Source organism: Glutamicibacter sp. NPDC055354, from assembly GCF_053644955.1.
Map to the genome: position 1 here is coordinate 1 of NZ_JBSHMB010000002.1, position 115343 is coordinate 115343.

Here is a 115343-nt window from a genome sequence, read left to right on the forward strand (position 1 = left end):
TGAGGGTGTGGGAGAGTAGGTCACCGCCGGACTTAACTTGAGTAGATGGTTTGAGGCCCTGGTACCGTTTGGTGCCGGGGCCTCACCTGTTTAACGAGAAGGGGAGGGGGAATTGGGCAGCTGGTGCTGCTTGGTTCCTCCTCCCCTCCTGCTTTAACCTCGATAGCTGCTAAGCGACTAAGGCAACCATAAACACTTGACTTAGGCATCATTGTTCAAGGGGTCACTCGAAATGGGCATAGTGTGGGATATGAGCGAGGCTGCGACTGACTCATCGACGGTGACTCGACTCGTCTTCCAATTGCGAAAGAGGGAAACCGAACGTGAGAACTTATGTCGTTACTGGCGCTGCTTCCGGTATTGGCGCGGCCACTGGAGAATTGATTCGAGAACGTGGGCACAAGGTCATTGGAGTTGATCTACGCGATGCTGAGGTAACTGCTGACCTATCGACGCAGGCGGGCCGGCTAAGCGCCATCAGCCAGACCATAGAGCATTCCGAAGGCAAGATTGACGCGGTCATCGCGGCCGCAGGCATCTCGGCTCCTAAGGCGATTACCGTCTCGGTAAACTACTTCGGCGTAACCAGGTATCTGGAAGGCCTGCTGCCTGCATTGGGACTCTCGCAGTCACCACGCGTGGCCGTGGTTTCCTCGATGGCCTCGATCCAGCAGAATTCCGCTGAACTCGTTGATGCGTTGCTTGCAGGCGACGAGGAAGCAGCCCTGGCCATTGGTGCAGCCTTGGAAGCCGCTGGCCCGCGATCCGGTTACCTGAATTACCCGTCCTCCAAGCGTGCGCTGAGCCGCTGGGTTCGCCGCGAGTGCATCTCGGAGAAGTGGGCCGGCGCAGGGATCCCATTGAACGCTGTGGCTCCTGGCACCGTGATCACCAACATGACTCGGGACCTATTGGCGACAGAAGAAGGCAAAACGATGGTTGACCAGAATGTGCCGATGCCATTGAACTACCACTCTGAAGCCGTGGTAATTGCCAAGCTACTGCTGTGGCTAACGAGTGCAGAAAATACTCACGTCACCGGGCAAACGATTTACTGCGATGGCGGTGCCGAGGCTACGCTCCGCGGGGATGATATCTGGAGCTAGCCCAGTTAGCTGGGTATGGCGAAGGACACTATTGGTAACGCGTTCTGAAGTGGCGCATCCACTGCGTGCTTGATATAGTTATGGAGTTGTCGCAATCGCGAATGACACCGTAGTTTTCCCATGGCTAGCCATGAGGTATAGAGTTACGGCGATCATAGCGTGGGGGAAACGCCCAGATCCATACCGAACCTGGAAGCTAAGACCCACAGCGCCGATGGTACTGCACTCGGGAGGGTGTGGGAGAGTAGGTCATCGCCGGGCATAATTTGCCGAAGGCCCCGAACTTTTGTTCGGGGCCTTCGATGTTTAACCGGACTCTCGCGCAGCGGACTTAAAGCCAATGGCGGCTTGGAGTTCAATTTCCAAGCCGCCATTGGCGCTAGCCAGTATTAGGCGTTGTCCAAGCGCAGACCGCTTTCCGTATCAAACAGGTGCGCGTGCTGCAGATTTGGCGCAATATTGATGCGCTGTCCACGTGCGGGCGGCGTACGGCCGTCAACACGAACCACGACTATCTGAGTTTCGCCGCCTAGCTCTGCCGAACCGTAGATGTAGGCATCTGCGCCGAGCTCTTCAACAACGTCGACAACAATCTCCACGCCTTCGCCGGCACCGACAATCTCGATGTCCTCTGGACGGAAGCCCAAGGTGACTCCACCCTGTGCTCCCGGCGCATCGATAACAGCTGAACCGAAAGCAACCTGTCCATTGGCAGACTGTAACTGCACCAGGTTCATGGCAGGGGACCCAATGAAGCCTGCGACGAAGACATTGCGTGGGCGATCGTAGAGCTCACGAGGAGTGCCTACCTGCTGCAATTCGCCGTCCTTGAGTACGGCAACGCGGTCACCCATAGTCAAGGCTTCCACCTGGTCGTGGGTCACGTACACGGTCGTGACACCGAGTCGGCGGGTCAGCGACGCAATCTGGGTACGGGTCTGCACGCGCAGCTTTGCATCGAGGTTGGACAGCGGTTCGTCCATCAAGAACACCTGGGGCGAACGAACGATGGCGCGACCCATGGCCACACGCTGACGCTGGCCGCCAGACAAGGCCTTGGGCTTGCGGTCCAAGTACTTCTCCAGATCGAGAAGCTTGGCTGCTTCCAGCACGCGCTTCTTGCGTTCCTCCTTGTCGACGCCGGCGATCTTCAAGGCAAAGCCCATATTCTCGGCAACGGTCATGTGGGGGTACAGCGCGTAGTTCTGGAAGACCATGGCGATGTCGCGGTCCTTAGGCGGAACGTTGGTCACATCCTTATCGCCAATGAGAATACGACCGGAGTTTACTTCTTCCAAACCCGCGAGCATGCGCAGGGTGGTGGACTTGCCGCAACCCGAGGGGCCGACCAGGACAAGGAATTCTCCATCTTGGATTTCCAAGTCGATAGCGTCGACGGAAGGCACAAGTGCGCCCGGGTAAATACGGGTGGCCTTTTCAAAGGTCACAGTTGCCATGATGACAATCCTTTCACGGGCAGGTACGTGCCCGACGATCCGTAGTGAAAGTGAGTTGGGACACTTCAGTGTCGCATGGAAATCAGACTTTTCAAAAGGTGTGGTAATTCACTTGGCGAAAGGATATTATGCGCGGCCGCAGTTGGTCCAGGTCCCACCTTGATGCCCAGATCCGCTGCGCCAAGAACCTTGAATCCGTTCTCGTCGGTCACGTCATCACCGACAAAAAGGACCGCTTGGACGTCGAGTACTTCACGCAACCACTGCAGGCTCTGGCCCTTATCACCGTGATGCACGGTGGCCTCTAGCACCGCTTTGCCTTCAAGCAGTTTGATGCCATCCAAATCACCTAGCGCCTGCCGCGCCTGTGCCAGGGCCGTGGCAGCAACATCAGGTGTTGCCTGGCGGACGTGCAGGACCGTGGCCGACGGTTTGTACTCCACGCTGGCGTTCGCGTGCATCGCAGCAACTCGTTCCAGGCGCTGGGTAATTTGTCCGAGCAGCTCGGACTGCCTAACGGTCAGCGGCTCATCGTGCCAGATCGCGCCCAGCTGTGGCGGAACCATGCGCTCGGCGCCGTGCGAACCAATGCGAATCTCTGGACGAGGCTCAGGATAGACCTCGCTCAAGGACTGCAGGTTACGCCCCGACACCACCGCGGTGTATACCCCGGGACTGGAAGCCAGCTGCTCGAAGGCAGCAGCAGACTCTTCCAGCGGCCGGGCCTCTTGCGGCCGGTCAACCAGCGGGGACATCGTTCCATCAAAGTCCAAAGCAACTAGTACCCGCTGATGGGCAGCAAATTCAGCCAGCGCGGCCTGCAGGGCAGGGTCAAGGTCAGGCAATGGTATTCCTCATCGGAGATCAGGATTCCTGTCGGAATCTTCTAGCGAACGATTTCGTGCACGGAGGTGGCCGCGTTGATCTCGGCCAGCTCGGCCAGGAAGTCCTCGGACCACTTCGAGACGTCGTTGAGCGCCAAGTGGCGGTTCATGCGTTTCATCCGGCGTTCCTGCTCTGCCTCATTCATCTGAACCGCTTCAACGATCCTGGCCTTCATCCCGTCGATATCGTGCGGGTTGACCAGGACAGCCTGGGTCAGCTGATCTGCAGCTCCGGTGTACTCCGAGAGCACCAGTACGCCGCGACCATCCTGGTGCGCAGCGACGAACTCCTTGGCCACCAGATTCATCCCATCGCGCAGGGCCGTGACCAGCAGGACATCGGCTGCCAGATACATGGCGATCATTTCGCGCAGCGGATAGGACTGGTGCAGGTAGCGCAGGGTGGTGTGGCTCAGGGTGTCATGCTGGCCGGTGATCTGCCCGACCATGAGCTCCACCTGATCACGCAGCTCGATGTAGCTGTCCACGTTTTCCCGGCTGGGGCTGGCTACCTGGATCAGGCAGACATCACCGGCGCGCAGAGTCTGGTCGGAGAGCAGCTCGCCATAGGCCTTCAGGCGGTGGCGAATGCCCTTGGTGTAGTCCAAGCGGTCCACGCCCAGCATGATGGTTTTCGGATTGCCCAGCTCATGGCGGATCTGGGCGGCACGGGCAATGATTTGCGGATCGCGTGCGAGCTTGGCGATTTGCTCGGTATCGATGGAAATCGGATGCGCATTGGCACGGCAGAGATTCTGCATGTCGTTACCGGCTGGGGGCGAAGCCACATCGCCCTTGGTGGAGTAGTCGGTGAACCGGCGCAAGCAGCGCAGGAAATTGCTCGCATCGGTTTCGCGCTGGAACCCGACCAAGTCCGCGCCGACCAGTCCCTGCAAGATCTGGGTGCGCCAGGGCAGCTGCGAAAACAGGCTGGCCGCCGGGAACGGTATGTGCAGGAAGAAGCCGATTTTCAGATCGGGTCGCGCCAGCCGCAGCATCTGCGGAACCAGCTGCAGCTGGTAGTCGTGGACCCACACGGTAGCGTTCGGAGCAGCGATTTCCAGTACGGCATCGGCGAATCGCTGGTTGATCCTCTTGTAGCGGTCCCACCAGGTGCGGTGGTACTCCGGTGGCACGATGACGTCGTGGTAGAGCGGCCAAAGCGTCGAGTTGGAGAAGCCCTCGTAGTAGAGGGTCAGGTCATCCTCATCCAGGGGGACCGGAACCAGATGGATGTCATCCTTGTCGAAGCTCTCCAGCTTCTCGCCGATACCGCCATGCCAACCCACCCAGGCACCTTCGGACGCAGCCATGACCGGTTCCAAGGCGGTAACCAAACCACCGGGCGAACGCTGGAATCCTTGCGATCCGTCAGGGTTGGTGATGCGGTCCACCGGAAGGCGGTTGGCTACAACCACAAAATCGTAGGAATATTCGGTCTTTGTACTCGGCGCTGGGGTACCCACTGCAAACCTCCTGGTTTGTTCAATCTGGTTCACCGGCGTGGTGCAGATTCGTCGGTTCTGAGTGAATGACTTCTCGTCAAATTTCCTCGCTCTTGCTATTTAGCCTAGTGAAAACTGACTGCTAAGGGAACGAAGAGACGGATTTCTCCGTCATATGGGCTACTTCTGCGCATGTGCCGCGTGGTCAGCAAAGGACGGGCAGCAAAGAAACGATATCCGCCGATGGCTTGGTTTAACGCTCAACTTAAGGTTTCCGAAGCACTTTGGGTGCTGTATGCGAAAGATATGTGAGTCCTGTGAAGGTGGGGGAATCTTGAGTTTTCAAGGATATTGGCGCTCGGAGTTGGCTAAGCTTGACTCCAGATGATAGTTGTCCGCTGACCAAGGAACCGCCAAATTTATGTCTACAAATAATCCGCGCCCATCGAAGGCAGAGCGAACCGCGAGTGCCCGAGAGAAGGCGGCGCAGATGCGTGCCGCTCAAGATGCCGCTCAGAAGCGCAAGTCGCTTTTCGTGAAGCTGGGCGTATTGGCCGCAGTCATTGTGGTCATCGCACTGGTAGTTACCTTGATCGTGCAGAACAACAACGCAAAGGTGGCAGACTCCGGCGCCGTGCCGCAGGGCGGTACCGCAGCCGGTGGCATCATGGTCACCTCGCCGGACACTGTCGCAGAGAAGTCCATCGAGAATGTGGATATCAAGACGCTCGAAGCGCCTGCCGAGGCGCCATCGCCTGCTACCCCACGCGACCTGACGGTGGCTGAAAAGGGCGAACCGATCAACATCGCCATGTACGTTGACGCCAACTGCGTTCACTGTGCAGACTTCGAGGCTACCTACGGGGACCAGATCGAGGAATGGCTGGCCAACGGCGACGTCACCGTTGAATACCGTAACGTCGGCTACCTTGACCGTGGTTCAGCAACCAACTTCTCCTCGCGCGGCGCCAACGCATTGGCTTGCGTCGCCGACGAAAGCCCAGAAGCCTACATGGGCTTCGTCAAGGCGCTGTGGGGCCACTACCCAGAGGGCGAGATGAAGAACGCCGAGCTGGCCGATCTGGCGATCCAGAATGGCGCTGCGCAGTCCGTTGAAAGCTGCATCGCAGATGACAAGTTCCGTCCATTCGTCCAGTACACCACTACTGCCGGCCAGTACGATGGCGTGGCTGGCACCCCATCGATCTTCGTCCAGGGCGAGGTAGTCGATCTGGCAAAGGAAGACTTCCCAACCGCAGTGAAGGAAGCAATCGCTGCCAACAAGTAAGTCGAACCGGTAGCCTCTGGACAATTGTTCGGGATCCGGTAGTATCCTTATTGATCTCGCACCCCGACCGATGGGAAGGAAGCCAATGCTGGCTTCCTTCCCATCGGCATTTAACTCGGAGCATCGCCAATTCGCAGTGCCGCAGGGTTTTCGGATATTCTTATTCGGTACGCCCCCTTAGCTCAGCTGGCCAGAGCGTCTGTCTTGTAAACTGAAGGTCACCGGTTCGAATCCGGTAGGGGGCTCTGACCTGGTCCTGACCAGCAACGGGAACCGTGTCCATGAATCTTCATGGCGCGGTTTCTTTTTTTAGCCCCAGATCATGCCCGAGCCAGCGTCGCGCCTATGGCAGGCTCAAAGATCCCGCCGGTAGAATTCTTCGCAGAACCTATATTTGAAGGAGCCGACCATGGCCGGAGGCCTTGCAGCACTATTGGACGACGTGGCGGCGCTGGTGAAAGTCACCGCGGCATCGCTTGATGACATCGCGCTGGGCGCTGGCAAGGCCAGCACCAAATCGCTAGGCGTCGTCATCGATGATGCGGCAGTCACCCCGCAGTACGTGGCCGGGCTCTCGCCCAAGCGCGAGCTTCCAATCATCTGGAAGATCGCCGTTGGGTCTATCCGGAACAAGATGCTGTTCATCCTTCCGGTGGCGCTGGTCCTATCGCAGTTCGCTCCATGGGCGCTGACCCCGATCCTGATGATCGGTGGCGCCTATCTGGTTTTCGAAGGCGCCGAGAAGCTGCTTGAGGCGATGGGCGCGATCAAGCACCACACTCCGGGCGGCAAGGAGGGAGTGCGCGACGAGAAAGCGATCATCGGATCGGCAGTGCGCACAGACCTCGTGCTTTCCGCGGAGATCATGGTCATCTCGCTGAACGAGGTGTCCCACGAGCCGTTCTTGAATCGCGCGCTGATCCTGATTGTGATCGCCATCCTGATGACCGTCGTGGTCTATGGCGCCGTGGGCTTGATCGTCAAAATGGACGACATCGGCCTGCACATGGCCGCCAAGCCGCGCCAGCTCACGCAGAAGATCGGGCGCGGCCTGGTCAAGGCGATGCCCATCGTGATGTCCATCCTGAGCAAGGTCGGCGTGATCGCGATGCTCTGGGTCGGCGGGCACCTGCTGCTGGTCGGCATGGACGAACTGGGCTGGCACGCACCGTACGGCTTCGTGCACCACGTGGAACTGCTGGTCCACGACGCGACCGGCCAGGCCGGCGCCGTGCTGGGCTGGCTGGTGAACACCGCCTTCTCCTGCCTTGCCGGTTTCATCATGGGTACCGTGATTACCGTCATCATCCTGGGCATCCAGAAGCTGCGCCACAAGGGCAAAGCCGAAGCAGACCACTAGGAACAGGAATCAGCCAGATGCCCGCGCACGTAGAATAGAGAAGTTGCCGCCCGGACTCGGTCTACCGGTCCAGCCCAACTGTCTGGCCTACGTGGAAAGATCGATGCGTGTTGAGTAGAGAATTGACAGATCAGGCCACCGCCCGCCATGCGCGCGGAGCCTACTTCACCCCGGAACCCGTTGCCAGCTTCATGGCGCAGTGGGCGCTGGGGGAGCAAGGATCCAGGGTCCTGGAACCCTCCTGCGGTGAAGCGCAATTCCTTGCCGCTGCCCATCCGGTGCTCGCAGATGGCCGAGACCGGGTCGAGCTGGTGGGCCTGGAACTGCACGAACCATCGGTGCAGGCCGCCCGTGAACGGATGAGCGCCGCCGGGATCGACGCGCGCATCGAGCACGCCAACTTCTTCGAGGTCACCGGCAACGCCGAGTTCGACGCTGTCATCGGCAACCCTCCCTACGTGCGCTACCAGCTGCACCGCGGGGCCGACCGGCGGCTCTCGCGCGCCGCGGCCAAAGCCTCGGGCGTGGAACTGAATGAACTTGCCAGCATCTGGGCCGCTTTCGTCGTGCATGCCACCAGCTTCCTTGCCGTCGGCGGGCGCCTGGCCCTGGTGCTTCCGGCAGAGCTGATGTTCGTGAACTATGCCGGGCCTGTCCGCCAGATGCTGCTTGAACGCTTCGCCAGCGTGCACCTGGCCGTCTTCGAAGAGCGCTTGTTCGCCGACGCGCAGGAAGAAGTGGTGCTGCTGCTGGCCGAGGGCTTCCGCGAAGGGGCTAGCGGTTCCTTCAACCTGCACCAATTCCGCAATGCGCTGGATCTGCAAGCCCTGGGCGAAGGCACCCGCCACACCCCGGTGCGCATGAACGAGCGCTGGACCGGTTCCCTGGTCGGCCTCGAAGCCCAGGGGATCTTGTCGGCGGCACTGGCCGCCGGCCGGATGGCGCCGCTGCAGTCCTGGGGCGAAACCTCGCTGGGCGCGGTCACCGGCAATAATAAGTGGTTCACCCTCTCGGCCCAGCAGATCCAGGACCTGGGGCTGGCCCGCGAGGACCTGATCCGGATCTCGCCTCCGGGCTCGCGCCACCTGCGCGGGCTGGAATTGAGCGAGGACGGCTGGGAAAAGCTCGCCGAGCACGGGGCAGCTGCCTACATGTTCCGCCCCGGCGCGGAACCCAGCGGCGCCGGTGCGCGCTTCGTGGCCAGCGGTGAACTGCAGAACGTCGACCAGGCCTACAAGTGCAAGGTGCGCTCGCCGTGGTGGCGGGTGCCGGTGCTCTCGGTGCCGGACCTGTTCATGACCTACATGAACGCCGACACCCCGCGGTTGACCGCCAACGAGGCCGCGGTGCACCACATCAACTCGATCCATGGGGTGTACCTCGGCGCCGATGCGCGCGAGCTGGGCCGCGAGCTGCTCCCGGTGGCATCGCTCAATACCCTGACCATGCTCGGAGCCGAAATGGTGGGCCGCTCCTACGGCGGCGGCATCCTGAAGCTGGAACCGCGTGAAGCCGACCAGCTGCCGGTCCCGGCGATCGGCATGGTGCAGCGCTATGCCCGGCAATTGCGTGCCATCAAGCCGGCGGTGCGTGAACTGCTGGTGCAGGGGCGCAAGCAAGAGGCCACCGACCTGGTGGACGGCGTGGTGCTCGAGCAGCTGCTCGGCTTGGAGCCGGATGCGCTGGAGGCGGTCCGCACTGCGCGAATGAATATGCTCGAACGCCGCAAGGCCAGAAGCAAAGCCGTGAGGGGATGAACGTGGCCAATCCTGCGATCGAAAAGACCTTGGCCTTTGCCGAATTCGATACCACGTTGATGTCAGCGGCGAAGGATTCGCCCTGGCTGGGCAATGGCGCGGTAACCGAGGAATTCAACCCGTCCTTCCCGGTGCTCGAACGCCTGCTGAGCATCCCGGTCCGCAACAAGGCGGTCACCCGATCGGGCCGCTTTGCCCAGGGCGTGGACGCATGGCTGGCCCATGAATTGCGCCGTGCCGGATTCGATGCGGATCTGGTGTGGCCGCGTCCCGAGGCGCCCCGGGTCTTGTCCAGCGACATCCTGGAACTGCTGCGCAAGCTGCCGGAGCGGCTGGCCGACGAGGTGCACGAGTCCATCATGGCGGGCAAGGCGGGCAGCATCGACGCGCGCATCCTGGGCCGCGCCTACATGAAGCAAACCGACGTGGTGATGACCCATTGGTCCACCGGTCCCGAGCTGCTGCTCAGCACCAAGGCGATGACCTCATCCTTCGGCAAGAACCTGGCCAACCGCTATGAAGAGGCCTATGGGGATGCGGCTAACCTGCGGGCCCGCTACCCGCTGGCAGCCGTCGGGTTCTTCTTCGTGCAGCGTGCCACGATCCTGGAATCCGAGCCGGCTGCCTTCCGCCGCACCGTGGACATGATCCGCAAGCTGCGCGACTTCGGCGACGGCTTCGGGTACACCGCCACCGGCCTGCTGCTGGTGGATTGGGATGAGAGCGCAGAGGATCCAGAAGTGAAATGCGTCCACGCTCCGGTGCCAGCGGATATTGCCGCGCCGCAGTTCCTCAACGCCATGGTCGATGCGGTCCTGAAGGTCACCCCGATTGACCTGCACGAGGCCGCTCGCGCTCGCCGGGCCGGAGAAGTTGCCCCGCTGCCGGGCCACGGCTCCGTGGACGAGCAGCAGGACGCCCTGTTCTAGGCGGTCACATCACCGGCACGGCGGAGGCCGAATCATCGGATCCGAACTGCGCGGCGAATCCCTGGACCGGGGCCGGGCCGGCCATGAGGCTCGGGGCTGGCATCGCACTTTCGGGAAGGTGGATGGCCACGTGGTCCTCGGAGGCCTGCGGCAATTGCGCGGCCCACTGCCATGCGGCCTCGGTGGCCCGGTAGATGAACTTCAGCTGCCCATCGTGCTCGAAGCTGCGCTCGCGCTGCCACAGCTCCGAGCGCTCGTAGAAGGCCCAGGATGCCGGGTTCTGCGAATCGATGACGCTGATCGGGGTTTTGCCCGAACGCAGCGCGTGGGCAAGGCGCAGCGACGTCGCATGCTGGCGGATGCCCAGGCGGCGGTAGTCCGGGCGCACGGCCATGCAACCGAGCTCCACGGCATTCATCGAAGAAGTCGGGGCAATGATGGAATCATGCACGAGGCCTGCGGCAACCAAGGTGCCCTGGTCGCGCACGGTCACAAGCAGCGAGAGCCGGTCGAACTTCTGGTTCCAGCGCTGGTCGACCAAGGGGTAGAGGGTCGCTAATTCGGCGCGCTGGGCCGGCTGAACGCATAGGGATGACAAGGAAAAGTTCAGGTTTTCAAACACTGGGGTACGGTCCTAAATTCTAAGAACGAACGAAAGATGAGGCTTTTGCGCGGTGGAAAAATCCACTGCGCGGTTTCGTTGGCCTTGAGGGGACCGATGCCGGCGGCTTCCGGCAACTTCCTTGTAGGGTCCAGTTTGAGCTCGATGAGCTAGAAAAATTATGGAGTCTAAAGTCCCTTTTTGACAAGTGGAAATGGGTACTTTTAGGTGAATCGCAAATAAACTATTCGGCGTTGTTTTTCTGCTCTACTCATTGCCTGAACCACGACTGTTCGAACCTGCGCTCGAAGCGGCATTTCGGCGTGTTCCGGGGGCGGAATCCGGGCGCTGGAACCGGTGGCCGATTTGGAGTGAGGTCCACGGCCCGGTAGGATTGCTTATGCGCTTGGCTTGCAAGTCAGGGCGCAGATGGATCTTTAGCTCAGTTGGTTAGAGCGTTCGCCTCACACGCGAAAGGTCGCTGGTTCGAGTCCAGTAAGATCCACCAAGAACGAAAGCCACCGCAATGCGGTGGCTTTCGCTGTTTCCGGGACAGCCAGGATCCTAGGCGCCAAGCAGCTGGTGCACCATGGGCTTGACCTCTTCTCCGAGCAACTTGATGCTGTTCATCATCGCCTCGTGCGGCAAGGAACCGGCAGAGTACTTGATGTCAACGCGCGACAAGCCCAGCTGCTGGGCCACCTTGGCCATCTTCCGTGCCACAGTTTCCGGGCTGCCGGCCATCATGGCTCCCTCGGGCCCCATGGAAGCCTGCAAGCGCATCTTGCTGGCCGGCGGCCAGCCTCGTTCGGCGCCCAGCCGATTCATGGTGCGCTGGTAATGCGGCCAGAGGGTTTCCAGGGCCTCCTGGTCGGTGGAAGCCACCAAGCCATGGAAGTGCGCCGAGACCGGCAATTCTCCATGGCCGAACTCCTTCAGCGCACGGCGGTAGAGAGTGGCCAAGCCTTCGAAGGCCGAGGGCTGGCCGCCGATAATGGCCAAGCACAACGGCAAGCCATGCCGGGCCGCGCGGGTTACCGACTGCGGGCTGCCACCCACACCCACCCAGGTGGTCAAGGGCTGGTCTTCCAGCAGCGGGTAGATCTGCTGGTTGCGCAAGGCGGCGCGGTGCTTGCCCTGCCAGGAAACCGGCGTGCCGTGGCGGAGCTTGGCCAGCAGATGCAGCTTCTCTTCGAACAGGTCCTCGTAGTCTTCAAGATCCAGGCCGAAGAGCGGGAAGGATTCAATGAAGGAGCCACGGCCTGCGATGATCTCCACTCGCCCGTTGGAGATCGCGTCCAAGGTGGCAAAGCGTTCGTAGACGCGCACCGGGTCGTCGCTGGAGAGCACGGTCACCGCGGTGCCGAGCTTGATGCGCTGGGTAGTGCTGGCCAGGGCGGCCAGAACCATTTCGGGGGAGGAGATGGCATAGTCATCGCGGTGGTGCTCGCCGACACCGAAGAAATCAAGGCCCGAGGCTTCGGCCTGCTGCCCCTCGGCGATGACATTGCGGATCACCTGGGCATGGCTCAGCGGGTTGCCCTGGGCATCCTCGGTGATGTCGCCGAAGGTCTCGGCTCCGATTTCTGGCAATGGGAACTGCGTATTCATTGGATCCTCCGGATTATATGCAAACACATCTAACTTCTGCATGGTGCAACCAACTGCCGAGCGCCGGTATTCCAGTGGCCGAAAATACCCTTAAATGTGTTCGGCGATACCTCCCGAATTCGCCACGTTCCCGACAACTTTTCATGCACGGGTTGTATGGTGAATCCCATGGGAAAAACTTTGGATGAGGGGGCATGATTCGTGGCGCATCGATCTAGCGAGGAACAGGCCGCCTCGTCGAATGCCGTAGGCGAGGATCCGGCTCCGCTAGCTGGCGTCTTGCCCCGCATTGCCACTAGTGAGATCAACATGGGCTTCCATCCGGCAGAGCCCGCCGAAGAGCCGGCAACGGCATCTGAATTGCCGCTCAATACGGCGGTCAGCGCCAACGTGGCGGCTGCCGATGTCTCGGATATCGAGTGGCGCACCGGCCAGGTCCACACCACCGATGAGGGCATTACCCTCATGCCTACCCGCGCCAACCCGGTGGCCCGTCGGCTGCTGGCGAAAATGTGGATCTCGGATACCCCTCCCACTGAGGCGCTGAACATCGTTGAGCGCCTGCAGGGCACCCCCTACGCCAACCCCAAGGTCAATGTGGACCAGGACGCGTCCAACCGGCGCACCATGGAGTTCGCGCTGGATTTGGGCGAGACCTTGATCCGCTACGGCGCAGGCGCCTTGGAAGTGGAAACCAGCGTGATCGCGGTGACCGCGGCACTGGGCTTGAGCCACTTGGATGTGGACATCACCAACCAGTCCCTGCATTTGAACTACAGCCCGCCGGACGCCGAAAGCTACTCGGTGCTGCGTGTGGTCCGCTCCTACACCTCGAACTACGCCGGCATGGTGCTGGTGCACGAACTCGTCTCGGATATCATTGCCGGCGGCGTATCGCGATCCGTTTCAGCGAAGCGGCTGAAGGACATCACGCGGCAGCCCAAGCCGTTCCCGCGCTGGATCGTCGCCTGCGGCCGGGCCGTGTTCGCGGCCGCGTTCGTGCTCTTCATTGGCGGCTCGTGGGCTGGTGCGCTGGTGGCGATGCTGTCCTCGAGCCTCGTGACGCAGATCGGCCGATACGGCTCGCGCTGGAGAGTGCCCGAGTTCTTCACTATCGCGGCCTCGACATTGGTGGTCACCGGCATTGCCTTGCTGGGGCATCAATTCCACGCTCCGCTGGATCCGGCGCTGGTGGTCTCTGGCGGCATCTTGCTGCTGCTTCCGTCGGGCAGATTCGTTTCGGCATTGCAGGATGCCATCAACGGCTTCCCGGTGACAGCGGTAGGCCGGTTGTTCTCGGCCAGCCTGATCTACGGGGCGATCCTCTGCGGAATTGCTACGGCCCTGGTGATCTCGGATCTGCTCGGGGGAGAGAAGGTCGACGTTCACCAGATCGTCCAAACCGACTATCCGGCCTGGCTGCTGGTGGTCTTGGTGGGCGTGGCCATTGTCGCCGGTGCGGTCACCGAGCAGAGCGCGCTGCGCCTGCTGCTGCCTACCGCCGGCATTGCGGTCGGCGGCTACCTGGTGCAGCTGCTGGCTGAAAGCATTGGACTCGGAGACCGGGCCACCCCGGCGCTGGTCGCCACGGTGATCGGTTTCGCCGCGCGGCTGGCAGCGGACAAACTCCGCTCCCCGCAGCTGGTGCTAGCGGCTCCTGCGGTCATGTTCCTGCTTCCGGGCCTGATGATCTTCCGCGCAATGTACGGCATCGTCATCAACGTCAATGACACCGCCACGGGACTGGTGGAGATGTTCAACGCCATGGCGATCATGCTCTCCATCGCTGGCGGCGTCGTCTTCGGCGATACGCTGTGCCGTCCATTGACCTCCAGCGCCCGGCGTGAGCGCCGGCGGATCCGCCGACGCTAGGCTTTCGGCAACGACCAGTCAATCGGCTTCTGTCCGCTGTCGGACAGGAGCCGATTGATGCTTGAGAAGGGCTTGGAGCCGAAGAACCCGCGCGAGGCTGAGAGCGGCGAGGGGTGGGCGCTTTGCAGCTGCACGGCGTTGGACAGGGACTCGGAGAGTTTCTGCGCATGCTTGCCCCAGAGCAAAGCCGCCGGAGGCCGCGGACGGTCATTGAGCGCGGTGAGGATGGCATGCAGAATTGGCGCCCAACCCAGCTTCTGATGCGAGCCGGCATTGCCAGCGGCTACGGAGAGCACCTGGTTCAACAGCAAGACGCCTTCTGAGAGCCATGGACTGAGATCCGGATGCGCAACCGGATCCAGCCCCAGATCGGACTGCAATTCCTTGTAGATATTGGCCAAGGAGCGCGGCAGCGGTCGCACCTGCTTGTTGGCCGCGAAGGCCAAACCATTTGCGTGGCCGGGTGTCGGATATGGGTCTTGGCCAACAATTAGGACCTTGACTTCGGACAATGGCAGGCTCAGTGCGCGGAACATCACCTCCGGTGCCGGCAGGATCTGTTCACCGGCCGCCGAACGGGCCGCCAAATCGGTGGCCAGGGAACGCAGCAACGAGTCCTGCTCGCAGAGTGCCGGTACCCAGTCTGCAGCGATAAACCCGTGGTCGGCCATGGATTGGGCACCATGGTAGAACGGGAAATCAGCCGCTTCGTACACTGGTGTCCGTGCTGGCTGGGGTGCATCGAAAAGTGCTGGCTGCAAATCGTCCATAGGGGTAATTGTGCCGTTTTTCTGGCGTGCCTGTGCTCGGCCACACGGTGTTAGGCAAGCAGATTGGTTAGAATATCGGTGGTATGTCTACCGATGGTGGATTACATGCATAACCGAAACCCGAGAAAACTGGTCCAATGACAGAGGTGAGAACGTATGGCTGAGAATGAATTGCTGGTGGATTTCGTCATGAGCCCGGATTCGGAATTGGATGAGCGTTCGCAACAGATCCTCAACCTGGAAAAGTTGTGGTGGAAGTATGCCGGGGCCAAGGAACAAGCCATTACCAAGCAGTTTTCGATGTCGCCGACGAATTATTACCAGCTGCTGAACCAGCTGATTGAAACCGACGCGGCACTGGCCTACGACCCGATGTTGGTCAAGCGCCTGCGCAGAGCACGTTCCACAAAACGTCGCGTGGGCGGTAAGGTCGGCACGGGACGATAACCCTGCCTGCCGTGACCAATCAGACCTCGAGCAAGGACAAGAATGACCAACTACCCGCGTGACGAATTTGATCGCGTTCCGGAGTTCAGCACCCGTGTGGGTTCGCACCACGCCCACGGATGGGCGCAGTCCGCCGCGTCGAAGTCAACCGGTGGGAAATTGCGCTGGGTAGTGCTGACCGCTGTACTCGTGCTGGTGATCGGTGCCTTGTCCTTCATCTTCGGCCCCCAGCTCAAGGAGACCCTCGCGACTTCCACGGGAAGCGACACCTCGCAAACCCAGGAAGTCACCGCTGAGCCCTCCGTGGAACCCACACCTAGTGAATCCGCATCGCCAACGAGCACCATCGATGACGAAGACGTGCTCTACGGCCAGCTGATTGGCGTGTACAACGCGGCAAGTGTTGCCGGTCTGGCTAATGAAGGCGAAGACGCCATGGCCGAAGCCGGGTTCACCAGCATTGTGGCCGACAACTGGACCAGGCCCGCAGAAGTCTCCACGGTTTATTACATGTCCGAGTCCTACCGGACTACCGCTGAAAAAGCTGCAGAAATCCTGAATATCGACGAAGTTCTGCAGACCAGCAACATTCCGAACCGGGTCACCGTGGTTCTGGGCTCCGATGACACCCTGGGGCTAAACGAATAATTCGTTCATAATTCCATTCGCTCAGAGCCGATCGGCTTGCACTCGCCATGCGAGAGTGCCAATATTTGTATTAGCACTCATGCGTTGCGACTGCTAACGCCGGTCGGCTTTTGCGTTCTCCAAGAACTCCATGAAGCACCGGACAGCGGATGCAGGGCGTGGGCGTGGAAAATACCTCAGATAGCGAGAGCTGAAACGGTTGCTGGCCCGATGCCGCACCGGTCCACTCGTCCGTCGCGGGCGCTGTCTGTCGGTTGCATTTTCGCAAAATCGTCCCGAAAGGACCGTACGCCACAATGGCTAAGATGATTGCATTTGACGAGGAAGCACGCCGCGGACTTGAGCGCGGCCTGAACACCCTTGCTGACGCGGTGAAGGTCACCCTGGGCCCACGCGGCCGCAACGTTGTTCTGGAAAAGAAGTGGGGGGCTCCTACTATCACCAACGACGGCGTGTCCATCGCTAAGGAAATCGACCTCGAAGAGCCTTACGAGAAGATCGGCGCAGAGCTGGTCAAGGAAGTTGCCAAGAAGACCGACGACGTCGCTGGCGACGGTACCACCACCGCAACCGTGCTGGCACAGGCACTGGTCAAGGAAGGCCTGCGCAACGTTGCCGCAGGTGCTGACCCAATCGCACTGCGCCGCGGTATCGACAAGGCCGTAGAAGCTGTTACCGCTGAACTGTTCGCCGCTGCGAAGAAGGTCGAATCCAAGGAGCAGATCGCTGCTACCGCTTCGATCTCTGCTGGCGATCCGGAAATCGGCGCACTGATCGCTGAAGCTCTCGACAAGGTCGGCGAGCAGGGCGTTATCACCGTTGAAGAATCCAACACCTTCGGCCTGGAGCTGGAGCTGGCAGAGGGCATGCGCTTCGATAAGGGCTACATCTCCGCTTACTTCGTCACCGACGCTGAGCGCCAGGAAACCGTTCTTGAGGACCCTTACGTCCTCATCGTGAACTCGAAGATCTCCTCGGTCAAGGACATGGTGACCTTGCTGGAGAAGGTCATGCAGTCGAACAAGTCGCTGCTGATCATCGCCGAAGATGTCGAGGGCGAAGCCCTGGCTACCCTGATCCTGAACAAGATCCGCGGCCTGTTCAAGTCCGTTGCTGTCAAGGCTCCGGGCTTCGGCGACCGTCGCAAGGCCATGCTGACCGACATCGCTATCCTCACCGGCGGCCAGGTTGTTTCCGAGGAAATCGGCCTGTCCCTGGACAACGTAGGCCTGGAAGTCCTCGGTACCGCCCGCAAGGTCGTTATCACCAAGGACGAGACCACCATCGTTGAAGGTGGCGGCGAAGCCGACGCCATCGAGGGACGCAAGGCCCAGATCGCAGCCGAGATCAAGAACACCGACTCGGACTACGACCGCGAGAAGCTGCAGGAGCGCCACGCAAAGCTCTCCGGCGGTGTCGCTGTGCTGAAGGCCGGCGCTGCTACCGAGGTCGAGCTCAAGGAGCGCAAGCACCGCATCGAAGATGCCGTGCGCAACGCCAAGGCAGCTGTTGAAGAAGGCATCGTCGCCGGTGGTGGCGTTGCACTGATCCAGGCTGGCGCTGCAGCATTCGAGAAGCTGGTTCTGGAAGGCGACGAAGCTACCGGTGCGAACATCGTCCGCGTTGGCATCGAAGCCCCGCTGAAGCAGATTGCCCTGAACGCTGGCATGGAGCCAGGCGTTGTCGCTGACAAGGTCAAGGGCCTGCCAGCAGGTCACGGCCTGAACGCTGCAACCGGCGAATACGTCAACCTGCTTGAAGCTGGTGTCAACGACCCAGTGAAGGTGACCCGTTCGGCACTGCAGAACGCGGCATCGATCGCTGGCCTGTTCCTGACCACCGAAGCTGTTGTCGCAGATAAGCCAGCTCCTGCTGGCGCTGCCCCAGCCGGTGGCGATGACATGGGTGGCATGGGCGGAATGGGCGGCTTCTAAGCTTCCCGCACGCACTAAGCACGCAGTAATCGCGCCGATGGCCCGGATCCTTTCGAGGAATCCGGGCCATCGGCCGTTTAACGTGGGACAAGCGTTGCACTACAGCCAGCTGTGCAACAGCTCCAGCTCGGTGCCCAAATTATTCCGCGCGCGCTGCTCCCAGCGCCGGGATCCGGCTTCGGTGCCGTAGATCAGTTCTTTCTCCAACAGGCCGCTGAGGATCTTGCTGCGCCCGGAAGCAAGCACATGGCGGGGAAGATGCCCGTACTCCTTGTAGATCGCCTCGGCGTAGCGCTGGTAGGCCGGAGCGGGGCGGGCCAGGACCTCCAGATCGGCATCGCAGAGGATATGGCCCAGGCGATCGGTTTCTGCCGGGGCATGCTTGGCGGTGAGCATGACCAGCCCGCTGACCTTCGAGACGGCACCAGGGGAGAGGACTCCCCACAGCCGTTCACGGGCCAAGGTGGCCGACTTGAACTCGTCCTCGCTGGTTCCAGCGTAGACGGCGTCGTGGAACCACGCAGCGAGTTGGAGCAGCATGAGCTCTTCGGGATCGGCCTGGCCTTCAGCCAGCCAGTCGATGGCTTCGAGCACGGAGAGCAGATGCACCCGGTCGTGGTAGTGGCGATGGCTCTCGGACCAATAGCCCAACAGCTCGGTTCCGAGCTGAGGCTCGGTGGGCAAGGTGCGGGACCACCGCCGGGTGAGGACGGTTCCCAGCTTCTCCGGACGGTATTTGGCTGGTATCCGAATCCCGGACTTGACCAGTGCGCGGACCAGCTCGGATCCGGAGACTTCAAGGGCGCCAGCAGCCACGAGCCGATCGTAGCGTTCGCGAGGCACATCGTAGTGATCCCGGTCGAAAGCTCGGCGGGAGATTTCTTGCTGCCCGGCGAACTCATGGAGTTCAGCCAATGAAGTATCCGACACCAAGTGGGCAAAGAGCGTGCCGTGGGCAGGCCAGCGCGGCGGGTCGATCAGAATGCTCATAAGGCTAAGCCTACTGATCAACCGGCCGTCGCGCCTGCGCTTTTCAGTAACGGAACAGCGAGGTGTTGACCTGCTCGACCTCTTCGTACTGCATGGAGGCATGGTTCAGGGCCGTGGCAATGCTGCTCAGCGCCTCTTCGATCTGCACATGGGTTGAGCGCCATTCGGCCACGATCGACTGGAAGGAGGCCGCGGCGGAACCCTGCCAGGTGCTTTGCAACTGGTCCAGGTTCATTTGCATGGTCGAGACCTCATTGCGTAGCCGGTCAATGGTGTTCATGACGGCCTGGGATTTAACCTGCATCTCGCCGGTGTTGGTGGAGAACGTACTCACTGGAATCGTCCTTTCTGGAATGAGCGGTTTGATCACTGATGCACTCACCTTAGAAGCACCACACCCCGTGCTGGTCAAAACCGGCACGGGGTGTGGAGAAAGCCAATGGCGCTAGTCTTCCGTATCGTCGACTTCCGGTGCTTTCGGTTCGCGCAGCGGCACGTAGGGCATGGAGATGGACATCGTGGCGCCGCCGCCGGGGGTATCTGCCAACGCCACCGAACCTCCGTGCTGCTGGACGATGGCCGCAACAATGGCCAAGCCCAGGCCGGAACCGCCGGTCTCGCGTTGGCGCGAGCTATCGGAGCGGTAGAAGCGTTCAAAAATGCGCTTGGAATCCTCGGCCGGGATGCCCGGGCCGTGGTCGCGGATTTCAACGACCGCGTCCAGCGTTCCAGCCACCAATGAGCGCACGCCGACGGCAATTTCCAAGGGGGAACCTTCCGGGGTGTAGCGCAGCGCGTTGGTGAGCAGGTTGGCGATGATCTGCCGGATGCGGGCATCATCACCGACAGTGCTCGCTGGGCTGGGGCGTTCGGACACGAGCCCCACAAGTTTGACGGTACGGTCCGGTGCACGGACCTTGGTGTCTTCCACCGCGTCCTGGCCCAGGACCAGCAAATCCACTGGCTGCTTTTCCATGGGGCGCTGCTCGTCCAGGCGGGCGAGCATCAAGAGGTCCTCAACCAGGCGGGCCATGCGCTTGGATTCGCTTTCGATGCGGCCCATCGCCGAGTCCATGGCCTCCGGATCCGCCAGCCCGCCGTAGCGGTAGAACTCCGAATAGCCCTGGATGGTGACCAACGGGGTACGCAGCTCATGCGAGGCGTCCTGGATAAAGCGGCGCATCTTCTGCTCGGAAGCCTCGCGGTCGTTGAACGCCTTTTCAATTTGGGCCAGCATGGCGTTGAGCGAGCGCGAGAGCCTGCCCACTTCGGTCTCTGCGGGATAGTCCTTCACGCGCTGGGACAGATCGCCATCGGCGATCATCGACGCAGTGCGCTCCACATTGATCAGCGGCTTGAGCGAACGCCCGGTGAGCCCGTAGGCGATCATCGACATCAGCAGGGCCGCAAGCGTGCCGGTGGAGAGCACCAGCACCGCAGTTTGGTTAACGGTACGGTTCACATTATCCAGCGGCATGGACAAGAACAGGTTCAGCTCGCTGCTCTTCAACGGGATCATCACCGTACGCCAACCAGCGGAGGTGGGGAAGGCGCCGGGGACCGTGGCAGGGGAGTTCGGGTGGGCTGCCAGCTGCTGGATCTGTTCCATATTAAGCAGCGGCAGGTCCGTGCCGTTGGAAGGACCGACCCGCGAACGCGGCATCACGTAGACGATCTCGCCGTCCTGGTCGCGAATGTCAGCGTAGGCGCTGCTGAGCCCGAGCAGCGTGGCATCGACATCCAAGGCGTCATGGCTGCCGTTGTCCTCGTTCAAGGAGTAGAGGTAGGCCTTGTTCAGCCCGTAGGCCATCGTCGACTTGGACACGTTCAGCTGCTTGTCGATCTGGCTGGTCATCGCGATCCTCAGCGTATGCGCCGAACCGATAGCTGTAGCGAAGATCGCGACGATCATCAGTCCAAACATGACCGCGACCAGTTTGGTCCGCAACGAGGTGCGACGCCACTGGGCTCGAAATGACTTCATATGCTGACTTTACAAGGCCTTCAATTATTGGCGCGGACCGTTACGTGTGCCGTTAGCGGCGGTCTGGGGTGCGCATCAGGTAGCCCACGCCGCGCTTGGTCTGGATCAGTGCAGGCCACTCCGGGCGGTCCACCTTGCGACGCAGGTAGGAAATGTAGGATTCCACGATCGAGGCATCGCCGTTGAAGTCGTATTCCCAGACATGGTCCAAGATCTGCGACTTGGACAGTACGCGGTTCGGGTTCATCATCAGGTAGCGCAGCAGCTTGAACTCGGTGGGGGACAGGTCAATGATCTCCCCGGCACGGCGCACCTCGTGGGCGTCGTCATCCAGCTCAAGGTCGGCCACGATGATGGTCGCGTTCTCGTCCTCGCCATTGGCGGTACGACGCAGGACGGCACGGATGCGGGCTACGACTTCATCCAGGCTGAATGGCTTGGTGACATAGTCGTCGCCGCCGACGGTCAAGCCAGTGACCTTGTCGCTGGTGTCGTCGCGCGCGGTCAGGAACAGCACCGGGAAGTGTCGGCCAGCGGCGCGCAATTTCCGGGTAATGGTGAAACCGTCCATGTCAGGAAGCATGACGTCCAGGACGGCCAGGTCCGGCTCCTCGGCTTCAACGGCGGCGAGGGCTTCGCGTCCGTTGGCAGCAGCGACAACTTCGAAGCCTGCAAAGCGCAGGGAAGTGGAGAGCAGTTCGCGGATATTCGGCTCGTCATCGACAACGAGAAGTTTTGCCTCAGCAGTTTTTGGACTCATGGATTACAGTGTGCCGAAGAAGTCTGGGAGTCAGCTGAGTGAATGCTGAAGCGAGTGGCTAGCTTTTTCGGCGCCTGGCGACGTTTCCGAAGACCACGATGGCGGCCAGGATGAATGCCGTTGGCAAGCCCAAGCGCGCAAAGAGCATCAGCAGCGGCGGGATGGCTATCTCCTGGAAGTAGAAGACGAGGGTTCCGACCAGCGCCAAGGCGGAAAGGATGGCGATGATGATCGCCAATCGGGAAAGTGCAGTCATGGTTTTGGATGAATCGCTCACGCTACCAAGTTTAGCCCCGGAGCCATGGGCGACAGGCGGAATGCGAAGATTGCCGGGCAAAGATGAATTCACCGCACGAGAGATGACATAATCTTAGATAAAGGACTTGAAGCGATCCAGCAGATTGAGCACCCGGCAAGACGCAGAGAAGAATTCCGGCAGTGGCTCCGCCGGATCGCACATATGAATATGCATGGCGCTGAGCAGGCCTCGGCCATGCAGCTTAGCTACAAGAACGAACGAGGTAAATGATCATGCCTAGCGGCAAGGTTAAGTGGTACGAAAAGGCCAAGGGCTTCGGCTTCATCACCGCCGAAGATGGCAAAGAGATCTACGTCAATGCCGCGGCATTGCCCGAAGGCGTGCATGACCTGCGCCCCGGAACCCGCCTGGAATTCGGCGTTGCCGAAGGCCGCCGCGGTCCACAGGCACTGAGCCTGCGCTTGCTCGAAGCCGCTCCATCGGTCGCACGTGCCAAGCGCAAGAAGCCCGAAGACGAGGCAGTGCTGATCGAAGATCTTATTAAGCTGCTCGACAACGTTTCCAATAGCTTGCGCAATGGGCGTTATCCTGAACAGGCATATGGCAAGAAGGTTGCTACCGTACTTCGTGCGGTAGCCGACGATCTGGACGCATAAATAATGGCCCGTAAACCCAAGTTGGACACCATCCTCGCCGAGGCAGTGGATACTGCTCGCGGCGCGCTCGCAGAAATTGCCGGTGCGTCAGAAATCGGCGAACACCTAGGCGTCACGGCGGAAGGTGAGCGACTTGTCACCCATCGTTTTGTCTCCCATAAGTCGGGATATCAAGGATGGACCTGGTTCGCCACGCTTGCGCGGGTCTCACGGGCAAAATCCAAGGACCTGACGGTTTGCGAAGTAGGCATTATTGCAGGGGAGCAGTCATTGCTCGCTCCGGCATGGGTGCCATGGGCCGACCGCCTGGCAAAGGAAGAGATTGAAGCGGCCAAGGCCGCCGAAGCCGCAGAGGACTTGGCCGGGACCGGCGGGGAAGCCGACGGTCCTGAAGCTTCGGAGCCAGCGAAGGAGCCGGATCCATCGGATCCAGGCGCCGAGGCTCAGGATCCGCAGACCGAAGCCGAAGCGGACGGCGCCGAAAATGACGATGACGCTGTGCAGCAGCATAAGTCGCCGGCACGTCGCCAGGTACGCCGCCGTCGCACGGCGCAGCGCACCGCAGCCCGTCGCCGGGCAGCGCAGCGTAATCGCACGCGCAAGGAAAACTAGGCAATAGCGGCAAAGACCTTCGCACAACGATGATGAACCGTTGTGCGAAGGTCTTTGGCTTTAATCGAGGGTTCTTAGAGCTGCTCGATCACGTAGTCGATGCACTTGAGCAGTGCTTCGACGTCGCTTGGCTCGATCGCAACGAAGGTGGCGATCCGCAGCTGGTTGCGGCCCAGCTTGCGGTATGGTTCCACGTCGACAACGCCGTTAGCGCGCAGTGCCTTGGCAATTGCCGAGGCATCGACCGAGTCATCGAAGTCAATGGTGGAGATGACGTTCGAGCGGTGCGCTGGGTCGGCCACATAAGGGGAAGCGATTTCGGAAGCCTCGGCCCAAGCCCGGATCATCCCTGCGGACTGTGCCGTGCGCGCTGCCGCCCACTTCAGGCCGCCGTTGGCATTGATCCACTTGATCTGCGCATCCAGGCCCACAAGAGTGGTCAGCGATGGCGTGTTGTAGGTCTGGTTCTTCAAGGAGTTATCCAGCGCGGTCGCCAGGTTCAAGAAGTCGGGGATCCAGCGGTCGGTTGCTGCAATTTCCTCGATGCGGGCAATCGCGGCGGGAGAAACGAAGGCCAGCCACAGGCCGCCGTCGGAAGCGAAGTTCTTCTGCGGAGCGAAGTAGTACACGTCGGTCTCGGACAGATCCACGTCCAGGCCTCCGGCGGCGCTGGTGGCGTCAATGACTACCAGTGCATCGTCGTTGGCGCCAGCAACGCGCTTGATCGGCGCCGCGGCACCGGTTGAGGTCTCATTGTGCGGCCACGCGTAGAGGTCTACGCCGGCTTCGGCTACGGGTTCAGGTACGGTGCCCGGCTCGCCGACAATGATGGAGGAAGGTTCCAGGAATGGAGCCTTGTCGGTGGCTTTGGCGAACTTCGAGCCGAATTCGCCGAAGGACAGGTGCTGCGCCTTGGAACGGACCAGGCTGAATGCAGCGGCATCCCAGAACGCGGTGGATCCACCCACGCCGAGAAGAACTTCGTAACCCTCTGGTGCGCTGAACATTTCCTTCAGGCCGTCCTGAACCGAAGCTACGAGGTTCTTGACCGGAGCCTGGCGGTGGGAGGTGCCCAGCAGTTCGGCGCCGGCATCGACGATGGCCTGGATCTGTTCTGCGCGAACCTTGGAAGGTCCTGCACCGAATCGACCATCGGCGGGCAGAAGGTTTTCTGGAATGTTGATATCCGTGCTCATCGCGCTCCTCTTGTAGCGATAGATTGAAGTGCCATAACGGCCACCATTACCCATGGTTTGGAATATTGACAGATAGCCTTGGCGTTTCAATAGATATCTTCGCAAATAGCGGGGTGTCGTGAGAAAAGCGCGTCGGTCGGTTACGCCGAGGGCTTGGCGGGTTACAGGGCTTTCTGCAGCTCCGACCAAGTAGAGTGGGATATCGACGCCACGTAAATTTCGAGCGAACTTAATTGTTGTGACTTCCAGGAGCGACTGCCGTGTCTGATCTTATCGATACAACTGAGATGTATCTGCGTACCATTCTTGAGCTTCAAGAAGAGGAAATCGTGGCATTGCGCGCCCGAATTGCAGAGCGTCTTGGCCACTCGGGCCCAACCGTGTCGCAGACGGTTGCTCGCATGGAACGAGACGGCCTGGTTATCGTATCGACCGATCGCCACCTTGCTTTGACCGAAAAAGGTCACGAGCTGGCTACGGGCGTGATGCGCAAGCACCGCTTGGCGGAGCGCCTGTTGTCGGACATCATCGGGTTGGACTGGGAGTACGTGCACGATGAAGCGTGCCGCTGGGAACACGTGATGAGCGAACGCGTCGAGCGTCGGCTCTTTGATCTTCTGGGCAAGCCAACAGTGTCGCCCTACGGCAACCCAATTCCGGGCCTGGAAGTCCTCGGTGGCCCCAATGTGGGCGAAATCTCACATGAAGTAGAGAACTTGGATGATGCCCTGCTGTCCGGAAACATCGGCCCGGTGGCAATTGAGCGCCTGGCCGAACCTATCCAAACGGACCCAATCCTGCTCGGACAACTGAACGAAGGTGGAATCCGCCCAGGTGCGATTGTCACCTTGGAGCGCGCCGACGACTACGTTGTAGTGCGCGTGGACGGCATCGAAGGCGCTCTGGAGCTGCCGGTCGAGGTCAGCGCACACGTATTTGTAAAGTCTCAGAAAAGATAACGAAATTGTAACTTTCGGCGTTGACAGGTAGCGTTAAGCCTTGGAGCTAGCGATCTAGTTAGCTCTATCCATTTTTGGTGCGACCGCCTAGTGTTGCCCTGCGCCAGAAACGGTCACCAAATCTTGAGGGCAATAACGGGGGACCCACTTTCCGGCGTGCAAACGCCTTGGGGTGAAGTTCTGCGACAAGCAGGCCGGCTGATTCTCAATAGCCGAACCCGACAGCTAACTTCGTAGGCGCAACAGTGAGAGGAATGTTTTGGTAGAAACCAAGACTGCGGGACGTCGCCGCGCTGCCGGCGTCGAAGTAGATGTGATTGCAGAAGTCACCGCTTCGACTGCTGAGCGTAACGGCGGGCGCCGAGCAGCACGTGCCGCTGCCACCGTCCCGATGATTGCACCGGTCAAGCCGGTACATGAAGATTTCGTTGGTCGACGATTCGACTCCATGCAGCGCTACGGTGTTGCTCCTAACCAGACCCTGCTGGCCGGCAAGGATACCGCGAGCAACGTCGTTGCATTGCCAGGAGCTGTTCAAGCCCCTGCCAGCAAGCCTGCCCCGATCGAAGCAGCAGGCAATGTCGAGTTCATTTCTAGCCTCAAGTCCAAGGTTCAGAAATCCACCCACCGTGGATTCGCCCACAAGGTGGCAGCCGTAGCCGCCGTTTCGGGTTTGGCGCTTGCCGCCGTAACTCCACAGCTCTCCGGCAGCGCGGAGGAGAACAAGGCCGTTGAGGTCGCAGCTCAGCGCACCGCCACTTCCGCAGTTGTAGATGTAACTGCACCTACCGGCAATGCGGAACTGTCCGTGGAGCGTGCAGCTTTGACCTCCGAGCTGAACACCGAAGTTGCCAAGGAAGAGAAGTTCGCCGAGATCATGACCGCTTCGGGCGGTAGCGTCACGGCCATCAAGGACACCTCGGGATTGCTCGGCGCACCGGTCACCACGAAGCGCATCACCTCCACGTTCGGGCACCGCAAGAATCCAACCGGTCCAGGTTTCATGATTCACAGCGGCACCGACTACGGTGTGCCAAGCGGTACCAAGGTCTACGCGGCAGCTGACGGTGTTGTGACTGTCTCGGGTTGGGCTGGGCACTCCGGTAACCGCATCACCCTTGACCACGGCAACGGCCTGGAGACCGGTTACAGCCACAACAGCCAGCTGGTTGTGAAGGTTGGCCAGAAAGTTAAGCGCGGTGACGTTGTTGCGTTGGCCGGCAGCACTGGCAACTCAACCGGTCCTCACGTGCACTTCGAAGTGATCGTTGACGGTCAGTTCAAAGACCCAGCAGGTTGGTTATAACGACGTTCGTCACCATTCCGTGATCAAAACGTGACATTTCAAAAAACTTCCTATAGTCTTGTATGCGTGCCATGGGGATCCCTGGGCATCATTGCGTGAGAACCGAGCACTGCCAACACGCAATGAGTAGTTATACACAACTCGTACGGCAGTGGCGGGGGAACCAATATCGGGTCGTTAGTTTTGGCTAACAACCCTAGGGGTGAAGTGGATAGAGAAGGCAACTTCGAATCCACCGAGGTAACTCCACTTCGAACCCGACAGCTTACCTCGTAGGTATCAAGGAGAGGCAATATTTTGACCAAGAGTCATGCACGCGGACGTCGCCGCGCCGACGTTCCACGCACCAACTCGCTACAGGCGATTTCGCAGGCCGTAGCATCCAACGCTGGCTCGGTAGGCCGCCAGGCCGCCGTTGTAGCTGCAGCATCCGGCTTGATCGTCACTCTGGGCGTGCCTGGCCAGGCAACTGCACCACGTGACGTTTCTGCATCGCCTGTTGACACCATCAATCCAGAGCGTGTTGCAGTCAAGGCAGTAAAGGTAGCTGCTGACAAGAAGGCTGATGTCGCAATCGAGCGCGCCAGCTTCACCGCTGAAGAGAAGCCAGAGCCTGTTGTCATTGCAGTTTCGAATGACATCACCCCAACTACCCGCAGCAGCAACTCGGGTAACTCTGATTCGATGGCCCCGATGACTCGTCAGAGCCGTTCGGGTGGACAGGAATCGGCTCCGCAGCAGAAGGCTCAGCCAAAGGCTGAAACTCCTGTTCAGACCTCCAACCTTTCCGGCATCGCAGGCACCGCTGCCAAGTACGTGGGCGTTCCATACGTATGGGGTGGCAACGGTCCAAGCGGCTGGGATTGCTCCGGCTTCGTCAAGTACGTCTACGCGCAGCACGGCATCAACATTGCTCGCGGCACCTCGGCCATCCTCGGATCCGGCCAGTTCGTCCGCACCAGCAACCCTAAGCCAGGCGACTTGGTATTCCAGAACGGTGGCGGCCACGTCGGCATCTACCTGGGCGGCGGCCAGATGATCGGCGCGCAGAACCCAACCGTGGACACCATGATCCACTCGGTTTCGCGCAACCCGCTGTACGGCTACTACACCCTAGCTGGCTAAGCTTCAAAGCTTTTCATAGGCCATCGGATGAGAAAGACATCCGATGGCCTATGTTCGTTTAACCAGTTGAACTCCGGGCATCAGAACGATGAAAAGAAGACAATTTCTTGGTTAGGTACCCACCAATAATCCGAAGCATCGCATAGGCTAGCGCTTAGAGACACTCCGAGCAGAACGCGAGCTCCATCAATGCCAGATGGTGGCCATCGGTTCATGAAGGTAGTACGAGCAATGCGAACTTTGGTATTAAACGCAGGATACGAACCACTAGCAGTTGTGACGTTCCGTCGAGCACTAGTGCTAGTCATGACCGAAAAAGCGAGCATCGTTCTCCAAGATGATCTCGCCCCCATCCGCAGTTCTCATGGAGATCTACCTCGGCCAACTGTCATCGTTCTGAAACGCTATGTACGACGCCCCTACAGGGACATGCAACATGTCACCCGTAGGGGCGTTCTGCGTAGAGACGCTTTTACCTGCGCGTATTGCGGCAAAGCTGCCAATACGATTGACCACGTGATTCCCCGCAGCAGGGGAGGCCAGAACACCTGGGAGAACCTCGTGGCCGCTTGCCTGCTATGCAATAGCCGCAAAGCGGACAAGATGCTCTCGCAACTGGGCTGGCAACTGCGTATTACACCTCATCGTCCACGCGTTGCTGGCCATCTGGTTTCGGGACTGCAGCACGTTGATGCGGCATGGGACGAATACTTGCACGCAAGCTAGCCGCTGGCCTGATGCTGCTGGGAGGAACCCAGTGGCGCCTATTTCTTGCTGCGTTCAATGGCTAGCGGCAGGACGCGGTCGCGAAGCAACGGAGCTAGATCGTCGCGTTCCAGGGCCACCTGCGGGTCGATCCACAGCAGCTCCTCCAATTCCGCTAACGGGACGAGTTCGCCATCGAAGGCTGCGCTGTATAAAGAGGCGCGGATCATCGTCTCCGCCTCGTTGGCAGCCGGTCCGATCCATTCGCCGTCGTATTGCAGCTCGTCAGCGGTGAAGCTGAGGCCCAATTCTTCACGAATTTCTCGAATGATAGTTTGTAACGCTGTTTCCCCGGCTTCGGGTTTGCCGCCAGGTTGCATGAACTTCGTCGTTCCACGCTTGCGAACCAGGAGAATTTCTCCTTGGTTGTTGATTAAACACGCCGCTGAGATCGTCAAATTTTTCTTCACTAAAACACAATATCGCGTGTTTATAGGAGTTAGAGATGGTAACGTGCTTAATTGGATCTCCAACGGTTTTAGTTCTAGTTCACCATGGTTACTTTACTCGCAGTATCTAACCGAAGTATTGATGACTACCGAAAACGTTGGAATTGAAAGATCGATCCATCAACTTTACAGATCTATGGAGCAATAAATGCGACGGGGTACAAATCTAGGACGCTTGGGAGACTTCAACCAAGCCGTAATTCTTGAGTCAATTCGACGGGCACCAGAGGGAATTAGCCGCGTTGAACTGGCCGGTTCGACTGGTCTGTCGCCACAGACCATTTCCAACGTTGTCCGCCGTTTGCTGGATGACGGAATCGTCCGAGAAGACCGCACGATCGTCTCCGGACCAGGCAAGCCTCGCACCGTTCTGGAGCTCGAAGGCAACCGTCTTGTTTCCATTGGCATCCACCTAGACCCCAGCGTGCTGACCTTCGTCGCCATGAACCTGCGCGGCGAGGTCCTGCGCGAACGCCGCATCGAAGTTCCCAACCTCGAAGTAGCTACCGAAACTGTCCAGCTCATGGCAACTACCGTTAAGGAACTCATTGCCGAGATCCGCGTGCCGAAGAAGCACATCGTCGGTGTCGGCATTGCTGTTCCGGGTCCAGTAAACGTCGAAGAAGGAGTGGTGCTGAACCCGCCACTGCTCGATGGCTGGGCAGATGTTGAACTGGTGAACCCGCTGCGCAAGCTCTTGCGCCTGCAGGTCATTATCGAAAAGGACACCATCGCTTCAGCAGTTGGCGAACTGTGGCAGTCCAAGGAAGAGAAGAACAACGACTTCGTCTTCATTTACTGCGGTCACGGCTTCGGCGCTGGCCTGGTATTCAACGGCGATGTCCACCACGGTGCAAGCAACAACGCTGGCGAAATCGGCCACTACTCAACCGGTTACAAATCTGTGGCCTGCGAACAATGCGGTGCGGAGGATTGCCTCGCTTCCGGCACCTCCTACGAATTCATCGCCGCGCAGGCCAAGGAGCGCGGGCTGGAACTGCCAAGCTACGAAATCGTTGGCCCGGAACAGCGGGCTGCCGGAATGAACCGCCTCTACGAGCTGGCTCACGAAGGAAACAAGGTCGCCAAGGAACTGGTCACCGAAGCCATGATCAAGGTTGGCGAAGTTGCCGGCCAGCTTGCCAACTCGCTGGACGTTCGCGAAGTCGTCTTCGGCGGTCCACAGTGGGAAAAGGTATCCGAACTGGTCGACGATCAAGTCCGCGACGCCATTGGCCGCCGCTTCGCCCTGCGCGGAGTGCATGAAATCGAAACCCGCACCTCCGAGCTCGGCTCCAACGTCGGCGCCATCGGTGGCGCTTGCGTGGTCATGGACGCTTCGCTGTCGCCAAAGGCGACCGCATTGCTGCTGCGTTAAGCGAGACTCATACTAAGCACTGCGGGTACGTTCCAGATGGAACGTACCCGCAGTGCTTAACTCCGTAGTAACGACAAGAGCCTTGTTTCCCGTCCGAGGACTGGAAACAAGGCTCTAGTTGTGCCCCTGGCCGGAATCGAACCGACGGCCTACCCTTTAGGAGAGGGTCGCTCTATCCTACTGAGCTACAGGGGCATGGGCGTGAAAACACCAACAACACTATCTTACTAGGATGTCCCGGGTGTAATTCCCACGCACTGGCTTAGGCAGTACCCTCGCGAATTGCGAGCATCTTTGCCTTGAGCGCACGATTGGCACGGATAGCGCCAAGACCCACAACAAGACCCGCAGTGATGATCAGCAGTGCCCAGCGGATGGTCGTGAGGATCGATGCCAAAACGACAGCTCCTTCACTGAGGTCACCAGTTAACAGGGCATCAATTGCGAAGTTCTCCCAAATATCGATTGCTGCGAAGCCCAGAGGGGCGACCCAAGCCAGCCAACGCGTCTGGCGGTGAGGAATCCAGCGGATGAACAACAGCATGGAGAAGACCGCCGTAAACATCGGTAAGAGGAAACCAGCGGTCTTGTGCAAGTAGTTGAGCTGGCCAACAGCATCTTCATCCATGGCGCCACGCAATGCTTCTATGTCGCTTACGGTGTAGCCGAAAATACGCTGATCGGGCATCGCCAGGGAATCGCTGAGGTCCTGCATCTGCACCATCGTGAGCAGATGGTAGTACGCGAATAGCGCAGCGCATATGATCAAGCCCACCGAGATTAGCAGCATCGGGTTCGAACTGTTCTCGTGGGAGGTGCTTTGCACCTTGCCTGGCCCCATGTTCATGCCGCGCGGCGCGTTCGGCGCCTGGGCGAACTGCTGGGGCTTGCGGTATTCCTTGGTTTTCCTGACCTTCTTTGCCATATCTCCTATTATGCCCGGCCAATAGCGTGGGCTTTCCCGCTCACACTGAAAGTGTCCGGCGCTCCACGTAGACTGGCTACATCATGGATTTCCTTTTTGACGATTTCGCCCCGGATACCGCACAGCAGGTCATGCCCACTGCTGAGGAGCTTTTGGTCGGCATGAACCCGCAGCAGGAAGAAGCAGTTCGTTATGCTGGGGGCCCGTTGCTGATCGTGGCCGGCGCTGGTTCAGGAAAGACCCGTGTGCTTACGCACCGCATTGCCTACCTCCTGGCGACCGGCCGTGCTCGGCCGCACGAAATCCTGGCGATCACCTTCACCAACAAGGCCGCTGCCGAAATGCGCGAACGAGCCGCTGAGCTTATTGGCGACGAGCAAGCGAAGAAGATGTGGATCTCTACTTTCCACTCCTCATGCGTGCGTATTTTGCGTCGCGAGGCGGCCACCATTGGAATGAAATCCAACTTCTCAATCTACGACTCCACGGATTCCTTGCGCCTGATCACCTTAGTCGCCAAATCTTTGGAGATCGACCCGAAGCGTTTCACGCCCAAGGCGATTGCCCACAAGATCTCCTCGTTGAAAAATGAGCTGATAGATGATGAAGACTACGCGGCGACGATCAATACCAATGATCCGTTCTCGCGAGCCGTTTCCGAGGTCTACCGCGGTTACACACGCCGCCTGCGCGCTGCCAACGCCATGGACTTCGACGACCTGATTGGACAGGTCGTCTACATGTTCCGTGCGTTCCCGCGAGTGGCCGATAACTACCGCCGCCGGTTCCGCCATGTGCTCATTGACGAATACCAGGATACTAACCACGCCCAGTACTCGCTGGTGCGTGAACTCACCGGTGCCGAAGGTGATACCGTCCCAGGCGAACTGACCGTTGTCGGCGACTCCGACCAGTCGATTTACGCTTTCCGCGGTGCCGATATCCGCAACATCGTCGACTTCGAAAAGGACTATCCGAACGCGGCAACCATCAAGCTGGAACAGAACTATCGTTCCACCCAGACGATTCTGTCCGCGGCCAACGAGGTCATCAAGCGAAACCCCGACCGCAATGACAAGAAGCTGTGGACTGCCAGCGGCGACGGCGAGAAGATCACCGGTTATGTTGCGGAGTCAGAATCCGACGAAGCACGCTGGATTGCCGAAGAAATACTTCGCTTGAATGATGACGAGGATGTCCGCCCGGGCGACGTGGCGATCTTCTACCGCACTAACGCCCAATCGCGTGCACTGGAAGAACAGCTGATGCGCGTGGACCTGAAGTACCGCGTAGTCGGCGGCACCAGGTTCTACGACCGCAAGGAAATCAAGGACGCACTGGCCTACCTGCGCGCCTTGGTGAACCCGGATGATGACATCAACGTCCGCCGTATCCTCAACGAGCCCAAGCGCGGCATCGGCGACCGTGCCGAAGGCGCCGTGGCAGCGTTGGCTGAACGGGATCGCGTTTCCTTCATGGACGCATTGCGCCGTTCGGATGAAGCACCAGGCTTGGGAACCCGCGGAATCAAGATGACTGCTGCGTTCGTCTCCATGATGGATGACTTGAAGACCGTGGCGGAAGGCTCAGGGCCGGCAGAGGCCCTTGAAGCAGTGCTGGAGCAGACCGGATACCTGGAGACCCTTCGGCTCTCCTCGGATCCGCAGGATGAGTCGCGGGTGGAGAACCTCGCCGAATTGGTCGCCGTGGTCCGGGACTACGTGAACGAAGAACCGGAAGGCGGTCTCGAAGGGTTCCTGGAGCGCGTGGCGCTCGTAGCCGATGCCGACCAGATTCCAGAGGCTCCCAGCGATGATGAGGGAGCAGCAATGGCCGTGCAGGAAGGCGTGGTCACCCTGATGACCCTGCATACTGCCAAGGGATTGGAATTCCCGGTGGTCTTCCTGACGGGCATGGAGCACGGTGTCTTCCCGCACCAGCGTTCCATGACCGACGAAAAGGAACTGGCCGAGGAACGCCGCCTGGCCTATGTCGGACTGACCCGTGCCCGTGAACGCCTGTACCTGACCCGTGCCGAACAGCGCAGCCTCTGGGGGCAGGCCCAGTACAACCCTGCGAGCCAGTTCCTGGAAGAGGTTCCGGGCGAGCTGATCGACTGGAAGAGCGAGGGCTCTGGCGGTGGAATGGGCTTCGGTTTCGGTAACGCAGCGGTGAATTTCGCCACGAGCAGATATGAACGTGGCAGCCACTGGGGTGCAGGTTCGGCATCCGCGCAACCGGTGCGAGGGCACAACGCCGCCCCTATTTCCAAGACGCGAGTTGTGCAGAATAAGGACATTACCATCCCAGAAGTCGGGCAGAATGTTAAGCATTCCTCGTTTGGCTTGGGCACTGTTATTGCTTTAGAAGGCGCAGGCGACAAGACGGTGGCCAAGGTGCAGTTCCCGGACTCTGAGAAGAGGCTATTGCTGCGCTATGCACCGCTAGAAATCGTGGACTAACCAACCGGCCCTCCGTGTTTCCTGCGTCACATTCGGCTGCTTTGCTGCAGGACCCGCGAGTTTCTCTACGTGTTGTAAAAGTGGGAAGTTTGCGAAAGTCGGGATAGTCTGAGAGGTGCGCACGGGCTACGGCGCCTAACGACGTCCCGGTAGTTGCGGTGCGCTCTCTTTGGCATGGCATGGATTTCGGTCTGTGGCCGTGCCGCGAGTCAGCATGAACTTCGAACGAAGGACACAAACCCGTGGACCTGTATGAGTACCAGGCGCGCGATCTATTCGAGGCACACGGCGTTCCCGTGCTTGCCGGTATCGTCGCTTACACCCCCGAAGAAGCAAAAGCCGCAGCTGAGAAGATCGGCGGCGTTGTTGTAGTAAAGGCACAGGTCAAGGTTGGTGGCCGTGGCAAGGCTGGCGGCGTCAAGGTCGCTAAGACCGCCGACGAAGCTTTCGAGCACGCTTCCAACATCCTCGGTATGGACATCAAGGGCCACACCGTAAACAAGGTCATGATCGCTCAGGGCGCCGACATTGCTGAGGAATTCTACTTCTCCGTACTGCTGGACCGTGCAAACCGCAACTACCTGGCCATGTGCTCGGTAGAAGGTGGTATGGAGATCGAGGTGCTCGCAGTTGAGCGCCCGGATGCTCTGGCGAAGGTTGCCGTTGACCCAATCGTCGGCATTGATGCCGCGAAGGCCGCTGAAATCGTTGAGGCAGCTAACTTCCCTGAAGAGCTGCGCGCAAAGGTTGCAGACACCATCCAGAAGCTCTGGGTTGTATTCAAGGAAGAAGACGCCACCCTCGTAGAGGTAAACCCACTGGTGAAGACCGGTGCCGGTGACATCGTTGCACTGGATGGCAAGGTTTCCCTGGACGACAACGCATCTGAGGTTCGCCACCCGGCTCACGAAGAGCTCGAGGACAAGGGCGCAGCCGATCCGCTGGAAGCCAAGGCAAAGGCCGCTGGCCTGAACTACGTCAAGCTGGACGGCGAAGTAGGCATCATCGGCAACGGTGCTGGCCTGGTCATGTCGACCCTGGACGTTGTTGCCTACGCTGGCGAGAACCACGGTTCGGTCAAGCCTGCTAACTTCCTTGACATTGGCGGTGGCGCATCGGCTGAGGTCATGGCTAACGGCCTTGACGTCATCCTGAATGACCCACAGGTCAAGTCGGTCTTCGTCAACGTCTTCGGTGGCATCACCGCATGTGACGCTGTCGCAAACGGCATCGTTGGCGCGCTGAACACCCTGGGTGACGCAGCGAACAAGCCACTGGTTGTCCGCCTGGACGGCAACAACGTTGAAGAGGGTCGCGCCATCTTGGCCGAGGCCAACCACCCGTTGGTCACCCTGGCAGCAACCATGGATGAGGGCGCCGACAAGGCTGCCGAGCTCGCCAACGCAGCGAAGTAAGAGGGATAAGCGAACAATGAGCATTTACCTGAACAAGGACTCCAAGGTCATCGTCCAGGGCATCACCGGCGGCGAAGGCACCAAGCACACCGCCCTGATGCTCAAGGCTGGCACCAACATTGTTGGCGGCGTTAACGCCCGCAAGGCCGGCACCACCGTGACCCACGGTGACAAGGACATCAAGGTTTTCGGCACCGTGGCTGAGGCCAAGGCCGAGACCGGCGCAGACGTATCGATCGTCTTCGTCCCACCTAAGTTCACCAAGGACGCAGTCGTTGAGGCTATCGAGGCCGAAGTTGGCCTCGTTGTAGTCATCACCGAAGGTGTTCCAGTACAGGACTCCGCTGAGTTCTGGGCTCTGGCACAGTCGAAGGTTGACGCCGACGGCAACCAGATCACCCGCATCATCGGCCCTAACTGCCCAGGCATCATCACCCCAGGTGAAGCACTGGTTGGTATCACCCCGAACAACATCACCGGCAAGGGCCCAATCGGCTTGGTTTCCAAGTCAGGTACCCTGACCTACCAGATGATGTACGAACTGCGCGACTTGGGCTTCTCGACCGCAATCGGCATCGGCGGCGACCCAGTCATCGGCACCACCCACATCGATGCCCTGGCTGCTTTCGAAGCTGATCCAGAAACCAAGGCCATCGTCATGATCGGTGAAATCGGTGGCGACGCTGAAGAGCGCGCTGCTGATTACATCAAGGCCAACGTCACCAAGCCAGTTGTTGGCTACGTGGCTGGCTTCACCGCTCCTGAGGGCAAGACCATGGGCCACGCAGGCGCCATCGTTTCCGGTTCGGCTGGCACCGCCCAGGCGAAGAAGGAAGCACTGGAAGCTGCAGGCGTCAAGGTCGGCAAGACTCCTTCGGAGACTGCTGTGCTGCTGCGCGAAGTTTACGCAGCTCTCTAAGCTGACGCTGAACCAGGGCTGACGCCCTGGAGCATACGCCGGAAACGAACGGTCGCCGCTTCTCCTGAATCTTCAGGAGAAGCGGCGACCGTTTCGCATTTAATTGAAATCTTCTAGTCAAATCGCTGATGCACTCATAAGCTGATTAGAATATATGGTTCCAGGGTCTTAAAAAAGGATTGCCGATGATGCGGAGAAGCTACTGGGCAACACTAGCGTGCTTATCCCTGGCATTGGCATCATGCACGAGCCCGGAGGCCGGCGAAAGTACGGGGCCGTTGCCTTTGAGCCCCGAAAAGGCAAGTTCCTGCGATCGACCGTACATTGCCAGTGGCGGTCAGTTGCGTGGTGCACCGCAGCTGATCCGGGTCGACCGGTTCCATGATCAGCAGATGCGCCAAACTCTGATCGATGCACCCGTCGGCTCGACTATCAGCTTCAGCCCTCGTCCCAACTGGGACAACGTCAATGAAGTGATCATGGCAGCCAGCGCCGTCTCCGAAGCCACTGTCGCCGAAGAGCCCTACGATGCCAGTGACGGGCTGGAATCGTTGATCAGAAGCTCCGACCAGTCTGCGGGGCTTCTGGGCTACTGGGCAGCGCGTCCCGTGACCTACACATATAGCGTTCAATGCCTCAACGAGCAGCAGAGCCGCTACACGCTGGTCTTCGATACCTGGTCCGACTCCGAATTCGGAATCCTTGACTGCAAGCTGAGGCTGGATGCGATGGCTCAATGGGCTGCGCAAGCAGCCTATGAATCCTACTGCCAATTCTCCTAGCCGTTGAGCCGGATACAACAATGGCGGGCTGGTTCCGCTTGGAACCGGCTCCGCCATCGCTTAACCCTATTGCGAGGCTATCTAGCCTCGGACTGCTCCGCCTCGGCGTCTGCAATCTCCTGCTGGTAGTTCATTTCCAATTCAGGAACCTGCTCGAAGAGCGCTTCGACATCGAGGTCAGGGTTCTCGTCCTGGGTTTCAACTAGCTCAATGGCTTCCGCTTCCGACGCGACCGAAGGCAGCGAGCCGGGCAATGGCTTGCGAGCGGATTCGCGCAGGTAGCAGACCGCAATGAAACCCGCGACCGAGGTGCCCATAACCCAGAAGGCCGGAGCCAGGGAGGATTTGGTCAGGGTCACCAACGCCTGCATGATGAACGGCGCGAAGCCACCAAAGATGGCTACGGCGAAGTTGTACGAGATGCCCATGCCACCGTAACGCGAGGCGGTTGGGAACAGCGCTGGCAACGACGAAGCCAGATTGGCAACGTAGAAGACTACCGGGACAGCCAGCAGCGCAAGGCCAAGCAGGGTGGACCAGATCTGGCCATGCATCATGAACAGGAAGGCAGGGATAGCCAGGACGACGGCCGAAACCGAACCAATGAACAGGACCTTGCGGCGGCCCACGCTATCGGAAAGCTTGCCCGCCAACGGGATGCACAAGGACATGCCCACCAGGATCGGCAGGGTCAGCAGATTGCCGTGCACCGGATCGTATTCCAGCGTCTCGGTGAGGTACGTAGGCATGTAGCTGGTCAGTGCGTAACCGGCGGTGTTGGCCGCCGATACCAGTACGAAGCCGGTGAGCAATTCGCGCCAGTAGGCCTTCACCAGGTCGATGACGCCCTTCGGGGCATCGGCAGCGCTCCGTGCGTCCTCGCTCGCGCGGTTAGCGGCTTCCTGGGCTTCCTTGAAGGCTGGAGTGTCTTCGATCTTGGCGCGGAACCACAGTGCGATAACACCCAGTGGAAGGGCCACCAGGAATGGAATGCGCCATGCGAAGCCTTCCATGACATCGTCGCTCAGGGTCAGCTGGAGGATGGAGACGAAGGCGGCACCCAGGGCGAAGCCCATGTAGGAACCTAGATCCAGCAGCGAGGCGAAGAATCCACGACGCTTGTCCGGGGCATATTCGGTAATGAACGTAGTAGCACCGGCGTACTCGCCGCCAGTGGAGAAGCCCTGGGCAAGCTTCAACACGACCAGGAGAATTGGTGCTGCTACACCCCATACCGAGTAATCCGGGAGGATTCCGATGCCAAACGTGGCCGCTGCCATCATGAGCAGGGTGAAGACCAGAATCTTCTGGCGTCCTACTCGGTCACCCAGCTGGCCCAAAATCACGCCACCAAGCGGGCGCGCGACGAAGGTGACAGCGAATACGCCTAGGCTGAACAGGGTTTGGATTGCAGGCTCGACGGTGTCGGGCATGAAGAGCTTGCCGATAATTACTGCAAGATAGCCGTAGACACCTACGTCGTACCATTCCATCAAATTGCCAACGACGGTACCGCCGATGGCTTTCTTGAGCATCGAATTATCGACGACGTTGACGTCTTCTACCTTCAGGCGGCGTTTCCTCAGGAATCGCTGCTTCCGTGTGTTTTTTGCTTCCATAGTTTCACTCCTCATATCTTTCTTGATCTTGTCCCGGTGCCGGCGACCATATTCATCCACAAGAATGAGGAGCGAAATAGCTGCTCCTTGAGCTGGTTGCGGTCGCCGTGTGACTCGTCGAAATCGATAGATTTCTACTCAAAAATCCGGCGAAAAACCGGCATTGAGCGATGAAACGCTTAAGCGGACAATCATTAAGTTTACCAAAAATTGGATTAATTCCCTGATCGAGGGGCTCTCCAGGGGCGTATGCGTGCCCATGGGAGCAGTCGAATCCTGCGTGGACCTACCGCCGAATACCCACGGAAGCATGGGGCAAACGAGCCATTGGCCAAGTTGTGGATCGAGGTGCGCGAAAAGCCGAAATTGTGTCGAAGGACTCGGAGCGCCAGGGGTTGGAAATCAGCGAAACAACGCGAAAACGGTGCACTTGAAGGTCCTGAATCCGGTGGCGAATGGGGGCTTCCGACGGTAAAAAACGCACGCTGTTCAGCAGCGGTTGGCGCTCAGTCCACAGGGCACAAAAATGCCCCAAGATTGCTGGTGGGCAGCTTGGGGCATGTAGTCGAAGCAGGCTAGCCGCGGAGGCCGGCAGCAGCTTCAGTATCAACTCTCAGGAATGAAGAGCCGATGGCAGCGAACGCGCCCGGAATCAGGAGCATCCGGTGCTTCGGGTTATAGAAAATCTCTTCGAGCGGAGACGCCAGAACTCTGCGAATCTTTTCCAGAAGCCGGTCGTTTTCCAGGGACAGGCGTTCCTGTTCGGTTTCAATCACCACACGATCGTTGTTGATACTCACCGATGCACTCATCCAGTCATCATCGGGGGTACTGAGAGTCTCCGATTTAATCAGGGACACGGTTATTACCGCCTTTGTCGTTCGTATCGCCCGGACGAGGATCCGTCTGGGCGCTTGCCCGATGAACGCACTATGTGTGGCGTAGCGCACATCATCGGTCACTTCGAATATACAGGGTTTTACTGAGCGCCGCCTGCTAATACGGCGGATTTAATCAACCTGTTACTCAAGCAGTCCTCGGATATCTTGGGCGGTCAAGGCCTTGGAGAATCCATCGGCTTCATCCATCACTGTCGAGATCAGCTTGCGTTTGCTTTCCTGCAGCGCCACAACCTTCTCTTCGATGGTGCCCTGCGAAATCATTCGGTACACCATCACCTGTCGCGTCTGGCCGATGCGGTGCGTACGGTCGATAGCCTGGGCTTCCACGGCTGGGTTCCACCATGGATCCAGCAAGAAGCAGTAGTCCGCTTCGGTCAGGTTCAAGCCGAATCCGCCGGCCTTCAAGGAGATCAAGAACAGCGGAGCTTCGCCTTCCTTGAACTGCTCGATGACCTTGGCGCGGTTGCGGGTATTGCCGTCCAGGTAAACGAACTTCACGCCACGCTCGGTCAGCTTGTCGGCCAGCACCTTCAGATACGAGGTGAACTGGCTGAAGATCAGCGCACGGTGGCCTTCGCCCACCACATCATCGAGCTGGTCGAAGAGTGCTTCCAGCTTTGAACCGGGTACGTCCGACAGCGCTGGATCCACCAATGAAGGTTCCAGAGCCAGCATGCGCAGGTGGGTCAGCGACTGGAAAATGGTGAAGCGGTTGCGATCCAGATCTTCAACCAGGTGCAAGATTTTCTGGCGTTCGCGGTTCAGATGGGTGTCGTAGACATGCTGGTGTTCTTCGGAAAGGCGCACCAGAAGCTGTTGCTCCTGCTTGGCCGGAAGATCCAGCACCACGGATTCCTTGGTGCGGCGCAGCATGAATGGCTTGATGCGACGCTGCAGCAATGCAAGGGTGTCCTTGTCGCCCAGCACTTCGATAGGGCGGGCGAATTGGCGATTAAAGCGTGTTGTGTTCAGGAACAATGCCGGAGCAACCAGCGACAGCAAAGCACCGAGCTCGGAAAGGTTGTTTTCCATCGGGGTACCAGTGACGGCCAATTTGAAATTGGTCTGCAGGTTCACCGCGGTGCGATGGGCCTTGGTGGATTTGTTCTTCACGAACTGCGCCTCATCGAGGATCAAGCCGGCAAAGCGCTGCGCCTCGTAAATCTCGTCGTTCAGACGCAACAGGGTATAGGTCGTGAGAATGACATCGTAATTCTCGGCCAGTTCGCTCAGCTGCCGTGGCGAAGGCAAGGTGCCCTCGACGCTGACTACCCGCAGGGATGGGGCGAACTTGTTGATTTCCATTTCCCAGTTGGAAACCACCGAGCTCGGGGCGACGACCAAGAACGGCAGACGGGTGCGCTGGGTTGCGGGCAGCTGAGCACATGCCTGCGGATCGGCCCAGAGCTTGTGGGCATGGAGAATCAGGGCAATCGTTTGCAAGGTCTTGCCCAAGCCCATGTCATCGGCGAGGATTCCGCCGAATCCGCCTTCATACAGGCGAGAGAGCCAGTGGAACCCTTCAACCTGGTAAGGGCGCAATTGGGCGTTCAGCGTGTTCGGCACCTGCGCGTGGTGGGCTTCAGCGACCTTGAGCAGTGAACGCATGCGTGCGATAAACAAGTCCGCGCCGTCAATGCCTTCAGCCATCTCATCAAGTTCTTCGAACAATGAGATTTGGAAGACCGTAAGCTTCAGGTCTCCCTCCTTCGGCTTGTCATTCATTGCCTGCGCCTCGTCAACGAGCGCCTTGAGCTTGGCGAACATGGGGTGGTTCAACGAGAACCAAGTGTTATCCGGCAGGCGCAGCTTCATCTGGCCATTGCTCATGGCCTCGACGATCTGCGAGAAAGGAACCTCGTGGTTGCCCACGGTGATCAGCAAGCCAAGGTCCAGCCAGTCGGTCCGTTCATGATTCACGGCATTGATCTTCAGCTGAGGAAGTTCACGCAGCTGACGGAATTTCGGCCGGGTACCCTTCTCAACCAGCTTGACTTCAGGAATGCGTTCCAGCGCGGGGAGGAGCTCGGTGACGAAATCGATGGTGTCATCGCGGGCGTAGAACTTCGGCGACAAGTTGGGATTGCCGCTTTCTTCATGGACCAGGAAAACTTCATGCACTGCGGCCTGAAGCAGTTCCTCGGCCTCAAGGTCATACACTTCCTGGTCGCCAGGGATCCCCGGGTAGAGGATCTGGAAGTCCAGCGCGGCGGTGTCGTTCGGTTCGTTATTCTCGTTGAATTCGCGCTTGTAGACCACGGTCGCCTGCACATAGGGCGGTTTCAAAGCAGGCAATTCCAGCTCGTCGTTAACGCTACGCAGCTCGAAACGGCGGGCCAAACGCGGGTAGGAGGATTCAAAGAAATCGTTGATCTCCGGCCTAGGCACGGTGACCGGACGGCGGTCAACATACCAGCGGCGGTGCGCGTCAGGAATCGGCTCAACACTTGGCGCGAGCCAAATTTCATCAGGCTGAGCCAACTGGGCATAGAAACCATGCTCGGCGATGACACCGCTTGGTGCTTCCGGATCGAGAATGAGATCCTGGTTTGCAATGTGCAGGACACCGTCCAATTGCAGTCGTTGCTCATCCAGGGAGGCCTGCATGCTGAAGCTTGCTGGAGCAACGATGCGCACGCGCTGCTCGGATCGGGTCGTGATCAGCGGAATTCCCAGCTCATCAGCTTGGTCAAGCAGCGGCCAGAGCAGATCGGAAGCGTACTCGTCCAGGAACAGCCAGTCCTCATCCACCTTGAACTGCAGCTGGCTGTCGCTGCGCGCCATGGAGGCAAAGCGGGTAAACCAGTGGTGCTGCGCCCGCAGCAGGTTCCAGCCGTAGGTCTTGAAGCCCAGGGTGGTCCAGCGAAGCTGGCCACGAACCCAACGGCCTTCGGTGTTGCGTACCATTGGGCGCACTCCCAAGCGGAAGCGCTTATTGCGGGTCGGGTGCGGGATGGTTCCGGTCGGCATCCACTGTTGCTGCTGGGTGGCGTCCTTCGAATCGAAGAGCAGGAACTGAAGCGCCATCGGCACTACCGGATCGTGCTGCGAACCAAGCAGGCCATCGGCCGGGCCCGGCTCGGACTCTTCAAACCATGAATCGATTTGCTGCGACCAAACTGTGTTCGGCTTCTCTTCCCGGGCAGGCACGGCGCGTGGCTGGGAAGCGATCTTGTTGGAGACAATAGCCAGTGCCGCGATGTGCGAGCAGATTCCGGGTGCGTCGCAGGTGCACTCGCACGATTCGATCTTCCACTCTCCACCGTCCATGAGGACCTGGATCATCGGAGAATATTCTTCGCCAGAATCGGTGACGGTGCCTTCGATCTGGTGGGTGCTTTCGTCGAATTCCACGTCAACCACGGAATTTGCTTCTGCAGCCAGGTTCTTTCCATAGAAGAAAGGAACGTTGCCCAGAAAAGCCAATAAGTGGCGGGCATCAATGGTTGGTGGAACAGATTCAATCATCCTCTCATCGTTTCACGTTCCGGGCCTTCGCGAAAGTTGAAGGGCCTTTCTGTGAATAATCACTATCTATGACGTAGCGTTGACGCATGTCCCAAGTGTGGCCCTACCTTCCAGCACGCGCAGTGAACATAACGACGCTCGTTGAATTCGACCGTCTCGCAGCCGAAGCGCTGGCTTCCCACCGCGCACGCGGAAAAGGCTGGCGAGTGCACCGTGTTGATCTGCGCGAACGGGATACCGTGCTGGAATCCTTGGATCTTTCCGAAGCGCTATTCATCGATTGCCAGTATTCCGCGCAAGGAGCGCAGATCGTGCAAGCCACTGGCGGGCTGTGCATGAGCTCGGGGGAGGAGCTTCCCTTCGAGACGGTGGCTCGCGGCTTGTATTCGCCGCATGAGTTGTACTCGGGGATCCGGACGCAGACCTACGAGCATGTGCCTGATGCGAAGATCTACGCGTACTCCCAGCAGCATGCAGCGGTGAATTCCGATAGCGATAGCAATGCGCTGGCAAGAACCCTGCATGATCACCACATTGGCCAGGCGCTGGTCTCGGCAGTGTACGAGGGCACGTTCAAGGAAACCCCGATTATCGGGGTGATGGGCGGGCATGCGATGAGCCGGGGCACTGCGCAGTATGCGCAAGCTTTGGAGCTTGGGCGCATGATTACCCGGGCCGGCTACGCGGTCGCCACCGGTGGAGGCCCCGGCGCAATGGAAGCTGCCAATGCCGGTGCGTGGCTGGCCGATTACGGACCAGAAGATGTCGCTACGGCATTGCAGATGCTGGCCGAAGTGCCAGATGCGATCCATCAGCGCACCGGCTGGGCGAGAACTGCGTTGATGGTCAAGGAGCGTTTCCCGAGCCAGCGGCAGTCCCTGGGCGTGCCAACCTGGTTCTACGGCCATGAGCCGCCGAATCTGTTTGCCACCCAGATTGCCAAGTTCTTCGCCAATTCCATTCGTGAAGCGATTCTGCTGGAGCAGTCCAACGGCGGGCTGGTAGTTCTGCCCGGGGCCGCTGGCACGGTGCAGGAAATCTTCCAGGATGCCTGCGAAAACTACTACGCTACCGGTGCTCGCGTGGTGCCGATGGTGCTGATCGGCAAGGACTATTGGACGAGGGATCTGCCTGCTTGGCCGCTGCTTCAGGCCCTGGCCAAGGACCGTGTCATGGAACAGAAGATTGCTCTGGTGGAAACCGCCGAAGAAGCGATGGAGTTCATCCAGAGCATGCAAACCCTGCGCCGGCGTACCCGGCGGCCGGAGAACAGCTAGAGCACGGCATGGAAAATGCCGGTACAGACAGTGCCGTACCGGCAGTCGCAACGTAGCGGGCTACTAGCTGATGCTGACGTCGAAGATCAGGCCCAAGCAGTAGGTGATGGCCGCTGCGCCCCAGCCGATGGCTAGCTGGCGCAGGCCGCGCTTGAGTGGCGAGGCACCGGAGAGCAGGCCTACGATCCCGCCGGTGATCATCAGGGCCAATCCCACCAGGACTACCGAGACGATGATCGCGGTCATGCCGGACAGGCCAAGGATATACGGCAGGATCGGCACCACAGCACCGGAAGCAAAGAGGAAGAACGAGGTGGCCGCCGCACCGGTGGCCGAACCCAGCTCCTGGTGCTCCTTCTCGAGTTCTTCGCCGCGACCCTCTGGGTTCAGCGAGAAGTCGGGGTTGCAATCGCAGGTGAACAGGCCCATGCGTTCGGCGGCCCGGTGCTCGGCATCTTCATCGCTCATGCCGCGGGCCTTATAGATTAGCAGCAGCTCGTTGGCGTCCAGATCAAGGTTCGGGGCCGCTGTCAGCGTGACCTGGGTTGGGCGTGAAGCTGTCAGCAGCTCGCGCTGGGAACGCACCGAAACGTATTCGCCAGCTGCCATGGACAGTGCACCGGCCAGCAAGCCGGCAATGCCGGAGAACAGCACGAAGGTCGCTGAAACACCGGTCGCACCGATGCCCATGATCAACGCGAGATTGGAAACCAGCCCGTCGTTGGCGCCGAAGACCGCAGCACGGAAGTTGCCCGAAAGGCGCGCACGGCCTGCTGTAGCAAGCGCGCGAACGACTTCTTCGTGGACCTGTTCGTCGGCCGCCATCTGCGCGGTGGCGTCCTTGTCATCGCGGTAGGGCGAACTGCTCTCGGAGCGCTGGGCCATGGCCAGCACGAAGACCGAACCGAAATGCAATGCCAGGAAACGCAGCATGGTGCGGCGCAGCGACGGGCGGACTTCCTTGACATGTTCGCCGAGCAGGACGCGCCAGTGGGATTCGTGGCGTGCTTCCGCCTCTGCCAGGCCCAGCAGGATTTGCCGTTCCTGCCCGGTTTTCTTTTCCGCGAGGGCCCGGTAGATGGAGCCTTCTGCGACTTCATCAGCGAGATACTTGCGCCATCGCTGGATCTGCGCTTTGGTAGGTTCGGTTGCTGAGTGCTGTGACATCGCGAAGATGACTCTCCTGGAACATGGAGTTTCCCAATGAAACCCGTGGATCGGATCAACTACCCAGTTTAGTCAGGGCTCCTGCACTTGGGAATTTGGCAAGACTAAAAGCAAATCGCTTGCCCGCAGGATCTCCGGCGACTGGCACCACCAGCAGCAATTCAGATGTGGCCGGATCGAAGGTCGGCCGGCGGGCACAACGAGCAATGAGCTGTTCAAGCCTGAGCGGATCTGCAACGTAGCGGGTGCGCCAGCGGCCTTCGGCCTTGAACTGCACTTGGCCGGTCTGGCGGTCGATGACGGGCAGAATCGGATATGCCATGGGACGTCAACTCTCTTGCGAGCTCTTGCCCGTGCACCTGTTGATGCGCGGACCGCTTCCTCATCCGAACCACCCATGAACTTGGGGTTGGTGCGCGGCCAGTCGGAGCTTGGCGCCGCGTCTCGTGAAGCAACATTTCCGATGGTACCGCCGGTGGCAGGGCGCGGTGAAGTCCGAATGCGTAATATGACTGCGGCTCAGCTGCCCGGGGCAAAGGCATTGGCCAGTTGCTGCAGCTTCTCGCGTTGTTCGGCCCATTGCCCCGCGGTGTAGCCGGGCAGCAGATCCAGTTGCGCGGTCCAGCCAGCACGGCCATCGAGCTGCTCGCGGATAATATCCAGATGCCCTGCATGCCGGGAGGTCTCGGCGAGCGCATGGATGAGCAGGTGATCCAAGGTGGTTTTGCCAGCTGGCCCCCACCACGGTACCTCTACGGGACAGTCCAGGGGCAGGTCGCTGATGGCTTCATCGGCGAAGGCGATGGCTTTCCGATACAGGCCGATCAGCTGTTGCGCATCCATATCTGCTGGCGGGAGGAAATCCGCGTCGGGATCATGCGGCGCAATGAATTCGCGAACGTAGCGGTCATCGGCCCTGCGCTTGAGGCAGGTGCCGAAATATTCGTATTCATTGATCGCCAAATGGTGCAGTACTCCCAGGATATGGGTGCCTGTGGGGGTGAGCGGAGTGCGTGCCAGGTGTTCGGCGAGGCCTTCTGCCTTGTAGATCGCATTCTCGCGCGCGTCGTTCAGGTACCCGCAGAGCTTGTCCTTGGTGCTGTCCATGGACAGAGTCTAGTGAGCGCTGCAGCCTCGCGGTAGAGGGCGCGGTGTGTTTACCATTGGTAAACTTGCCCCGCAGGCCTTGAAGCCAAAGTGGTTGCGGTTGTTGCTGCAGAAAACGTCGAGGAGCCAAACGATGAAAACCTTGCCAGTTGAACCAACCGGTGCTGCGATCAATATCGGTGCGAGGCTGCGCGGGGTGCGCCAGACCCAGCGTATGACCATTGACCAGGTCGCCGAGCTATCCGGACTGACCAAGGGTTTCCTCTCGCGTGTGGAGCGCGACCTGACCAGCCCTTCGGTTTCCACTCTTTTGCGGTTGTGCGAAGTGCTGGGCATGGAGGTCGGTACCCTCTTCGAGGTTCCTGAAACGAAACTGGTCCGACTGGAGCAGGCGCCCCGTGTTTCCCTGGGCGGTGACGGCATCACGGAGCAGCTGGTCACGCCGCGCAGCGAGAAGCGGGTGCAGATGATTCGCGCCGAGATTGCGCCAAAGGGCACCGGTGAAGCGGAACTGTATTCGGTGGATTGCGAGCTGGAAGTGCTGCACGTGATCGCTGGAAAATTCATCCTGGTATTGCCTGATCAGCGCGTAGAACTCGAAGCAGGCGATACGATCACCTTCCCCGGGCGTGAACCGCATAGCTGGGAAAACGATTCTGATGAGGTCGCTGTGGTTACCTGGACGCTGATCCTCTCATGACGCCAAGCCACGGCACTTGCTGCCATGGCACGGCATGCGCAGTGCGGCTGCGCGTTCGTCTGCGGGGAGATGAACCGCGTATTCTAGGAACGATGCGTTGTTCCGGGCGCTCGGGACAATCAGTGATGGGAGAGGCGTGAGGACAGGCGAACCAACCGCTGCGCAAGATCAACTGCGCAGTATCAGCTGGTGGGCTTCGATACTTTTCGGCGTTCTTATTGGCACCACCTTGACCTGGATCCGCACCCAACGCAATTTCTTCTTCATTGGCGCCGCGATTCTGGCCGTCGTCATTGTCACCATTGGCGTGCGGACGATTCGCCGACGGGCACGCTTCCCGGTGATGGCGCAGGCACGCACCTCGTGGGCGTATGTGCTGTGGACCGGTGTCCTGCTGGTCCTGGCCGGACCGATCCAGCTGGTGTACGTAGCTGATGACCTTTCCGAACTGACGATCAAATCGCTGGTCATGTCCGCAGGCTTCTGCCTGGGCATTCACGAGGTCGACCGCGCGCTGGTGAAAGCCAGCAAGAAGCGCTCCGGCAAGGCCTAGCCTCCTGATTTGGGCAAAATAGCCTGAAATTTAGTCAAAACATCCAATACCCTTTGGCGCGATTTTGCATAGTGTGATCCTGATCAACTTTCCAGAAGGGGTTGCCATGTCAGGAAAAACCGCGAAGAACCACACCGCAGAACCAGGCCTCAAGAAGGTCCTCGGCCGCTGGGATGCCTTGGCCATAGGCGTTGGCGCGATGATCGGTTTTGGCTGGGTCGTGCTCACCGGCGACTGGATTACCACCGCCGGTCCGCTGGGAGCCACGCTGGCCATGCTGGTTGGCGGTGGCATCATGGCGGTAGTCGGCCTGACCTATGCCGAACTCGTTGCGGCCATGCCGAAAGCAGGCGGTGAGCACAACTACTTGCTGCGCGCCATGGGCGCCCGCTGGTCTTTTGCCGGTTCGTGGGCCATCGTCGGCGGCTACATTGCGATCGTGGCCTTTGAAGCAGTGGCACTGCCCAAATCCGTGCTCTATCTCTTCCCGGAGCTTTCGCAGATCAGATTATGGGAGATCGCTGGCTCAGAGGTCTACTTGACTTGGGCGCTGGTCGGTGTCGCCGGTGCGATAGCGATCACCTGGATTAACATCCGGGGCATCAAGACCGCCGGTGTAGTGCAGACCTTCGTGGTGCTCTTCCTCTTCGTCATCGGCGCAATGCTGCTTGCTGGCGCATTCACCGGAGGCGAGAGCAGGAATATGGAACCATTCTTCGAAAACGGGGTGGCCGGCTTCTTCGGCGTGATGATCGTGGTGCCGTTCATGTTCGTCGGCTTCGACGTGATCCCGCAGTCCGCCGAGGAATGCGACATCGCCCCGCGAAAAATTGGCAAGTACGTGGTGATTTCGGTGCTGATCGCCACCGCCTGGTATGTGGGGATCATCCTGGCCACCGCCTCGGGAATGGGCGCTTCGGCGCTCGCCGGATCCGAACTTGCCACTGCCGACGCGATGGGGGCACTGTTCAATTCCGAAATCATGTCAAAGGTGCTGATCGCCGGCGGCATTGCCGGTATCCTCACCTCGTGGAATTCGTTGCTGATGGGTGCTTCGCGGCTGATGTACGCGATGGCCAGTTCCGGGATGCTGCCACGCTGGTTTGCCTACCTGCATCCGAAGCACCGCACACCGAGCCATGCACTGCTGTTCATTGGCGGCCTCTCCATTCTGGCTCCATTCTTCGGCACCGCCATGCTCGGGTGGTTGGTGGATTCCGGTTCGCCGTCGATCGTGATCGCCTACCTGCTGGTGGGCGTGGCGTTCTTGATTCTGCGCCAGCGCGAACCGCAGATGCAACGCCCGCTGCGCGTGGGCGGTGCGGGAAACGGCGGCAAGGTCATCGGCGTACTGTCGGTGGTCTTCTGCGCCGGCCTGATTTCGCTGTATCTTCCGGGAATGCCGGCGGCCATCGGGTGGCAGCCGTGGCTGCTCTTCGCCGCTTGGTGGATCCTGGGCATGGCCTTCTTGCTGCGGGTGCCACGCGGGATTGCGCCGGGCGAATTCGCGGAAGAGGAATTGCTGCAGAAGCTGAGCATCCGCCAGCAAGCCAAGCTCGGTGCCACCGGCCCGGACGCCGCAGCAACGCGACGCGCCAGTGCGCCGCACGATAGCCGGACTCGGCTCAAGGGCTGACGGCTGTACCTAGGGCACGCCGCGGGATCTGGCTATTGCAGAGACTGCGGCGTGCCTATTTCTGTGCCCGGCGCAGGGCCAGCCAGAGCGAGGCGGCGGCATCCGGATCATCGAGATTGGCGCCAAGCAATTCCTGGGCCACGGTGATGCGGTGGCGCAAGGAATTTCGGTGGATGCCCAATTCGCGGGAGGCTTCTTCCCAATGGCCGCGATGGCGCAGGTAGGAGGTGACCGCGGAGAGCAGATCGGCGCGCGCGTACGCTGCGAGGGCCTTGACCCAGGTCTCTGCGCTGGCATCGAAGCCCGGGGCGCCGCAGGCCATGGTCCCGAACGGGACAGCGTCCAGCGTTTGGCGCAGGGCAGGCAAATTGGCAGGGATCTCGGCCAAGTTCAATGGTTGGGAGAGTACGGCGTGGACTTCGGGTGCGGGGGAATCAAATCGCCCGCACGCCATCGGGCCCGTTGCGGTTGCAGCCTGCGGTGCCACTACCTCGCCATTGCCGGAACTGTCTGCGGGTTCGGGAAGTATCAAATAATGTTCGGCGCCGTCCTCATAGTGAAGCTGGCACTTGCGTACCGCTGCGGCGACATCGGGCAAGGCGGCGGGGCGCGCCAGCGAGGGCAGCGCATGAAGTGCGGTTGCTGCATCGGTATCGGCACCTGCCCGGTACAGCAGGATTCGCACACGAACAGGTATTCTGCCCAATCCGGCTTCTTCCCCGACCAGGCCTGCCGCCTCGGGCTGGCCATGCAGCAACAATTTTGCGGTGGCCGAGCTGAGCGCGTTATTCGTGCTGGCAGCCAATTCCCGTTGCCTGGCGCGCAAGGAGAGCAACGTGCAGGCCGTCATGATGATCTGCCGGTCGGCCTTGGTCGGCCTGCGCCCGGCGGCAACTCCGAGATATCCGTGGATCGTGGTTCCGGACAGGATGGGATAGAGCGCTACTTCGTGGCCCTGGACCTCGAAGGTGGACGCCGAGGGCATGCCATTGCGCCGAAAGCGCATGGACTCGTGACGGAGTTCGCCCAGGAACGCTTCGGCGGATGCCGGGTAGCAGGCCGCCGGCCGGGAATCGACGGAAAGATAGGCGGCCCAGCCGTTCACTGCCTCAGCCAAGCCCCGCACGACTGCATTGATGGCATCCGGGCGTACGGCGGCACGCGCCAAGGCAGTCTGCGTGCCCAAGGAACCCATCAGGTTCGAAGCCTGATCACGTGAGGCCAGGCGCCAGTATGCCCGTGAAATGTTCTGGAAGGGCACTTGGTCCGGGACGATCCCCAGCTCTATGCCGGCAGCGTCGCAGGCGGCGATGACGTGCTCAGGCACCGTGCGAAGCCATGGACCCAGGCCCAGTCCCAGGGCGCAGACCTTTTTGTCCTGCAGCCGGCGCATGTATGCGCGGGAAGCTTCCTCGCTCGCGGCGAATGGCATGCCGGTGGTCAGCAGCAGCTCGCCGCCATCCAGATAGGTGGTGGGATCTTCCAGCTCAGAGACGTGCACCCCGCTGACCGGCTGGGCACGGAAGGTTCCGGTGCTGGCAGGGAAGAACTCGGTGCCCAACTCCGCGCCCAGCTGCAAAAGCGTAATCATTGGGTAAATTATCCAAGAAAGATGCTGGACTTGGATGCAATGACCAATGACGCGTGTCACGGGGATTTCTAGGCTTGAGCCATGACTGAAACCCTTGCTTCCACCGACGCCCCAACCTTGTCCCAGACCAGGCACCTTGCCACCAGCATCCCCGGCCCGCGCTCTGCGGCCCTCCATGAGCAGCGGGTGCAACAGGTCAGTAGCGGTTTTGGCGTCACCTTGCCGGTCTTCGTCAGCCGCGCCGATGGCGGGATTATCGAAGACGTCGACGGAAATCGCCTGATCGACTTCGCCTCGGGGATTGCCGTGACTTCACTGGGTGCCGCGAACCGCCGCGTGGCCGAACGCGTGGCCAAGCAGCTGGCGGACTTCACCCATACCTGCTTCATGGTCACCGAGTACGAATCCTTCACCCAGGTGTGCAGCTGGTTGAACCAGCACACCCCCGGCGAGTTCGAGAAGCGCACAGCGCTGTTCTCCACCGGGGCCGAGGCCGTGGAGAACGCGGTCAAGATCGCCCGTGCTGCCACCGGACGCGCTAACGTGCTGGTCTTCGACGAGGCCTACCACGGCCGTTCGCTGCTGACCATGGGCATGACTGCCAAGATCAATCCGTACAAGATGAATTTCGGCCCGATGCCCGAGCATATCGTGCGCGCCGCCTCGGCCAACCCGTTGCGGCCCTCTGGGGGAGCGGCCACCGTCGAAGCGGTCCTGGCGTCCGTCGAGCAGACCTTGATGGACTACGGCCCCCAGACTTTCGCCGCGATGGTGATCGAGCCGATTCAGGGCGAAGGAGGTTTCGTTGTCCCGATGGCCGGGTTCATCCCCGGACTGCGCAAGTTGGCCGACAAGCACGGGATTGTGCTGGTCATCGACGAGATCCAGGCCGGCATGGGGCGCACCGGGAAGCTATTCGCTTCGGAGCACGAGGGCGTGGCAGGTGACCTGATCCTCACGGCCAAGGCCCTGGCCAACGGAGTTCCGCTGTCCGCGGTGACTGGGCGCGCCGAGCTGATGAATGCTCCTCACACTGGCGGCCTGGGCGGCACCTACGCTGGCAACCCGCTGGCTTGCGAAGCGGCGCTGGCTGTATTCGAGCAGTTCGAGGATGGGACGCTTCTGGATAACGCCCAGCTCATCGAGCGGGTGTCCCGCGAGGTTCTTGAACCACTGATGCAGCAGAGCCCGGTGGTTGCCGAGGTCCGCGGCCGCGGAGCCATGCTGGCTATCGAGTTCGCCGACCGGGGCAGCTTGGCGCCGCGCGCCGATGCGGCCGCCGCGGTTTCCAAGGCCTGCCATCGAGCCGGGGTGCTGACCCTGACCTGCGGTACGCACGGCAATGTGCTGCGCCTGCTACCGCCGCTGGTGATCGGCGAAGCACTGCTGCGCGATGGATTAGAGGTGCTTGCCCAGCAGATTCGCAGCGTCGCCAGCTGATCGCCCTGCTGCAGTTTCGGCCCATGCCGCAGCCCGTTCGCGGGTTGTGGCATGGGCTATTTCTGCCTGGATTCCCGGGCTGTGCGATAACTGAATCTTGACGTGACCCAGCAGACAAAATAGCATAATGGAAAACTGAAGTTTCATATTAGACAACTTGGACTTTCGTTCTTGGATGTCTGGGGGAGGAAGTTGCGATGAAGGAAATCCGCATCGAGGAAAACGGGCATCTGGGACCCATTAATGCCGCGGTGATTCCACGCTATGCAGGCGGCGGCACCTATGCCCGGCTGCCGCGACTGGATCAGGTGGAGAAGGCCGACATCAAGATTGTTGGCGTGCCTTTCGACACCGGTGTCTCCTACCGGCCCGGCGCCCGCTTCGGCGCCAACCACGTGCGCGAATCCTCGCGCCTGATCCGCCCCTACAACCCCGCCACCGACACCTCGCCGTTTGCGCAGAGCCAGGTGGCCGACGCGGGGGACATGGCGGTCAACCCGTTCAACATCAACGAGGCTATCGAGACCATCGAGCACAACGCACTGGAACTGACCAGTGACGGCTCCACCCTGGTCACCGTGGGCGGAGACCATACCATCGCGCTGCCGTTGCTGCGTGCCGCCTCGCAACGAGCCGGTGCTCCGGTAGCGATGCTGCACTTCGACGCGCACCTGGACACCTGGGACACCTACTTCGGTGCCGAATACACCCACGGCACCCCGTTCCGCCGTGCGGTCGAGGAGGGAATCCTGGATACCGAGGCGATCTGCCACGTCGGCACCCGCGGTCCGCTCTATGGCAAGAAGGACCTGGAAGACGACCAGCGCTTCGGCTTCGGCATCGTCACCAGCTCGGATGTCTACTACCAGGGCGTCCGCGAAATCGTGCACAAGCTGCGCGACCGCATCGGCAACCGCCCGCTGTACATCTCGGTGGACATCGACGTGCTGGACCCAGCCCACGCCCCGGGTACCGGAACCCCGGAGGCCGGCGGCATCACCAGCCGTGAACTGCTTGAAATCCTGCGCGGTTTGCGCGGGTTGAACATCATCGGCGCGGATATTGTCGAAGTCGCCCCCGCCTACGACCATGCGGAGCTGACCGGCGTGGCCGCCTCGCATGTCACCTATGATTTGATCAGCCTGATCAGCGACTTCCGCGCCAGCAAGGGGATGAATAGCTAATGAACGAGCAACCGCAACGCAACGGCGGCGATCTGGTCATCGAGACCCTCACCGCGCTCGGTGCCAAGACCGTATTCGGGATCCCCGGGCAGCACGCCCTGGGACTCTTCGACGCCCTCTCGCGCTCAAGCTTGGAGTTCATCTCCTCACGCGTGGAGAACAACTCCGCCTTCGCCGCCGATGGCTACTCCCGCGCTACCGGGGAAGTGGGCGTGCTGTTCCTCTCCACCGGCCCGGGCGCGCTGACCTCGCTAGCAGGTCTGCAGGAGGCCTACGCCACCGGCGTGCCCATGGTCGTGGTGGCCAGCCAGATTCCGCTGGACGGCCTGGGAGCCCGCCGCAAGGGCATGCTGCATCAGCTCGATGACCAGAAGGCCTCGGCCGCCAACGTCACCAAGTTCCAGCAGACCGTGCATCATGCATCGGGCATCCCCTCGGCGATCCAGGACGCGTGGGCCCGGGCCATTACCGTGCCGATGGGGCCGGTGTGGGTTGAGGTGCCGCAGGATGTCCTGCTCGCCCCGGTGATGGTGCCACCGGTACAGGATGCCCTGGCCGAAGCCTACGAGCATCCCCCGCGCGAAGAGCTGATTCGCGAAGCCATGCGCTGGCTGGCCGACGCCAAGCGCCCGGCCATCATCGCCGGCGGCGGTGTGCGCCGGGCCGGGGCGCAGGCTGAATTGCTGGCCGTGGCCGAAAAACTGCAGGCCCCGGTGCTGTGCAGCCCCGGCGGCAACGGAGCCTTTGGCTGGAACCATGAGCTGTCCTTGCAGTCGTGGGCGGAAGACCGCTATGTCTCGGACGTCATGGAAGATGCCGACGTGCTGGTGGTGATCGGTTCGGCCCTGGGCGAGGTCACCAGCAACTACTTCACGCTCGAACCCCGCGGCAAGATGATCCAGATTGATGCCGAGCCGCGCGTGCTCGAGTCCAACACCCCGGCCCTGGGTATCCGCGCCGATGCTCGTGAAGCCTTGAAATTCCTGGACGAAGAAATGCGCGAGACAGGCTTCAAGGCCCAGGCATCATGGCACGGAAGCACCCCGCAACAGGTGGTGGCCCAGACCCTGGCAAAGGTGCAGGCGCGCCTGGATGCCCAGGACCTTGGCAAGGAACGGAAGTTCATGGCGGATATCCGCGCCGCAGTCCCGGCAGGCATGCAGACCTTCTGGGATATGACCATCGCTGCCTACTGGGGCTGGAGCTGCTGGGACGCCAAGGATGGCGAATTCCATTCCGCGCAGGGTGCAGGCGGCCTCGGCTTCGGCTTCCCCGCCGCGATCGGTGGCGCCATCGGCTCTAAGCAGCGCGTGCTGGCAGTCAGCGGCGACGGTTCATCGATGTACTCCATTGCCGAACTGGCCACCGCCAAGCAGCATCATGCACCGGTCACCTGGTTGATCGTCGACGACGGGGGATATGGCATCCTGCGCGAGTACATGGAGGGAGCCTTCGGAAAAGCCACCGCCACCGAACTGGCCCGGCCGGACTTCGTGGCCCTTGCGCATTCCTTTGGCATCCCCGCCCAAGCGGTCGATCCCGAGGGCATCGGTTCGGCGCTCGCCGACGCCTTGGAAGCAGATGGCCCCAATGTCATTGTGGTCCGCACCCTGCTGAAGATGTTTGCGCCTACCCACCTGTAAAGCACCCGAACCCACGGACGGCCTCGGACCTGTTGCGCCCACGAGCGATGGATCCGGGGCCGTTGCGATTAGTGGATGAGGAAAAGTGCGGGTCAGTGGGTGAAATGGAACACCACACCGAAAAGCACTGTCGAGATGCCCAAGCTAATGCCGATGAGCAGTGGCTCCCAATCCAGGGATTGAGCTGCCAACATCACTGCGAAGGAAGCGAAAAGCAGAATTGCTCCGATTCCTCCCAGGATCACACCTCCGCCTCCATGGTGCCGCGCGGCGGAGTGCGCGGTCCGTTGAAATCGTGGTTCCATGCCGCCATCGTACGTCCGAAAGCGACCAAAGCCGAGGGGCAGGGCCAACTACTTCGATATTGTCAGATTTGTTGGCTCAGCGGCCCGTGCGCAGCTGATGGATCCGCTCGGCAGCGGTTGCCAGGGAAGGATAATCGGCGCCGGGCCCTTGCGCGATGAAACCGGGGCAGTAGTGGTCGGCGAGTCCTGCCTGTCCGTAGGACAAGCCGCGGAACGTGCCCTGGGCCATGCGCACCAGATGCGCTCCGGCAGCCACATCCCACACCTTGGTATCGAACCCGATGGTGGCGTCGCACCAGCCTGCGGCAACATGGGCCAGGGCCAGCGCCGCGCAGACCTTGCGGCGTACCGTGGCGAAGTCCTGGATCCACTGGCCAAAGAGTTCCAAGGACAGATCCCCGTCCTTGAGCATGGATTCTGCTCCCGGGTAATCCGTCATCAGGTTGGCGCGGGACTGCTCGGGACGGGCACCGGGCTCAAGAACCTGCCCGTTGAGGAACGCGGCAGTCGAATTGGCGCTGAATTCGTCACCAGAAACCGGATCGAGGATTGCGGCGGCCACCAGTTCTCCATCGATGGCTGCGGCAATCGAGATGCAGAAGAATGCCACGCCGTGGACGAAGTTGCTGGTGCCGTCAATCGGATCGACAATCCACTGCACCTTCCCGGCGGCCTGCCGTCCTTGATCGCCAGAGACCTGCTCTTCGCCGAGAACCCAGGAATCCGGGTGGGCCGATAGCAGTGAGGCAGTGATGAGCCGCTGGCTCTGCCGGTCGATGTCGGTGACCAGGTCATGGGTGTTGGTTTTATGCTCGGCTACCACGTTGCCGCGGAAGGAAGCGCGCAGCAGCTCGGCGGACTGGCGAGCTGCCTTCAGCGCGGAAAGACGTAGTTCTTCGGCGTATTGCGTGCTGGCTTGGACTCGCTGATCATTCACAACACCAGCTTACCGCCGTGGCAACAGGCAAAAACGTTGACTGGAGCAACGATTCGAACTTACATTGGTGGAAACACAATAGATAGGCAGCCGATAGATCGTGGACAAGTCTCCAGATAGCCCTTCGGATTCTGAACTCAAAATCCTGCTCGACGAGTTGGCCCGCAGTTCCAGGATCCTTCGCGTGTTTTCGCATATGGATCAGACTGACCCCGAGGTATCAAACGCCTCCCATCACGTGCTCAAGACGTTGAAAACCCGTGAACCCACGCATGCTGCCGACCTTGCGCAGTCCTTGGGGATCGGCACCGCGGCGATGAGCCGGCATTTGGCGGAACTGGAGCAAATGGGCCTGGTAGCCAAGCAGCCCAGCAAGATCGACGCCCGTCGCCACGTGCTCTGGGTGACCGAGGCGGGTTGCGAGCGGCTTGAATTCCGCGACCGCTTGCGCCTGGAGCGAATGCGGGATGTCCTTCCGGACTGGGATGCCGAGCGCTTGGCCAGCGTCGCGCACGCGCTGAGCGAATTGAACGCGACGATGATCCGCGGCATCCAATCCCAACGGACCGAGCAGTTCGGCAACGTGGAGAATTCCGACCTTGGATAAGAGCATGCCGGAAAAGGAACGTCCCACTGACCTCACCGAGACAGCGGCAGACCAGCCGCAGATGAATCAACGCGAGGTGCTCAAATCCATCGCTGGCGTCCTGGCATCCTTCTTCGCTGCCATGCTGGCGGCGACCATTGTGTCTATTGCGCTGCCGACCATCATGGATGTCCTGGGCGGCTCGCAAACCGACTTCAACTGGGTTTTGAGCACCACGCTGCTGGCTAATGCCGCCACCACTCCCATCTGGGGGAAAATGGCGGATCTCTTCGACAAGAAGAAGCTGCTGCAAGCCGGAATTCTGGTGTTCGTGCTCGGCTCGTTGCTGGCCGGACTCGCCTGGTCCATACCCGTTCTGCTGTTCGCCCGGGTCATCCAGGGCATCGGCATGGGCGGGCTGACCGCCATGGGCATGGCAGTCATCGGCACGGTCATCCCGCCACGGGAACGTGGACGCTATTCGGGATATTTCGGTGCCGTCATGGCTGTATCTACCGCAGCAGGACCGCTGCTCGGCGGATTCATCGTGGACTCGCCCCTGGGCTGGCGCTGGTGCTTCTTCTTCGGCATCCCGATCAGCCTGCTCTCCATGCTCTTGATCCACCGGACCCTGCACCTGAAGCACCTCAAGCGTCCGGTGCATATCGATTGGGTCGGCGCGGTCCTGTTGACCACCGCCGTCTCGATCCTGCTGATCTGGGTCTCCTATGTAGGCAAAGCCGACTATTTCGGCTGGAATTCGTGGCAGACCTACACGATGGTCTCGATGTTCCTATTGCTGGTTGCCGCGTTGCTGCTTGTTGAATCACGGGTTCGTGAACCGATCATTCCGCTGAAGATCATTTGCACCCGAACAACCTCGCTGGCGATTCTCGCCTCGATCTCGATTGGCGTGGGGATGTTCGGCACCGGCGCATTCATCGGCCAGTACTTCCAGATCGCCCGCGAAGCGACACCGACCATGGCCGGCCTCATGACCTTGCCAATGATCGCGGGCAACTACTTCGGGTCCGTCTTCTCCGGGCAGATGATTACCCGCTTCGGCCGTTGGAAGATCTACCTGCTCATCGGTTCGGTCCTGAACATCGCCGGACTCGGCCTGCTCGGGCTGATGCGCCAGGATACCGAATACTGGCTCTTGGCCTGCGGCATGTTCCTCAACGGCGTGGGCATGGGATTCATGCTGCAGAACTTGGTGCTCTCGGTGCAGAACACGGTGAAAGTTACCGATATCGGGGCGGCAAGTTCTTCGGTGGCGTTTTTCCGTTCTGTAGGCGGCTCAGCAGGTGTGGCGGTGCTCGGCGCGCTGCTTTCGCGCAATGTGGCAGATCTTATTACCGAATCATTAGCGGCCAAGGGGCAGCTGTCCTCAGCCCCGGCCACCGGGGATTCCTTGAATCTTTCCGGGATGCCAGATGCGTTACGGCAGGTGGTGGAATCGGCGTATGGCGAGGCGACAGGGATCGTCTTCATCGTCTCGGCGGCCGTAGCCGTGGTTGCCTTCTTCTGCGTATTGCTCATCAAGGAAGTGCCATTGCGCAAGACGATCTAGTACCTGGCCTTGCCGCCGGGTCGAATCAGGATAAGCTTCAGACCATGAGTAGCATGCAACCGATTAAGCCGAAGGTATCTCTTACCGAGCAGGTGACCACGATGATCCGTGCCGCCATCGTTGCCGGTGAGATGGCTCCGGGGGAGCACTACTCGGCCATTGGCATCTCGGAAAAGCTCGGCGTCTCGCGAACTCCGGTGCGCGAGGCCTTGCAGCTGCTGGAAAAAGAGGGAATCGTTACCGTGGCGAAAAACCGCGGGGTGCGCGTCAACCAGATTTCATTGGAGGACATTGTCGAAGTCTTCCAGCTGCGTTTGGCTATCGAGCCTCCAGCTGCCGCACGTGGCGTGCGGAACGCGACCGAGGCTGATATCAACCAGCTGAAGTCGTTGCACCAGCGAATGCTCGCAATCGGCGAAACCGGTGATGGCCGGGCGACGCTGGAAGCGGACAAGGAGTTCCACCTGTGCCTTCTGGGGCTGGCCGGAAATGCGAAACTCGACAGCGTGGTGGGGGAGCTGCGCAACCTTGTCCTGGCCCACGGGCAGACCACCGTGCCCTTCGCCCGCTCCAGCCAGGACCTGGCCGGGGACCGCGAGGAGATCATGGAGGCGATTCTGGCTAAAGACCCCGACGCCGCCGCGCTGGCCGTTCGGGGCCACGTCATGCGCACCGCGCAGATGCTGATCCGCTCGGTGTGTTCGCGGACCCCGGGACTGGACGCAGAACCGTTCCTGGAGCGGCTGGACGCCTTGATTTCCTAGGGCATTCCGCGCCCCCTGCAGACCCAAGAAGCGAAACATCCTGAAAATCCTTGCCAAGGGTGATCCGGGCAACATAGAGTTGCATGCAACATGTAACTAAGCAAATCTGTGCGGATTGAAGGTGTGGAAGCAAATGAGCCAACCGCTTGAAGGGGTCAAGGTCATCGACCTCTCGCGCATCTTGGCCGGGCCGCTGTGCTCCATGACCCTGGCCGACTTCGGGGCCGAAGTTCTCAAGGTGGAGAACGCTGCTGGAGATGAGACCCGCAGCTGGAAGCCTCCGGTCAATGCCCAAGGCATCAGCACCTACTACTGGTCGGTGAACCGCAACAAGCAGGCAGTAGTCGCCGACTTCGCGGACGCAACCCAGTTGCAGGCCCTGCGCGGATTGATCCGCGACGCTGACGTGCTGGTGGAGAATTTCCGCCCCGGCGTCCTGGCCAAATTCGGGCTGGACTACGAGAGCCTGCGCGAGCTGAACCCGGCACTGGTCTATTGCTCCATCTCGGGCTTCGGCGAAAAGCAGGGGGCAACCTTGCCCGGCTTCGACCTGCTGGTGCAGGCAGTGGGCGGACTGATGAGCATCACTGGAGAACCAGACGGGCCTCCGAGCAAGGCCGGCGTTGCCCTGGTGGACGTATTGGCGGCGCAGAATGCGGTTGCCGGCATCCTGCTGGCCATGCGCGAACGCGATGCCAGCGGTATCGGCCAGCGGGTGACCGTCAACTTGCTCGGCTCGCTGCTGGCCGGACTGACCAACCAGTCCAGCAGCACGCTGGCTACCGGAAAATCCCCGGCACGCATGGGCAACGCGCACCCGAGCATTGCCCCCTATGAAACCTTCGCGGCCAACGACGGCGTGGTGGCCATCGCCGTGGGCAATGACCGCCAGTTCGCTGCCTTGGCCAAGCATCTTGGCCAGCCGGACCTAGCCCAGGATCCGCGCTTCAGCAGCAATAGCGCACGGGTGGCCCACCGCGAAGAACTCAAGGCAATCATCGAAGCGGCCACCGCCTCAGCCACTGCCGCGCACTGGGCGAATGCGCTGATGTCCGCGGGAGTGCCCGCCGGAAAAGTCAACTCCATCGCCGAGGCCATCGACTTCGCCAAGGAACTTGGCCTGGATCCCGTCGCGCTGATCACCGATCCGGACACCGGGGAAGCGACCGAGCAGATCGCCAGCCCCATCGGGCTCTCGCGCACCGGTGCCCAATACCGCACCATCCCGCCGGCCCACGGGGAGCACCAAGCGCTTCTGGGCACCCTGGCAAATAGCTAATCGCAAGAACTTTCAAGGAGACTTAATATGAGCACCGCAGAACGCCTTCTGGATCCGGCCGACCTGATCAATTTCGATTCGCTGCTCTCGGCGGAGGAACTGGCCCTGCGCGATACCGTGCGCGGTTTCGTCAACGAGAACATCAAGCCGAATATCGCCAAGTGGTACAACGACGCAGTCTTCCCGCTGGAGATCGTTCCGGAGATGGCCAAGCTGGGCCTGCTGGGCATGCACCTTGAAGGCTACGGCTGCGCCGGCCGCTCGGCCGTGGAATACGGCATTGCCGGCGCCGAACTGGAAGCCGGCGATTCGGGGCTGCGCACCTTCGTTTCGGTCCAGGGATCGTTGGCCATGAGCGCCATCTACAAGCACGGCTCCGAGGAGCAGAAGCAGCAATGGCTGCCCAAGATGGCCGCCGGCGAAGCCATTGGCTGCTTTGGCCTGACCGAACCAACGGCAGGTTCCGACCCGTCGAGCATGAAGACCTTCGCCCGCCGCGACGGCGATGACTGGGTGATCAACGGTTCCAAGCGCTGGATCGGGCTGGCCAATGTGGCGCAAGTGGCGGTGATCTGGGCACAGACCGATGAGGGCATCCGCGGCTTCGCCGTGCCGACCAGCACCCCGGGCTTCACCGCCACCCCGATCGAGCAGAAGCTGTCCATGCGCGCCTCCATCCAGTGCGAAATCGATCTGGTCGATGTGCGCCTGCCCGGTTCGGCGGTATTGCCGAATGCCAAGGGCCTGAAGGGGCCGTTCTCCTGCCTGAACGAAGCCCGCTACGGCATCCTGTGGGGTTCCATGGGGGCCGCCCGCGATTCATTCGAAGCGGCATTGGCCTACTCGCAGGAGCGCCTGCAGTTCGACAAGCCGCTGGCCGGATACCAGATGACCCAGCAGAAGCTGGTGGACATGGCCCTGGAAATCAACAAGGGCTTCCTGCTGGCCCTGCACATCGGCCGGTTGAAGGATGCCGGGAATTTGGACCTGCACATGATCTCGGCAGGGAAGCTGAACAACTGCCGTGAAGCCATCGCGATCTGCCGCGAAGCACGCACCATCCTGGGAGGCAACGGCATCACGCTGGATTACTCGCCATTGCGCCACGCCAACAACCTGGAATCGGTGCGCACCTACGAGGGCACCGACGAGGTGCACACGCTGATCCTGGGCAACAAGCTCACCGGCGTGCCGGCCTTCCGCTAAGCCGCGAAGCCAAGGAAGACGGGAGAACCAAGCAAATGAACCTTTCCACAACACTTGCCACCCTGGAGCACTGCATCAATGGCGCATGGGTGCCTGGCGAAGGCCGCCGCATCGATTCGAAGGCGGCCGCCGACGAATCCATCGTGCTCGCGGAGGGCACCGCGGCCAGCGTGGACCAGGTGGACGCCGCTTTCGGCGCCGCCCACCGGGCCAAGAAATCCTGGGCGTCCACTCCGATGGCCGCCCGCGGGGCGATTCTGGCCAAGGCCGCCGGATACCTGAAGGAGCATGCGGAGGACTTCGGAGCGGAACTGGCCGCCGAAGAGGGCAAGACCAGAGCCGAGGGAATCGGCGAGGTGCTGCGGGCCGCACAGATCCTGGCCTACTATTCCGGCGAAGCGGAGCGCGCTGCCGGCACCGTCTTCCAATCCCCGCGTGCCGGGGAACAGATTCTGGTTACCCACAAGCCGCTGGGGGTGATCGGGGTGATCACCCCGTTCAACTTCCCGATCGGGATTCCGGCTTGGAAGATCGCCCCGGCGCTGGTTTTCGGCAATACCGTGGTGTTCAAGCCGGCCAGCCTGGTGCCGTTGCTGGCCATGCGCTTTGTGCAGGCCCTGGAGCACGGAGGGCTGCCCGCTGGTGTACTGAACCTGGTCATCGGCCCGGGCGCGCTGGGTGATGCCTTCATCGCCAATGAGCATTTGGACGGGCTGACTTTCACCGGTTCCACCGGAGTCGGGCGCAAACTCTGCGCGGCAGGTGCGGCCCGGGGGATTCCGGTGCAGGCCGAAATGGGCGGCAAGAATGCTTCGGTAGTGCTGGCCGACGCAAACCTGGACCTGGCCAGCGAGCAGGTGCTTTTCGGGGCCTTCCGCTCCACCGGCCAGAAGTGCACGGCCACCAGCCGGCTGATCCTCGACGAGTCCATCGCCGACGCATTCTTGGCCAAGCTCGCCGAAAGGCTGGAGCAGTGGGTGACCGGGGACCCGCTGGACCCGTCAGTGCATATGGGCCCGCTGGTGGATGCCAAAGCGGCGAACTCGGCGGCACAGGGGATCGACCGGTCGCTGGCACAGGGCGCAACACTGCGCTATCGCGGGCTGGCCCCGGAAACCGGCAGCTTCCTGGCACCAACCATTCTGGAACTTCCGGAGGGGGAAGCCGGGCGAGCCAACTGCGCCTGGCAGGAAGAATTCTTCGCGCCCATCGTGTCCGTCCGCCGAGTCAACGGGTGGAAGGAAGCTTTCGAGGCTGCAGAAGACTCGGAATACGGTTTGAGCCTGGCATTGTTCACCTCGAATCTTGCGCTGGCCCTGGAGGCGCAACAAACTCTCGACGTGGGTATTCTGCATGTAAATTCGGAGTCAGCCGGAGCTGACCCGCACGTGCCTTTCGGCGGTGCGAAAGCTTCGGGCTACGGACCGAAGGAACAGGGAGCAGCAGCTCGCGAGTTCTACACGCACACCACGACGACCTACCTGCGCGGCTAAAAGGCGCAGGCCAGGACTCCAGAGAAAGAATGGTCAATGAAGATTGAACGTATTTTGGTGATCGGTGCCGGCACCATGGGCCGCCAGATCGCGATGAGCTGCGCGCTGGGCGGCTACGCCACCGTGCTGCAGGATATCTCTGCCGACGCGTTGGGCGCAGCACGCACCGAGCTGGAGTCCTGGGCTGCCGGCCGCGTGGCCAAAGGCAAACTCGACCAGCCCACGGCAGCTGCGGCGCTGGGGCGCTTGAGCCAGAACACCGACTTGAACCAGGCTGCTTCCACAGCCGACTTGGTGATCGAGGCTGCTGTGGAGCGCCTGGACATCAAGGAGCAGATCTTCGCCCAACTGGGCGAGCATGCACCGGCCCACGCCATCCTGGCGACGAACTCCTCGACGCTGCCCTCCTCGAAGCTGGCCCAGGCCAGCGGCCGTCCAGCGCAGGTGTGCAATATGCACTTCTTCAACCCTGCATTGGTCATGAAGTGCGTTGAAATCGTCCGCCATGGGCAGACCAGCGATGCCACGATTCAGGCTGTTACCGAGGTAGCCAACCAGCTGGGGAAGAACCCGGTGCTGGTGAACAAGGAGATTCCGGGTTTCATTGCCAACCGCATGATGGGTGCGATCAACGCCGAGGCGCTGAACCTGGCTCACCAGGGAATCGCCAGCATCGAGGATATCGATACCACTGCGAAGACCGCTTTGGGCCACCCCATGGGTCCGTTCGAGCTGATGGACATGGTGGGCCTTGATGTTATCGATTTCATCGCCCAGGCGACGTACGCCGAGACCGGTGACGAGGCCGACCAGCCGCACCCGATGATCACCGAAAAGGTGGCTGCGGGCAAGCTCGGACGCAAGAGCGGAGAAGGGTTCTACCCTTATTCCCAGGCATCGGCTTAAAGCTGGAAACGCCGCTGCCCGCCCGATGGCCATTGGGCGGGCGGCGGCGTTTGCCGTGCAGATCGCAGAGAACTATTCAGCTACCTCTGGTTGCTCGCCGAGCTCGAAGTGGCGCCCGGAGACCGAATCAATGTTGACCCGAATCCAGAAATCCTTCTGGGTGGGGATCCAGGGAGTGACGCCGCTTTCGCGGGCCTCCTTGATATCGGCCTCATGCTCCAATACTTCGGCGCTGCCGTGCACGACAACGGACCAAGCTTCATCGGAAAGGATGCCGTCGACCTCGAAAGCGATCTTTTCATTGATCGCCATGGCCGCAAGCTTATTACCGGGCGAGGTGCGCAAGAACAGCTTCCCGTTGTGCACCGCGTAGTTCACCGGAACAATATCGATCAACCCTGCAACCGAAGTTGCTACGCGTCCGTGGGAGCTGTGCGAGAGCAGCTGCCACGATTGGTCCTCATCCAATACCAGGACCGGACTATTGAGCTCGTGTTCGAATTTCATAGCACCAGCTTTCTACTCTTTGTAGAAAAAGGCAAGGGCTCGAGACACAAGTTGTCGTTTTCCCGTGCTTGGCGGTCGACATGAAAGACTGGGGCTATGAGTCATATTTCGGCTGATGGCGATGCCCGGCATGTAGCTTCGCGAATGGAAGACGGAGTGCATCGTTGGCGTGCACGGCGCGCCCTGGCCATCGGCCACCAAGCGGTAATCCTTCCCTATGTGGGATATGGCTCTACCGGACCGAGCGGCGGCTGGATTCGCGTCTTCGCCCGCGTTGTGCTGGCCAAGCCCGGCGCCTTTGAAGACGGGCAGCACCAAGCCCAGGTCATTGCCGATGGCATTCGCGGTTTCCGCAATTTCATTTCCCCGATCCTTCCCGGCGGCAAGGTCAGCATTGACGTTGGCGACCAGCGCTTCGAGGTCCAGGCTGACCGTGGCGGCGTCATTGATGTGAAGCTGGTAGTCGACCTGCCCGCGGGCTGGAATGAGATCCGGCTTCATGCCCACAACGGCGATGCCGCGCAGGCGAAGATTCTCGTTATCGACCAGGCGCAGAAGTTCGGGGTGATCAGCGACGTGGATGACACCGTCGTGGTCACCGCGCTGCCGCGCCCCATGCTGGCGGCGTGGAACTCCTTTGTGCTCTCCGAGCATGCCCGCGTGGCGACCCCCGGGATGGCGGTGATGCTCCAGAAGGTGCTGCTTGAGCATCCGGGAGCTCCGACCATCTACCTTTCCACCGGCGCATGGAATGTCGCGCAGACCCTGCAGCGCTTCATCTCGCGCAACCTGTACCCGAAGGGGCCCTTGCTGCTCACCGACTGGGGGCCAACAGACCGTTCCTGGTTCCGCAGCGGAATGCAGCACAAGGTTGACCAGCTGCGCCGCCTGGCCGAAGAGTTCCCGCACATTTCGTGGGTGCTCATCGGCGATGACGGTCAGCATGATCCGGCCATTTATGCCGAGTTCGCGCGCCGCTATCCCGAATTGGTCCGGGCTATTGTGATCCGCCAGCTGACCCCTTCGGAAGCGGTGCTAGCCGGCGGACGTTCGCATGAGCTGCGCCGAACCACCCCCGGGGTGCGTTGGGTCTACGAGCCGGACGGAGCCCGGATCCTTCGGGAGCTGGCCAAGTTGGGGATCGTGGGCAATGACGGCGCAAACCTGCTGAAGGAAGATTAGCCATGGAAGAAAGCATCCTGCGGGTGCAGGTCCCTATGCGCTGGGGCGACATGGATGCTTACGGCCATGTCAACAATGTCAATCTGATCCGGTTAATGGAGGAAGCGCGAATCGCCGGCTTTGGCGTGCCCGGTGGCACCGGCGCGCCAGGCTCGCAGCCGCAGGCCGATATCTTCTCTGCAGTGCCTGCCGGAACCCAGATCCTCGTTGTCGAGCATCGGGTGCGGTATTCCCGCCCGTTGGAATACCGCAACGTGCCGGTCAATGTCGATCTCTGGGTTGCCAATGTCAAGCCTGCCAGCTTTGATATCTGCTACGAGTTCCGTGACCCGGTGGAGGACTATTTGTGCGTCAAGGCCTCCACTACGTTGGCTTATTTCGACCCGGTGTCCTCGCGGGTGCAGCGTTTGAGCCCCGGAGAACGCGCGGCGCTCAGTGCATATGAAGGTCCTCCGACCTTCCCGAAGTAACCACTTGCGCTCCCGTCAATTAGGATTGATCTATCTACCCTTATTAAGACAGGAAGTGATTTTGTGTCCCAGCCGGCTGGTGATCGCCCGCAAACTGGAGGCCGACCTGCGCGCCCCCAGGTCCTCCTGCAGGTCCTCAAGCGCGAGAATATCGCACCTCATCTGGTGCGGCTCACCCTTGGCGGTCCAGGCATCTGCGATTTCGCAGACAAGCCGGTGACCGACCGCTACGTTAAGTTCCTGTTCGCGAAGCCGGAACTGGGCCTTGAATTGCCTTATGACATGGAAGCGCTGCGTGAGCGGCTGGCTCCCGAGGATCTGCCGGTTCGCCGTACCTATACCGTGCGCCGCAGCGATATGCAGGCGGGAACCATCGAGGTCGATTTCGTGGTCCATGGCGATGAGGGCCTAGCAGGCCCTTGGGCGCGTGACGCGCAGATCGGCTCATCGATCTGCTTCTCGGGCCCGGGCGGAATGTTTGTCCCCAAGGATGAATTCGATTTCCACTTCTTTGCCGGAGATGAAACTGCCATTCCCGCCATTGCGGCCTCCTTGGAGTCCATGGCCCCGCAGATGCGGGGCCTGGTGGTCATCGAAGTTGCCGACGAGGCTGACGAAATGCAATTGCAGGCGCCGGCTGGCGTGGAAATTCGCTGGATTCACCGCGGTGCCGAATTCTCCCCTGAAACCACGATCCTGGAGTCCGTGGTCCGGGGGATTCCATGGCCCGAGGGCCGGGTGCAGGTCTTTGCCCACGGTGAGCGCGAAGTCATGAAGAAGCTGCGCGCATACTTCTATGACGAGCATGGCGTGGACCGCCGCGACATGTCGCTCTCTGCCTACTGGGCCTTTGGCCGTGCAGAAGATGCATTCCAGGCCGAGAAGCGTACGGAAGTTGGCAAGATCTTCGCCGACTAGTCTTTTGGCGCGGACAAAATCGAGCAAGTTAGAGCGACCTAAGGAATAAATTGAAAAATTACGCAAACAGGGCTTGACGTTATTACTAGTTCTTAGGATATGCTTATTCCAGAGCTTCTCCCGTGTGTGGTCGGGAGAAGCGTCAAGCTTGACCGATATTTATCGGCTAGTTCGCTGCTTGCCGGGGCTGCTCACCTCGAAGCAGCGAGCGGCGTAGCCGGCTTGAATAAGGGGAATGGAGAATCGGCTGACTTGCTCAGTCGGCCGATTCGTCGAAAAGGGAGCTTATCAGGATTGCACACCTTGATAAGCTCCCTTTCTCGTTGCTACAGCTTGGCGGCGTCGAAGGACCACAGCAGCAACGTGGCCAGGTAGCCCGCACCCTTCGGTGGAGGCGCCACAGCGACACCGCGATCATGAAGCTTGCTCATGGCTCGGCGAACTACCAGATCCGACTCCAGGAAGATCTCTGGATCCCGCAAACCCCGCAGGGCAAGGTAATTGCGCGTCCATGGCCCCACGCCGCGCAGCCCTTGGAGCTGCTCCAGGAATGCCGGCACGTCTCCGAGCAGGAACTTTCCACTGTGCTCGAACCATTCGGCTACCGCGTGCAGCGCCGTTGCCCGCGGCAACGGGCAGCGAATGATTGCGCGCAATTCCCCAGGCGTGCAGGCGGCCGTTGAGGCCGCTGTGGGGAAAGCCCGAAGGCCCGAGCCATGCTGCTGGCCCAATGCGCCGACGTAGCGCCCGCCGAGGGTCCGTGCCGCCGCCAAGGACACCTGCTGTCCAATGATCGTGGTGGCCAGGGCCTCGAAAGTATCCGGGTAGCTGATGAGCCGCAAGGAGGGGTAAGCCATCGCGAGCGGCTGGTAGCAAGGAAGGGCCTGGAGCGCTTCATAAGCAGCTGTGGTGTCTTGCTGCAGTCCAAGCCAATGGTTGATGATCTCCGTGAGGCGCGCAATGGATTCAGCCGGGGCGTCGTGGGTGAGCGATACGCCTGCAGGATCCAGGCTCAATGAAACTTCAACCAGGTTCCCGTCCAGCTGCAGGACGCGGTGCACCTGGGCCGCAGCGGCATCCAGCCGCTCCTGGGCAGGCAGTGAATGCAATTCCAGGACTGCCAGTGCGTGGCCGACGTCCAGAATTCCCGTTGCCGGTAGGCGCAGTTCCATGACCTCAGGCCCAAATGCCGGAAGTGCCGCGGCGGTGCGATCCGACCAGATGGGTATCGACCATGCCGATGGCTTCCATCAACGCGTACATGGTGGTCGGGCCCACGAACTTAAAACCCCGCTTCTTCAGCGCCTTGGCCAGTTCCTTGGACTCGGGGCTTTGCGTGGGTACTTCAGTGAAATTACGCGGAGCCGGGGTCTGTTCCGGCTTGAAGGACCACACGAAATCCGAGAGGCCGCCCTCTTCGCGCAGCATCAGGGTCGCTTCTGCGTTGGCGATCGTTGCGCGGATCTTGAGCCTATTGCGCACGATCCCGGCGTCTTCCATCAGGCGATTGAAATCGTCCTCGGTAAATAATGCGACCTTCTCGGGATTGAAGTGCTCGAAAGCGCGGCGGAACGACTCACGCTTGGAAAGGATGATGGCCCAGGACAGGCCTGACTGGAAGCACTCAAGGCTCAGCCGCTCGAAAAGTCCCTCTTCGGAGGTGATCGGCATGCCCCATTCGGCGTCGTAGTACGTGCGGAGCATGTCATTCGAGGCGGCCCAGCGAGGGCGCGCCAATCCGTCTTCGCCAACGATGAGATCTTCAGTCATATTTTCATCTTGCCATCCATCGCGATGCGCAGTTGGCCATGCAACGTTCCGTTTCGCGGCAAAGTCACCTATCATCGTTATATGGCGATAATAGAGTCAGATATCGATGCATCGGAAATCCGCAGCGGCAAGCTCCAGTTCGCTGCGCTCTTCCACGCGCTCGCTGACCCGGCGCGGCTGCTGATTCTGGACCATCTGCGCACCGGGGAGCATAAGGTCAGGGAACTGACCGAGCATTTGGGCCTTGCCCAAAGCACGGTCAGCGCGCATCTGTCCTGCCTGAAGGACACCGGCCTGGTGCACGTCCGAAGCCAGGGCCGGGCCAGCATCTACTCGCTGGGCCAGAGCGAAGCACTTGACGCATTGACCGCTGCCGCCTCGGCGCTTCTGCCGCAAGAGGCATCCCATCACCATTGGGAAGAAGCGCACAGCATGGATCCGAAGAAAGGCTGAACTTGGGACACGATCACTCTCACGGGCACTCCCATGATCATTCCGGAGCAAACCGAACCCGCCTGGCCTGGGCCTTCGCCATCACCGCTACAATCCTCGTCGCCGAGGTTGTTGGCGCTATCGTCACCAACTCGCTGGCCTTGCTGGTCGACGCAGCGCATATGCTGACCGATACCCTGGGGCTATTGCTGGCTCTGACCGCTGCCAACCTGATCATGCGCAAGCCAACGACCAAGCGCACCTGGGGATTCCGCCGCGCAGAAGTCCTCTCCGCCACCTTCCAATCGGCGTTGCTGCTGGCTGTGGGCATCTATGCGGCCATCGACGCCGTGCGGCGGCTCTTCACCCCTGCAGAGGTCCAACCGGAGGGACTGCTGGCCTTCGGCATCATCGGCCTATTGGGCAACGTCATCTCCATGTGGATCATTTCCGCCGGACGCAATAGCAACCTCAATATGCGTGCGGCTTTCCTGGAAGTAGTCAACGACGCGCTGGGCTCGGTTGCCGTTATCATCGCCGCGCTGGTTATCACCTACACCGGATGGATGCGCGCCGACTCCGTGGCAGCCCTGGTGATCAGCGCCCTGATCGTTCCCCGGGCCATGAAACTGCTGGGGGAAACCACCCACATCCTGCTCGAATCCACGCCTAGGGGCCTGGACCTGCTCGGGGTCAAAGCGCATTTGGAGGCATTGCCCGGGGTGATTGCGGTGCACGATCTGCACGCCAGCCAGATTGCCTCCAACCTTCCGGTGCTCACCGCCCATGTGGTGGTCGAGGACTCGATGTTCTCCGCTGGGGTAGCCGGTGGGCTGCTGCGGGATTTGCAGCAGTGCGTGGCAGATCATTTCACCGTGAGCGTTGAGCACTCGACCTTCCAGATTGAGCCGGCATCGCACCAGAAAACCGAACGCGAACATGGCTGCTAATCGGTAACCTGCGGGGGCAGAGCGTCCGCGAATTTGCTCATACCTTGGTATGACGCACCCACGGGAAACTAGGTCCTGATGGTGGATGCGGGTTTGGCTAGGCGCTTTGTAGTATTTCTAATATGACTTCTGAGACTCTGCCAAAAACCGAAAATGCGGTCGCTGCCCGCGGCTTGACCAAGACCTACGGGCATGACAGCACCCGGGTTGAGGCCCTTCGCGACGTAAACGTTTCCTTCGAACGATCCCGCTTCACCGCCATCATGGGCCCATCGGGCTCCGGAAAATCCACGCTGATGCACTGCCTGGCTGGACTTGATACCGCCGACTCCGGCGAAATCATCATCGGCGGCAAGAACCTGCTGGAGCTGAGCGATGACCAGCTGACCGAGATGCGCCGCGAGCAGATCGGCTTTGTCTTCCAGTCTTTCAACCTCGTGCCAACCATCACCGCCAAGGACAACATCCTGCTGCCATTGTCGCTGGCCGGCAAGAAGCACGATCGCGACTGGTTCAACACCGTCATCCAGGCGCTCGGCCTGGGCGACCGCCTGAACCACAAACCGCATGAACTTTCCGGCGGCCAGCAGCAACGTGTCGCGGTAGCCCGAGCACTGCTCACCCGGCCGGAAGTGGTCTTCGGCGACGAGCCGACCGGCAACCTCGACTCGCGTACCGGCGCCGAAGTGCTGTCCTTGATGCGCACGTCCACCCGTGAAATGGGCCAGACCATCATCATGGTCACCCACGACCCGGTGGCCGCGTCCTATGCAGACAATGTCTTGCTGATGAAGGACGGCACGATTGTCGGATCCATCCAGGAGCCAACCGTGGCTACCGTAACCGAGGCCCTGGCCTCCTTGGCGGAGTAAGCAATGCTGCACGTAGCACTTTCGAATATCAAGACCTATGCACGGCGATATATCGCCGTCATCCTGGCTGTGGCCATCGGCACCGCCTTTCTTGCCGCAACGCTTTCGGTGAACTCATCCACCCAGGCGACACTGAAGAATTCGCTCGGAGACGCCTACAAGAACGCCGATCTGGTCGCCTACCCCGATTGGGACCTGGTTCCCGGCGCCGAGGAGTTGACCGAGCTGAGCCTCAAGGACATCGCAGATGTCCGGAACCTGCCTGAAGTTTCCACCGCCTATGGCCTGGCCTACGCCGATGGCCTGCTGCGCACGGCGGACAACAGCTACGGCGTGTCCGCACAGCCAGTAAATCCCGACCAGGGGCTGGGCGGCATGGAATTAATTGAGGGCCGGGCGCCCCAAGGTTCCAACGAAATCATCATCGATGCTTCCCATGCCAAGGAAATGGGCGTGTCCATCGGGGACGTCGTGGCTCTGGAAAATGGCGCGATCTCGCCGGCGAACTACAACATCGTGGGCATCCAGCGCTCGACCACCAACCCGCGGACCTCGGCCTACGCCTTGGCCGGCATGAGCGAGAAAGCGTGGCAGCACTTTTCCGGCGGCCAAGCGCTGATCACCGAAATCGTGGTCAATGGCGACGGCTCCGACGAGTCATTGAAGGCAGAGCTGGAGAAGCTGTTTACCGGCAAGAAGATGGCTGACATGGCGGTGGTGACCGCCGATGAGAAGGTCTTGAACGAAGTCGCCCAGTTCACCGGAGGCACCGACCAACTCAGCGTGATCCTGCTGGTCTTCGCACTGATTGCACTGGTGGTCACCGGGCTGGTTGTGGTCAATACCTTTGCCGTAGTCATTGCCCAGCGCACCCGCGAACTGGCACTGCTGCGCATCCTGGGCGCCAAGCGCAAGCAGATTCGAAGCTCGGTGCTCATCGAAGCACTGCTCATTGGCATTCTTGCCTCGATTCTCGGTGTCTTGCTAGCCGTCGCACTGATGGCGGGCCTGATCCAGCTGCTGCACGTGATGGTGCCGGAGATGTCCTATGCGGCGTTGGCCCTGACCCCGCAGGGATTGGCCATCCCAATTCTCGTCGGCGTGCTGATGACTGTGTTCGCAGCGAGCCTGCCGGCTCGACGGGCGATGAAACTCGCACCGCTGGCGGCCTTGCGCCCCTTCGACGCTGCCAGCGTGAAGAACCGTGCCGGCAAAGCCCGGATCATCTTCGGATCGCTGTTCGTCGTGGCCGGCGCCAGCTTGCTGGCCTACGGCGCGATCCAGGGGGATCTGGTAGTCGCCTTCCTGGGCGGCCTGGTTTCCTTCCCGGGGATCCTGATGCTGGCTTCGCTGTTCGTGCCGAGCAGCGTTTCCGGGATCGGCAAGGCCGTGGCTGGCAAATCGACGGCGGGAAAGCTCGCGGCCCTGAACGCCGTGCGCAACCCGGGCCGAACCACCGCGACGGCAACGGCACTGCTGATCGGGGTGACCTTGGTGTCCATGATCATGGTCGGCGGCCAGACCGCCAAGGCCAGCTTGAACAACGCTGTGGCCGCAGAATTCCCGGTCGACATGATGGTCTCCTTCTATGACCGCCAAGTTTCAGGCGCCGAGACCAAGAACATGCTTGAGCAAATCAATGGCGTGGACGGGATTACCGCCAGCTCCAGCTTCACCTCCGGATATGCGGATGTGGACATGGGGACCGATGAAATGTTCAACGCCGAGATCATGTCCGTTGATCCCACGAGCTTCGCTGACGTTGCACTGGACCCGAATATCGTGCCGGCAGATGGCGAAATCGTCTATGTGCTGGGTAGTCCCGAAAATCCGACGATGGAAGTTGGCGGGCAAACGCTGGCAGTGAAGAATTCCGAGGCCATGCTCTCAGGAAATATCGTCACCGAGCAGACTTTCAGCAAGCTGGAAATCGATGAAGCCAATCAGTACTCGGGGATCCTGATCAAGGTGGATTCCGACGTCAACGCAGCGAGCGTCAACGAACTGGTCACCAAGGTTTCTGCCATCACCGGCGTTGAATCATCAATGATCAATGGCGGTGTGGTGATGAAGTCGATGTTCTCCCAGATCATTGACGTGCTGCTGATGATTGTCTCTGCCTTGCTGGCAGTGGCCGTGCTGATCGCCCTGATCGGCGTAGCCAACACGCTCAGCCTCTCGATCCTGGAACGCACCCGGGAGAATTCCCTGCTTCGTGCCCTGGGCCTGAAGAAGAAGCAGCTGCGCGGCATGCTGGCAACCGAAGCGGTACTGATTGGCGGCGTTGCAGCCCTGCTCGGCTTGGTGCTGGGCGTGGCCTATGGCCTGCTTGGAGCCCGCTCGGCACTCGCGTCCATGGGAACGATGACCTACGAGATCCCATGGTGGCAGCTCGCACTGGTCCTGCTGATCAGCATCGTGGCAGCGCTCTTGGCATCGGTGACTCCGGGCCGCCGCGCCGCAAAGTTGTCGCCGGTTGAAGGATTGGCCGTCGAATAGCCGGTAGCCAGCCAAAGACAGTGGTCCTGAAAGCCAAGGCTTTCAGGACCACTGTCTTTTCCGCAGGTGCGGCTCAAGCCCATAGGCTGTAGACATGAAAATTGAACTCACTCGATTCCGAGTTCTGCCAGGCAAATCAGCGCTAGCTGATGAATGGCTGGAATTCCTGAACAGCAATATGCCCGCGGTGCTTGAAACCCTGGAAGGCGAAAAGATATACGTGGAGACGATCTTCAGCGAAACCCTGGATGGCGTCGACTACCTCTACTGGTACAGCATCCAAGGCGAGGGCGGTGCCGCGGTGCAGGACTCTGCACATGAAATCGACAAGGTGCACCTCAGGTATTGGAAGCAGTGCATCGATCCAGGCTTCGCACCCCAAGAGCTGTCCCCGCGGGTGGTCATGATCCCTGAACGCGTGCAGCGCAGCATGGTCTAGAGGCGAAGCACCAAAGCACGAAGTCCAGAACTCGCTATGGCGAATTCTGGACCTCGTGCCTTGTTCTGGATGTTCAGCTGCGCAGGGTAATCGTTGTGGCCATGGCCGGGGAACGGCCGGTGGTCACGAAGCCTGAGATATTGGAGCCAGGGTGCTTGATGATATCCGTGATGGATCCCAGATGGCGGCTCAAATCGATCTTGTCCTCGGGGGCCGCGAGCACCAGATGGAAACCGAACTCCTGCAACGCGCGTATGCCTGCCGCTGCATATTCGGAGTTGGCTTGAATGAACGCCTCGTCGATCATTACCGTGCCGTAGGAAGTGAACCCGGCTGAAGCGAAGCCCAGCTGGTAGGCCAGGGCAGCACCCATGATGAAGGATGTGAAGCGCTGGCCTTCGCCGCCGGAGAGCGTCCCGGGTTCCAAGCCGGTCTCAATCTCCCCATTGGGCTTGTGCTCATTGCAGCTGATCATCACATGCTGGCGGACATCGAGCACGGTCGAACGCCATGAAGCCATCGCCGGGTCGCTGAGTGCGGTAACCAGTGCCTCCAGCGCTTGGTAGGAGCTGGCCAAGGTGGATTCGTCCTTGGTGGTGTAAGCCTCCTGCAATGCGTCCTTCAGGTCCTTGCGGAAGGTACCGGCCTCAACTGGAATCGCATTTACTGCTTCCAAGCGAAGGACCGACCCATGCTCGAAAGTCACCTCTGCCAGAATCTGGTTCAGCGGCTTGATGCGTTCGGAGATCATCCGGCGCTCTTCATCCAGCAACTGCAAGAGGTCGCTGAAGCGTTCATAGGAACGGTTCGCGAAGTATTCGCGGAACTGCGCCTCATGGTGCGGCAGGCCGTCGGCCACGATCTGGTCGTGCAGCTGCGCGTAGTGCTCAGCTGCTTCAGCGGTGGTGCCATGGGTCTGCGCGTGCGAGGTGCCGAATTCTCGGGCAAAACGACGGAAGGTTTCGCTCAGCGCGCCACCGATTTCCTGGCGCTGCGACTGCAAGGAGTTGACCTGGCTGCCCAACTGGAGCTTGACCTCGGCAAAGGCTTCGCTGATTTGTTCACTGGCAGGGCAGTTCCCTGCAATCACTTGCTGGAGAACCGGGCCAAGCAGCTGATGCTGGCGCAGCGCGGACGGGATGCTCTGCTCCCATCCGGTCCCCAAGTCATCGCTGGTGGACAGGATCTGCTGCGCACGCTGCACCTGCAAGCCAAGATCTGCAATGCGTGAACGAACCAGTGCGAGGTCCCCGACCAGGGTTTCTGCCTCGGCCTTCGCCGTTTCGATTTGCTGGCGAACCCGGGAGGAATCCCCGGACAATGCCAAGGCATCGCCGAGCTTCTGCTCGCTGCGGCGCAACGCTTCCAGTGCCTCGGACGCGTCGAACTGGCCAAAAGTCCGCTCATCGGCAATGAGGGCCTGCAAGAGCTGGGTTTTGGCCACGATCTTGTTCTTCGCCGCACTGCGTTCATCGGCAGCCTGGTGGGCCTGGACGATTTTCTCATCCAACCGTGCCGCTTTGGACTGCAACTCGGCAATCTTCGACTCGTTGGTGAAGCCCAGCAGGTACTCGGAAGCAGGCAACGTGCGGGTATCGCGCTCGAAGCTTCCGGTTCCTGATTTGATGGTGCCGGCCGGGGTTATCGCCTTGGGGTGCACATGCATGGCTGCATCGTTCTCAACACAGGCCAATGGGTAGTCGGCGGTGATCTTCGCCTTCAGCCAGGCCCCGGCTTCGCCGGGCGCGAAGTCCAGCTTGGCCACCAGGTCTGCCGGGCCGGCTTCAGCGGTGCGCGGCGGCTGGGAAATGTCGCTCCACCGCACGCGGCCCAAGCCGTCGAGTTGATCAATGGCGTGGGTGACTTGGGTGAGCAGCTCCCCGGGAACCAGCAGGGTGCGGGCCAAGGAGTGCAAGGCCTTTTCAGCGGCCAAACGCCAGGTACCGGCATCGGCCGAGACATCCATGAGCTCGCCAGCGAACGGAAGCTGTTCTTCCTTGAGCGAGCAGGCCGAAGCGATGGCTCGGCGGGCGGCTATCGAACGGTCATCGATATTGCTGGCCCGGCGCTGGTAGGAGCGGATCTGGTCAGCCAACGTTTCTGCGCGCTTGCGCAGGTTGACCAAGGTGGCCATGGCCTCGTACTCAACGGTCTGGGCATCATGCGTAATCGTGCTGAGCTGCTGCAAGGTACGTGCCGCGTTGGCCCGCAGCTCATCCAGGCCGGTGGCTGAGAATTCGAAGGCCAAGCCAGCATCCGAGGCCTGCTGCTGCAGGGTCCGGATGGCGTTCTCCTTCTCGCTCAACGCCTTGCGAGCCACATCGGCCTCGCGCTCCAGCAGCATCAGGGAAGCAGAGCCTGCAGAGTCGTGGGCAGCCTCCAGCGACGCCAGCTGGTCATCGAGCTTTTCCTTGCGCTGCCGCAGCTCGGCCTCTTCGGCCTTGAGCTTGGCTAGCTCCGATTCGTGGGAGTTCAGGTCATTGCGCAGCACCAGCTGGCGGACCTGGGTTTCCAGGGTGTGCACGTCGCTTTCCAGCAATTGCCGGGCGGTGGCGATCTGTCCAGCCAAGGAACGGTAGGCCTGATCCTGCTCCGGCACCTGCGCGAGCACGTCACGCTGGGCGCGGGCGGTATCCAGCTGGCGGTAGATGCCACGCAAATGGGCAAAGTCTTCCACTGCTGCGGACGCGGCCTTCAACGTGGCTGGTTCTTCCAGCACTTCGTGGCGGAAGAACTGGTTGACGCCCTTGGCCAGGCCCTTGCCATTTTGCAAGGTGCGCAACAGGGCAAAGGCCTTATCGCTTTCGACGCCTAAACGGCGGCGCAATCGCTCAATGAACGCCTTGTGGGTATCGAATGCCTCGCTCGGTGCCAGGGCCTTGGACAGCGAGGACACGGTGAAGCGGCGCGGGCCGTGGTTTTCCAGCTCCGCAATATTGACCTTGCCTTCGCACAACAGATAGTGCTTGGAGACCTGTCCTTCCAGGCCGGCATCGGGCAGATCGAAGACCGCGCCGGCTGTAACGGTGTTGCCCATGCCATCGTCGTAGCTGAGCACGATGGCGCTCCACGTCGCGCCGGGGCGCTGGTAGACAGTGCCGGCGCTGGTTTTGAACTTGCGCCCGCGCATGTAGGAGAACGTGGTGCGGCGGTCCTCGCGGGTGGCCGCGTCATTGGCCGATTCGTTCAGGCGGGGCGTTGCGAAGAAGACGTGGCCCATCGCATCGAACAAGGTGGATTTGCCCACGCCCGGATGGCCGGTGACCAAGGTGCCGGCGCGGTCCACGGCCAGATCATGCAAGCCGTGGAAGGTTCCCCAGTTAACTATTTGTACCCGGCTCAGACGATGCTGGCCTGGGTTGAGTGCCCCGCCCAGCGGGAGAGTCATTTCAATGCTCATCGGTTACTCCTGCACCAACTCGGGGGTCTGCTCTGCGAGGTCATCAGCTTCTTCGGCTCCCAGGCTGAAAGCTGGATCATTAGCGTTGATTGCCGCGATGTAGCGTGGTATGTCCTGGATATTGGTGATCGGCAGCGACATCGCCAGGGCCGGGGAAATGCGGAACTCGTTCTCCAGCTCGGTGCCGGCCAGCAGGCGCAGAGCCTGCAGGCGGGTGACCGCAGCTTCGCAGGATTCGGCAAAGCGCTTGTCATCGCGGTCTGAGGTCTGGCGGTGCTCGGCCAGGATCTCGTGCATGCCCGCACGCGAAATCACGGCATCGCTGCCGCTGCCCGAATGCTGTTCGAGCAACAGCCGCAGCCGCAGTGCGAGCAGGGTTTCATCACGCTTCAGCGGACGGCGCGGAGCGATAGGGGAAGTGTGGACCTGTTCAATCTGGACGGGGGCAAGCATGGCGATCTTGCGGTCCATGTCCAGCTGCAGTGCCAAGAAGATCTCGGAGAAGTAATCGCTGATGCTCTGCTGCTGGTCCAGCAGCAGCTGCCAAGCCGAGGCATCGATGGACCCATCAAGGTACGGGCCGCGCAACAACCGGACCAGCAGCTGGCGCAGCGGCAGCGGGAACTTCCCGGTATCGCCCTCGAACAAGGGTTCGGTGATCGGTGCGGCGTATGAATCGCTCTTGGTCATAGCGGCTCCTTCGTAAAGCTTAACGCGGGCAGGATTGCGGTTCGCATCGAACCATCGAGTTGCTGGAAATGGATGCTGAGCAGATCGCTCTCGTTCAGCGATTCGCCATTGGTGCGCCCGATTTCCACGAGGGCACGAATGGAATTCAAGTGCCGCTGCTCGGCATCCAAGGATTCGAAGACTTCATCCAACCGAATCGAACCGGAACTGGACTGGCCCAGATGCCGGGTGATCGATGCACGCAGCAATGGCATGTCCGCCTGGGGCGTCGAGGGATTTCGTACAATGTCGGCTTCGCTGAATTCTGGCGCTTGAGCCAGCGGAGGCGGAGCCACATGCTCGGATGGGTCGTAGATTCCAAGACCGGAAAGGGTGACGAACTGCGGAGCGAAGAGCTCCATCGGGGCCAAGCCGCTGCGGGGTTTCAGGCTCGTGGATTTGCTGATCGCCAGTTCAGCTTCGCGGACCGCTTGGCGCAATAGCTCGGCCTGCTTGTAGTCCTCGGACTGCACGAATGCGTGCAGGGATTCAGAGAGCTTGCCATAGGAGGCATGGACTTCAGCTGCCTGGCGGCGCAATTCACGCAACAGGTTAGTGAGGATCTGGCGTTCGGGCGTTTCCAGATCATCTACGAAGTCGCGGTCCAGGACTTCGGCCAATGCGGCGCGGAAACGCTGCTGCGCTTCCGGGGAGTTCAGGAATTCAGTGAATCCGCTGAAGGTTTCGCCTTCGGCAGTGGAACGCAACTGACGGTCAGCTTCAAGAACCTGGCCCACAGCTACGCCCTTGGCTGTGGAGGCATCCAGAATGCCTTCACGCAATGAATGGAGCATATCCTGGACGCCGTCGCGCATGCGTCGGAAATCTGCTGGCAAACTCGATGCCAGATCGAGTACGGAACGTGTTGCCGACAAGGCGGTCGTGCGAGAAAGCACCGCCGGGTCATCCCCGCTGCGCAGCTGGTCGATTTGGGCTTGACGCAGCGCGATCTGGGATTCGAGGGCACGGATACGTGCTTCGGGATCCGGATCGGTTTCGTGGGCCAGCGATTCCAGGGAAGAAAGCAACGTGTTCAGGCGAGACGAGTTCAAATGCGAATCGTCGGTGGAAAAATCCGCCAGGTAGCGCAGGGTGCGCAGGGTCTGCGCACTGGGTTCATACACGAAGCGCCCATCAATCAGCGGACGAGCCAGAATTCCCTGTTTGACCCATGTTTCGGCGAAATCCTGGGCCGAATACGAGGCGGGAATCTGGTCATCGCTTTTGCGCGCTTGCTTCAGGAAGGAATCCAAGGAGGCATGGAAAAGTTCCAATGCGATCCGTGAACGGTCTGCGGTGAACTCTGCGCGGATGAAGGCCACAGCCCACGGCTGGGCGGTCAGAAGCCGATACGCTGCCGAGCTTTTGAACTGCTGGGACTGAAGCCACAAACTATTCGCGCGGTGCGAGGGCTGCATGTACTTCCTTGATCTTTGGGACGCCTAACCAATCAATTCTAAATCATTGGACTCCTTCCAAAATGTGAGCTCCCTAAAAGCTGAATGTTAGACATCGCTCAAGTTCGGTAATTCATCCTGAAAGGGTGTTGCCTCCAGCGCTACCTGTGTAGGGTCGAAATAACCAGATGACAACTCGTTTTCTTCCGGCCTGGCGGGCACGGTGGAGGTCACGGAGGTCGCAGCCATTGAAGAACCCACGATTGGTGATTTCGCTCGGGTTGGCGCTGGGCCTTGCCGGGTGCAGTGCTGCACAGGAGCCGCCAACGCCGGCCCCGGATCCTGCTGCCGTTGAAAGGGCTGAGCAGGAAGAAGCACGAGTGGACGGCGTGAGAGCCGAGATCAACCGGCTAGCTGACGGATACGACTATGACGCGGCGATTAAACTTGCCAAGAAAGACAGCGCCGAACAACTGAACCAGATGGCCAGCGGCCTAGAGGAAGAGAAAGGGCAGGTTTCAGCTTGGGAAGAGCCGAACAACATACCTCACCTGTTCTTCCATTCGCTGATTGTCGATCCCGGCAGGGCCTTTGACGAAGGCAGCAGTTCTCAGGGGTACGCCGACTACATGGTGACCCAGAAGGAATTTGCAGCCATCCTCGACGAGCTGTATGCGCGTGATTATGTCCTGGTCAACCCGGAAGATTTCGCCTCGCTCGACGAACAGGGGCAGATGGAGTATCGGGATATCATGCTGCCCCAGGGCAAGAAGCCAGTGGTGCTGTCCATCGATGACCTGAGCTATTACGAATACATGGAAGGTGATGGCTTCGCCAGCAAGCTGGTGCTGGATAAGGACGGCAAGGTCCGCAACGAATACGTCGATGCGGAGGGAAAAACGCAGGTTGGCGCTTTTGACGTGACCACGATGGTCGATGACTTCGTAGCGGCACATCCCGATTTCACGTATCGGGACGCTCGCGGCCTGATCGCAATGACCGGATACAACGGCGCATTCGGCTACCGCACCTCTGCCAGCCAGTATCCCCAGAGCAAGACTTTGGAAGCTGACCAGAAGAAGGCTGCGGAGATCGCAGAAGCGATGAAGAACAGCGGTTGGGTTTTCGCGTCCCATTCGTGGGGGCACATTGCCACTGGGACGGTCAGCATGGATCGGATCAAGCGGGACACCAAACTGTGGAAAGCCGAAGTTGAACCGATCGTGGGAAAAACCGGGCACTACATCTATCCTTTTGGATCGGATATTGCCCGGACCCAGCGCTACGCGGGGGAACGGTACCAGTTCTTCAAGGACCAGGGGTTCGATTACTTCTACGGCGTTGACGGTACGACTCGCACATGGATGCAGCAGGGTGATGAGTACCAGCGGCAGATGCGCATCAATGTGGATGGGTTGCAGTTCGCCAAGGAACTGCGCGGTGACCGGCCAGTCCTGGGAAGTTTCTTCAAAGTCGAGGATGTGATTGACCCGGCGCGCGAATGACCGGGCCAATCCAACATCAAGCTACAAAGCCATGAATGCACCGAGCTGCGAGAGCGCCGATGGGTTGGAAGGCAGATAATCGGTGAGCCTTTCGCTGCGCACGATGATGGCCTTCCATTGGCCGCGGGAAATCGCAACGTTGATGCGATTGCGGTTAAGCAGGAATTCGATGCCACGCGATGCATCGGTGGCGCTGGAACATGCCATGGTCATCAGCACAACTGGTGCTTCCTGTCCCTGGAACTTGTCAACCGTTCCCACCTTGACCGCCGATAGGCCTTCAGCTTCGAGGACATCGCGCACCAGATTTACCTGGGCATTGTAGGCAGCAACTACCAGGATGTCAGCGGCGCCCAATGGACGGGCAGGCATGCCTGCCCCCGGACTCCACATCATCCCCAGATGCTCGCGGACCAATCGGACAATAGCCCCGGCTTCTTCGGCGCTGCTGACCGTGTTGCCTCGATGTTCAACGAACACCGTCTCGACCCCGGCCGGTGTGCCTTCGAGCTGCCGCAACCCGGCGGCGTCTGCCGAGAACAGCTGGTGGTCATAGCTCAATGCCGAAACCTTGGCGCAAAGCGCTGGATGCATTCGCCATGAAGCTGCCAGGAAGTACCCTAATTCGGCTGGCAGCACGGGTTCGCCGCCGGAAAGCCAGCCGAGCGCCGATTCGTCCACCGGCTGCGGATGAGTGCCCTGGGTGACCTGGGGCAACTGCTGGGGATCACCGAGCAGCAGCAAATTGCGGGCTGCTCGTGAAACCGCCAAGGTATTGGCCAGTGAGAACTGCCCGGCCTCATCGATCACCAGCAAATCCAGGCTATCCGCGGGGACTTTCGAACCGGTCAGCGTCCAGGCAGTACCGCCAATGAGCCCGCCGCCCGATGCGTGAAGAACTTCAGTCAAGGAATCCTTGGACGTGCCAGCCCAGGGGACCGGATCATCGTGCTTGACTTCCTTAGCTACTGCCTCGGGATCGACCCCGGCCTCCACCGCTTTTCGCAGGACGTTTTCGACCACTGCATGGGACTGGGCAACCACACCAATCTTCCATCCGTAATCAACGAGTTCACGGATCACATGCGAAGCGACGAAGGTCTTGCCGGTCCCCGGAGGGCCTTGTACCGCAAGATAGGAATTATCAAGATCCTTCAACGTCTCGACCACGGCAGGATAGATCTGCGCCTGTCCATCAACCAGGGCTGGATCCACCGGTGCCGCAAGGGTTTTCAGGCGTGGCGGAATCCGCCGCAGGATGTCGATGCCCGGCCGTTCCGGAAGCACCGGTACGGTGGAGCCCACCCGCTGGGCGATCTCCTTGAGCGCTGCATCGATGCTCATCGTCGCCAACGGCTTATCCGGAGCCAATGCGCATGGATGGGCACCGTAGGCAGGGATCTTGCCGCTGGTTTTCTCCGCAATGGTAATCCAGCCCGGACCGAGCTCGACTACGGTGGCGTTGAATGCGCCGCCGCGCACGGAGTCGTCAACGGCCATGCCTTCAGGCAACGGAGCATCAAACATGGCGAACACTGATGAGCCGGGGGAGAGCAGGGATCCTTCCGCCAAGGTTCCCTGCAATCTCGTCACGCGCGTAGAGGTGCGCGCCCGAGGGGTGGCCTTATGCCAATCCTCGAGTACTTCCGCAGTGTCCACAATGAACACTCCCCGGGCGTCGCTCCAATCATCCATTGGCGCGGACAAGCGGTCGTAGTGTTCCCACCAGAATTGCTTCTTTTCACGACGGTTGTAACCGGTCGCAGCGGCGACCATCGCGATCGCGCGGTCATCGTTGCTCAGCGCGTGGGCGTGGGGAAGCTGCGCAAGGTAGTTTTGCAGCCTAAGCTCTTCGGCGGTGGGCTCGTATTCGTCTGCGGCCGGGCCTGGCTCAGGCATATCCGGCAGGGTGCCAGGCGCCTCATCGCTGAGCGAAAGCAGCCAATCCCGCAAGCGCAAAGTGGAAAGGCAGTCGTACTCGTTGTAATCGGCAATCGACTCGAGGATCGCTTCAGCGGCCCCGTCGTTCTTCGAATCCCGCGCCTGCATGTACTGGGCATAGGCGACCACCGATGCTCCGGCATCGGTGACATCCCCGGAGCGAAGGTGCTCTCCCATGTACAACGGTTCAAGCTTCTTGATGGAGTATGAGCGGGTGGAAACCACCAGGGCGTTACGCACGGTCTCGTAGAGATCGACAAGCAGGTTCTCACGCAGCCACTGGTCGACTTCGTCCTCACCGGCAATATGCACCTGCGAGAGCTTGCGCAGGGCAGTTTTCTCATAGGGCGCATAGTGGTAGACCTTCATGCGCGGGAACCGCTGGCGGCGTTCTTCGACATAGGCAATGAAGTCCAGGAAGGCTTGGCGTTCTTCGGCGCGGCTATGCGCCCAGAAGGGTTTGAACACCGGCACCCCGGTGTCATATTCGATGACGCCGAAGAGGTATTCCAGGCCCCAGGAGCCGTCGGAAGGTTCCTGGTAGAGCGGGTCGCCCTCGAAATCGAAGAAGATGTCGCCTTGATCAGGCCGCGGCAGCGAAGAGATCGGGCCTTCGTTCTTCACCCGGTAGGAGACGCCGTGGACCATGCCATCGCTCTGGGCCAGCCCCAGCTGCATTCTGGCCTGCTCCGCGGCACGGTGCAGCGAGGTGCCTGGTTCAGCTTCTAGCTCGGCGAGCTGGTCAATTGTGGAAATGCCGCGGGCGCGAAGTTTTTCTCGCTGCACCATGGACATGCCAGCGACCAATAGCAGGTCGCGGGTTTCCTGGGCCTGCTCTTCGCAATAATCGCAACGGCCGCATAAGCGCAGTTCATCGGAGTTCCACCGAACTGGCTGGTTGGCCGCACGGTGTTCCTGCACCATCGTCACGAATCGTTCACGCTGGGCCCGGAAGACTGGCAGCACTTCATCAACCCGATGCACCGAATGCGTCCCGTCGCCGAGGACCAGCGTTGCCGAGGTGGACACGGGGAGCCCCTCTGCCAGCATCTGATCCGCGTAGGCTGCGATCTGGAGCAGTGCACTGACCCTCGCATGGCGGGCGAGCTTGGTATCCCATACGGCCCAGGTTCCGTCCTCCTGGCGGACCAGGAAGTCGGCAAAGCCAATGAAAGCCCCATCGAAGAAGGTTGCCTGGAAAATGACATCGGCGCCGTTGCGAAGCACGTGCATGGTCGCCTCGTGGGCTGCCCGAAGACCGGCCGCAGACATCTGCGGGCGATCAGTGAATTGCTTGACGCCTGTTCCCGTCGCCGGGTCGTATTCGCCATAGGCAGCTATCAGGTCTTTGAGGACGTTCTGCTCATGGGCGTCGCCGAGCACCGCTGTTCGTTCCAGCATCTCGTCTCGTGCCTTGCCAGGCTTGGGACGCAGGCCGAGTTTCACGTCCAGCAGGTACAGGGACTGGTAATTGCAGTCAACGGAGACTGACAGGTCACTCGCTGAGAAGATGAACGCATCATCTAGAAAGAACACGGGGCCTGGGCCTTTCGTTGACTTGTTTCCTACCTAGTCAACGTAGCACCAGACCCCGACAGATTCGCTGATGCCGCTTAGGACAGCTCGTCCTTGTTCTTCTTGGAGCCGCCAAGAACGAGCGAGAGAATGGCAACGCCGGCAGTCACCGAGTTCACCGCTGGCCACGCACCGATTTTCTTGGCCAGCGGATGCGAAGCGCCGAAGCCTCCGAGATAGGCGCTGATCAAGGCAATGGCTTTAGCCGTTCCAGCATCTTTCTTCCAAAGCAGGAAGGCGCCGGCACCTGCAGCACCGAGCACAACGGCAGCCAGCGGGCGCTTCTTGGTGGCACGACCGGTAGCGTAACCGCCCACTAAACCGGTGGTGGCCAAGGCGGTTGAAACGATGCGAGACATGAGACTCCTCCAGATATACGGCACAGTGTTCCGCTTTGCAGACTATGCCCGTCACCTGTGATGTTTCCCAGAAAGTCGGGAAATGCACTCGCCGGTCACTTTGTGGCCGGTGGGGCTTGCAAGAATGAGTAATACCGAACGCCGATGAGGAGCAGGAATGAATCTAGATATTGCCCAGGCCTGGGAGCGGCTCTCGCAGCCGGTGAACGTGGCCCTGAACCAGTGGCAGTGGCTGATCGTTGCGTTCTTGATCCTGCTATTGGTGGTCCCTCGTCCGGTCTGGCGGATCACCGGCTTGTACTCCACGCTGATTCATGAGCTCGGCCATATCATCGCGGCCTTATTCACGGGCAGATACGTGGCTGGCTTGCGGCTGGGCTGGGATCATTCCGGAGAAGTGCGGAGCATTGGACGGGGCAAGATTTCTGTCATCATCTCCGGGATTTTCGGGTACCCCGCACCGATATGGGTTTCAGCTTTGATGCTGTGGGGCATATCCACGGACTATTCCGGGCGGGCGCTCGGCATCTACGCGTTGCTGTTCCTGCTGGCGCTGATCTTTGTCCGAAATTGGCCGGCCTTTATTGTGTGCACTATTAGTGCACTCGTGGCATTGGCAGTAGTCTTCTTTGCGCCGGTCGAAGCGTACCTGTACCTGGCTTGGCTTATCGCCGGGTTCTTGCTGCTGGCTGGCCTAAAAGACTTCGTCAAGCTTCTTTCGGTACATGTTTGGAGACGCCACGATATCGCCCAGTCCGATGCGTACCTGATCGCCGAGGCTACCCGGACCTTCGCCTCATTGTGGGTTGTGGTGATTCTTGTTCTGGGTTCCGGCGGCCTGTGGTGGGCACTGCAGAGCTTATCGGGACTATTCTGAGCCCCTGCGCAGATCGCGTTTGGTTTTCATGCGGCTAGCGGTCCAGGCCGCCACGGCAATCAGCCCCATGGGGAGCAGCTTCGTCTTGCGCTTCGGCTTCGTGGATGGATCCCTCTCCATATCTTGCAGCGGGTCGCCACCGTGCTTGATACGGATTTCCTGGGCCTGGACGAGATCCTTGTATGTTGCCAATTCCTGCTTGGCTACCAAAGTGTCATCACGCAGTGGAAGAAGTACGTCATCTATGGCAGGAATGCCCGTGCGAAGCTGGCGGAGGCGGATGAATTCGATGTCCACCAAGGCTCCGAGGAGCAAAGCGATGTTGCTGATCCAGCAAGCAAGAATCAAGATGATCACGCCGCCAATGGTTCCGTAGGTGGCGGAGTAGCTGGCGAACTGCGAAACATAAATACTGAAACCGAATACCGACAGTCCCAGGATCACCAGAGCTGTCAGTGTGCCGGGCGAGAACCAGCGGAATTTCGTTGGCTTGACGTTGGGGGTGAAGTAGTAAAGCAAGGCTAGAACCAGGAGCAGCATAATGAGCATCAATGGCGGCTTGGCGATATTCAGCACGAGTACAAAGCTGTCGCCCATGCCAATAATATTGCCGATTCCGCGGGCGACGGAGCCAGAAGCGAGCAGCAGCACCAGGGTCACGACGGCAACCAGCATGATCAGCACCGTAATCAGGAACATCTGAGGACGGCGCTTCCACTGGGGGCGGCCTTCCGGTGCCCCGTACAGCCGGTTCAACGCGCGGCTGAATGCCGTGACATATCCAGAAGTACTCCACAGTGCGCCGAGTGAACCGGCCAGGATTGCCCAGAACGTTCCGCTAGCTTGGGATGCCAAGCCAGCGAGCAACTGTTCGGCCGTGTCGAGTAATTGCTGGGAGTCGCTACTTGCAGATTGTCCGTTCGGGGCGAGGCTCTGCTCTAGCAGCTCCATGATCCATTTGGTGCCGCTTTCGCTGGCGCCGGCCAAAGACAGGAGCGAGATCAATGCCAGTAATCCGGGGAACATGGCAAGAACCATGAAATAGGACAGGGAAGCTGCAACGTCTAGTCCATCGTTGCGAAAGAATTCCCGCAGGGCTCGGGGGTAGCAGGTCAAGGATTCCATGAATCGGTCTTTGCTTGTGCTGCCTTGTACTGGCATTGAGTTCCCCTGTCTGACTGATGAAATCGAACCTACAGCGCTGGCTTCTTGAAACAAATTACCTCAGGGCAATTCAGCTGTCCTGTCGCTTGAACGTCGCGGTGTGTCCATCGCCCGGGAGGCCTTGCAGGTGGCAGCGAGGAAAAGGCCGTCTGCCGGAGAAATATTGCCCCTTCGGATTGCCCGACGCCTTGGGTTTAGGATGCAGCTATTCCAGCTTTGGCGAAAACGGAATGCAACCTTGAAGGGAGCTGGGCACGACCCAGAAGCGAATTGCAAGCTATATCACAGCGAGCTGGATAATCTCCACTTTTGGAAAGTAACATTTTCGTTGCTTGATATGGGGATCATGGTGATTTTCCGACCCGATTCAAATTTTTTTTCTGACCAATTGACCTGTATTTACGGGGTTTCTGACCGTTTCCTGAGTTGCGAGGGTGGTGGGTTGGTGCGTTATGGTCATTCATAACGTTTCGATAACACTCGCAGTGTTATGGGGAAACAGGTACTGCCGGGACTTCCAAACCACTCACCAGGGCAGTATTTAATCAAAGTCGAAATGCGACGCTGAGTGGTGCACGAGGATGGTCTAGGAAGACCTGAGCGCGGGAAGAGCAACTGGAGAATCATGATCCAGCAGAAGACCAAGAACTTGATCCGCCGCGGTGGAGCCTCGCTGGCCGCCGTTGCAGTTGCCGGCACCGCAATCGTTGCAGCTTCCGCACCAGCTAATGCCGCAGGCACCTGGGACAAGCTGGCTCAGTGCGAGTCCGGTGGCAACTGGTCCATCAACACCGGCAATGGCTACTACGGTGGCCTGCAGTTCTCGCTGTCCACTTGGAAGGCCTTTGGCGGTTCGGGCATGCCTCACCAGGCTTCGAAGGCCGAGCAGATTCGCGTTGCAACCAAGGTCCAGGCATCCCAGGGTTGGGGCGCATGGCCAGCATGTACCGCAAAGCTGGGCATTAGCGGTTCCCCTTCGGGTTCCGCGACTCCGCAGAAGCAGGCTCCTCAGCAGCAGGCAGCACCAAAGCAGCAGGCCGCTCCTAAGCAGCAGGCAGCACCTAAGCAGCAGGCAGCTCCGGTCCAGAAGCAGGCTCCCAAGCAGCAGGCAGCTCCGGTCCAGAAGCAGGCTCCCAAGCAGCAGGCAGCTCCAAAGCACGCTGCTCCAGCTCCAAAGGCACCAGTGTTCAACATTGACGTGACCGATTCGGGCAAGGACTACACCGTCAAGTCCGGCGACACCTTGGCTAAGGTTGCCGACCAGCTTGGCGTCAAGGACTGGCGTGGCCTGTTCGTCTTGAATGACGACCAGTTGAGCAACCCAGACCTGATCATGGTCGGGCAGACCCTGAACGTTCCAGCGAACTAATTCCGCAGAGCTTCAGATAACCCGCGTCGTGTATTTTTACGCGACGCGGGTTTTCCGTTTACCGACTGCCTGGATCGAAGTGGTGATTTTCCGCGTATAGGCTGAGGTTCATGCTGCATTCCGAAGATGAGCGCGTGGCCGAGGGCCATATCCTGGGTTCGGGGTTTACCGCGCACCGATTGCTCGAGACGGCAGGTGATTGCCCTGTTACTGGGCCCGCGGTTTGGTGGGCAGGTCTTTTGAACGCGGAGAAGCTCGCAGCTCGATCCGTTGGCTTGGTGTGCTCCGCCCTTGATGATCTTGCCGCTGCCTCACCATGGCTCGCCACGGCGACGCCGGATATCGCAGCGGCCTTCGCGTCCTCTGCCCACTTGCGCATCGCGGGGCAGAAACCACAAGGTTTTGCTCGATATTCGGGATTCTACCGAACGGCCGACGGCTGGATCAGAACCCACGCGAATTACCCTCACCATGAACGCGCGCTCCACTCTGCATTGGGAACATCTTCGGGGATTGACATCGCCGACGCAGTGGCAAGCCTTTGTGCCCACGATGCCCAAGAACGCATCGTCGCCGCTGGTGGAATAGCCGCGCAGGTGCGATCCCGTCAACAGTGGCTCAGCTCGGCAGAGGGCCAAGCGGCCGGCAGCGGGCACTGGGCTCAATTCCGCATGCGCCCAACAGGTTCGGCTCCGGTCTGGAAATTTGACCCGCGTGCAGCAATGCCCCTTCGAGGGTTGAAGGTTCTGGATCTCACACGGGTTATCGCTGGCCCCACCGCAACCAGGACGCTGGCAGCCCTTGGCGCACAGGTCTTGCGCGTGGATGGGCCGCTGCTCCCCGAATTGCCTTGGCAATATGTTGATACCGGATTCGGCAAGCGCAGCACGCTGCTGGATTTGAAAAACGCAGCAGGGCAGGCGCGGATCCACGAACTGCTGCAGGATGCTGATGCCGTCCTCTTGGGCTATCGCCCCGGGGCTTTGGCCAAGGCAGGGCTTGGCGGGGATGAATTAGCCCAGCGGTACCCGCAGCTCGTTGTTGCTGAATTAGGTGCGTGGGGCTTCGAAGGACCCTGGGCCCAACGGCGCGGGTTCGACAGTATCGTGCAAGCTGCCACCGGCATCTCGGAGGCTTACCGTGGTAACGGGCAATCACCGGGCGCATTGCCGGTGCAGGCTTTGGACCACGCCACTGGCTACGGGCTCGCTGCTGCCGTCATCGCTTTGGTTCGGGCGCGCAGTGTCCAAGGGCGTACCGGGTCGGTGCGATTCTCCTTGGCTCGGACCGCTCATGCGCTGTTCGCCTTCGACGCCCCGCAACGCCCCGCTCAATTCGACGGTGGCGTGCGGCTGAAGCGGGTGGAAAGTACTTTCGGCACCCTTGAGTACCACGCTGCCATCCCAATCTCGGTGGCAAGGGACCTACCGTCGGCGTTCCTATTTGCTTCCATTGTCCTGGCGAGGTGGCTCCGAGCTGGACGGGTGCAGTGTGTCTTTATCCTCCTGGACTACCAGGAACCCTTGTTCATCCAGTGGGCTTTTCACTACTTGATCCCTTGTAGCTGCATCTCATGGGAGGAGACATGCCATCACGGTGTTGGCCAGGTGATTTTCCGGCAGTACTTCCCCAGGTGTCCAAAATTTTTTTGTCCAACCCGCAACGGGGGGCTTGCACTCACCGTCTATACAATCCTGATTCTACGCTTGCAGATGGAAATCATTGTCTGACAGAGCACTTATGCAAAGAGAATGTTCTGAAGTGAATCATCTGTACATCTACTGGGTCCTTTGTGGCCGATTATGAAGAGAAGCAGCACAAATCAAAATTTCACACTCTGGTTATTTGCTTCCACCATTTGAAATTTAATGTTGTGATGGTGGAGACCCCTACTAGGGGCATCATCAAACTTCATTCCAGGAGACTCACACTATGGCACTAAAGCTGCCTGCGGGGCATACCCCTAGATACGAAAATTTTGAAATCGCCGGAGTTTCGGATGAAACGATCCGTGAGGGCCTTGAACGAGCCCTCTTCGGCGCAACTGATGAGCGAAAACTACAGCTCGTCGAAGCCTTGTCGGATGCTGGTATCCGCGACATCGACATGGGCTCAGGCATCCAGGAACCAAAGTTCCTGCTGCGCTGCCTAGACGCACAGCAGTACTTTGGCCGCATCCATCCGGACACGAAATTTGTTTTCAACCTGACACTGAAGTCTTGGGAACCAATTTCTCACCTTCTGGCCAAGCTTCCCACGGATTACCTCTCGCAGATCCAAGTTTCATTGGGAATGGTCGAGTTCCACGAAGAAGAAGACCTCCTCACCAAAGTCCACGGCCGCTTGAGCGAAATCGGAGTAGGATCATTCCGATCGAGCATTTTGAACGCCTTCTCGACTCACATCGAAGAAGAACGGTACGAGTTCATCAGCCGCCAAATCCGACGAGTCAGCGAACTCGGTATTGATCTCGTCCGTGTGAATGATTCCATCGGTTCCTTGATTCCCGACGCAACCGCCATTCTGGCAGCAAATCTGACCCGTGATTTCCCTGCCACCAACTTCTACCTTCACTCTCATGATGATCGCGGTCTGGGGCTAGCAAATTCTCTGGCATCAATTTTCAACGGTTTCCAGATTGTCGAAGGCGGTGTCGCAGGCTTCGGTAACCGTGCTGGACTGGCAAACCTCGAAGTTTTGAGCAAGATCTTCGAAGAACGCGGCATCACAGTCAAGGGAACTCCCCTCGATACCCAGAAACTAATTAAGGTCGCTTCCCTGGCAGAAGAAACTTTCTTGGTTGCGCCATCGGTTTACCGCCCTGTGAGCGGCATTTTGACTGAGGAAGAAAACGCGGGAATTGTCAATGTGCCCGACTTCTTGGACATCGAACGCTCGGTTCGTTACTTCCTCAATCCAGTCGGTCTATTCCCCGACACGATCGAACAGATCCTCATTAATGCCGGGTTCCCACAGGAACAACTTACTGATCCTGGATTCGTTCAAGCCATCATTGATCGCCTGAACGATAAACTGCAGAACCACCTCTACCCCCAGAAAGAGGCGCAGTACGCGAAGGTCATGCAGACTATCCATGACCTACATAGCGATGTTGTCCGCCTCGACGAGGTCCAGAGCGTGGCAATGGAACTGCTTCAGGAACGAGTTGAGGTCAAAGCATGAAAATCGGTGTTGTAGGAGCCGGGGGCGTCGGCGCATACTTTGCAGCAGTGCTGACGCGCGCCGGGCATGAGGTACATATTGTCGCCACTGAACGCCACATCGAACCTGTTCGTCTCAAGGGTTTGCAGGTAACGACAGGGGACGGCATTTCGGGGTTTACTGTGCAACCAGCAAGCATCACCACAGACGCTGCTCAGATTGGTGAATGCGATGCTGTGATCATGGCTAGCAAAGCGGGGCAAGTAAAAGATGTCCTGAGCACAGCATCGGCACTTATCGGTCAAGACACTGCTGTATTACCCCTTCAGAATGGTGTGACTGCCTCCCAGCAAATCACGGAGGCAGTAGGTGAAGGTCATGCTTTGGGCGGTGTTTGCATGATCATCTCGTACCTAGTCGAGCCAGGTATCGTGCACCATGTCGGAGGTCAACCAGCGATTACTCTCGGAGAATTGGACGGCAGCGTAACCAACCGAGTGCGCGACCTTGAAATTGCCCTGATCGAAGCACACGTTCAAGCCATAATTTCGACGGATATCGTGACAGACATGTGGCGAAAATTCATGCTGATCACATCATATGGCGGCGTTGGCGCGCTGTCACGTGAACCAGTCGGCCGCACCCGAACCAACGAGCTTAGCCGAAGCCTTGTCCAGGATGCGATGAGGGAGGTCGCCCGGCTTTCAACTGTTGCCGGCGCCACACTTGACGAATCAGATGTAGCCAAGATGATGGATCAGTACGATGCTTTCAAGCCGGATAGCACTGCCTCGATGCAGCGTGACTTGGCCGCGGGCCGACCTTCAGAAATCGAAGAGCAAAGCGGCGCTGTAGTCCGTATCGCAGCTGCGCACGCAGTAGAGGTGCCAATACACAACACCATCTATCGTGCATTGAAACTACTTGATGGAGCTAACGAACTCATCTCATGCTAGTTAATGTTCTTCTCAGTGTTCTGCCGCTGTTCCTTATTATGCTCATTGGCTTCTTCGCTAGTCGTTCAGCAAAGTTCGGGACAGGGGCAGAACCTGCCATCAGCGCCTTTGTTTTCTATATCGCGCTTCCTGCACTACTTTTCAAAGTCGTCGCTGAAGCACCACTGGACGATGGCATCCCACCGGCATTTCCAATAATTGTCATTGTTTCCTGCACGATATTCGCTGTCTTCAACATCTTGATCAGCAGGTTATTACTACGGCAAAACAAGCCCAAAGCGCTTCAGTATGCGCTGAGTTCCGGTTACGGAAACGTCGCCTACCTAGGTGTGCCAGTTGTTATCGGACTCGTGGGATCACAAGCGGGACTGGCCGCCGGAATCGGCCAATTGACCCACAACCTATACTTCATGCTGCTCTACCCGGTGCTGTTCCCACTGCTAGCCGGGCGACAATCCCGCGGATCCAATGGCGCAAAAATAAAAGCAGCAGTCGATAAAGCGATTCTCAAGAATCCTGTGGTTTGGGGAATTGTTGCTGGCCTACTAGTAGCTTTGGCGAAAATCGAACTTCCAGCTCCGGTTGTGCAGACAACTGACTTACTCGCCGGGGCAGCAGCGCCAGGTGCACTCTTTGCCATCGGTCTCACGCTGAGTCGAACTGTTAAATCGTTGAATGAAGGACGAATTTCAGTCCTACCGCTGATCACGGGCACGGCCAGTAAACTGTTAGCACTTCCGCTCATCACGGTCGCTATCGCAGCGCTTCTTCCCCCAATGTCAGGAGATTGGTATCAGGCTCTGATTTTGATGGCCGCCATGCCGACCTCCGCCACCGCCTTCATATTGGCGCAAGCAGAGGATGAGAACTCGGAAGCTACGGCCACGACTATAGTTCTTACTTCAGGATTAGCGATCATTACTATCCCGGTGATTTCAATGCTTTTCTTGGCGTAGTTCGAACGGTAGCTGCTGGTAGATGATGACCACCTATGCAGGCAAGTTTCGGTGTTATGGAAGCACCACAAGTTGTTGTTCAGGCTGTATCAATATGTGGTGTCCGTTATTTGCCGCCTGATGGGGACATACCGTGTGCTGTGCCTGAAGCCGGCCGGTAGCTGCTGCGTGCTGTTTGGGTTTCTGGCGGGATAAGAATCAGGGGTGCGGAAATTGTCACGCGCGTCTATCTGGCCAAGGCTGATAACGGTTGATCTGTTTTTATGTATTTCATGCTCGAGGATTGCTTAGCGTTGAACATACTATGACGTTTACAAGTTCCTTAAATGCGGGCACTGGCAGGCCATAGGCTGGACTCAAGGCACCTTGAACGTACTCTCACGAGCATTAACGAAAGGGGTAATCACCTTGTCAGCCAGTAGCCATCAGATCCTTGTTTCGGTTCATCGCACTGGGTATGCCCCGGACTTCCTGGGAACTAGCGTAGCGTTGCCGCTCTTGGACACTGAGGCTTCACAAGACGCGGTGCTGTGGGACGGGTCAAACGTCATTCCTTATACCCACTTTTCCCTGTCACTGAGCAAGTCCCGCCGGTTGGCGCGCTGGGTTGCCTGGAACATCGACGGTGCTTCAACCAAACGATTGAGCCGTTCGGGCATTGATTTCGCCAAGGGCCCTAGGCTGCCTGAAGGGTTTCAATCAGGCAATGAGCTGTATCAAGGCAATCGGCTGGATCGTGGACATATTGCTCGTCGTGCGGATCTGGTGTGGGGTGAGGTCACGGATGCGCAGCAAGCTAATGAGGATTCCTTTTTCTACACGAACATCGCGCCGCGAATGGATGACTTCAACCAGAGCAGCCAAGAGGGGATTTGGGGTCAGCTAGAAAATGCGCTCTACGAGCAAGTTGATGTTGAAGAGCTCAAGGTGAGTGTCTTTGGCGGGCCGGTCTTCCAGCATGGCGACCAGGTGTATCGCGGCGTTGGTCTGCCTTCGGAGTACTGGAAACTCATTGCTTTCAAGGAGGGCGGCGTGCTGAAAGCACGAGCTTTTCTCTTAACCCAAGATCTTGATCAGTTGCGGGCTGCACTTGCCTTTGATGAGTTCAGGGTCTATCAGGTCTCGGTGGGGGAGTTAGAGCGGCACACACGGTTGGCATTCGCAGAGACGCTGCATCTTACTGATAATCGTGTTGTTGTGCGGGCCGAGGAAATGGTTCCGCTGAACTCGACCGTCGATATTACTTGGTGATGGTAATTCTGAAGTTTGATGAGAGGTTCAGGTTGACCATCTAAATCTACATAGGTAGCACGAGGGTATGGAACGTTTGACGAGGCGCACCCCTGCAACAGCTGCTGTTGTTGGTGCGCTCATGGAATCACCTGAGGCGATCTGGGGTCTTCAGATTGTGAAGATGACCGGGTTGAAGACGGGAACGGTTTACCCGATTCTGGAACGCTTGGAGGATGCTGGCTGGATTACGAGCGAGTGGGATACGGATCTGTCTCGCAAGGGGCCCCGCCGGCGGTACTTTAAGTTGGAAGCGGAGGCTGTTGCGTATGCCCAGGAGTACGTCTCTACCCAGAGGCCGAAGCCCGTTGTGGGTGCTGGTTTTCAATCCAGGAAACTCGCATGAGTCAGACGTTGCTAGTACGAGCGCTTTTTCGACTGTCGCTTTTCGTGACCCCTGCGCATCTGCGGCAGGCGCGTTCTGAGCAATGGAGGGCGGATCTTCGGGATTGCAGCGAGTTGGATATCCCGTCGGCTGACGTCGTCACCGGAGCTCTTGTGGCCGGCACTCGTTTGAGAATTGCGCATGGATTCGCTTCACTGTCCGTCCCCACCCCACTCAAAGAGGAAAAGCAATGAAAATTCTGTTACCGACTGCCCTTGTTGCTGCCGTACTGGTACTCGGAGGAGTTGCGGGAGCTTCAGCAATCTCGAATCACGAGGTTACGCAGATCACTGTCCCCGCCGGAATGATTCAAGAGAATGCTCGAACCACCCCATCTGATCCGATGATTATTGATGGCGTAGAGGTTTTAGGAGGGGGCGAAGTAGCGCCTACGTACCAGGGCGAATAATTGACTTGGCAACAACTTGCCTCACACCTTAAATCTACATAGCATGAGATCGACGTATGTTGTATGCGTTGACCTCTCGCTATTTTCAAAGACCTTTCATGAAACGAGCCACATTAGCTGCGAAGGCCGATCGAGGAGCATTCAAGGGTCAAGCGTACAGCGAACTGGACAAGCTCATGATGCTGATCGGTGCACTGACCCGACGCGCGGTACTCGTCTCCAACGTAGAAATAATGGACTTCAACGGCGACGGAACCGACGCAGTAGCCTACTCAGAGGTTGAAGCGGAACCGCTCACCCTCGAAGGTCGGCTAAACGGCAAGAACCCGTGGCGCGCCAAGGACATTGAGCACTGCGAAGAATCCAGCATCGAAGTGCAGAGCATCGCGGTCTGGTGGTCAGGCGTCGCAATTGCGACACCTGACCGCCAGTGAAGTAAATTTCTGCGCGTTCCATATTGATCATTCAATATCCGAAGAAACAGCTCTACTGTAAACATGCTTGCTCGATGTCTTCGGAAATTTCTGCGAAGACGCATCGACGGTGCGTCATGCTGATCTTCGGGAAGAAACAGCACCCTCAACAAGAACCAAGATGCGTTCGTCAGAGTCGGCCATTTCGATAGCCTCTTCAATGTGAACTGAGAACAACCTCCATCGCCCGTCATCCTCAGAATCAGCTCTTGGATCCCATAGTGGAGGGTGGGCAAAAGCTGAGACGTGTCTAATAATTGCAGACGGACTGTCCGCAAATTCAAAGCTCCGACTGCCATTATCAACTGTGATGAGCACATGTGGCTTGTCTGATCGGTTAGTGCTAGATACAACCGCATAGCCCTCTAGTACCTGAGCCAACCTTTCAAGTACAACTACGAGACTGTCAGTCATCACAATCTCACTTTGTACTCTTAGGGATGACGGTAATTACACGACCATCGCGCGCGTCAGCGGCAATATCTGGATAATTGGTGTAGATAGTTTTGCCATCGTATTTCTTAAGCTGAACGATTCCACGAATATTGATAGTTCCGTTGGAAGGTCTCGGCGAGACACGGTAAGGGTTTTTTACCGTAGTTTCCATGGTGAAATCTACGAAATCTCTCCAGTTCGCTCCTACCATTGCAGCTAGAGGGGCCCATCGCTTCTGCTGATCCGCACCCAGCATGTGTCGGTATCCCCAGCCGCTCGTGCCACATCTCAGGACAACATTGTTCCGAATCGGTGTAGTAGGAACAAACACCCGAACCGTCTTTTGGACGTCTTTAGACCAGTTGGAGTGGCAGGCCGCCCAGGTTTTAGCCTGGTAGCCTCTTGCCGCAGTATTGAACTGATACGGTTCAACCTTCTCACCGTTCACCCAGAGACTCAAAGAGCCTTTTTCGACTTCTTCATGGAGTACTTCGGCTTGTTTGATCGTGAGATCGCCCTCTTTGGAAACCGCTTGAAGAATTTCAGAATTCTTCGAAGTAGCTGAGTCCTCTAACGACGTCACCGCTTGAGCCGGCAACGCCGAAAATAGCAGCACACCGGTGGTGGCAATCGCGATGTTTGCCCGTGTTTTCCAGCTCTTCTTCATTGTCCTCCATCGAAGGTAACCAATCGAGTTTGCCGACGAAAATACGGTATTACATAAATTGATCAAAGACTACCCATTCGAGAAATAAAAATATCTTCTGTCAACTCAAATGAACAAGCCAACTGTCGTTCCATTCCTTCATCTCGGCCAGGCTGGTCCTGCGTGAAAGGACGCGCCACAGGCACGATCCCCTTTGATGACCCACGGGTCGTGGATGGGTTCGGGAAACTCGCCCGCTGCAGCTTCAGATGTTTTTCCACGCGTTTTCCATCTCACCGCAAGCGTAAGCAACGCGGGTTGGGAAACTGACCCCTGTTCAGTTCGAGGCTAGAATGATCGAGCCTGTCGCTCTGGCAGCATAAACCTTGGTGTCAACTAAACCTTCAGCAGACCCCTTCCCTATCGATTCGGTACGCATTCCGGGTGGCTTGAGGCGGCTTTGGATACCGGTGCTGCTGTCGTTGTTCCCGACTGCGGGTAGTACATGGGCCAGCATCCGTCGGTAACCCCATACTGATGGGATGGCGACGACATTGACTAGACGTCGCTGGAAAACGCGGTGAAGGACCAATTAGCGTTGTCCTGCGTACCAGGAATGAACTCAGGGGAGCGCAAGGGACAGCGAATGGCCTTGGCGGAAGCGCATCAGCGAATCTACTCGAATTTGCTAGCGAGATAACAACCTGCTCCCTAGCCCAACGACTACCGTTCTGGTGCCTAATGGGGGTAGATGCTATGTTTTCGGCAAGCAATTCGGTGCTTAACCAGAATTGCTCAAAGGGAGTCCTTGTCGTCGATGCTCCTTCATCCCTCTGCGTCTTTACCGCGGAATCTGGCTCGGGTTTGGGTCTCGGCGCTATTTGGGAAGATCAGAATAAGTCCCTAACGTTCAGGATGTGTTCATACCTGAGCGTGCACTCTCGTGCGCATAGGTATTTTTATGTCAATACAAGTACACTTTCGTGTAATAGTGCAAAAGAGTATTTTATGCCGACGAAGGAGGCCTCTATGCGGTTGCAGAACCCGTTCTCCGCCTTGAGCTCAACGGGAATGGACTCTCAAGTCCTCACGGTCCTGGCTCGGAGCGAGCAATACCTGACGATTCCCGCTATCCATCGATTGCTACCCGAGGAGGGTTCCTCAACAGGGGTGCGCAAGGCCCTCTCCCGATTGGTGGAACAGGGGGTCATTCTCGAGCAGGTGACGGGCAGGACCCACGCATATGCACTGAATCGGGAGCACCTACTGGCAGATGTCATCTTGAAAATCGCCAATTCCAGAAGGGAGCTGACCTCACGAATCCAAGATGCCATCAAGCGTTGGCCGGTCAAACCTGTAACAGCGAAGATCTTCGGTTCGGCAGCCCGAGGAGAGATGCGGTCGGGCAGCGACATCGACATTCTTATTGTGATGCCCGATGAAACACCAGACGGTCTGGATGACGAGTTGGCCGGAACCCTGGCTGGTCAAGTCACACGTTGGACGGGCAATGACGTGCGGCCGTTGCTCTATCGCGCCGCCGAGGTGAAGGCAGCCCCGATATTTGACTCCATTATCAAGGAAGGCGTGGATATTGCGGGGGACCCGGGGTGGCTGCGGCGGGCGGCGCGTAGGCATAAAATTTCTTCATGACTCCTAAGCGCGACAGCATTAAGACAGTGGATGCCGGGAAAGCTGAGAGGCAGGGCCGACTGAACAAGGCTCAGCAATTCCTTCAGTCTGCGGATGACCTACGTGGGTTTTACGAGGACGACTCGGTCGTGGCTGACACCGCAGTGACCTTGTACGTGCATGCGGGGATTGCAAGCCGTCGCCCAAGCCCTGGCAACGCTACAGGTCGCGATCAACGCGACCTGCTGGATGGAAACCCTACCCGAAGCCGAATCAACCGCGACGAAACCAGGGCATCGCGGTTAAGCCTCCTGCCCACCTGTGCACAGCAAAAGCCAAATCGCTGCGCTGCTTTTCCTGCACCCACGTGGACAGCAGGAACCAAACGACCTCCCGCACACAAGCCACAAGCTGCGGTACCTGAGTTCTCCTTCGACGGCGGATCGTGGCCCGTGCATGGCCTCTGATAAGCGAATATCACTTGCCAGGCCACGAGGAACACCTATCATGGGCACATCATCTTAAAGGAGTAAGACCACGTGGAGGTATCAGAGTTAACCCTTGGCGCTGCTGGGGTTCGTATGATGCTAACTGTGAGAAAGCTCTAACAATGACAGTTCGTGGCGAAAAAAGATCCTTGGGTCCATCGCAATCGTAACCTGTCGGAATTCATTATCAGAGATCTTCGCTACCGTAACTAGATTGTTTGCTTGGAGGACTTAGGATTATTCTATGGAGACATTTAAGCGTCAAAGGTATGTTGATTACCTAGTGAACGAACGTGGGTATGAAGCTCGCCTAACTCCGTGGGGAATCTATATCGAATATCCCAATTTTGACGATAATGGCACGGCGGTCGTCAAATGGAGGGTTACGGAAAATGAACTTGCCGGTTTGAACGGGATTAGAATGCCGCGAGGCTTTACCGGCGGCGAACAGTATGCGTTCTCGGAGTTGATAGCAGCTCTTCATACTTTCACTGGTTCACGGGGAACCATGTACGGGGCAAGTATGAGAATAGAAGCAGAAGACTGAGAAGGGCTATGGCGCACATGCGCCATAGCCCTTCTTGTTAGAACTTACCAGCGAAGCTTGATTATTTACCGCAAGCTCGGTTCACACTGTCGGGATGAGATGTGATGAGACGGGAATTTGTGGCTGAAACTGATGCCGTGACGCCGACTTTTTTTATGATCCGCCCACGGGAATCTCGAAGTTCATAAACCCCACCGTACCGAATAGTTTTATTGCCGCTTTGGTATTTCTTTAGGCATGACCATTTTAAGGCTTCGTTTGTTGCCCAATCCGCGAAGTCCCTCCAGTTCGCACCTAAGGATTCCGCCTGGTTGTTCCAGTCGTTCATGTGGCCAGCTTTGATATGCCGATAGCCCCAACCGATATTTTTACCTTTGACGACTTTGTTTGTGCCACAACGTAGATAGGCTGTACGTCCCGAGACCCCTTTAACCGTTTGCCTACTGAAAGTTCTGACGAGCTTTTCGTTCTTATCGAAAACGCCACAGGGTGACCAGTATGCTGCGGGTTGCGCGACCCCTAACTTCTGTTCAATGTTGTCAAAGTAGAACCGTTCTCCACTTTCCCCGACAGCATAGGCTGGGACTGCCTGTGTTTCTACGAAATTTTCTGGCTCCATCTGGGCTGCATTAGCTGGCGCGCTCAGCAACGAGCTACCTAGCAGAAGAGCGCCGAGAGCAATTAAAGTGATTTTTTTCAAAAGTTTCACCCATCGATCTGTTAGTTGCCTTAGTCAATCATATTGATCAGCTTATACTGAGCTTTAACATTTAATCCGTATTTGACGAGGTATTGAGCGCAATTAAAAAATTTTGAACAGTCGATGCTTTGAGTAGTGTAGATGATTCAAAAACGACCGTTTTTGGCGTCCGTTTAAGGCCCCTTCACCGGGCATTTTCTCGGGCGGGGTATATGGGAATCTGAAATCGTTGAAAACTCGGAGTTTCGAAAAATTAACAAGTCAACGGATCGAGTGTCCCGTATGGCGACCGGCTTGCGGGACGTCCCCGTGGAGCTTCCCTCTGCGGAGCGGCAAGGCGTGAGCGCTAGGCTTGTGGGATGGAAGAGGTTCACCTGGCTGGAGGCAACGCCACCGATGGCGTGGTGCGCGTCGGCTCCACGGTACGTAAACCGTGGTCGGCAGCCACTCAGAGTGTGCTCGCATATATGAGGGCTGTGCGCAACGCAGGCGTCGATGTGCCCGCGGTATATGGGCAAGACGCCCAGGGACGACAAGTGACAGAGTTTGTCCCCGGTTGCCTTGCCATGGACTCGGGGCCATTATCGCTCTCAGAGCTTTCCCGGATAGGTCGCCTGGTGCGCACTATCCATGATGCCAGTGCGGCCTATGAGCCGGACTTCGGATCAACTTGGATCACACACATTCCGGCGCCCGGGGCCGACCTGATCTGCCACAACGATCTGGCCCCGTGGAATCTCCTCATCGGAGACCGATGGGTGTTCATCGATTGGGACGCGGCCGCACCTAGTACACGCCTATGGGATCTCGCATACGCCGCGCAGTCCTTCACGCTAAACGACGCATCGGCCGACCCTCATATGGCCGCACAAGCACTGGCAGCCTTCATTGACGGCTACGACGCCGACGAAGAGCTCCGGGCAGCGCTGCCCTCTACGATGTGGCAACGGACAACAGCTATGCACGAACTGCTCAAAAATTCCCATGCCAGGGGAATCGAACCGTGGGGGACGATGTTCACGACTGGCCACGGTGACCACTGGAACACCGTGACCCAGTTCGTGAGGAACAACGAGTCCCTTTGGCTCGAAGCGATCCGGACTGTTCGATAGACCTTCGTCTTATGGGAATGGAACAGCAGTTCCCGAAGGAAATCTAGTGGGTGGCGCTAAGGTGATCACATGATGACAGTTATTTCAGCCCCCGGTGATCTCGTTGTCGCAACCAATGATGGCGTGGGCGTACGGTTTGCCGGCATCGAGTCGATTGCAGATGTTCCGATCGTTTCCGCCGAATGACTGGGAAGAGAGGGCCTAAGGATCTACTTTCAAGGGATTCGCAGCCATGAGACGTGGCAACGCGACGTTCGCTACGAAGAACAACTGGTGCAATGGGCAGACCTGAGGAATCGTGATGGGGCGGAAGCTGCGGGAGACGCGCCTTCAATGCCCGGCCAGCTCGTTCTTGGACCGGTTGGAGCGGTCATCTCGGACGACGTGGGAACCACATATCGATTGAGTGCCGGACAGGTCGCCGGTAGCGCGACGGGGTGGGAGTCCACCTGGGTATATCTTCCCGAGCCTCCGAAGGCGGCGCAGATCCTCACCCTTGAATTCACCCTCGATGATGAACTAACCGGCAAGACATGCCAAGTACGACTGGACTGACTCCGAAATTGCCCGTTTAGGGTTCCTCAACGGGCGGTTCAGAGTGCGCGATCTCGCCTTGCCGCAGGGCCGAGAGGACAAATAGAAGCGCTTATTTTTGAAGATACTCTCCATCAACATCCGAAGCTCCGATAGGTTTGTGGCATGAATAACCTTTCGATTCGCATAGCCACCCTTGATGATGTTCGGGCTATCCGGTCTATTGGGATTCTTACATGGCCAGCAACATACCTTAGTTTCACGAGCCCGGATTTCGTCATGGATAATCTCAATACATGGTGGTCACACGACTCGGTCAGTGCTTCAATCACTGATGATACGACGTACGTTGCTCTGCAGAATGGCGAAGCCGTTGGCACTCTAACGGTCGGGCAGTTTGAGGGCGAACCTGTTATATGGAAAATTTATGTGTTGCCGGAATCCCATGGCCACGGCATCGGCACCAAACTGATGAACACAGCATTGGATGCTTTCGGCCGCACGCACGATCTAAGGATCGAGTTCGTGAAAGGCAACTCGCCGGCTCAGGCATTCTATGAACGGCGTGGCTTCAGATTCGATTTCGAAGAAAAAATGGCGGAGGGGGTGGCTACAGTCTGGCTTCGGCGACCAACTGGCCGGGTCATCTGAGGACTTGAAACGTTCCCACAGAGGGTTTCTCTTACGAGATCTCTCGCGGGGCATTCGATTTACGTCTATGAATTCACTTTACAAGATGTAAACTGTCTTTATGGCCGATCCAACAAATGCAACTAATTCACTCGACGCAGCCGACAGTGCACAGCAACGCGCCCTTGCCGACGTAAGTTGGTTCCCATGGGCATGTCTTCTCTTGGGGTTGGTAGTTATTCCCGGTGGAATCGTCGTTCCGTGGGGTCTGCCTGCTCGGCTCTACGTCGTCGGTTTTTCTTTGGCCTTGATACTCGGCTTTACTTGGTTTATCGGAAGAATGCGGGCCACGCCACGTGGCGGCAGGAACGCCCTGAACATATCGGTCGGTTGCTGGTTCGTTCTCAATGCGGTTATCGGTGCACTCGGTAGCACCGTTCAAAGCTTCTGGCTAGGCATGGCGCTTTCTGTTGTTGCCTCGACACCATTCTTCATGGCAGCGGCGAAGTTCCGCTCAGGCGCAAAGGCCACCTGATGACCCATGCGAGATTTGAGTTGGATGTTCTCATCCACTCACCCGTTCGTTTTTCTATCATGGGTTATCTGCGGTCCGTCGATGAATGTGAGTTCAACATCCTGCGTGATGCCGTGGATCTCTCCGACTCCAGTCTTTCCCAGAACCTCACACGTCTTGCAGATGCGGGTTTCATAACTATTGACAAACGCCAATCAGGCCGCAGGGTTAAGACTTGGATTGCCAGCACAGACGAAGGCGATCAAGCACTCAAACACAACTTGGAAGTGCTCCGAAACATAGCGGGCGCTGCACACAAGAAACGCACAAACACATAATCCCCGCTACAAAAAGTGGACGTGCCCCAACGTCCACCATCGATTGATGCCCCTGACCCGTTTAGGGTTCCGTATATGAGAGCCAATTGGGTTCGCTACCGTTGTCGATTAAATCCTTCGCTTTCATAGAGAATGAAGTATGAAAGATGGATTCTATTTCGATCTCGTGGATTACTCTGACGTCACAAATGACTCCGCAGGGATATATGCAGTTGTTTGCCACCTGTGGGAGATCACGGACAGCATGCCGGAGGTGAGAGAGCCCAATATTCTCGATGAAGCAACAACACGCGTGCAAGCGTTGGGAATGATACCAACTGTTATCGGTCTCCCAGGGTGGCAGGGAAGATTAGATAATCCAGCAACGTCTCTCGCCTGGTTTTTCAACAGCGGGTTTTACGTATTCGAACTAGATAACGGCGTGATGCAGTCTTGACGGTTGGCCGTTCTTTTTTCCTTGCTGCGATGCAAGTGTCCCAGTCAAGGTTCGTCTTAAGGGACAGGTCGAGAATTCCTGCATGATTACCCTCGAACGGGATAGATTGTGAGCATGAGTGAAGAAAAAATCAAGGCAACTCTCGTGGATCCTCGATACGTCAGTCAGGAAAATACAGATCCCGTGTATCGGGTAGATTTCTGGGACGAAAATTGCGCCAGCTATGAGAACCGCATTGAAAATGCAGAAAGCATCGTCGATGTCCTCGCATGGGCAGAAGCAAACCGCCACGGCCGCTATGCCGTGGTCTGGGTCGAATACATCTATGAAGGTGGAACTGGCATGGTTCGGCTTCACGGGTGGGAACCAACAGGGCCGGGCTCGCCTTCTGCCAGTGACCCTTATTTTCGGCAGTAATCAGGCACGGACTGCAGAATGTGGCGGACAAAACGCATTCCATGCCATTAAGATGGCCGCTAAGCATTCCTCTGCTGGAAGCGCACGTAGCGTTTTTTAGCGCTGCGATCCGAACGTCAATTGTTCATAGCCCTCGCAGGTTTAACCGGCATTGGGGTTGCTTCCAAGGAGACGTACAAGAGATGCTTTTCGCGGAGCACCGAACGGCTTCTCGGGCTCGGAGTCCATTTCTGCGAACAGTTCGAAGGACCGCCCATTTGCGTGTTCCTCCACCCAACCGAGCGCCTCAGATACGTCCTGCACCTCAACCAGTACAAAAGCATCTAAGTTCCAGCCGTACCCAGGACGAGGTTGTTCCCAAAAATTGACTCGATAACGGGGTGAATCATCCGAGTCACGTGGTTCCGCGTGAACTGTTTCTATGGCGCGCATGGGACCAATATACAAGCATGCACCAGTACGCTACTGGGAAATCCTGTCACTCTAGTTGCCTGCCATCGACCATGGATACTTTTCTACAGATAGGGAACCACACAGTGGTTTCTACCTAGTCGCCATTCCAGGCCATCCACATCGATTATGACGAGAGGAATAAGATCCTTTCGAAACATGCGTTTGCGCTGTTCGACGTGAGCTCCTCCTTCAAGATAGATGCGGGTAGCAATGCACAGTCTTCGAAGGTCATCTTCTTTATCCTCTTGCACGTCCCCATAGCCGAACATAGTTGCGCCTACCCTCAACTCGGGAATCCAGACATCCACCCACTCATAAGTGGCCCGGAAAATGGCTGCGCGTTCAGTTCCTAACGTGGACTTCACTTGGATAACGTGCAGATACCCGTCGTCTAGAGAATCCTCGGGTTTTACGATGAAATTCTGGTCAAAGGTTTGAGCAGTAATTCGGTAGAGCATGGTTTCGATGTCAATGGTCACGCTCAAAGCCTCTCACGCAATGCGTAGGATTCCTTACCTTGCAAAAACAGGATTCCATACTTTCCAGAACTGATCGTATTTGGTGTCCCAGTCAAGGTTACTGCTGCGGGCGCTTTCCCTCCGTCTCGTTGGTTCGCCGCCCCCCCTAGTGGTAGAAGGGCACTTTTTGATTCGGCTCGACACGGACGATGTCAAGACGTGGTTCGGTCAGTAGCGGGTCGATCAGCGCCTTTTCAGCCCCGATGCCAGCCCAATGGGGATCAACGTCTGAGGTGATGCACCAAGACTGGTCCGAAGGCCAGATGAACGCAGGGTGCGGCATGGTGTGACCCGTTTCAGTCTGCCACGAGTCTTCGATCGCACCGGATACGAAGTCCTGCAGCGAGACCCTGCACAGGTAGTACTCACGGTTCGGGACCACCACATGGGACGTGCGCAGTACCCGATCGGGGAACGAGTCACCACCCCAACCGTCCCATATCAGCAGGTATCCCTCGGTGGACGAGCTGGTGGGCTGCAGTAACGTCCCCACCGTGATGCGGAGCTGATCATTGTCTGAGAGGGTGTCATTCCAGCGCGCAGCATCATTTTCGGGCTGACCCTCGTAGGTTGGATTGGGGATGAATCGCAGCCGCGCATACGCCGGGAATCCCGGCGGGCCCAGCGTCACCAGATTCCACCAGTGCTCAACGCCGGTCGTGATCCATTTTGCGGCCTCTTGGTCGCTGCAAGGAAATAACATCACCCCTCCATTCTCCTGCCCGACAGTCTAACGACTAGGGGATGCCCATTCCCGTTAGCCGTTCGGTTACCGGGACTGCTCGTCTCTGGCTTTCTGCCCTTCAGGCAGGATATCGAGCATGATGTACATCAGATTGCACTCGTGGCCTTCCCCGGGAGGCGGATTCTTCAGCTCGTGCTCCAACCGAGTGCGGAGCGCATCACCGGTCTCGGGCCACGGCACAAAACTTGTAGGTCCGGTGTATCTCCCGAGCTGGGCATACCCCTTGGCGCACAGGGCCAAGGCAGATCCTGTGGCCTCTGCAATGGCCTCGTCCTCCGTCAGGACGCTTCCCTTGGCTTCGTTGATGATCCCCATGATGTGGAGGAAAAGGACCCAGTCGTCTTCACCGTTTTCGATGATCTCAAGTTCGATGTCGTTCAGCGGATCAGCCATGGAGCCTCATCGACTCGCGGCTAAATGGAAGGACCCTTCTCATTCGCGTTCCCCTTTGCCTGGTCATTTCGATCACCGCAACCTGCACCGAGCCGTCCTGGATCAGTTGAAGGAGAGTCTACCCATCCCGGAGGACCGTCTTAGAAGAAGATCCTCCGAATCCCGTTCTCGGTGCGGATGGCCGGCCAACGAAATGTCCGGTGAAGGTTCCTCATACGGACGGCACGACGCAGATTGGGGGACTTCGGAAAGGTATGGATGACTCTGGGGGCCGACACCCGTCATTGGTATTTTAGCTAAATTTCTTAAGTTTCCACTCGGGTCCGTAGCTGCTCTTTGGTGAAGTTGATACCGGCACGGGAGAGCAACTGCATGCGTAATCCGTCGATGTTCCAGCTCACCCATCGGGCGAACTTGCGTGATCGGCTCAACGCGAGGGAGAAGTGGGTGTAGTCGATGACGGGAGAGTCGTCGAGCTGCACTAGATCTTCGGCAATCTCGGAGTTGGCGGTGGGGAGGTCAAAGGCCGTGGTGAGGAAGTGCAGGTGAAATCCCGCGGACTCACTGGACAATTCTTTCTACCGACTCATGGATGGCACGTGCGATTTTCTGGATTCGGCATTAAACATGGAAGCATCCTGCAAAGACCGCGGGATGCTTCCATGCGAAAGAGTCTGTTGAGACATGAACAATCATAGCCACTGTCGTTGCAGATGAGGTCTCTCCCTCATGGGGATTCAGCAATCCTGGACGGCTCCGACGATATCAACCATCACCAGCACCGCGACAGAAACCTCAGCCGTGTGATGCAGACTATCAGAATAATCAGGGGTTTGACCTCAGACTTTTCTCTATAGTTCGGTTACTCTCGCTATTTCATCAAACTTGATGGTGACTGACTCCGCTGATCCATCACTTATCATCAGATCGGCTGTCTTCTCAAACGAATTCCAGCGTGCCGTCACTTGGACAGCACCGACAGATTCCAAAGCCACTGTCCCAGACCCGTTGGAAGATGGAATGCTCACTTCATGGCCGTTGACCGTTACTGAAAGGTTCGCAGGAACTTTTACGGTAAAACAATCATTTTTTGCACAAACATCCATGACGGCATCCACAGATAGTGACTGGGATGTATCTGAAGTTGAGCAACCAGCTGCGATCAGAGCAAATGATGCAAGGGCTAATCCCTTTGCCCAGGTGCGTCCTAGCATCGGTAAGACCCGGCTTGGCTTGATTTCTGCCATAGATTTGAGCTCGTATTCCATGAGATTCCGATTGAAGACTTACCTATACTAAAACCGGTCAGCTTTGTAGAGTTCCAAGAATGCCCATATTTCGCAAAAGCTTGAAGGCATTTAGTTGAACTCGTGGTTAGCGTATAGGTCAAAGTTCCTTTATATGTAGGACTGTGTCCGTAAAGCGCGCCGTAGCCCCAATCCTGGAACGCCCAACCCGCACCATATTGATTGTTGGTTTCCAGCCATCCAGTTTTCTCACACTTGTTATAGCTGTTGCACCCCACAAAGGAAACACCCTTGTTGGTGACGGCGCGGTTGAACGTAATTGCTAGCCCGTCGGGTCCACCGATCTGAGATTTGCCGCGTGGACACTCGGAAAAGGGTGCATTCTTCCAATTGTATCGAGCATACGCATAAATCTTTGTCCCAGATTTTACAATCTGGGGGCGAGAAATATTTATGTCACCTGCACTCGACGAAGGCTTGGTAACACGGCACCCGAGCTTGGCCGGTTCAGCTACCCCAAGAAGAAAATCGCTGGGTTTTACTGTCACTGGGATTGTCGCCAGAGTTTCTGCCGGCTCCGAAAGGCCCAGCTCATTCATCTTGGCTGACGTTAGCTGATCGAGAGTTACCAACAATGACACTTCACTGCGGAATGCCTCCTCTTCAGCACTCGTACGGTCGTCTGCACTGAAAGGTACAATCACCCCGTTTGATAAAGTGATCGTCTTCGGTGACGGATTGTCTTTCAGAAGAGACGCAGATTCGGCTGCTGGAATAGGCGAAGCGCTCTTGACATCGCTTAGGTTTAGATCCGTATCTTGTGATGCGTAAGAAGGCATCGCAGCCATGGTCAGCGCCAATGTCAGCCCAGAGACAAGCATCGTCATTAGTCCCTTCAAAGGGTCCTCTTTCAATTAATAGCCAATTCCAAGTAGGGACCACGTCCGCTAGTGCAAGTTCTGACTGCAGGTGGCGCCTCGGAATACGAACGTATTTGAACCGTCCCGGAAATCATGCCGCCGTCTTATGTGCGGCTGCGTCGGGTAACGAGCCTGTCATTTCATCATAGTAGGCTCGCTCAAATTCCTCTGGAGTTTGGTGATCCAGCGAGGAATGCAAGCGATCATTGTTGTACCAAAAGACCCAGCCGAAGGCGACCTCAACGACGTCGGATTCGGTCTTCAACGCACCAGTACGGAACGGTGAACCCTTGGCCACGGCCTCGTTCTTGAACAAGCCCATCACCGTCTCCGCTGCGGCATTATCGTAAGCGTCGCCGACACTGCCAATCGACGGAACCAGCCCCTCAATTTCCAAAGTGTCGCTGTACCGGATCGAGGTGTATTGGCTTCCCGCGTCCGAGTGATGCAAAAGCCCCTTGTCAACCGGCCTATTGCTGTGTTTTCGGCGCCACAGGGCCATTTTCAGGCACTGCTCCACGAAAGCGGTGTCTTTCACAGTGGAGGTTTCCCAGCCGACGATGGCCCGCGAATACAGATCGATCACCAACGCCACGTAGACGAACCCGGAATACACCGGCACGTAGGTGAAGTCCGTGACCCAAATCCGGTTTGGTGCCTCTGCCGTGAAGTCTCGGTTCAGCAGGTCACCGGCCCTGCGTCCATCCTTGCCAGGGATCGTGGTGCGGGTCTTGCGGCCCCGGATCATGCCGTTCATGCCCTCGTCACGCATGAGCCGGTCAACGGTGTGTTTGGAGACCGCGGGGAAGCCGTTGCGCCGCAGCCAAGCGGTCATCTTTCGCCGGCCATAAAGGATTTATGGCTTCGGTCTTCCTTTAGCGTCTAACACTTTGAGGCTGCGTAACGTGTCAATGACCTTCGCATCTTCAACTGCTCGCAGGGCCGGAGGCCTTGTTTTCCAGGCCCGGTAGGTTCGTGCGGCAACCTGCACGCCCTGCTCACGCAGGACGGCGCAGATCGACTCGACCGCATGACCTTCGGCCCGCTGCTCATCAACGAATCGGCAGATTGGCGGCGGCGAGGGTCGAGTTCCCTCGCGAAGAAAATTGAGGCAGCTTTCAAGATTTCGTTGGCTTCCTTCAAATCCCGATTCTCCGCCCGCAACGCCTTGAGCTCATCGAGTTCGGTAGTGGTTGGGCCGTCCTTCTCACCGGTGTCGGCCTGGGCCTGGAGCACCCAGCGACGCAATGATTCGGGACCGACATCCAGCTTCGGAGCCAGGGCCTTGCACGCTGCATAAATGGAAGGGTACTCGGAGAGCCGGTCCACAACCATCGCTACGGCGCGTTCACGAACTTCGGCAGGGTATTTCTTGGGCATGGTTGCTATCTTTCTCTCGAAAGACAGCGGCATCAAATCAGGGACGGTTCAACATCGTGACCTGCGGTAATCGCATTGATTGGTACCGCTGGCGTGGCCAGGACGGAAAAAACGTGCTTTGCTTCGCCAACAAGGGAGAAGCCAACATAAGTAAGTACAACAATGTTCGCTACCTCTGCCCTGGCGCAAATCGTGGTCAGACCCGGTACTACTACGGGAACCAGCACTACTGGAGCACCTTGCGCGGACCGGTGTCGAACCACAATACTTGCTACTCATTTGGCGATTATGCTGTTGCGGCCAAGGGTGTAAGAATTAGTTAATTTCTGTGCCGCATTCCTTTTGAAGGGCGGGATTAATGTACGGGATATGAAATTGGTCCCGAAAATTGGACTAGCTAAATCATGGTCCCGCATTAGGCCGTAAGGGCATGGCATCGATATTCCATCGGCGCCATGCCCTTCAGTCGTTCCTGACGCCGTTTTTGACAAAACTTCCGCTACTCCCGAATGGAAACCCCTAGAAAATCTAGGTAGAAATCTATATAGTTTTTCATATGACTACTTTGAGTATCACCGAAGCATCACGTGCGGGACTCTCTGCGCTTGTCGCCGCCGCCGAAGAGGGCCGGGATACCCCTTTGTCGCGCCATGGCAAGGTCGTGGCCGAAGTCGTTTCCGCGAAGGAAATCGCTCAGCTGCGCCATGACCGGGATACTCTTCGCGATGCTGCGTTGGTGATGGCACGCTTTGCCACTGATAGCGGCGTGCGCACGACGCTCGACCATGCGATGGAATTCTTTAATTTGAACCGCGCAGAGCTTGAGGCGGAAAACGCCGAAGAAGCCCAGTCTGATAATTCGTGAATCAGCCTCAAGACCGCCTGTGCATCGTCCGGCTAACTGAAGACGCAGTATCTGACCTGCATCGTCTTCACAAAAAGGATCCACAGATCGTGCGATCCGTGTTCAAGAAGATGCTGCTACTCGAAAAATCTCCTGAGGCTGGCGAGCCCTTGCTCGGTGCGCTAGTCGGTTTCCGCAAGTTGGTCGTTGGCGATCGCGACTGGAGAATCGTATGGCGCATTACCGAAGACGCATCCGGCCGCCCAATTCTTGATATTTCCGAGGTCTGGGCTGTTGGCGCCCGTTCGGATGGCGAGGTCTACGATGAGCTCACCTCACGGGTCGCACGCATGGGCGATGACCCGAAGATTCAATCGCTCAAAGACGTCATTGTCCAGATGGGAAGGCTCTACGAATCCGTTGAAGCCACACCTGAACCCGCACGGGGATCTGTCTTGCCCGAATGGATGGAAGCTGCGCTCATGGAACAACTTCATCTGTCCACACAAGAGATTTCAGGACTGAGCGAACAGCAAGCCCAGCAAAGACTCATGCATCATTGGTCCCGCAACTCTGACACCTAACCCGTCCGCCGGCACCGCCGGGCTCAGCGGCAACCGCATGGACCCGAACGGCTGAAGATTTCCGGTGATACTCTCCCACCGGCAATGAAATATCGTTGCCCGCACTACTCGAATTCCAGGCTGCCTCAGCCGCAAGCCCACACTGTTCACTGTGTTGTAGCCTGGAGCCATGGTTAGCTGGAAAGTATCCAGGCATCCTGAATGGGACCAAATGCATCTTGCCAGTCTGACTGCCCGCGAGATCACTGACCTGTGCCATCGTGGTGCAGCAACTATCCACTACCACCTGCAGCGGCGTGAGCACTATGAACCCGGTTTTCGTGGAAAACATGAAGCAGCACTGGCAGTCAGGGGACCGGACCGTCCGACGGTCAGATGGCGCAAGAAACTTGCCGAAGTCCTGGAATTCCAGAAAACCCACAGCCGGCTCCCGCACCACGACGGGGAAGAAGCAGAGTCACGGATGCACCGGTGGGTGCTCGAGCAGCGACGAGCCCACCGCAACAACTCAATGTCTATCCCTAAGAGCGTTTTGTTAGAGGACCTCACAGGCTGGAATATCGATGTGCACCAGCAGGAGCTGGATGAGGCCTGGCGGGCACGGCTGACCTCGCTAATCGAATTCGCGGCTACCTATCATCGGACGCCGAGGTATCAGAACTATTCCTCGGAGGCCGAGCGGATCCTCGGAGTCTGGCTTCATGTCCAGCACCAAAGGCGAGCCGAGGGCACGATGCTGCCGTGGCGTCTGGAGATGATGGATACTGCGTTCCTTCATTGGCAGAGCCGGATGTGACTACAACGTGTGTGATCAAATAAAAGTAGGCCACTTCAGCACAAAAGTAGGATGGTTTGTAAAAAGTAAATAGCCGACGGTAGCGCGATTCGCCGCCAGAAATAGAACTTTCTCTGACCTCTGACCCGTTCCATTCACAGCAAACATCCGACGTACGTAGGCGCGGGGTATTGCAATGGTTAAAAGCCATTACATCGGTTCGCATGTGGCAACTGGCAAGGATTCTCACCCGAAGACTTCGGGTCTTGCGGAAGCTTCGCCATTGTTTTGCAAACGGTATTTACAGGACGTCGAGATCCCTCGCATCGTATATTCGAGGGATTCGGAAACCACCCCTTACGATTGGGGTGTTTTCGGTCCCGCGAAATGAACCTATCTAACCAAAACGTTCGGCTGGAGCCTTCCAGCCGAACGTTTTGTACGATTTGCTGATAATGCTCAAACACTTATGTCTGTGGGAAGACCCAAAATCTATGAGGGGTTGATTAGTAGCTTTTGGGTATTTCTAGCCTTACACCTTTGCCTTTCGGGATTGTCGTAAGGCTACGACGGCCCAAATTAGTGCTAAAGCAGCAAGCGCGACACCTTGCCAAAACGCATTGGTACTAATCTGCCAGATTCCGATGAGAAGAAAGAGCGCAGAAAATACCCAAGCAATAAGGGGTGAAATGGAACTTTTGTTCATTGAATATTCTCCTAGCCGCAACTCCAGAGAGTCACTGAAACTCCTAGTATTGTAATCCCTAGAGGACCGCCGGCAATAGCTCCGAGCCAAGTCACACCTAGCCCTGCAGCGCACTTACGCGCTTGGGGCATTTGAGCAGCAGTGGGCTTAAACCCTGTGTATACGTAATTTTTGCCCTTGTAGGTAAAGCAGGCTGTAGATGATGAGCAATAGCCTTTGTATTCCTTATAAATAGCCTTACCACATCCGCAACCAACGGTGCAGATCTTTGATTTTGGGACGGAAACGCACTTTTTAGGAGAGCAGACTCGTGTGAGTTTGTTGCCTCCCACGATTACGCCACGTGCAGTTGATCCCACCTCTACTTCGCTTAATACCCGCATGCTGGTTTCCGGCTTGTCCGTGGAAGATGCCTGGGCGTCCACAGCAGTGAGAAATGACAGCAACAGGAACATTACGGTGAAAGCGGAAAATAGAGATAAAAGTTTTCTTAGCGCACCAGACTGCCTTCCAAAACTAGAATCGCGGATGCGCGGGGAGCGATCTTGACTAATTTACATTTTCCCTCATTCAGTTCGACGAAGATCAAGTTCTCATCTTACCGACTAGAGGTTATGCTCCTTCAGCATGGCAGGCCAGGGGCTGGACTACCCTGGTCCGCCTGCTCCGTATGGAGAAGATGAACCAGTCTGGAACTAGGAAGCCAGAAGCGAGCGTGCGAAGAGCAAGGCCGATTCCTGGAATGCGGTGGACAGTGCCAAGAAACGTTCCCTGCTCTCATCGCCAGGCCAGTGGGCGGGCAGCATGAACTCCGGCAAGCCGGGGTCAAGGTAGGGCAGAGCACGCCATGAATCGACCATCGTGACATACCCCCGATAAGCACTGGGCGGAGCAATGTCGCTGGAATCCAGGGAAGCGGTGCTCTCCAGGAACGCTCGATGCAGCGTGCCCAGGCGCTCAAGATCCCACCACTGCCCGGCAGCCTGCTGCGGTGTTCCGGGGAAGTATGGTTGCTGGGCGGTAAAAAGCGTCGCGTGTTCCCTGGCTCCCAGGGCATTGAGCACCGCCGATACTTCCTCTCGCAGGTACTCGGGGAAAATCCATAATCCGGAGCCGAGCGTGCCGCCGCCAAGCTGCAAGAAATGCTTGCGTACCTGGTGGCGCAAGGAGCGCAAGGTCTCCGGCAGCGAGTAGGCCACCAGGCACCAGGGATCACTGCCTGACATTTGGCGCGGGGTGAATATTCTTCTGGTGCCACGCTCGAACATTTGTTGCGCCGCGCTCGAAACGCGCAAGGTGGAAGATTGCGCTGCTTCCAGCACTTCCCGGTCAATCAGTCGGGAGATGGCGGTTTGCGCCGCAGGGACCGAAACTCCGGCAGCATGTGCCAGTTCCACTATTCGGGTGCGCGCCACCGGAGTTTTCTCATGCCGTATATAGAGGCCGGTAATTGTGCGGATAATCGAGGTGGCGCTTCCGCATCTCGCCTCGAAGTCATCGAGGCTCAGAGCCGTGAGGGAGGTGCTACTTGCCAATTTCGGTACGCACCGCGAACAGCTCTGGGAAAAAGGTCAGGTCCAGGGCGCGCTTGAGGAAGTCAACGCCCGAGGAGCCACCGGTGCCGCGCTTGAATCCGATGGTGCGCTGGACAACGCGCATATGGCGGAAGCGCCATGCCTGGAAGTTGTCCTCGACGTCTACCAGGTCCTCGCAGGCTTGGTAGAAGCCCCAGCGGGTGTCCTCGGACTCGTAGATATCCTTGAATATTGGCACCAGTGCCTCCTGGAATGCCCAAGGCTTGGTGAAGTCCCGTGAAAGCACGTCTTCGGGAATGTCGTAACCGTGGCGGGACAGGGCGGCCAGGAACACATCGTAGAGACCTGGCTCGTGAAGCAGTTTGGACAGTAGCTCGTGGGCCTTTGGATCTGCCTCGTGGACCTTGAGCATGCCTTCATGCTTGTTGCCCAGAATGAACT

General features: G+C 58.8%; 106 protein-coding genes, 3 tRNA genes, 1 rRNA gene, 2 pseudogenes and 3 riboswitches (1 of these 115 running past the window's edge). Of the genes and pseudogenes, 67 read left to right on the forward strand and 45 right to left on the reverse strand.

Annotation, left to right across the window (positions count from 1 at the left end):
- Positions 1 to 323 precede the first annotated feature (323 nt).
- Entirely contained in the window at positions 324 to 1106 is a 783-nt protein-coding gene (locus ACWICV_RS10210; RefSeq protein ID WP_454090980.1) for an SDR family oxidoreductase, read from the forward strand.
- A 144-nt stretch (positions 1107 to 1250) separates the two neighbouring features.
- Positions 1251 to 1367: ribosomal RNA gene (rrf, locus tag ACWICV_RS10215) — 5S ribosomal RNA — on the forward strand.
- A gap of 128 nt (positions 1368 to 1495) precedes the next feature.
- On the opposite strand, the gene ACWICV_RS10220 is transcribed toward rrf, so the two are convergent.
- The 3 genes from ACWICV_RS10220 to ACWICV_RS10230 all read right to left on the reverse strand — a co-directional run bounded on the left by ACWICV_RS10220 (position 1496) and on the right by ACWICV_RS10230 (position 4913).
- Positions 1496 to 2563: an ABC transporter ATP-binding protein gene (locus tag ACWICV_RS10220; protein WP_105659109.1), complete on the reverse strand. Its 1068-nt coding sequence runs from the start codon at positions 2561 to 2563 to the stop codon at positions 1496 to 1498.
- Between the two features lie 65 nt (positions 2564 to 2628).
- Positions 2629 to 3408: a trehalose-phosphatase gene (gene otsB / locus ACWICV_RS10225; protein ID WP_454090981.1), complete on the reverse strand. Its 780-nt coding sequence runs from the start codon at positions 3406 to 3408 to the stop codon at positions 2629 to 2631.
- 41 nt (positions 3409 to 3449) lie between these two features.
- Entirely contained in the window at positions 3450 to 4913 is a 1464-nt protein-coding gene (locus ACWICV_RS10230) for an alpha,alpha-trehalose-phosphate synthase (UDP-forming) (RefSeq protein ID WP_332503258.1), read from the reverse strand.
- Between the two features lie 400 nt (positions 4914 to 5313).
- On the opposite strand from ACWICV_RS10230, the gene ACWICV_RS10235 reads away from it, so the two are divergent.
- The 5 genes from ACWICV_RS10235 (at position 5314) to ACWICV_RS10255 (ending at position 10226) form a co-directional block, all read left to right on the forward strand.
- Positions 5314 to 6180, forward strand: coding sequence for a DsbA family protein (locus ACWICV_RS10235; RefSeq protein ID WP_332728156.1), 867 nt, complete (start codon positions 5314 to 5316; stop codon positions 6178 to 6180).
- A 171-nt stretch (positions 6181 to 6351) separates the two neighbouring features.
- Positions 6352 to 6425 (forward strand) — tRNA-Thr (locus tag ACWICV_RS10240).
- A 164-nt stretch (positions 6426 to 6589) separates the two neighbouring features.
- Positions 6590 to 7540, forward strand: a complete 951-nt coding sequence (locus ACWICV_RS10245; RefSeq protein ID WP_332487740.1) for a DUF808 domain-containing protein — start codon at positions 6590 to 6592, stop codon at positions 7538 to 7540.
- Between the two features lie 122 nt (positions 7541 to 7662).
- Positions 7663 to 9297, forward strand: a complete 1635-nt coding sequence (locus tag ACWICV_RS10250; RefSeq protein ID WP_402473898.1) for an HsdM family class I SAM-dependent methyltransferase — start codon at positions 7663 to 7665, stop codon at positions 9295 to 9297.
- Positions 9294 to 10226, forward strand: a complete 933-nt coding sequence (locus ACWICV_RS10255) for a hypothetical protein (RefSeq protein ID WP_105659115.1) — start codon at positions 9294 to 9296, stop codon at positions 10224 to 10226. Before ACWICV_RS10250 ends, ACWICV_RS10255 begins: the two co-directional genes overlap by 4 nt.
- Positions 10227 to 10230: 4 nt before the next feature.
- On the opposite strand, the gene ACWICV_RS10260 is transcribed toward ACWICV_RS10255, so the two are convergent.
- A complete protein-coding gene (locus ACWICV_RS10260; RefSeq protein WP_332487736.1) occupies positions 10231 to 10848 on the reverse strand; it encodes a GNAT family N-acetyltransferase in 618 nt (205 codons plus the stop codon).
- 410 nt (positions 10849 to 11258) lie between these two features.
- Between ACWICV_RS10260 and ACWICV_RS10265 the strand changes: the two genes are divergently transcribed.
- A tRNA-Val gene (locus ACWICV_RS10265) sits at positions 11259 to 11335 on the forward strand.
- Positions 11336 to 11391: 56 nt separating this feature from the next.
- Here ACWICV_RS10265 and ACWICV_RS10270 read toward each other — a convergent pair.
- Positions 11392 to 12438, reverse strand: a complete 1047-nt coding sequence (locus tag ACWICV_RS10270; protein ID WP_105661591.1) for an LLM class flavin-dependent oxidoreductase — start codon at positions 12436 to 12438, stop codon at positions 11392 to 11394.
- A gap of 201 nt (positions 12439 to 12639) precedes the next feature.
- Between ACWICV_RS10270 and ACWICV_RS10275 the strand changes: the two genes are divergently transcribed.
- On the forward strand, positions 12640 to 14310 hold the full coding sequence (locus tag ACWICV_RS10275) for a threonine/serine exporter family protein (protein ID WP_105659118.1): 1671 nt from the start codon (positions 12640 to 12642) through the stop codon (positions 14308 to 14310).
- On the opposite strand, the gene ACWICV_RS10280 is transcribed toward ACWICV_RS10275, so the two are convergent.
- Positions 14307 to 15080 (reverse strand): uracil-DNA glycosylase, encoded by a 774-nt coding sequence (locus tag ACWICV_RS10280; protein WP_454090982.1) that lies wholly within the window; start codon positions 15078 to 15080, stop codon positions 14307 to 14309. The two genes, ACWICV_RS10275 and ACWICV_RS10280, sit on opposite strands and share 4 nt — an antisense overlap.
- Positions 15081 to 15236: 156 nt before the next feature.
- Between ACWICV_RS10280 and ACWICV_RS10285 the strand changes: the two genes are divergently transcribed.
- The 3 genes from ACWICV_RS10285 (at position 15237) to groL (ending at position 18109) form a co-directional block, all read left to right on the forward strand.
- Complete coding sequence (locus tag ACWICV_RS10285) at positions 15237 to 15527, forward strand: DUF3263 domain-containing protein (RefSeq protein WP_454090983.1); 291 nt, start codon at positions 15237 to 15239, stop codon at positions 15525 to 15527.
- Positions 15528 to 15569: 42 nt separating this feature from the next.
- Entirely contained in the window at positions 15570 to 16175 is a 606-nt protein-coding gene (locus tag ACWICV_RS10290; RefSeq protein ID WP_105659121.1) for a LytR C-terminal domain-containing protein, read from the forward strand.
- Positions 16176 to 16471: 296 nt separating this feature from the next.
- Positions 16472 to 18109 carry a chaperonin GroEL gene (gene groL / locus ACWICV_RS10295; RefSeq protein WP_105659122.1) on the forward strand — a complete coding sequence of 546 codons (1638 nt, stop codon included), beginning with the start codon at positions 16472 to 16474 and terminating at the stop codon, positions 18107 to 18109.
- A gap of 99 nt (positions 18110 to 18208) precedes the next feature.
- Here the strand turns inward: groL and ACWICV_RS10300 are convergent, their stop codons facing one another.
- From ACWICV_RS10300 to ACWICV_RS10320, 5 genes are all read right to left on the reverse strand, one after another.
- A complete protein-coding gene (locus tag ACWICV_RS10300) occupies positions 18209 to 19099 on the reverse strand; it encodes a DUF4031 domain-containing protein (protein ID WP_332727399.1) in 891 nt (296 codons plus the stop codon).
- A gap of 43 nt (positions 19100 to 19142) precedes the next feature.
- On the reverse strand, positions 19143 to 19433 hold the full coding sequence (locus ACWICV_RS10305) for a WXG100 family type VII secretion target (protein WP_038990044.1): 291 nt from the start codon (positions 19431 to 19433) through the stop codon (positions 19143 to 19145).
- A gap of 111 nt (positions 19434 to 19544) precedes the next feature.
- On the reverse strand, positions 19545 to 21083 hold the full coding sequence (locus ACWICV_RS10310) for a sensor histidine kinase (RefSeq protein WP_332498331.1): 1539 nt from the start codon (positions 21081 to 21083) through the stop codon (positions 19545 to 19547).
- Positions 21084 to 21135: 52 nt separating this feature from the next.
- Positions 21136 to 21843: a response regulator transcription factor gene (locus ACWICV_RS10315; protein WP_105659125.1), complete on the reverse strand. Its 708-nt coding sequence runs from the start codon at positions 21841 to 21843 to the stop codon at positions 21136 to 21138.
- A 58-nt stretch (positions 21844 to 21901) separates the two neighbouring features.
- Positions 21902 to 22120, reverse strand: a complete 219-nt coding sequence (locus tag ACWICV_RS10320; protein WP_105659126.1) for a hypothetical protein — start codon at positions 22118 to 22120, stop codon at positions 21902 to 21904.
- A 254-nt stretch (positions 22121 to 22374) separates the two neighbouring features.
- Between ACWICV_RS10320 and ACWICV_RS10325 the strand changes: the two genes are divergently transcribed.
- Together ACWICV_RS10325 and ACWICV_RS10330 are read left to right on the forward strand one after the other, a co-directional pair.
- The gene (locus ACWICV_RS10325) at positions 22375 to 22758 is read left to right on the forward strand and encodes a cold-shock protein (RefSeq protein ID WP_038990235.1); all 384 of its coding nucleotides are present in this window, start codon (positions 22375 to 22377) and stop codon (positions 22756 to 22758) included.
- Between the two features lie 3 nt (positions 22759 to 22761).
- Entirely contained in the window at positions 22762 to 23370 is a 609-nt protein-coding gene (locus ACWICV_RS10330; RefSeq protein WP_400291498.1) for a DUF3027 domain-containing protein, read from the forward strand.
- Between the two features lie 74 nt (positions 23371 to 23444).
- Here ACWICV_RS10330 and serC read toward each other — a convergent pair whose 3' ends face one another.
- A complete protein-coding gene (serC, locus tag ACWICV_RS10335) occupies positions 23445 to 24566 on the reverse strand; it encodes a phosphoserine transaminase (protein ID WP_105659128.1) in 1122 nt (373 codons plus the stop codon).
- Positions 24567 to 24826: 260 nt separating this feature from the next.
- Here serC and ACWICV_RS10340 point away from each other — a divergent pair, with 260 nt between their 5' ends.
- From ACWICV_RS10340 to ACWICV_RS10355, 4 genes are all read left to right on the forward strand, one after another.
- Complete coding sequence (locus tag ACWICV_RS10340; protein ID WP_105659129.1) at positions 24827 to 25525, forward strand: metal-dependent transcriptional regulator; 699 nt, start codon at positions 24827 to 24829, stop codon at positions 25523 to 25525.
- 104 nt (positions 25526 to 25629) lie between these two features.
- Positions 25630 to 25780, forward strand: a riboswitch (cyclic di-AMP (ydaO/yuaA leader).
- A 4-nt stretch (positions 25781 to 25784) separates the two neighbouring features.
- Positions 25785 to 26831: a M23 family metallopeptidase gene (locus ACWICV_RS10345; protein WP_105661597.1), complete on the forward strand. Its 1047-nt coding sequence runs from the start codon at positions 25785 to 25787 to the stop codon at positions 26829 to 26831.
- A 123-nt stretch (positions 26832 to 26954) separates the two neighbouring features.
- Positions 26955 to 27125: riboswitch (cyclic di-AMP (ydaO/yuaA leader) on the forward strand.
- Between the two features lie 3 nt (positions 27126 to 27128).
- Positions 27129 to 27956: a C40 family peptidase gene (locus ACWICV_RS10350; RefSeq protein ID WP_105661598.1), complete on the forward strand. Its 828-nt coding sequence runs from the start codon at positions 27129 to 27131 to the stop codon at positions 27954 to 27956.
- Positions 27957 to 28385: 429 nt separating this feature from the next.
- Positions 28386 to 28682, forward strand: coding sequence for an HNH endonuclease (locus ACWICV_RS10355; RefSeq protein ID WP_388025145.1), 297 nt, complete (start codon positions 28386 to 28388; stop codon positions 28680 to 28682).
- A gap of 38 nt (positions 28683 to 28720) precedes the next feature.
- Here the strand turns inward: ACWICV_RS10355 and ACWICV_RS10360 are convergent, their stop codons facing one another.
- Positions 28721 to 29131 carry an NUDIX hydrolase gene (locus ACWICV_RS10360; RefSeq protein WP_105659133.1) on the reverse strand — a complete coding sequence of 137 codons (411 nt, stop codon included), beginning with the start codon at positions 29129 to 29131 and terminating at the stop codon, positions 28721 to 28723.
- 187 nt (positions 29132 to 29318) lie between these two features.
- Here ACWICV_RS10360 and ACWICV_RS10365 point away from each other — a divergent pair, with 187 nt between their 5' ends.
- Positions 29319 to 30548, forward strand: a complete 1230-nt coding sequence (locus tag ACWICV_RS10365) for an ROK family transcriptional regulator (RefSeq protein ID WP_105661599.1) — start codon at positions 29319 to 29321, stop codon at positions 30546 to 30548.
- Positions 30549 to 30669: 121 nt separating this feature from the next.
- Here the strand turns inward: ACWICV_RS10365 and ACWICV_RS10370 are convergent.
- A tRNA-Arg gene (locus ACWICV_RS10370) sits at positions 30670 to 30743 on the reverse strand.
- 67 nt (positions 30744 to 30810) lie between these two features.
- Complete coding sequence (locus tag ACWICV_RS10375) at positions 30811 to 31473, reverse strand: hypothetical protein (protein ID WP_454090984.1); 663 nt, start codon at positions 31471 to 31473, stop codon at positions 30811 to 30813.
- 83 nt (positions 31474 to 31556) lie between these two features.
- Here ACWICV_RS10375 and pcrA point away from each other — a divergent pair, with 83 nt between their 5' ends.
- From pcrA to ACWICV_RS10395, 4 genes are all read left to right on the forward strand, one after another.
- Positions 31557 to 33935, forward strand: a complete 2379-nt coding sequence (gene pcrA, locus ACWICV_RS10380) for a DNA helicase PcrA (protein ID WP_454090985.1) — start codon at positions 31557 to 31559, stop codon at positions 33933 to 33935.
- Between the two features lie 242 nt (positions 33936 to 34177).
- Positions 34178 to 35350: an ADP-forming succinate--CoA ligase subunit beta gene (gene sucC / locus ACWICV_RS10385; protein WP_105659137.1), complete on the forward strand. Its 1173-nt coding sequence runs from the start codon at positions 34178 to 34180 to the stop codon at positions 35348 to 35350.
- Positions 35351 to 35366: 16 nt separating this feature from the next.
- The gene (gene sucD, locus ACWICV_RS10390) at positions 35367 to 36269 is read left to right on the forward strand and encodes a succinate--CoA ligase subunit alpha (RefSeq protein WP_133833227.1); all 903 of its coding nucleotides are present in this window, start codon (positions 35367 to 35369) and stop codon (positions 36267 to 36269) included.
- 392 nt (positions 36270 to 36661) lie between these two features.
- A complete protein-coding gene (locus tag ACWICV_RS10395; RefSeq protein WP_400291489.1) occupies positions 36662 to 37051 on the forward strand; it encodes a hypothetical protein in 390 nt (129 codons plus the stop codon).
- A 77-nt stretch (positions 37052 to 37128) separates the two neighbouring features.
- On the opposite strand, the gene ACWICV_RS10400 is transcribed toward ACWICV_RS10395, so the two are convergent.
- From ACWICV_RS10400 to ACWICV_RS10410, 3 genes are all read right to left on the reverse strand, one after another.
- Entirely contained in the window at positions 37129 to 38670 is a 1542-nt protein-coding gene (locus tag ACWICV_RS10400) for an MFS transporter (protein ID WP_454090986.1), read from the reverse strand.
- 575 nt (positions 38671 to 39245) lie between these two features.
- The gene (locus tag ACWICV_RS10405; protein ID WP_146112257.1) at positions 39246 to 39530 is read right to left on the reverse strand and encodes a hypothetical protein; all 285 of its coding nucleotides are present in this window, start codon (positions 39528 to 39530) and stop codon (positions 39246 to 39248) included.
- Between the two features lie 162 nt (positions 39531 to 39692).
- Positions 39693 to 43040 carry an SNF2-related protein gene (locus ACWICV_RS10410; RefSeq protein WP_454090987.1) on the reverse strand — a complete coding sequence of 1116 codons (3348 nt, stop codon included), beginning with the start codon at positions 43038 to 43040 and terminating at the stop codon, positions 39693 to 39695.
- Between the two features lie 86 nt (positions 43041 to 43126).
- Here ACWICV_RS10410 and ACWICV_RS10415 point away from each other — a divergent pair, with 86 nt between their 5' ends.
- On the forward strand, positions 43127 to 44317 hold the full coding sequence (locus tag ACWICV_RS10415) for an LOG family protein (RefSeq protein ID WP_454090988.1): 1191 nt from the start codon (positions 43127 to 43129) through the stop codon (positions 44315 to 44317).
- Positions 44318 to 44380: 63 nt separating this feature from the next.
- Here ACWICV_RS10415 and ACWICV_RS10420 read toward each other — a convergent pair whose 3' ends face one another.
- The 3 genes from ACWICV_RS10420 to ACWICV_RS10430 form a co-directional block, all read right to left on the reverse strand.
- A complete protein-coding gene (locus ACWICV_RS10420; protein WP_400291481.1) occupies positions 44381 to 45484 on the reverse strand; it encodes a VIT1/CCC1 transporter family protein in 1104 nt (367 codons plus the stop codon).
- Positions 45485 to 45539: 55 nt separating this feature from the next.
- Positions 45540 to 45806, reverse strand: a complete 267-nt coding sequence (locus tag ACWICV_RS10425; RefSeq protein ID WP_388024970.1) for a hypothetical protein — start codon at positions 45804 to 45806, stop codon at positions 45540 to 45542.
- A gap of 16 nt (positions 45807 to 45822) precedes the next feature.
- Positions 45823 to 45936: riboswitch (SAM riboswitch) on the reverse strand.
- Positions 45937 to 46003: 67 nt separating this feature from the next.
- On the reverse strand, positions 46004 to 46591 hold the full coding sequence (locus ACWICV_RS10430; protein WP_133833222.1) for a DinB family protein: 588 nt from the start codon (positions 46589 to 46591) through the stop codon (positions 46004 to 46006).
- Positions 46592 to 46724: 133 nt separating this feature from the next.
- Between ACWICV_RS10430 and ACWICV_RS10435 the strand changes: the two genes are divergently transcribed.
- From ACWICV_RS10435 to ACWICV_RS10445, 3 genes are all read left to right on the forward strand, one after another.
- Positions 46725 to 47291, forward strand: coding sequence for a helix-turn-helix domain-containing protein (locus ACWICV_RS10435; protein WP_105661607.1), 567 nt, complete (start codon positions 46725 to 46727; stop codon positions 47289 to 47291).
- A 136-nt stretch (positions 47292 to 47427) separates the two neighbouring features.
- A complete protein-coding gene (locus tag ACWICV_RS10440; RefSeq protein ID WP_402473910.1) occupies positions 47428 to 47844 on the forward strand; it encodes a hypothetical protein in 417 nt (138 codons plus the stop codon).
- Between the two features lie 106 nt (positions 47845 to 47950).
- Positions 47951 to 49480, forward strand: a complete 1530-nt coding sequence (locus ACWICV_RS10445; RefSeq protein ID WP_454090989.1) for an APC family permease — start codon at positions 47951 to 47953, stop codon at positions 49478 to 49480.
- Between the two features lie 55 nt (positions 49481 to 49535).
- Here ACWICV_RS10445 and ACWICV_RS10450 read toward each other — a convergent pair whose 3' ends face one another.
- A complete protein-coding gene (locus tag ACWICV_RS10450) occupies positions 49536 to 51071 on the reverse strand; it encodes a PucR family transcriptional regulator (protein ID WP_454090990.1) in 1536 nt (511 codons plus the stop codon).
- Between the two features lie 81 nt (positions 51072 to 51152).
- Between ACWICV_RS10450 and ACWICV_RS10455 the strand changes: the two genes are divergently transcribed.
- The 3 genes from ACWICV_RS10455 to ACWICV_RS10465 all read left to right on the forward strand — a co-directional run bounded on the left by ACWICV_RS10455 (position 51153) and on the right by ACWICV_RS10465 (position 55338).
- Complete coding sequence (locus tag ACWICV_RS10455; RefSeq protein ID WP_454090991.1) at positions 51153 to 52511, forward strand: aminotransferase class III-fold pyridoxal phosphate-dependent enzyme; 1359 nt, start codon at positions 51153 to 51155, stop codon at positions 52509 to 52511.
- Between the two features lie 197 nt (positions 52512 to 52708).
- Entirely contained in the window at positions 52709 to 53695 is a 987-nt protein-coding gene (gene speB / locus ACWICV_RS10460) for an agmatinase (protein ID WP_332487687.1), read from the forward strand.
- The gene (locus ACWICV_RS10465) at positions 53695 to 55338 is read left to right on the forward strand and encodes a thiamine pyrophosphate-binding protein (RefSeq protein ID WP_400291472.1); all 1644 of its coding nucleotides are present in this window, start codon (positions 53695 to 53697) and stop codon (positions 55336 to 55338) included. The genes speB and ACWICV_RS10465 overlap by 1 nt, the downstream gene beginning before the upstream one ends.
- Positions 55339 to 55430: 92 nt before the next feature.
- Here ACWICV_RS10465 and ACWICV_RS10470 read toward each other — a convergent pair whose 3' ends face one another.
- Complete coding sequence (locus ACWICV_RS10470) at positions 55431 to 55643, reverse strand: hypothetical protein (RefSeq protein ID WP_133833215.1); 213 nt, start codon at positions 55641 to 55643, stop codon at positions 55431 to 55433.
- A gap of 76 nt (positions 55644 to 55719) precedes the next feature.
- Entirely contained in the window at positions 55720 to 56580 is an 861-nt protein-coding gene (locus ACWICV_RS10475; RefSeq protein WP_332594649.1) for an inositol monophosphatase family protein, read from the reverse strand.
- Between the two features lie 184 nt (positions 56581 to 56764).
- Between ACWICV_RS10475 and ACWICV_RS10480 the strand changes: the two genes are divergently transcribed.
- From ACWICV_RS10480 to ACWICV_RS10510, 7 genes are all read left to right on the forward strand, one after another.
- Positions 56765 to 57187 carry a MarR family winged helix-turn-helix transcriptional regulator gene (locus tag ACWICV_RS10480; RefSeq protein ID WP_400291469.1) on the forward strand — a complete coding sequence of 141 codons (423 nt, stop codon included), beginning with the start codon at positions 56765 to 56767 and terminating at the stop codon, positions 57185 to 57187.
- A complete protein-coding gene (locus ACWICV_RS10485) occupies positions 57180 to 58739 on the forward strand; it encodes an MFS transporter (protein WP_133833213.1) in 1560 nt (519 codons plus the stop codon). Before ACWICV_RS10480 ends, ACWICV_RS10485 begins: the two co-directional genes overlap by 8 nt.
- Before the next feature lie 44 nt (positions 58740 to 58783).
- A complete protein-coding gene (locus ACWICV_RS10490) occupies positions 58784 to 59503 on the forward strand; it encodes a GntR family transcriptional regulator (protein WP_105657328.1) in 720 nt (239 codons plus the stop codon).
- A gap of 133 nt (positions 59504 to 59636) precedes the next feature.
- On the forward strand, positions 59637 to 60782 hold the full coding sequence (locus tag ACWICV_RS10495) for a CaiB/BaiF CoA transferase family protein (protein ID WP_332594651.1): 1146 nt from the start codon (positions 59637 to 59639) through the stop codon (positions 60780 to 60782).
- Positions 60783 to 60809: 27 nt separating this feature from the next.
- Entirely contained in the window at positions 60810 to 61988 is a 1179-nt protein-coding gene (locus ACWICV_RS10500) for an acyl-CoA dehydrogenase family protein (protein WP_400291466.1), read from the forward strand.
- 35 nt (positions 61989 to 62023) lie between these two features.
- A complete protein-coding gene (locus tag ACWICV_RS10505) occupies positions 62024 to 63481 on the forward strand; it encodes an aldehyde dehydrogenase family protein (protein WP_400291464.1) in 1458 nt (485 codons plus the stop codon).
- A 36-nt stretch (positions 63482 to 63517) separates the two neighbouring features.
- Entirely contained in the window at positions 63518 to 64387 is an 870-nt protein-coding gene (locus ACWICV_RS10510; protein ID WP_332498313.1) for a 3-hydroxyacyl-CoA dehydrogenase family protein, read from the forward strand.
- Positions 64388 to 64459: 72 nt separating this feature from the next.
- On the opposite strand, the gene ACWICV_RS10515 is transcribed toward ACWICV_RS10510, so the two are convergent.
- Positions 64460 to 64894: a pyridoxamine 5'-phosphate oxidase family protein gene (locus ACWICV_RS10515; protein WP_105657333.1), complete on the reverse strand. Its 435-nt coding sequence runs from the start codon at positions 64892 to 64894 to the stop codon at positions 64460 to 64462.
- 96 nt (positions 64895 to 64990) lie between these two features.
- Between ACWICV_RS10515 and ACWICV_RS10520 the strand changes: the two genes are divergently transcribed.
- The 3 genes from ACWICV_RS10520 to ACWICV_RS10530 all read left to right on the forward strand — a co-directional run bounded on the left by ACWICV_RS10520 (position 64991) and on the right by ACWICV_RS10530 (position 67464).
- Positions 64991 to 66076: an App1 family protein gene (locus tag ACWICV_RS10520; RefSeq protein ID WP_400291463.1), complete on the forward strand. Its 1086-nt coding sequence runs from the start codon at positions 64991 to 64993 to the stop codon at positions 66074 to 66076.
- A 2-nt stretch (positions 66077 to 66078) separates the two neighbouring features.
- The gene (locus tag ACWICV_RS10525) at positions 66079 to 66546 is read left to right on the forward strand and encodes an acyl-CoA thioesterase (RefSeq protein ID WP_105661618.1); all 468 of its coding nucleotides are present in this window, start codon (positions 66079 to 66081) and stop codon (positions 66544 to 66546) included.
- A 63-nt stretch (positions 66547 to 66609) separates the two neighbouring features.
- Positions 66610 to 67464, forward strand: coding sequence for a siderophore-interacting protein (locus ACWICV_RS10530; RefSeq protein ID WP_105657336.1), 855 nt, complete (start codon positions 66610 to 66612; stop codon positions 67462 to 67464).
- A 326-nt stretch (positions 67465 to 67790) separates the two neighbouring features.
- Here ACWICV_RS10530 and ACWICV_RS10535 read toward each other — a convergent pair whose 3' ends face one another.
- The gene (locus ACWICV_RS10535; RefSeq protein WP_400291461.1) at positions 67791 to 68636 is read right to left on the reverse strand and encodes a DNA-3-methyladenine glycosylase family protein; all 846 of its coding nucleotides are present in this window, start codon (positions 68634 to 68636) and stop codon (positions 67791 to 67793) included.
- Between the two features lie 4 nt (positions 68637 to 68640).
- The gene (locus tag ACWICV_RS10540) at positions 68641 to 69234 is read right to left on the reverse strand and encodes a DNA-3-methyladenine glycosylase I (protein ID WP_105657338.1); all 594 of its coding nucleotides are present in this window, start codon (positions 69232 to 69234) and stop codon (positions 68641 to 68643) included.
- Between the two features lie 81 nt (positions 69235 to 69315).
- On the opposite strand from ACWICV_RS10540, the gene ACWICV_RS10545 reads away from it, so the two are divergent.
- From ACWICV_RS10545 to ACWICV_RS10565, 5 genes are all read left to right on the forward strand, one after another.
- Positions 69316 to 69687 (forward strand): ArsR/SmtB family transcription factor, encoded by a 372-nt coding sequence (locus ACWICV_RS10545; RefSeq protein WP_332487663.1) that lies wholly within the window; start codon positions 69316 to 69318, stop codon positions 69685 to 69687.
- A gap of 2 nt (positions 69688 to 69689) precedes the next feature.
- Positions 69690 to 70616 (forward strand): cation diffusion facilitator family transporter, encoded by a 927-nt coding sequence (locus ACWICV_RS10550; protein ID WP_332730885.1) that lies wholly within the window; start codon positions 69690 to 69692, stop codon positions 70614 to 70616.
- Between the two features lie 122 nt (positions 70617 to 70738).
- Entirely contained in the window at positions 70739 to 71488 is a 750-nt protein-coding gene (locus ACWICV_RS10555; protein WP_105657341.1) for an ABC transporter ATP-binding protein, read from the forward strand.
- Positions 71489 to 71491: 3 nt separating this feature from the next.
- Positions 71492 to 73987, forward strand: coding sequence for an ABC transporter permease (locus ACWICV_RS10560; RefSeq protein WP_400291458.1), 2496 nt, complete (start codon positions 71492 to 71494; stop codon positions 73985 to 73987).
- Positions 73988 to 74081: 94 nt separating this feature from the next.
- Positions 74082 to 74426 (forward strand): DUF6176 family protein, encoded by a 345-nt coding sequence (locus ACWICV_RS10565; RefSeq protein WP_400291457.1) that lies wholly within the window; start codon positions 74082 to 74084, stop codon positions 74424 to 74426.
- 73 nt (positions 74427 to 74499) lie between these two features.
- On the opposite strand, the gene ACWICV_RS10570 is transcribed toward ACWICV_RS10565, so the two are convergent.
- From ACWICV_RS10570 to ACWICV_RS10580, 3 genes are read right to left on the reverse strand one after another with little or no spacing between them, the layout of a single operon-like run.
- On the reverse strand, positions 74500 to 77826 hold the full coding sequence (locus tag ACWICV_RS10570; RefSeq protein WP_454090993.1) for an ATP-binding protein: 3327 nt from the start codon (positions 77824 to 77826) through the stop codon (positions 74500 to 74502).
- Positions 77827 to 77829: 3 nt separating this feature from the next.
- Complete coding sequence (locus ACWICV_RS10575; RefSeq protein WP_454090994.1) at positions 77830 to 78516, reverse strand: DUF4194 domain-containing protein; 687 nt, start codon at positions 78514 to 78516, stop codon at positions 77830 to 77832.
- On the reverse strand, positions 78513 to 79973 hold the full coding sequence (locus tag ACWICV_RS10580; protein WP_105661626.1) for a DUF3375 domain-containing protein: 1461 nt from the start codon (positions 79971 to 79973) through the stop codon (positions 78513 to 78515). The genes ACWICV_RS10575 and ACWICV_RS10580 overlap by 4 nt, the downstream gene beginning before the upstream one ends.
- Positions 79974 to 80200: 227 nt before the next feature.
- Here ACWICV_RS10580 and ACWICV_RS10585 point away from each other — a divergent pair, with 227 nt between their 5' ends.
- Complete coding sequence (locus ACWICV_RS10585) at positions 80201 to 81457, forward strand: polysaccharide deacetylase family protein (RefSeq protein ID WP_400291451.1); 1257 nt, start codon at positions 80201 to 80203, stop codon at positions 81455 to 81457.
- A 21-nt stretch (positions 81458 to 81478) separates the two neighbouring features.
- Here the strand turns inward: ACWICV_RS10585 and ACWICV_RS10590 are convergent, their stop codons facing one another.
- Positions 81479 to 84934: a TM0106 family RecB-like putative nuclease gene (locus tag ACWICV_RS10590; RefSeq protein WP_400291449.1), complete on the reverse strand. Its 3456-nt coding sequence runs from the start codon at positions 84932 to 84934 to the stop codon at positions 81479 to 81481.
- A 77-nt stretch (positions 84935 to 85011) separates the two neighbouring features.
- Complete coding sequence (locus tag ACWICV_RS10595) at positions 85012 to 85332, reverse strand: hypothetical protein (protein ID WP_400291447.1); 321 nt, start codon at positions 85330 to 85332, stop codon at positions 85012 to 85014.
- A gap of 157 nt (positions 85333 to 85489) precedes the next feature.
- Between ACWICV_RS10595 and ACWICV_RS10600 the strand changes: the two genes are divergently transcribed.
- Complete coding sequence (locus tag ACWICV_RS10600; protein ID WP_400291445.1) at positions 85490 to 86209, forward strand: M50 family metallopeptidase; 720 nt, start codon at positions 85490 to 85492, stop codon at positions 86207 to 86209.
- On the opposite strand, the gene ACWICV_RS10605 is transcribed toward ACWICV_RS10600, so the two are convergent.
- Complete coding sequence (locus ACWICV_RS10605) at positions 86201 to 87427, reverse strand: YihY/virulence factor BrkB family protein (RefSeq protein WP_454090995.1); 1227 nt, start codon at positions 87425 to 87427, stop codon at positions 86201 to 86203. The two genes, ACWICV_RS10600 and ACWICV_RS10605, sit on opposite strands and share 9 nt — an antisense overlap.
- A gap of 571 nt (positions 87428 to 87998) precedes the next feature.
- Between ACWICV_RS10605 and ACWICV_RS10610 the strand changes: the two genes are divergently transcribed.
- From ACWICV_RS10610 to ACWICV_RS10645, 8 genes are all read left to right on the forward strand, one after another.
- Positions 87999 to 88742: a transglycosylase family protein gene (locus ACWICV_RS10610; RefSeq protein ID WP_400291442.1), complete on the forward strand. Its 744-nt coding sequence runs from the start codon at positions 87999 to 88001 to the stop codon at positions 88740 to 88742.
- Between the two features lie 371 nt (positions 88743 to 89113).
- A complete protein-coding gene (locus ACWICV_RS10615; protein WP_400291440.1) occupies positions 89114 to 90472 on the forward strand; it encodes a CoA transferase in 1359 nt (452 codons plus the stop codon).
- Positions 90473 to 90674: 202 nt separating this feature from the next.
- The gene (locus ACWICV_RS10620) at positions 90675 to 91925 is read left to right on the forward strand and encodes a beta/alpha barrel domain-containing protein (protein ID WP_400291439.1); all 1251 of its coding nucleotides are present in this window, start codon (positions 90675 to 90677) and stop codon (positions 91923 to 91925) included.
- Entirely contained in the window at positions 91922 to 92860 is a 939-nt protein-coding gene (locus tag ACWICV_RS10625; protein WP_400291438.1) for a ketopantoate reductase family protein, read from the forward strand. Before ACWICV_RS10620 ends, ACWICV_RS10625 begins: the two co-directional genes overlap by 4 nt.
- On the forward strand, positions 92854 to 93816 hold the full coding sequence (locus ACWICV_RS10630; protein WP_400291436.1) for an AEC family transporter: 963 nt from the start codon (positions 92854 to 92856) through the stop codon (positions 93814 to 93816). The genes ACWICV_RS10625 and ACWICV_RS10630 overlap by 7 nt, the downstream gene beginning before the upstream one ends.
- A 498-nt stretch (positions 93817 to 94314) precedes the next feature.
- Entirely contained in the window at positions 94315 to 95067 is a 753-nt protein-coding gene (locus ACWICV_RS10635; protein ID WP_454090996.1) for a DNA/RNA non-specific endonuclease, read from the forward strand.
- A 163-nt stretch (positions 95068 to 95230) separates the two neighbouring features.
- Complete coding sequence (locus ACWICV_RS10640) at positions 95231 to 95452, forward strand: PadR family transcriptional regulator (RefSeq protein WP_400400568.1); 222 nt, start codon at positions 95231 to 95233, stop codon at positions 95450 to 95452.
- A 546-nt stretch (positions 95453 to 95998) separates the two neighbouring features.
- Positions 95999 to 96334 (forward strand): hypothetical protein, encoded by a 336-nt coding sequence (locus ACWICV_RS10645; RefSeq protein ID WP_400291432.1) that lies wholly within the window; start codon positions 95999 to 96001, stop codon positions 96332 to 96334.
- A gap of 460 nt (positions 96335 to 96794) precedes the next feature.
- On the opposite strand, the gene ACWICV_RS10650 is transcribed toward ACWICV_RS10645, so the two are convergent.
- Positions 96795 to 97475 carry a hypothetical protein gene (locus ACWICV_RS10650; protein ID WP_400291431.1) on the reverse strand — a complete coding sequence of 227 codons (681 nt, stop codon included), beginning with the start codon at positions 97473 to 97475 and terminating at the stop codon, positions 96795 to 96797.
- Positions 97476 to 98483: 1008 nt separating this feature from the next.
- Here ACWICV_RS10650 and ACWICV_RS10655 point away from each other — a divergent pair.
- Together ACWICV_RS10655 and ACWICV_RS10660 are read left to right on the forward strand one after the other, a co-directional pair.
- Positions 98484 to 99107 carry a nucleotidyltransferase domain-containing protein gene (locus ACWICV_RS10655; RefSeq protein WP_400291429.1) on the forward strand — a complete coding sequence of 208 codons (624 nt, stop codon included), beginning with the start codon at positions 98484 to 98486 and terminating at the stop codon, positions 99105 to 99107.
- Between the two features lie 711 nt (positions 99108 to 99818).
- Entirely contained in the window at positions 99819 to 100121 is a 303-nt protein-coding gene (locus ACWICV_RS10660) for a hypothetical protein (RefSeq protein ID WP_013350251.1), read from the forward strand.
- Positions 100122 to 100182: 61 nt separating this feature from the next.
- Here the strand turns inward: ACWICV_RS10660 and ACWICV_RS10665 are convergent, their stop codons facing one another.
- Positions 100183 to 100830, reverse strand: a complete 648-nt coding sequence (locus tag ACWICV_RS10665) for a hypothetical protein (protein ID WP_400291427.1) — start codon at positions 100828 to 100830, stop codon at positions 100183 to 100185.
- A gap of 350 nt (positions 100831 to 101180) precedes the next feature.
- On the opposite strand from ACWICV_RS10665, the gene ACWICV_RS10670 reads away from it, so the two are divergent.
- The 7 genes from ACWICV_RS10670 to ACWICV_RS10700 all read left to right on the forward strand — a co-directional run bounded on the left by ACWICV_RS10670 (position 101181) and on the right by ACWICV_RS10700 (position 104802).
- A complete protein-coding gene (locus ACWICV_RS10670; RefSeq protein WP_454090997.1) occupies positions 101181 to 101933 on the forward strand; it encodes a phosphotransferase in 753 nt (250 codons plus the stop codon).
- Between the two features lie 333 nt (positions 101934 to 102266).
- On the forward strand, positions 102267 to 102488 hold the full coding sequence (locus ACWICV_RS10675; protein WP_400291423.1) for a hypothetical protein: 222 nt from the start codon (positions 102267 to 102269) through the stop codon (positions 102486 to 102488).
- A 258-nt stretch (positions 102489 to 102746) separates the two neighbouring features.
- Positions 102747 to 103118, forward strand: a complete 372-nt coding sequence (locus ACWICV_RS10680; protein WP_400291421.1) for a GNAT family N-acetyltransferase — start codon at positions 102747 to 102749, stop codon at positions 103116 to 103118.
- A 100-nt stretch (positions 103119 to 103218) separates the two neighbouring features.
- Positions 103219 to 103632: a hypothetical protein gene (locus ACWICV_RS10685; protein ID WP_400291419.1), complete on the forward strand. Its 414-nt coding sequence runs from the start codon at positions 103219 to 103221 to the stop codon at positions 103630 to 103632.
- Entirely contained in the window at positions 103632 to 103949 is a 318-nt protein-coding gene (locus tag ACWICV_RS10690) for a transcriptional regulator (RefSeq protein WP_400291417.1), read from the forward strand. Before ACWICV_RS10685 ends, ACWICV_RS10690 begins: the two co-directional genes overlap by 1 nt.
- 139 nt (positions 103950 to 104088) lie before the next feature.
- A complete protein-coding gene (locus ACWICV_RS10695; protein WP_400291415.1) occupies positions 104089 to 104385 on the forward strand; it encodes a hypothetical protein in 297 nt (98 codons plus the stop codon).
- A gap of 114 nt (positions 104386 to 104499) precedes the next feature.
- Positions 104500 to 104802 carry a hypothetical protein gene (locus tag ACWICV_RS10700; RefSeq protein WP_400291413.1) on the forward strand — a complete coding sequence of 101 codons (303 nt, stop codon included), beginning with the start codon at positions 104500 to 104502 and terminating at the stop codon, positions 104800 to 104802.
- Positions 104803 to 105317: 515 nt separating this feature from the next.
- On the opposite strand, the gene ACWICV_RS10705 is transcribed toward ACWICV_RS10700, so the two are convergent.
- The 8 genes and pseudogenes from ACWICV_RS10705 to ACWICV_RS10740 all read right to left on the reverse strand — a co-directional run.
- Positions 105318 to 105734: a hypothetical protein gene (locus ACWICV_RS10705; protein ID WP_454090998.1), complete on the reverse strand. Its 417-nt coding sequence runs from the start codon at positions 105732 to 105734 to the stop codon at positions 105318 to 105320.
- A gap of 145 nt (positions 105735 to 105879) precedes the next feature.
- Complete coding sequence (locus tag ACWICV_RS10710; RefSeq protein WP_454090999.1) at positions 105880 to 106479, reverse strand: hypothetical protein; 600 nt, start codon at positions 106477 to 106479, stop codon at positions 105880 to 105882.
- A 63-nt stretch (positions 106480 to 106542) separates the two neighbouring features.
- Positions 106543 to 106911 (reverse strand): hypothetical protein, encoded by a 369-nt coding sequence (locus tag ACWICV_RS10715; protein ID WP_133833155.1) that lies wholly within the window; start codon positions 106909 to 106911, stop codon positions 106543 to 106545.
- Between the two features lie 305 nt (positions 106912 to 107216).
- On the reverse strand, positions 107217 to 107483 hold the full coding sequence (locus ACWICV_RS10720) for a hypothetical protein (RefSeq protein WP_400291409.1): 267 nt from the start codon (positions 107481 to 107483) through the stop codon (positions 107217 to 107219).
- Between the two features lie 279 nt (positions 107484 to 107762).
- On the reverse strand, positions 107763 to 108158 hold the full coding sequence (locus tag ACWICV_RS10725) for a hypothetical protein (RefSeq protein ID WP_013350275.1): 396 nt from the start codon (positions 108156 to 108158) through the stop codon (positions 107763 to 107765).
- Positions 108119 to 109045 (reverse strand): hypothetical protein, encoded by a 927-nt coding sequence (locus ACWICV_RS10730; protein ID WP_400291407.1) that lies wholly within the window; start codon positions 109043 to 109045, stop codon positions 108119 to 108121. Before ACWICV_RS10730 ends, ACWICV_RS10725 begins: the two co-directional genes overlap by 40 nt.
- Positions 109046 to 109169: 124 nt before the next feature.
- Positions 109170 to 110458 (reverse strand): annotated as a pseudogene (locus ACWICV_RS10735) (IS3 family transposase).
- 415 nt (positions 110459 to 110873) lie between these two features.
- Positions 110874 to 110945, reverse strand: a pseudogene (locus tag ACWICV_RS10740) (IS3 family transposase); the annotation flags it as partial.
- Positions 110946 to 111014: 69 nt separating this feature from the next.
- On the opposite strand from ACWICV_RS10740, the gene ACWICV_RS10745 reads away from it, so the two are divergent.
- The 3 genes from ACWICV_RS10745 to ACWICV_RS10755 all read left to right on the forward strand — a co-directional run bounded on the left by ACWICV_RS10745 (position 111015) and on the right by ACWICV_RS10755 (position 112682).
- A complete protein-coding gene (locus tag ACWICV_RS10745; RefSeq protein WP_400291405.1) occupies positions 111015 to 111323 on the forward strand; it encodes a type II toxin-antitoxin system Phd/YefM family antitoxin in 309 nt (102 codons plus the stop codon).
- Complete coding sequence (locus tag ACWICV_RS10750) at positions 111320 to 111886, forward strand: type II toxin-antitoxin system RelE family toxin (protein WP_454091000.1); 567 nt, start codon at positions 111320 to 111322, stop codon at positions 111884 to 111886. The genes ACWICV_RS10745 and ACWICV_RS10750 overlap by 4 nt, the downstream gene beginning before the upstream one ends.
- Positions 111887 to 112055: 169 nt before the next feature.
- Entirely contained in the window at positions 112056 to 112682 is a 627-nt protein-coding gene (locus ACWICV_RS10755) for a hypothetical protein (protein WP_454091001.1), read from the forward strand.
- 1380 nt (positions 112683 to 114062) lie between these two features.
- Here the strand turns inward: ACWICV_RS10755 and ACWICV_RS10760 are convergent.
- Both ACWICV_RS10760 and kynA read right to left on the reverse strand, forming a co-directional pair.
- On the reverse strand, positions 114063 to 114782 hold the full coding sequence (locus ACWICV_RS10760) for a PaaX family transcriptional regulator (RefSeq protein WP_332489148.1): 720 nt from the start codon (positions 114780 to 114782) through the stop codon (positions 114063 to 114065).
- A 109-nt stretch (positions 114783 to 114891) separates the two neighbouring features.
- A protein-coding gene (gene kynA / locus ACWICV_RS10765; protein ID WP_332728464.1) for a tryptophan 2,3-dioxygenase crosses the window boundary here: on the reverse strand, positions 114892 to 115343 show its 3' portion. It continues 415 nt past the right edge of the window; only the last 452 of its 867 coding nucleotides appear in the window; its start codon lies beyond the right edge, outside the window; it ends in the stop codon at positions 114892 to 114894.

Bases quoted from the DNA above. Each gene is read 5' to 3' on its own strand.
- ACWICV_RS10400 (WP_454090986.1), bottom strand. From the start codon at position 38,670: ATGGAAGCAAAAAACACACGGAAGCAGCGATTCCTGAGGAAACGCCGC.
- serC (WP_105659128.1), bottom strand. From the start codon at position 24,566: ATGAGCACGGATATCAACATTCCAGAAAACCTTCTGCCCGCCGATGGT.
- ACWICV_RS10555 (WP_105657341.1), top strand. From the start codon at position 70,739: ATGACTTCTGAGACTCTGCCAAAAACCGAAAATGCGGTCGCTGCCCGC.
- ACWICV_RS10465 (WP_400291472.1), top strand. From the start codon at position 53,695: ATGAACGAGCAACCGCAACGCAACGGCGGCGATCTGGTCATCGAGACC.
- ACWICV_RS10700 (WP_400291413.1), top strand. From the start codon at position 104,500: ATGAGTGAAGAAAAAATCAAGGCAACTCTCGTGGATCCTCGATACGTC.
- ACWICV_RS10290 (WP_105659121.1), top strand. From the start codon at position 15,570: ATGACCAACTACCCGCGTGACGAATTTGATCGCGTTCCGGAGTTCAGC.
- ACWICV_RS10300 (WP_332727399.1), bottom strand. From the start codon at position 19,099: ATGAGCATTCTGATCGACCCGCCGCGCTGGCCTGCCCACGGCACGCTC.
- ACWICV_RS10245 (WP_332487740.1), top strand. From the start codon at position 6,590: ATGGCCGGAGGCCTTGCAGCACTATTGGACGACGTGGCGGCGCTGGTG.
- ACWICV_RS10490 (WP_105657328.1), top strand. From the start codon at position 58,784: ATGAGTAGCATGCAACCGATTAAGCCGAAGGTATCTCTTACCGAGCAG.
- speB (WP_332487687.1), top strand. From the start codon at position 52,709: ATGAAGGAAATCCGCATCGAGGAAAACGGGCATCTGGGACCCATTAAT.
- ACWICV_RS10575 (WP_454090994.1), bottom strand. From the start codon at position 78,516: ATGACCAAGAGCGATTCATACGCCGCACCGATCACCGAACCCTTGTTC.
- ACWICV_RS10565 (WP_400291457.1), top strand. From the start codon at position 74,082: ATGAAAATTGAACTCACTCGATTCCGAGTTCTGCCAGGCAAATCAGCG.
- ACWICV_RS10640 (WP_400400568.1), top strand. From the start codon at position 95,231: ATGACCGGGTTGAAGACGGGAACGGTTTACCCGATTCTGGAACGCTTG.
- ACWICV_RS10500 (WP_400291466.1), top strand. From the start codon at position 60,810: ATGAGCACCGCAGAACGCCTTCTGGATCCGGCCGACCTGATCAATTTC.
- ACWICV_RS10235 (WP_332728156.1), top strand. From the start codon at position 5,314: ATGTCTACAAATAATCCGCGCCCATCGAAGGCAGAGCGAACCGCGAGT.
- ACWICV_RS10435 (WP_105661607.1), top strand. From the start codon at position 46,725: ATGAAAACCTTGCCAGTTGAACCAACCGGTGCTGCGATCAATATCGGT.
- ACWICV_RS10660 (WP_013350251.1), top strand. From the start codon at position 99,819: ATGGAGACATTTAAGCGTCAAAGGTATGTTGATTACCTAGTGAACGAA.
- ACWICV_RS10675 (WP_400291423.1), top strand. From the start codon at position 102,267: ATGCCCGGCCAGCTCGTTCTTGGACCGGTTGGAGCGGTCATCTCGGAC.
- ACWICV_RS10685 (WP_400291419.1), top strand. From the start codon at position 103,219: ATGGCCGATCCAACAAATGCAACTAATTCACTCGACGCAGCCGACAGT.
- ACWICV_RS10560 (WP_400291458.1), top strand. From the start codon at position 71,492: ATGCTGCACGTAGCACTTTCGAATATCAAGACCTATGCACGGCGATAT.
- ACWICV_RS10725 (WP_013350275.1), bottom strand. From the start codon at position 108,158: ATGGCAGAAATCAAGCCAAGCCGGGTCTTACCGATGCTAGGACGCACC.
- ACWICV_RS10570 (WP_454090993.1), bottom strand. From the start codon at position 77,826: ATGAGCATTGAAATGACTCTCCCGCTGGGCGGGGCACTCAACCCAGGC.
- ACWICV_RS10580 (WP_105661626.1), bottom strand. From the start codon at position 79,973: ATGCAGCCCTCGCACCGCGCGAATAGTTTGTGGCTTCAGTCCCAGCAG.
- groL (WP_105659122.1), top strand. From the start codon at position 16,472: ATGGCTAAGATGATTGCATTTGACGAGGAAGCACGCCGCGGACTTGAG.
- ACWICV_RS10455 (WP_454090991.1), top strand. From the start codon at position 51,153: ATGACTGAAACCCTTGCTTCCACCGACGCCCCAACCTTGTCCCAGACC.
- ACWICV_RS10285 (WP_454090983.1), top strand. From the start codon at position 15,237: ATGGCTGAGAATGAATTGCTGGTGGATTTCGTCATGAGCCCGGATTCG.
- ACWICV_RS10315 (WP_105659125.1), bottom strand. From the start codon at position 21,843: ATGAGTCCAAAAACTGCTGAGGCAAAACTTCTCGTTGTCGATGACGAG.
- ACWICV_RS10520 (WP_400291463.1), top strand. From the start codon at position 64,991: ATGAGTCATATTTCGGCTGATGGCGATGCCCGGCATGTAGCTTCGCGA.
- ACWICV_RS10365 (WP_105661599.1), top strand. From the start codon at position 29,319: ATGCGACGGGGTACAAATCTAGGACGCTTGGGAGACTTCAACCAAGCC.
- ACWICV_RS10655 (WP_400291429.1), top strand. From the start codon at position 98,484: ATGCGGTTGCAGAACCCGTTCTCCGCCTTGAGCTCAACGGGAATGGAC.
- ACWICV_RS10330 (WP_400291498.1), top strand. From the start codon at position 22,762: ATGGCCCGTAAACCCAAGTTGGACACCATCCTCGCCGAGGCAGTGGAT.
- ACWICV_RS10505 (WP_400291464.1), top strand. From the start codon at position 62,024: ATGAACCTTTCCACAACACTTGCCACCCTGGAGCACTGCATCAATGGC.
- ACWICV_RS10355 (WP_388025145.1), top strand. From the start codon at position 28,386: ATGCAACATGTCACCCGTAGGGGCGTTCTGCGTAGAGACGCTTTTACC.
- ACWICV_RS10410 (WP_454090987.1), bottom strand. From the start codon at position 43,040: ATGATTGAATCTGTTCCACCAACCATTGATGCCCGCCACTTATTGGCT.
- ACWICV_RS10670 (WP_454090997.1), top strand. From the start codon at position 101,181: ATGGAAGAGGTTCACCTGGCTGGAGGCAACGCCACCGATGGCGTGGTG.
- ACWICV_RS10610 (WP_400291442.1), top strand. From the start codon at position 87,999: ATGATCCAGCAGAAGACCAAGAACTTGATCCGCCGCGGTGGAGCCTCG.
- ACWICV_RS10730 (WP_400291407.1), bottom strand. From the start codon at position 109,045: ATGACGATGCTTGTCTCTGGGCTGACATTGGCGCTGACCATGGCTGCG.
- ACWICV_RS10525 (WP_105661618.1), top strand. From the start codon at position 66,079: ATGGAAGAAAGCATCCTGCGGGTGCAGGTCCCTATGCGCTGGGGCGAC.
- ACWICV_RS10445 (WP_454090989.1), top strand. From the start codon at position 47,951: ATGTCAGGAAAAACCGCGAAGAACCACACCGCAGAACCAGGCCTCAAG.
- ACWICV_RS10395 (WP_400291489.1), top strand. From the start codon at position 36,662: ATGCGCCAAACTCTGATCGATGCACCCGTCGGCTCGACTATCAGCTTC.
- ACWICV_RS10280 (WP_454090982.1), bottom strand. From the start codon at position 15,080: ATGGACGATTTGCAGCCAGCACTTTTCGATGCACCCCAGCCAGCACGG.
- ACWICV_RS10515 (WP_105657333.1), bottom strand. From the start codon at position 64,894: ATGAAATTCGAACACGAGCTCAATAGTCCGGTCCTGGTATTGGATGAG.
- ACWICV_RS10255 (WP_105659115.1), top strand. From the start codon at position 9,294: ATGAACGTGGCCAATCCTGCGATCGAAAAGACCTTGGCCTTTGCCGAA.
- ACWICV_RS10540 (WP_105657338.1), bottom strand. From the start codon at position 69,234: ATGACTGAAGATCTCATCGTTGGCGAAGACGGATTGGCGCGCCCTCGC.
- ACWICV_RS10510 (WP_332498313.1), top strand. From the start codon at position 63,518: ATGAAGATTGAACGTATTTTGGTGATCGGTGCCGGCACCATGGGCCGC.
- sucD (WP_133833227.1), top strand. From the start codon at position 35,367: ATGAGCATTTACCTGAACAAGGACTCCAAGGTCATCGTCCAGGGCATC.
- ACWICV_RS10625 (WP_400291438.1), top strand. From the start codon at position 91,922: ATGAAAATCGGTGTTGTAGGAGCCGGGGGCGTCGGCGCATACTTTGCA.
- ACWICV_RS10430 (WP_133833222.1), bottom strand. From the start codon at position 46,591: ATGGACAGCACCAAGGACAAGCTCTGCGGGTACCTGAACGACGCGCGC.
- ACWICV_RS10310 (WP_332498331.1), bottom strand. From the start codon at position 21,083: ATGAAGTCATTTCGAGCCCAGTGGCGTCGCACCTCGTTGCGGACCAAA.
- ACWICV_RS10645 (WP_400291432.1), top strand. From the start codon at position 95,999: ATGAAACGAGCCACATTAGCTGCGAAGGCCGATCGAGGAGCATTCAAG.
- ACWICV_RS10630 (WP_400291436.1), top strand. From the start codon at position 92,854: ATGCTAGTTAATGTTCTTCTCAGTGTTCTGCCGCTGTTCCTTATTATG.
- ACWICV_RS10450 (WP_454090990.1), bottom strand. From the start codon at position 51,071: ATGATTACGCTTTTGCAGCTGGGCGCGGAGTTGGGCACCGAGTTCTTC.
- ACWICV_RS10545 (WP_332487663.1), top strand. From the start codon at position 69,316: ATGGCGATAATAGAGTCAGATATCGATGCATCGGAAATCCGCAGCGGC.
- ACWICV_RS10470 (WP_133833215.1), bottom strand. From the start codon at position 55,643: ATGGAACCACGATTTCAACGGACCGCGCACTCCGCCGCGCGGCACCAT.
- ACWICV_RS10495 (WP_332594651.1), top strand. From the start codon at position 59,637: ATGAGCCAACCGCTTGAAGGGGTCAAGGTCATCGACCTCTCGCGCATC.
- ACWICV_RS10425 (WP_388024970.1), bottom strand. From the start codon at position 45,806: ATGGCATATCCGATTCTGCCCGTCATCGACCGCCAGACCGGCCAAGTG.
- ACWICV_RS10595 (WP_400291447.1), bottom strand. From the start codon at position 85,332: ATGTCTCGCATCGTTTCAACCGCCTTGGCCACCACCGGTTTAGTGGGC.
- ACWICV_RS10755 (WP_454091001.1), top strand. From the start codon at position 112,056: ATGGTTAGCTGGAAAGTATCCAGGCATCCTGAATGGGACCAAATGCAT.
- ACWICV_RS10415 (WP_454090988.1), top strand. From the start codon at position 43,127: ATGTCCCAAGTGTGGCCCTACCTTCCAGCACGCGCAGTGAACATAACG.
- ACWICV_RS10325 (WP_038990235.1), top strand. From the start codon at position 22,375: ATGCCTAGCGGCAAGGTTAAGTGGTACGAAAAGGCCAAGGGCTTCGGC.
- ACWICV_RS10420 (WP_400291481.1), bottom strand. From the start codon at position 45,484: ATGTCACAGCACTCAGCAACCGAACCTACCAAAGCGCAGATCCAGCGA.
- ACWICV_RS10620 (WP_400291439.1), top strand. From the start codon at position 90,675: ATGGCACTAAAGCTGCCTGCGGGGCATACCCCTAGATACGAAAATTTT.
- pcrA (WP_454090985.1), top strand. From the start codon at position 31,557: ATGGATTTCCTTTTTGACGATTTCGCCCCGGATACCGCACAGCAGGTC.
- ACWICV_RS10535 (WP_400291461.1), bottom strand. From the start codon at position 68,636: ATGGAACTGCGCCTACCGGCAACGGGAATTCTGGACGTCGGCCACGCA.
- ACWICV_RS10745 (WP_400291405.1), top strand. From the start codon at position 111,015: ATGACTACTTTGAGTATCACCGAAGCATCACGTGCGGGACTCTCTGCG.
- ACWICV_RS10715 (WP_133833155.1), bottom strand. From the start codon at position 106,911: ATGGCTGATCCGCTGAACGACATCGAACTTGAGATCATCGAAAACGGT.
- ACWICV_RS10270 (WP_105661591.1), bottom strand. From the start codon at position 12,438: ATGAATACGCAGTTCCCATTGCCAGAAATCGGAGCCGAGACCTTCGGC.
- ACWICV_RS10650 (WP_400291431.1), bottom strand. From the start codon at position 97,475: ATGAAGAAGAGCTGGAAAACACGGGCAAACATCGCGATTGCCACCACC.
- ACWICV_RS10695 (WP_400291415.1), top strand. From the start codon at position 104,089: ATGAAAGATGGATTCTATTTCGATCTCGTGGATTACTCTGACGTCACA.
- ACWICV_RS10600 (WP_400291445.1), top strand. From the start codon at position 85,490: ATGAATCTAGATATTGCCCAGGCCTGGGAGCGGCTCTCGCAGCCGGTG.
- ACWICV_RS10680 (WP_400291421.1), top strand. From the start codon at position 102,747: ATGGATAATCTCAATACATGGTGGTCACACGACTCGGTCAGTGCTTCA.
- ACWICV_RS10375 (WP_454090984.1), bottom strand. From the start codon at position 31,473: ATGGCAAAGAAGGTCAGGAAAACCAAGGAATACCGCAAGCCCCAGCAG.
- ACWICV_RS10690 (WP_400291417.1), top strand. From the start codon at position 103,632: ATGACCCATGCGAGATTTGAGTTGGATGTTCTCATCCACTCACCCGTT.
- ACWICV_RS10220 (WP_105659109.1), bottom strand. From the start codon at position 2,563: ATGGCAACTGTGACCTTTGAAAAGGCCACCCGTATTTACCCGGGCGCA.